We start from the raw sequence: 115343 nt of genomic DNA, 5'->3' as shown, positions 1-115343 counted from the left end.
AACTGGACCGCTTTAAAGACCTCGCCGAACATGGCGCAGGTACCGGCAAAGACGTGTCTGATGCCAAAACGGAGCTCATTTCTGCACAAACAGACATGGCCATCGCGGAAACAGACCTCGCCAATGAAAAGACTTCTATCATCGAGCATGAATCCAAACTGAAACTCGCCGGCTTCGATCCGCAAACACTCGTCACCGCCAAAACCGATAAGACCTGGCTCATCTGCGAAATGCCGGAAAACCAGATCACCAAAGTGAAGGAAGGCAGCAGCTGCAAACTGCAGTTCAACTCCTACCCCGGTGAAACCTTTACCGGCGTGATCGAAAACGTGGGCGAAGTGGTAGACAATATCACCCGCATGGTGAAACTGAGGATCACCGTGGCCGATATCCAGCATAAACTCCGCGCCGGCATGTATGCCACCGTTAAATTCGGTGTCAGCGAAGGCAATACCCTCTCCGTGTCGCGTGCCGCCGTGGTGACAGTACAGGGCAAAAACTACGTCTTCGTGAGAACAGACGAACGCACCTTCGTTCGCCGCGAAGTACTCACCGCCGCCCAGGTAGGCGACCGCATGGTGGTGCTCACCGGCGTGCAGCCAGGCGATAAAGTGGTGACAGACGGTTCCATGCAGTTAAAAGGTATTTCATTCGGCTACTAAAAATACAGCTATGCTACAGGCACAAATCTTTATTGACAAAGATGATATGTACGGTACCCGCCCCCTGTACGAATACATTATGCAGCTCCTGATGAACAACAATGTGAAAGGAGCCACCGTATACCGCGGTGTCATGGGCTTTGGCATCAACCAGCGCATGAAACGCCCGGATGAAATCTTTTCTTTTGACGAACCTCCCATGATGATCACCCTCATAGATGAAGACGACAAAGTGCGGGAAGTGCTGACACTGCTGAGGAGCACCTATAAGGGAGGCTTTATTATTACCCATCACGTAGATCAATTTGAAGCATGATCCGTAACATTCTGATATTCTCTTTACGTAACCGTTGGGCGGTCATCATTGGCGCTGTGGTCTTGTCGGTGATCGGCTACTGGTGTTTTACCCAGCTGAAAATTGAGGCCTACCCCGATATCGCTGACACCAACGTTATCATCGTAGCGCCTTTCGATGGCCGTGCCGCGGAAGAAGTGGAGCAACAGGTAACAATTCCCATCGAACGGGCGCTGAACAACGTGCCCCGCGTACTCGACCGCAGAAGCCGCACCATCTTCGGCCTCTCGGTAGTACAGCTGACTTTCCAGGACGGCACTGACGACTATTTCGCCCGTCAGCAGGTCATAGAAAGACTCTCTTCCATTTCCCTGCCGGAAGGCGTTACACCGGAACTGGCACCACTCACCACCGCCGTAGGCGAAATTTACCGCTACGTGGTGGAAGCACCGCCCAGCTTCACGCCTATGCAGCTGAGAGACCTGCAGGACTGGGTAATACGCCCGGCCATCCTGCAAGTGCCCGGTATTGCCGACGTGACCAACTTCGGCGGGCCGCTCAAACAGTTTCATATCCTCACCTCCCCGGAAAAACTGCGTAAGTACAACCTTACGCTGCAGTCCGTGATCGACGCGGTACAGAAAAACAACCTTAATACCGGCGGTAACGTCATCGAACGCGGCGGACAAGGCTTCGCAGTGAGAGGCCTCGGTGCGGTGAAGTCTGAAAAAGACCTGCGTAACATTGTACTGACCGCTGTCAACGGCGTACCGGTATACGTAAAAGATGTGGCCACCGTGGAAACCGCTCCCCCCCCACCTTCCGGCGTATTGGGCTACGCAGTGCCCGATGAAAACATTGACAAGGTTGGTTCCCCTGAAGGCATCATCCTGCTGCGCCGTGGCGAAAACCCCAGCATAGCACTGAAAGCACTGAAGGAAAAACTGGCCCTGCTGTCGGAAACAGAACTGCCGGAAGGCGTAAAGCTCCGCGTACTGTACGACCGCAGCTTCCTGATCGACCACTCCCTGGAAACCGTGGCGCATACGCTGTTTATGGGCGTCAGCATCGTGGTGATCATACTGGTGTTTTTCCTTGGCAGCATCCGTTCAGCGCTGGTGGTGACCGCCACTATCCCGTTCTCCCTGCTGTTTGCGTTTATCCTCATGCGGCTGACCGGCATTCCAGCCAACCTGCTGTCGCTCGGCGCTATCGACTTCGGTATCATCGTGGACGGCGCCTGCGTAATGGCGGAACACCTGATACGCCGCTACCGCAACGCTACACCACAGGAGAAACAGGGCGGCATTATCGGTATCACGCTTTCTGCCGCGCAGGAAGTAGGCCGTGAAATATTCTTCTCCGTTACCATTATCATCCTCGCCTATACGCCGATTCTGATGATGACCCGCGTGGAAGGCAAACTGTTCTCTCCCATGGCCCTCACACTGGCATTTGCCGTGATAGGCGCCATGATCTGCGCGCTCACGCTCATCCCGGTGCTTATTTCCTATGCCTACAAAAAAGCACTGTCTTCCGATAAGCCCATGAAGGCGCACCGCAACAGGATACTGGATTTCCTGGAACACCTGTACCAGCGTTCGCTCAATTTCTTCCTGCGCTTCCACCGGCAAACGGTGATCATCGCTACGGTGGTCATTGTGCTGATGATAGGCCTCGCAGGCAAACTGGGCACGGAATTCCTCCCAGAGCTGGACGAAGGCTCCATCTTCATGCGTTCGTTTATGCCTGCCGGCGTTACCATCCAGGAAAACGCCAAGATCGCGCCCATCATCCGGAAAGTGATCGCTTCCTATCCGCCGGTGAAGTACGTGATCACACAAACCGGGCGTAACGACGATGGTACCGACCCCTTCCCTGCCAACCGTACCGAGATACTGGTAGGCCTGAAAGACTATAAGCTATGGAGCGATACCATCACCAAAAAAGAACTCGTAAAACGTATACAGGCCGACCTGGAAAAAAATATTCCGGGCACGTCTTTCAACTCCGGTCAGCCTATCATTGACCAGGTAATGGAAATCGTGACCGGTAGCGCCGCTGACCTGGCCATTTCCGTGGTGGGCGACGACCTGGCCCTGATGCGGCCCAAAGCCGACAGCATCGCGGCAATCGTGAAAGCCACACAAGGCTCCGCCTCCGTGAACATCGAACAGGAAGGCACCCAGGCGCAGCTGGCCATTAACATCAACCGTGAAAATGCAGCCCGTTTCGGCATCAATGTCAGCGACATCCAGTCGATGATTGAAGCTGCTATCGGCGGTAAACCGATCGGTACATTATATGACGGCACCAAACGGTACGATATCGTGATCCGTTACCTGCCACAGGACAGGAATACGGTAGAAGCTATCCGCAACCTGCAGATACCTGCCGCCACCGGCGCGCTGATACCGATGGACCAGCTGGCGGACGTTCAGTTTATCGATGGGCAGACCAACATCTACCGCATCGATGGCAAACGCATGGTGACTGTACGTACCAACGTGAGAGGCCGCGACCAGGGCTCTTTTGTGGCAGAACTGCAGGAAAAGATCGGCAAGAGCGTACATGTGTCCAAAGGCTATGACATTATCTACGGCGGCCAGTACGAGAACCTGGAACGTGCCGGCAAACAGCTGTCACTCACCATTCCGCTGACGATCGTGATCGTGTTCGTGTTCCTCTTTATGCTGTTTAAAAGCATGAAACATACGTTCGTGACCATGAGCTGCATACTGGTGGCTTTGGCCGGCGGTATTGTGGCGCTGTTCATCCGTGGCTACCACTTCAACGTGTCTGCCGGCGTAGGTTTCGTGTCTATCTTTGGTATCTCTGTGATGGCCGGCGTATTGCTCGTGTCAGCACTCAACCGGGAGATGTACAAGTCGCCCCTGACGCTGCGCGCTTCCGTGCAGCGGGTAGCAGTCGACCAGTTCAAGGCCATTATGATGATGCTGATGGTAGCCATCATCGGCCTGGTGCCTGCCGCTATCAGCACAGGTATCGGCTCCGATGTGCAAAGGCCGCTGGCGACGGTGATCATCGGCGGACTGACCTTCACCCTGCTGTTTACACCGGTGGTGATCCCGCCGCTGTATTATTGGGCCGAGAAGAAAAAACACCCGCAGCCACCTCCTCCGGAGGAACCTGCTGAATAAGTTGACTTAGCTGATTATATTGAAAAAGAACCGGGCTGGCCTTTAGGGTCGGCCCGGTTCTTTTATGGCGGCGTATCCCAGGGCTGAAGCCCTGGGTCACAATAAGTTGATGCCCTGGATATTCAAAGTTGAAGCCTTGGATATTCAAAGTAAAGCCTTGGATTACGTCAAGGTTGAAGCTACGGCCAATTCAAAGTTAGAGCTTGGGGTCAATTCAATGTTGGAGCTTTGGCTTACACCGTTTCAGCCCGGTCAGAAAAAAGATTTTTCATTTTATACCAAATGGTATAATTTTGTTTCATCTAACAGGAAGAATAAGTAATATGAACAAAGCAGCCAGAACGAAACAGTTTATCGTGGAGAAGACCGCTCCTGTGTTCAATGAGAAAGGGTATGCCGGCACCTCGCTGACGGACATGACGAATGCTACCGGGCTGACGAAAGGCAGCATATACGGTAACTTCGCCAACAAAGACGAGGTGGCGCTGGCGGCATTTGAATACAATATCCGCCAGGTGACCAACATTGTGCGGGAGGAAAAAGCGAAGCAGGACACCTATCGCGGTAAGCTGCTGGCCTATGTGCATGTATATACCAACTTCCTGAAGCACCCGTTCCCCGTGGGTGGTTGTCCTATCCTGAACACCGCCACGGAAGCAGACGATACACATCCTGCCCTGAAACAGTGCGCCGCCGAGGCCGTGAGCAAATGGAAGGACAGTATCGCGCACGATATCACGCTGGGCATCCGCCAGGGAGAATTCAGTCCGCAGACCAATCCGGAACAGGCCGCCCTGACCATCATCGCCATGATAGAAGGATGTATCATGATCGCCAAACTGACCGGCAAAATGCATTACCGCAATGCCATTATGCAGTCGCTCGAAACATTCGTCCATCAACTCTGATGATTTGATTATTTTTTATTTGGATATTTTTTTATTCTAAAATATACCGATTGGTATAATGATTATAACATGAAAACAGAAGGTAACACGGTATTAATTACCGGAGGCAGTGCCGGCATCGGACTGGCACTGGCACAGGCATTATCAGCAGCGGGCAACACGGTCATCATCACCGGAAGGGATGAAGCACGGCTGCAGCAGGCCGCAGCAGGCACGCCAGGTCTCGTTCCCATGGTATGCGACGTCACCAAGGACACGCAGGTAAAAGCGCTGGTAAAAACATTGCAGCAGGAATACCCGCAGCTGAACATGCTCATCAACAATGCGGGTAAAGCATATGCTTATGCATTGAGCAACAGCGCCCGGGCCATCGATAAAGCAGCAGATGAAATGCTGACCAACTATCTGGCTATCCTGCAACTGACGGAATATTTGCTGCCATTGCTGCAGCAACAGCCGGAAGCCGCGATCGTGAATGTGAGCTCCGTCACGGCGCTGGTGCCTTTCACCGCGGTGCCCACCTACGCGGCCAGCAAAGCGGCGCTCCACTCCTACACGCAATCACTGCGGGTATCGGTGGCGCCTATACGTGTATTTGAACTGATGCCGCCCCTGGTGAACACCGACTTCTCCCGCGAAATCGGCGGCGAGAAAGGCATTTCGCCCCGGGAAGTGGCCGCCGGCTTCATGGAGGCTCTCAAAAATGACGAGTACGAAATCCATATCGGTCAAACCCGGCAGGTATGGCAGTTGCTGCAATCCACTTCACCGGCACAGGCCCTGCAAACGGTGAACGCCCGTTCCTGATTTTTTTCGCCATATAATATACCAATCGGTATGAAAAGTAAACTACTGGTGGTCGCGGTCATTGCCGCGGCCATCATGGAACTGATAGACACTTCCATCGTCAACGTGGCCTTGTCGCACATGAGCGGCAACCTCGGCGCCACCCTGGAAGACACTTCCTGGGTGATCACCGCCTACGCCATCGCCAACGTGATCATCATCCCCATCACCAGTTTCCTCGCGGCCCGACTGGGCCAGCGCAACTACTACATCGGTTCTATCCTGGCTTTTACGTTTTTTTCCTTTATGTGCGGACAAGCCACCAGCATCTGGACGCTGGTAATTTTCCGTTTCCTGCAAGGCATCGGTGGCGGCGCCCTGCTGTCGGTATCACAGGTGATCGTATTCCGCCAGTTTCCGAAAGAAAAACAGAACGTGGCCAGCGCCATCTTTGGGATAGGCGTATTCGTTGGCCCCACCATCGGTCCTACCCTCGGTGGCTACATCACAGAGTTTTACAGCTGGCCATGGATATTCTATATCAATGTACCGATTGGTATACTCGTTGCCTTTGTCTGTTACCTGCTCCTGGACGAGCCACCGCAGCAAACACAGTCCACCCGTATCGACTGGACCGGCATTATCCTCCTGGCCGTTGGCGTGAGCGCACTGCAGACGGTACTGGAACGCGGTGAAACAGACGACTGGTTTGAAGCGGCGTACATCGTGTGGCTGAGCGTCATCGCACTATTCGGCATCGCCGTTTTCATCTGGTGGGAATTACGTGTAGCCCACCCCGTAGTAAACCTGCGTGTGTTAAAAAGCAGGAACCTCAGCGTAGGCGCCATCCTCACCTTTATATCGGGCACGGGTATGTTCGCCTCCGTATTTCTGACGCCGGTATTTGCACAGCGGCTGCTTTATTTCACGCCGTTGCAAACAGGGATGTTGTTACTGCCCGGCGCTTTCCTCGCCATCGGCGGACTGGTGATCAGCGCCGGCCTGTTACAGCGCGGCCTGTCGCCGTTGTATCTTATCCTCGCCGGCATGAGCATGTTCATCCTCTTCAGCTGGCAAATGTCACAGTTGAACCAGAACGCCACCTCGGCCGCCATCAGCAGCTCGCTGATATGGCGCGCGCTGGGCATGGCGCTGATGACAGTGCCCCTCACCACACTGGCGGTATCCTCGCTGGCACCTACCGACATACCGCAGGGAGCGGCACTCAACAACATGATGCGGCAACTGGGCGGCTCCTTCGGCATCGCCCTGATCAACACCTACCTGGCCAAACGCAATGCGCAGCACCGTTACGACCTGGTGAGCCACCTCGATCCGTCCAACCCCGCCGTATATAACCGCCTGCACGGCTATACGCAGTTTTTCCAAAGCAAGGGCGCCTCCGCGTCACATGCGCGGCAACAGGCCGTGCAGCTGCTCGATCATAGCATCACGCGGCAGGGAATGCTGCTCAGTTTCAGTGATGCGTTCCTCGTGATGGGACTGGTATTCCTGGTTTCACTACCGCTGCTGCTGGTGGCATCTAACCGGAAGAAGAACAGCCGTCCGGTAGTGGCGATGGACCACTAACGTTATCCTGTGCGGATTTTCGCCGGTCATACAAATTCATTATTTTGACGCCCGTCCGGCATTAACGCCGGTACGAAAATATCAACAATGAATAACAACCGGATGAAAACCCTCTGGCTGCATGTAGCCGCCATAGCGCTTTTTGCGGGCCTTGCCCTGCTCTTTTGCAGTCCCGTGCTGGACGGAAAAGCCCTGTTCCAGTCAGACATGATGCACCACCAGGGCATGCAAAAAGAAGCGCTGGACTTTTACAACAAGACCGGAGAAATACCGATGTGGACCAACAGCATGTTTGGCGGCATGCCCACCTACGTGATCTTCACCGGTCCGCCGGTGACCGCCATCTGGTATCTCAACAAGCTGTTCACGCTCTGGCTGCCCAACCCGGCAGACATGCTGTTTGTCAATATGCTGGGCATGTACCTGTTGCTGTGCGTGCTCGATTTCCGTTATTGGATAAGAATCCTCGGCGCCATTGCCTATGGTTTTGCCACGTTCAGCGTCATCAGCATGGAAACGGGGCATATCACCAAAGTGATGGCCATGGCCTATATGGCGCCTGTTTTAGCAGGCATTATTCTCACCTATCGCGGGAAGTGGATGGCCGGCGCGTGTTTAACAGCCATCGCCACCAGTCTGCTGATTTATAACAACCACCTGCAGATCACGTATTACACATTGATCATGGTGGTGGGACTGGTGATCAGTACGTTTGTTTTTGCCCTTCGGGCGAAACAATTGCCCGCATTTTTTAAGGCTTCGGCGCTGTTGGCAGTGGCAGCCATACTGGCGATACTGCCCAACATGGACAACCTGTTGATATTAAAGGAATACACGCATTATACCATCCGCGGCAGCGAATCTGAACTGAGCGGCAAAGCCAAAGGGCAGTCCGGTTTAGATGTGGAGTACGCCTTCCAGTGGAGTTATGGCCCGGGTGAAACGTTTACCCTGCTCGTACCTGGCGTGGTGGGCAATTCCACCGCGGAAAAGCTGTCCGTCCATTCCAACACCTACAAAGCCCTGACAACGCTGGGCGTACCCGCCGTACAGGCAGAACAGCTGGCCAACAGCCGCCGGTGGCCGTTGTACTGGGCAGGGCAACCCATGACGGCCGGACCGGTATACCTCGGCGTCATCATCTGTTTGCTGACGGTGTTATCGCTGATGATCATCCGTAGTCCGCATAAATGGTGGTGGGTAGCTGTAGCGGTCTTCGCCATCCTGATCAGCTGGGGCCATAACTTCGCAGCTTTCAATAACTTCCTGTTCTATCATCTCCCGTTATATAACAAATTCAGAGCACCTACCATGGCGCTGGTGATTGTGCAGGTAAGCTTTGTAGTGCTGGCCTGCTGGGCATTGCAGGAGCTGACGGACAACAAGCTGCCCAAAGCGCAGCTGATGCAGGCCTTACAAAAATCAGCGGTCATCACCGGTGGACTTGTTATCGGCGTGGCTGTTTTCGGACCGTTCATCTATTCTTTCAGTGGTCCTAATGATGCTACCATTCTGCAACAGTACACGCAGATGCTGGGCAGTAAAGAGGCGGCCAACACGTTGATGGCGGCGCTGAGGAAAGACCGTAGCAGCCTGCTTCTCCGCGATGGCATCCGTGCGCTGGCCCTCATCGCGATAGCGTATGGAGTGATGTGGGCCTATCTCAAAGACAAGCTGAAAGCCGCGCCTGCGCTGATAGTGCTCACTGCCGTTGTGTTGTTTGATTTGTTCCAGGTAGATAAAAATTATCTGAACGAAGAGAATTTTATGAATCCTGACCGGCTGGCGACCTATATTTCACCGACTGCTGCCGATGAAAAAATCCTTCAGGACAAAACCCCTTATTTCCGGGTACTGAACGCCACTACCAATCCGTTCCTCGATGCCAATACCTCATACATGCATAAGTCCATTGGTGGCCAAAGTCCGGCTAAACTGTGGATTTACCAGGATTTGATTGAACATCAGATTGCCAAAAACAACCGGGCGGTGCTCAATATGCTGAACACCCGTTACATCATAGCGTCCGACCCGTCAACCGGTCAGCCGGTAGCGCAGTTCAACCCGCAGGCGCTGGGCAATGCCTGGTTTGTGAACGGTATCCACTGGGCCGCCAATGCAGATGCAGAGATGAGCGCCATGGACCATTTTAATCCGGCCGATACGGTGGTGATTGACCGCCGTTTCCAGGCGCAGGTGGGCGGTCTGGCGCCGGCAAAAGACAGCAGCGCTGGTATTGTACTAACGAAGTACGGCCTGAACGACCTGCATTTCAGCAGTCACAATGCCCATGACGGGCTGGCTGTTTTCTCCGACATCTATTATCCCGCTGGCTGGAAGGCTTATATTGATCGGCAGGAAACGGATATTATCCGGGTCAACTATGCCCTGCGCGGGTTGAAGGTGCCTGCAGGCAAACATGACATTACGTTTGAATTCCGTCCGAAAACGTTTATCACCGGCCGCAGGATTGCCGCTGTTTCTTCGTGGGTGTTGCTGGCCATGGTGGCCGGGGGACTGCTGTGGGAAAGCTGGCGCCGTCTCCGCCGGTAAAAGGTATGGCCGGGGAGGTGGTCCCCGGCCTGTTGTAGTCAGATTACTACGTCAGGACTTGTTGGAAGCATTGTTTTCGGCCAGCTGTTGCCGCGCCTGTTCCAGTTCAGCGGTGGTTTTCTCCAGTGCCGCCGTGCGTTCCGCCAGCAGGGCTTCCAGCCGGGTGGCCCGGATTTGCAGCAATGCCCGCTCCTGCTTTTCCACTTTCAGCTTTTCCGCCGCCAGTTTACGGGCAGCGGCCAGGTAATACACCACCGGATATACAAAGATCCCCACTAATACACCCCGGTAACTCAACCTGAAAAGTGCCCTTCCCAGTGGTTGCTGGCGGATAGGCGCCAGGGGGAAATCTTCAAATGGCGAGAGATAATAAAAAGCCACAGAGACCATGGCAGCGATGCATAGCGTGCCGGCCAGTTTCAGCCAGCGGGGCACGTAGTGGGTTTGTACCGCATAAGCGGCCACCAGCCAGACAAGGAAACACCATCCGAAAATAATGGTTTGGGAACCTGTCAGATTCACGGGGTCATGCCACTGTCCTTCCCGCAGGCGGGCGCCCAATACGGAATTGGCCAGCAGGAATGTAATAAACAGTCCGGGTACCCAAAACCATGCTGTAGCACGGGTTGGCGCGCTGTCGTATTCGGAGGTTTGCATTATCGGCAGGTGTTTGACAAAGGCAAAGATAAACCCTGCCTGTCTAAAAAAGTAGCAGTGGTAGACACCACCGCCGTTTAAATGGATTATGTATTTGTTGAGATGGCGAGGCAGATTGTAGAAACAGTGCCTCACGCTGGTTTTAACCCTTGGAACTACTGTTCGGTGCCCATCCAGGCAAAAGTCCAGAGCAGCACCATAAAGAACACGAATACAATGATGAACCATTTAAAGGAGCCGTCATGATCATCGTAAAAAGGATCTTCCATTGCGGTAATGATTTGAGGGAAATCATATGGCAGTGGACTGATTATTGGTATACCATAAGTGTTGAGAAAAAAATAGTCATTTTTATAAACTATAAATGCTATTTCATATTCACTATAGTCAATTTAAGAATAACAAACAGCAGAATAACCCCATGAGATGTATTTTCCCATCCGAAACATTCAGAAATGGCAAAAGGAAAAGATCCCAGGTTTGAGGCAGTGCGCACGCTGATAGAAGGAGGTCAGATTAAGGACCTCAGAGGTATCTATGATATTATTCCAATGACCACCGTAGGAACGGCGGTAGGTATCCACAAGTCCACCCTGTACAAAAAACTGATGAATCCCGGGTTATTAAAAATTGAAGAATGTATTTTGTTAGCTAAAGCATTTGGGTTGACGCCACAGGTTATTATGACACTGGCGCTTAACCAGATGCATAAAAAATCCTCCTGAGCTTCCTGTTCCCTTCCAGATTTACGGTTACCTCCATCCAGACGTGTGTTTTGGTGAATAAAAGTCAAAAACGTAAACACAATATACGATTTTATAAACAATTAACACAATTACATAAACAGTAAGGGCAATAAAAATCAGAACTCAGTTAATTTGAGAAACTGAGCACCCTGCATGGAAATTCCAGAATCAAAACGACATACACTTTCCGGATTGATCAAAAGGGGAATCGCTGAAGCCGCGCTTCCGGTAAAGGAAAGAAGCCTGGACCCGGGCATTTATAACTTCGAAACGTTGCTGACGTACGTTAAGCATACCGAACTAACCAAAGACGCCGGTTTCAACAAAGCCACCCTTTCTAAAAAACTGGCCCAGCCGCAGCTGATGAAAATCGCCGAATGCGTGAAACTGGCCGCTGTCCTCTATGTGACGCCGCAGGAAGTAATGACACTGGCATTGAATGAAATCAGCCAGCGCCCTCCCAAAAAAGCCAAAGCAAAGAAAGCAGCGGCCAAAAAATAATTTCAGATAATTTCCCGATCAGGTATTACCACAGGCCTGGTTTCACAGGCCAGACAATGTTTTAGACATAATAGTGGTGGGTTTCACCTCTTCCTTAAATCCGTCCAGTTCCAGTCTTGTCTTGCCCGTTTTGACAAACCCGTTCCGCTCATAAAACCGGATTGCCGTTTCGTTGACATTTACTACATACAGTACAATGGCTGATTTTTGTTTTTCCCGGGCAATCGCTTCTATCTTCTCCATCGCCAGTTTACCCACGCCGGTGCCTTTGGCAGCAGCCAGCATATAGATACGCTCCAGTTCCATTGCGTTAGGATAAAGAGAAGCCTGGCCGGCTTCTTTCAGTTGGTCATTGAGTTTGACGAAACCGGCAGGCTCCCCGTCAGCATAGATCAGGTAATAAGCGGTGCCTGGTTCCTGAATGTCCTTCGTCAGGCGGTCTACAGAAAAAGAGCCGCCCAGATAGCGCTCCAGCGCCGCGGCAGTTTCCCATTGATTGGTGAAATGTTGTGTATAAGCCGTTGTGCATACGTGATGCAGCAGTTCTACGTCTTTCAGTTCAGCTACGATAAGATCGACAGTCATTTTGTTATTTTTTTATTTGATTATTTTCTCATTGAGCAGCGGGCCAATCAGGGCGAACGGGCCTATATCATGTGAATCATTGTTACGGCGATCAGCATCATAATCAGTTCATCATTGATAGAAGCCCTGAGGATGCGGAGCGCTTTGCGCATGTGTTGTTCCACGGTATTCACAGAGATGTGCAGCCGTTCGGCCACTTCCTTATTGGAGAGTTGTTCTTCGCGGCTGAGGAGGAAAACGGCGCGGCACTGGTCGGGCAGTTGCTGGATTTTACGGCGTAGCTTTATTTCCAGTTCCTTTAGCTCCAGTTTGTCAGGCCCAATGCCGGACGCAGGCATATAATGCTCCCTGAGAAGCGCTTCCTTCTTCAGTTGCAAAAGCTGTTGCCGGTGATAGTTATAGATACGGTTACGGGTGGCAATAAAGAGGTAGTTTTCCAGGACAGTATTTTCGGGTAACCGTGACTGTTGGCGGTAGAGTGACAGGAACACGTCCTGTACCAGTTCCTGTGATGCTTCCATATTCCCTGTCTTTTTACAGGCCAGGTTCACCAGCCTGATATAATGACGGGCATAGAGCTGGTCAAAGGCTTTTTCATCGCCGTTTTGCCAGGACCGGAGCAGGGCTGTATCGGTATTTTCCGCGTGTGGTTCGATGGCTATACGATTTTTATCAAATCTAATAATTATTCACTTGTGTTTTATCCCTGTTATCTCCCTGCTTATCCTGAAAAAAAATTTCCCGACGGGATAACGGCAACAGATTAAATTGGTGTTATTTATTATAGCCAGTCGCATCATTACCGCTATGGATGAACAAAATTTGTATGTACTGTTACAGAAATATAGTCAGGGCGCCTGTACTGAAGAAGAGCTGACAATACTGGAAGGCTGGTACGCCACGCTCGGGCAGGACCTGCCTGATGAAGTGATAGACCCGCAAAGCGAGGCAGCGAGGCAACTCACCCGGCGACAGCTGCAGGCATTAAGGGCCCGGTTGTCGGCCACGCCCGCTGCACCGCCGCTGAAGGCGGTGAAGCAACGTACCATGAGCAAATGGTGGCGTTATGCCGCTATCTGGGCCAGCATACTGGTACTGGCTGGTGCAGGCCACTGGTGGTACAGCAACAGCGACCGTACCACTGTCAGTGTACGGCGCTACGCCGACGGACAAACGAATTTTGACCGTTACCTGACATTGCCTGACGGCAGCACAGTGGTGCTGCACCGTGGCAGCCGCCTCGTGGTGCCGGAGCACTTCAACGGCCAGTCAAGGGAAGTGACGCTGCTGGGGGAAGCCTATTTCGATATCCGGTCCGACAGCGGGAAGCCGTTTGTCATCAATACCGGTCAACTGAAAACAACCGTATTAGGCACCGCGTTTAATATCAGCGCTTACCCGGAACAGGCGGAAATAACGGTATCGGTTACACGAGGAAAAGTAAAAGTGGAAGACGGCACCAAAGTACTGGCCGTATTAACACCTGACCAACAAATCGTTTACAATATAAAAAATGCCGCAGCGCGCCAGGAAGCCGTGAATGCGGCAGCCCGGGCCAACTGGACCACCAACGAGATGGTTTTTGAAAACGCTACTTTTGAAACTATCGCCAATACACTCAGTAAACGTTATGAAGTGAACATACAATTCAGTGATGACGCTTTAAAACAATGCCCTGTCCGTGTATCATTTGCAGGTACCGAATCACTCGAAGAAGTCCTCGATGTGATCTGCGGTGTCAGAAACGCCACGTATCAAATAGAAAACGGCCGCGACGTGCTCATAAAAGGCAAAGGCTGCTAAGACGACGATAAAACACATCATTCAAAACCAAAATTGATAACTGTAAAAAGTTAAAAGGACAAAGTACGCCCTGTTTGCTAAATCAATTTAGCATCACCAACAGCCACCAGTGCGCCGTTACTGATTCTATGCATCACTAAAATCTACATCGCATGAAACCACATTGATCACCATCAAACAACACGTTCTGAAGTAAAAAAACTTTTATCAGCCTGAAAAAAGCTGACAGTCGAAACAGCACATCCTGCTGTTAACGGCTACCTATTTCCTAACAATTTTAAAAGAATGCCCGTTATGCACAAGTTCTTAGCTGTGACCACACAGCTGACTGCCACACTCTTGCCCTGTATGTTCCGCCAAGTCCGGCACATGGCAAAAACCATCACCCTGGCGCTGCTCAGCATCCTGTTACTGTCATCCGTCCTCTTTGCCTCTCCCGGCAGGGCGCAGGACATCTCTACCAAACAAATCACCCTGACACTCAAAAATGAAACACTCAAAAGCGCGCTCGGCAAAGTGGAAAGCCTGTCAGGCTTCCGCCTCGCCTACCCGCCGGAACAGGTCAACCTGTACAAAAATGTCAGTCTGCCTAAAGGTACCCGCAGCGTTAAAACAACACTGGAACTGCTGTTGACTGACACCTACCTGCACTTCCGGCAGTCAGACAACATCATCATCATTTTTCGCCCGTCAGAACAAAACAGCCACACCGCGGATACCACGGTACGTCCGGCCTCCCAGGGCAGCAACGGTGCGATGCGCACCATTATCGGCTCGGTTATGGAAAACAAAACCAACGTGGTACTCCCAGGCGTTTCTGTACAGGTAAAAGGCACCAGCAGAGGCACACAAACACAAAGCGACGGCACCTACAGCATACAGGTGCCCGCCAATATGAAAACACTGGTGTTCTCCTTCATCGGTTATGAAACCAGGGAAGTGGAAATATCCGCCTCCAATCAAACCGATGTGACCATGATGCCCTCCAGCCTCGGCCTGAAAGACGTAGTGGTAGTGGCTTACGGTCAACAGAAAAAAGCTACCGTTACCGGCGCCATCGCTTCCATCAGCACCAAGGAACTGGTGCAAAGCCCCGTGTCCAACCTCACCAACGCGCTGGCAGGACGCCTTCCCGGCCTTATCACCACCCAGCGAAGCGGCGAGCCCGGCGTAGATGCCAGCAACCTGTACATCCGCGGCGTAGGCACGCTTAACGGCGCCTCCCCCATCATCATGGTAGACGGTATCGAAAGACCCATGGACTACGTAGACCCGAACGATATCGAAACACTCACCATCCTGAAAGATGCCGCCGCCACCGCCGTACTGGGCATGCGCGGCGCCAACGGGGCCATTCTCATCACCACCAAAAGAGGCAAGGCCGGCGCCCCCTCTGTCAATTTCCGTGCATCCACAGGCATCACCGAAGCCACCCGCCTGCCGCAATATCTCGGTTCCTACGACTATGCGTCCCTGCTCAATGAAGCACTGAAAAATGACGGCGCCCAGCCAGCGTTCACACAGGCGCAGCTGGACGGCTATAAAAGCGGGAAACTGCCCAACACCGATTATTATAAGTTCATCATGAAACCGTCCACCGTAGCGCAGGGCAACCTCAACGTCAGCGGCGGCAACAACATCGCGCGTTACTTCATCTCCGCCGGCTACAACGTGCAGGACGGCCTTTATGCCCACACCAAAGAAAACCAGGACGGCTACACCGGCAACAATAACATGAAACGGTACAACCTGCGCGCCAATGTAGACGTAGACATCACTCCCGACCTGGCCGCCCGTGTAGACATTGCCGGTATCATGACCGACCGCCGCGATGGCAACAACTCTGCCAGTACCATCATGAACCTGGCCAACCGCATGGCGCCCATCTATCCGATCGTGAACCCTGACGGCTCCCTCTGGGGAAACGGCACCTTTCAGTCCAACATCCTCGGGGAACTGTCACAGAAAGGATACCGCCGCTGGTATAACAATACCGTACAGGGAACTTTTGCCCTCACCCGCAAACTGGACATCATCACCAAAAACCTGACGGCCAAAGTTTCTTTCTCGTACGACAACACCAATTCACCCTCTGCCTCCTACACCCGCAACTACGCCGTATTTGAACCACTGTACGATGCACAGGGCAACATCACCAGCTATAAACAGTCCGGCCAGGACACCAAAATAGACCCTAACGGTTCCTTCAACGGCGGCGGCGCCAACCGCAGCACCTACCTTGAAGCTACCGCCAACTGGAACCGGCAGTTTGGCCGCCATGAAGCCACCGCCATGGTACTCTGGAACCGCCGCCTCAACGAAAACGGGTCATCCATCCCGAGAGCATACCAGTCACTGCTCTTTCGCGGCACCTACAATTACATGCAGAAATACCTGCTGGAGTTCAGCGCCTCCTACCAGGGCTCTGAAAACTTCCCCAAAGAAAGCCGCTACGGCTTTTTCCCATCCATCTCCGCCGGATGGGTATTGTCTGAAGAACCATTTATCAAAGACAATATTTCAGCTATCAGCTTCCTGAAAATACGTGGCTCCTATGGTGAGGTAGGCAACGACCAGGCAGGCAGCGACCGGTTCCTCTGGTTCACTTCCTGGGGTGGCGGCAGCCAGTATTATTTTGGCACCAATGCCAGTCAGGCCAACGGCTGGCAACAGGGAGCCATCGGCAACCCCGGCGTGACCTGGGAGCGCGGCCGTCAGGCTAATATGGCCATCGAAGCACGTTTCTGGAACAACCTGTTGGGTATCTCCCTCGATCTGTTCACCCAACGCAGAAGCAAAATCCTCATCCGCCGCAACACTCTTTCTGATGTATTTGGTCAGGACATCAAAGCACAGAACATCGGTATTGTGGACAACAAAGGATTTGAGCTGGAGCTGAGCCACGAAAACACTATCGGCCAGGTGCATTACTTCATCAAACCCAATGTCACTTTCGCCCGTAACAACATCGTGTACCAGGATGAAGTGGCACGGGCCTATCCCTGGATGAAACGCACCGGTCACCCAATCGGCACCAAATTCGGCCTTATCTCTGAAGGATTTTTTAAAGACCAGGCCGATATAGACAACAGCCCTTTCCAGAACTTCTCCGCCTATGGCCCGGGTGATTTCAAATACAAGAAACTTACCGGCAAAGAGTACGACTTCATCCAGTCAGACTTCGATGAAACAGCTATCGGTTACGCCCGTACGCCGGAGATCATGTTCGGCGCCACACTGGGAGCGGCTTACAAAGGTTTCGACGTGTCCCTGTTGTTCCAGGGTGCCGCCCATACCGATGTAATGCTCAACAACGAAGCGGTGTATGAATTTTTCCAGGGTGGTAAAGTGAAGCCCTTCCACCTGGGCCGCTGGACACCGGAGACAGCTGCCACCGCCACCTATCCGCGCCTGCACAGCAATACCAACGGCAACAACCACCGGGGCTCTTCCTTCTGGGTAAAAGACGCCAGTTATCTACGCCTCAAAAACGCGGAGATAGGTTACCAGCTGCCTAAAACCTGGGTAAAACAGGTGGGCCTCTCCTATGTTCGTTTATACGCCAACGGTATGAACCTCTTCACCTGGGACAAACTGAAAGATTACCAGGTAGACCCTGAAATCGGTGATGGCAACGGCGCCATGTATCCTATTCAGCGCATCTGGAATTTCGGTATCGATGTAAGATTCTAAAAAATGAACGTTATGCAATATCCATCTCTCTATAAAAAAATCATGTTCTTCTGTGTAGTGGCCACCCTTACTTTCAGCGCCTGCAAAAAAGGGTTTCTTGACAGGGCCGCCACCACCCAGCAACAGGACAAAGACATCTTCACCAATTTCGCGATGACGGACCAGGTGGTCAACAACCTCTATTCCCGGTTGCGCGGCGCCTATACGTACCTCGGCGGTTATTCCATGTCATCCGGCACAGACGAGGCCAAAGACGCCTCCAACTGGATGGCTTCCATGAGCTTTAACAACGGCTCCTGGTCCGGCAACAATAACCCTATCGGCAATACGTGGCGCGATAACTATGTCGCTATCCGTCAGGCTAACGCCATACTGGAAGGCATTGCGCAGTATAAAACCCCTGATGACGCCAACAATCCCGGCTCGCTGGAGAACCGCATCGGTGAAGTATATTTCCTGCGGGCTTATTACCTGGCAGAGCAGGTACGTCAGTTCGGTGGCGTGATCATCGTTACCAAAACGATCGACCAGAACGACCAGAAAGCCCTTAACCAGCCACGCAGCGCCTACGACGCCTGCATCAACCAGATACTGGCCGATTGTGATGAAGCGATGAAACGGTTGCCTGTCAGCTATTCCTCCACGCAGATAGGCCGCGTCACCAAAGGCACCTGCCTGGCGCTCAAAGCGCGCATGCTGCTGTACAGCGCCAGCCCGCTCTGGGCCATCGCCGGCAAAAACGGATTCCTTGCCGATATCAGCTCCAACAACACCGCCTCCGATCCGGAAAAATGGCGCAAAGCCGCCGCAGCAGCCAAAGCAGTGATAGACCTCCAGACACCGCAGGGAGGTGTCGCCTACCGGCTGGAAAACACGCTGGCAGACAGGCAGACCATGTTCACCAGTAACACCCTGCTAAGCCCGGAAGTCATCTGGGTGCGGATGAAAGAAACCAACCAGGACTATGACCGCTACATTTTCCCTTATGGCAGCAACGGCTGGTCCGGTTGCGCTCCCACACAGAACCTTGTGGACGACTACGAAATGGCCAATGGCCTGCCCATCAGCGATCCTGCTTCCGGCTATGATCCCGCCCAGCCCTATGCAGGCCGTGATCCAAGGTTCTATACTGATATCAGCTACAACGGCGCCCCCTGGAAAGGAAGGAAAATAGAAACGTTTGAAAGAGGGAAAGACGAACAAAGCACACAAACAGACCATAGCCGTACCGGTTACTACTGCCGTAAACTGGCCAACGAAAGTATTACCATCAACCAGGGCCCGGGCCGCGATGTGCATGGCATCTTTTTCCGGCTGGCGGAGTTTTATCTCAGTTATGCAGAAGCACTCAACGAATACGATCCCGGTAATGCAGATATCACCAAATACGTCAACCTGATACGTGCCCGTGCCGGTCAGCCACCACTGCCCGCCGGACTGACACAGGCCGATATGCGTAAACGCATCCGTAACGAAAGGAGAATAGAACTGAGCTTTGAGAACCACCGCTTCTGGGACGTGCGCCGCTGGAAGATCGCAGAGAACACCGAAAAAAACATCTGGGGCATGAAGCCCATCGCCGACGCCACCGCACCGGGCGGCTACCGCTATGAGCGCTTTAAAGTGGAAGACCGGCTGTGGCGTAATGCGATGTACGTTATCCCCATCACCACAGACGAAACCCTGCGTAACACTCAGTTAAAACAAAATGAGGGCTGGTAACATGAAAACGATCCGATTACTGATACTCAGCACTGGCCTGTTCATCCATGCATGTGCCCACGACAACAGCACCCCGGCACCGGAAGCCATAACGATAGCCGTCACCACCGATTCCATCACCCGTGGCGACTATACGCTGGTGTTCATCAACCAGTCGCCGGCTTTCGACAAACAGGTAAAAGAAAGGATGATCAATACTTTCTTCACCGTGTATCCTGTGCTGGCCAATGCCTACAACCCTAACACGCTGCAGAAGGTCACTTTCGTGATAGACCCAGGTTATACCGGCGTGGCCGCCACCAGTGGCGGCCGCGTGGTCTATAATCCCGAATGGTTCCGGCAGCACCCCGGCGACATCGACGTGGTGACACATGAAGTCATGCATATCGTACAGGCGTACCCGGGAGGAGCCGGCCCCGGCTGGCTCACTGAAGGCATCGCAGACTATGTGCGTTACCGTTATGGCCTCGACAATGCCGGCGCAGGCTGGGCCATGCCCGACTACAACCCGTCACAACGGTACGACAACAGCTACCGCATTACCGCGCGTTTCCTCGTATGGCTCGAAAAAAATGTCAACGATAAACTGGTTAAAACACTGGACGCAAGCATGCGGGGCAAAACCTATTCCGCCGGCATCTGGCAAGCCCAGACAGGCAAAACATTAGATGACCTGTGGCTGGACTACGCCAGCCGGCCAACTTTATAAATACCTGGAAAAATGTCATCCCGATTCATCGGAATGTAATGATGCACGTTTTACAACGCCCCGGGCTTCACGCCCGGGGCTACTACTATCCGGAACGCATAAACGCCCGCTGCAGCAGACGAAATAATAATCCCCCGATAACAATTTTGTTTGTTATATTGATACAGCAGCTCCGCAAGTGCGGACGGAGAACCCTTTATGAAAAAAACATATTTCATCTTACACTTTTCGGTGTTCATCGCCGCTTTCACCGGAATACTCGGAAAACTTATTTCGCTCAACGAAGGACTGCTGGTCTGGTACAGGATATTTTTTTCGTTTGTCTGGCTGTTTCTGATTGTGAAGTTGTTTAAGGTGAGTACTGCCATTACCACCCGCGAGAAACTGGATATTGCTAAAGTAGGTTTGCTGATCACTATTCACTGGATATTCTTTTATGGCAGCATCAAATACGGTAATATTTCCATTGGGGCGGTCTGTTACTGTCTGACCAGTTTCTTCACTGCGATCTTTTCGCCGCTGATCAACAGGAAGAAATTCGCAGTCACCGAGTTGGTATTAAGCCTCTTTACCTTGCTGGGCATCAGCCTTATTTTTCATTTCGATGTGTCTTACCAGCTGGGCATCGCGCTGGGCACTGTTTCATCAGCGTTTGCCGCGCTGTACACTATTTACAATGAGCGGCTGGTAAAGCAATATGACAGTAAACTGATCAACTATTACCAGATGATGGGCGGCTGTATCGGCTGGGGTGTTTTATTACCGGTCTATCTCCATTACTTCCCGGTGAAAAGCGTTTTTCCCGGTATGGAAGACACCGTATATCTGTTACTGTTATCCCTGATATGCACAGTTGGGCTATACATCATGTTTGCAGAGTCTCTAAAGCGCATCCCTGCATTTACCGTGAACCTGAGTTTCAATATGGAACCGATTTACGCGATCACCGTGGCATTCCTGTTCTTTGGAGAAGGCAAGCAGGTAAATGGTGCGTTTTATGCAGGACTATTGCTGGTAGGTATTTCCGTTGTTTTGCAAACGGTGATTTCTATCAGGCAGAAGCGCAGGCTGGCGCAGAACGCAGGCGTCTCCCAGGCCTAAAGGTCGGGCTATGGTGAAACAAGCCTGTCATTTATTTTTTAAGAGTTCTTCAAACAGAGAAATCAGTTCTTTTTCGGTATTGCCGCCAAAGCCGGAGTATCGTTTGATCTCTTTTCCGGTATGATCTGTTATGACAGTTAACGGGATAGCGGAAAAATTAAACCCTTCCTTTACACGAGTGATGCCTGCGCTGTCTACTTTTACCTGTTCCCAGGACATCGCTTCCAACCTGACAGCCTTCATCCAGTCCGCCGTATTTTTATCAATGGATATGCTGGTCATGTGAACATCTTTATCGTTGAACTTTGCGTGAATGTTTTTCAGCACAGGAATTTCGGACCTGCAGGGACCGCACCAGCTTGCCCAAAAGACGAGCAGGTTATACCGTGAAGAACCGGCTATCCAGTTTTTTTTGTTGCCGGCAGTGTCAGTCGCCACAAGTGCCGATGGCTCCTTGCGGAAATTGGTCCTCGTATCCATAAAGCTTTTCAGCCGGGCTGCCGTTCCGGAATGTTGTACTTCTTTATTAAACAGCGAGAGCAGGTTTTCCAGTTCCCTGTCCGTATATTCTTCCTTAGCGTCATATATATTCTGCAACAGCGTATAGGCCATAGGGTATTCCTTAATATCACGGCTGTACCTTCTGATGATAGCAGCACGTCTGGAAGAATCTGAAGTGCCTAACCGGCCAAAGCCAGTCATCTGGTGCTTATACATGACTTCCGTTTCTTTACCGGCCTTTATTTCCATGCCGTCACAATAGAAGATACCCTGCTCTGTGCGACAGACCAGGGCTCCGTTAATGGAAATAACACCAGGTTCCAGCACAAAAGCGCTGTGCCGGTATCCCTGCTTTTCTGTGGTAAGCACCCGGTTGATATAACTGAAACTTCTGGTCCTGCCTGCAGAGTCAATATAGCTGATGCAGGCATAGTATGGTTCGAAAGATGGCGGTACCGTCATCCGGAAGCAAAAGGAGTCGTTCTTAACAACAGCGGAATCCAGGAAGACATCCCAGCGAAAGGCATTGGCCAGGTATACCTTTCCATTCGGAATGTTTTTGATATGCCCGATGATTTCTATTTTCTTATCAATAACCGGTGCTTTACAGCCGGTTCCTGTCACGAGCAGCAAAAATATAAATAGGTTAGCCAAATGTTTCAGCATACAAACAGCATTAAATCATATCAACTGAATATAGGATTTTAAAATCCAAATAAGGCAGGCTGCCATTTGCCGCGCGGCGTGTGGAGGATATATGGTATTGTCTGCCAGCGTCTTACCGTGGAATTGATTGGTTTTACGCGCTTAGAAAAAAGGTGGAGCCGCTCTTTGAAATTATCAACAATGGGAAAAACAGGGTGTCTCTGATAATTTGAGACACCCATTGTATTACATGGGTTTCACAGACCGTAGCCTGACGGCTCCTATGCCAGCGCATATGCCGCTACAATATTCGTCAGTTGCAGGTTCGCCTCTTCGAGTCCTGTTAATAATTCCACCGGCAATACGCCCGTTGTTGTTAATTGGTGGTAGTAATCTATTCCTTTGGTGAGTTGTTCACTGAATGTGCGGAAATACTTTTGTTGTTGCGCGAGCGTGTTGTGCCTCCGGGCTTTTTCCAGTTGTTCTGTCAGGTAGTCCAGGTACAGTTTCAGTTCTGTGATGAACATATGCGGTCTTGCGTTTCCTTCCAGGATATTCCGGCGGCCATAGATATGATCGGTCATTGTTTGCAGCGACACTTCCTTGTTGAAATACGCGATGCCCGGGCCGGGGCAGATATTAACAGCGTGACGGCCTTTCACGAAAGTTTGTTCATATTCGATAGCGGCCGCATTGCTAAGGCCTACACATAAACATTCCTTTTCCAGCACAGCTTCCAGTTGCTCCGTATAGACATCCTCCGGCAGTTGGAGTGATTGCAGCTGTGCCACTTTGAGGCGCTGGTACTGACGGGAGGCAGTGCAGACAGGCTTTTCCGTGAATTCGGTATTAAATGAGAGATGTTTCTCCGTGCAGGGGCTGCCGGGTTTTCCGGCCTGAATGCGCGCCAGTCGCTCTTGTTCTGCCGTGCTGCCTTTGAGATAATGGAAGCGTGCGCCCAGCGGAGAATGGTGACTAAGGGTGAGGTCTGCTGTGGTGGCCTCGCGCAGGCGTTGACGGGTGTCAGCGTCTACGGTGGTGGCTTCGGGCACCAGCAGGAAAGGTGTTCCCCAACCGGTGCTGTCCAGTCCGTAGTAGGCATGCAGCAGCTGGTCTTCTGCGGCCGTGCCGATGCCGCCCTGTGCCGAGATATGTAATGGAGGTGGTGAGGTAAAGGTGGCGAGCCCTTTGTTTTCCAGGGCTGGATTGTAAAGCGCAAATAAGGTGTCGGTGAGTTCCTGTCTGCGCAGTTTGAATTCTTCCATAATAGGGCCCATTAGTGTGCCGTCTGACGGGAAGGCGTGCCCGCCGCAGTTCAGCCCCGACTCAATTCTGAATTCGCTGACCCAGATGCCTTTTTTAGCGAGGTATTTTCCCTGTATCAGGGCAGAACGAAAATCGCTGACTTTGACGATGATTTTTTTGCTGAAGTTACCTGTTGCATCTGCATTGAACTGTGGACATTTTTCAAGGTAGTTGTAAAGGCGGGGATTCATGCCTGCAGAAAAGACGATGGAAGAACCGGCGAGGTCACTGTTGACATACCCTCTGAGTGCAGCTATGGCGTCGGAGCCGTCTGCGATGGGTTGCCCGTTTTTATCGAAGTTGTCTTTGTCTGTTTTGGTCATAATGTTGACATCGATGCTGCCGGGCCTGACGGCGCTGCGCAGGCAGGCGGCCAGAGTGGCCTTTTCTCCGGCGTCTGTGGTACTGGTCATTTGCCGGTACGTTTGTTTCAGCGGATGCTGTTCAGGCAACATCTCAAAGTAGCGGACTATTTCGGAGCCGGCCTCAAAGGCTTTGTTTTTGAGCTGCGCCACCTGCTCCTTTACGATGCGGTTCACCAGGTTAAGATAATCAGTAATACGCCGCGCCCTGTAGTCCGGCTCCGTTGCCGGAATAGGCCGGTACGTCTCTCCTATTGTGGGATAATAATGGCTCCGCATCATTTCAATGAGCCGGTCTTCGATGATGGAAATGACAGAAGAGATGCCAAACCGCGCTACTTTAACGGGGCTGTCGATCGTATAAGCCAGTCCCATCACAGGTATATGGAATGTGTGCATGTTGATGAAATTGTTTCAGGCAGCAATATTAGTAAAAAAGGACACAAATATCCTTTTTTAAATGTACCTTTGCACAATTCTTACCAACAACAGACCGGAGATATGTTACAGCTGACGAAAATATTCAGTTTTGAAACGGCGCATGCGCTGCATGAATACAATGGAAAATGCAAAAACATTCATGGGCATTCCTATAAATTGCATGTGACGGTACGGGGCCAAAACCATAGTGAAGACTACCTGCCAGCACCGGGGATACTGGTGGATTTTAAAGTGATCAAGGAGCTGGTGCAGCAGACGATCGTACAGCATTTTGATCACCGCCTGGTCCTTTCGGCCGCCTATATGCAGGCCCATCCGGGTTGCAGCACACAGGAGAACCTGTGGGTGTGGGACATGGAGCCGTCCGCGGAAAACATGGTGTTGTATATGCAGCGGGCGTTAAGAGCGGTATTGCCCGGAGAGGTAGTACTGGCAGGCCTGCGGTTGTATGAGACGAGTGATTCCTATGCGGAATGGGTGCCGGCGGTTTGACCGGTACCTTATTTCTTATTATCTTGCGATCGTCATGATTTGATATTATGTTGTCGAAAACTGCTGAATACGCCCTGAGAGCAACGATTTATATCGCACTGAAAGGGTCGGAAGATAATAAGCTGGGAATTGAGGAAATTGCCCGGGGCATTGATTCTCCCAAATCATTTACGGCCAAGATACTACAGCTGCTCACGCAAAACAACCGCGTGATCAGTTCCGTGCGTGGCCCTAACGGCGGCTTTTTCCTGACAGACCGCGCCCGTAAGCTGCCGGTAAAGGCCATCCTCGAGGCCGTAGAAGAAGAAAGCGTGATCACCAAATGTGTACTGGGACTTAAAGAATGTTCCGAAACAAGGCCCTGCCCCATGCATACCCAATACAAGGCCATCAAAAAACAGCTGAAACAGATGTTCGAAAAAACAGCTATCCAGCAGCTGGTAGACGAATTCAATAAAGGCAACTACTTTATTGATAACCTGAAAGGCGTCCGTAAGCCCTGTTAACCCCGTCATTTCCCACGTCATACATTTTCGTTTTCCCGATAGCCGCCGTGGCATATCGTGGCCCACTTTATATGTCCACTATCATGTCTTTTCCTGATTTATATCAGGTCAACTTTTTTGGCTGGTATATCGAAAGGAGATAATTTTGTTTTTAAATAAGGACGTCGTCATCCTTTATATAACACAGCACAGTCAACGCTTTACAGCAGTTGTTGTTCTATCAATATGAATTGCTTAATACCTACCTGCTATGCATGGCATCATCATTTTCCAGTCCAAGTACGGCGCTACGCGACAATACGCTGAGTGGATCAGCAAAGCATTACAAATACCGGCAGTGGAAGCAGATAAAGTTACGCCGGCACAATTGTCCACCGCAGATTTTTTGATACTGGGCACCAGCATATACATTGGAAAAATGCTGCTACGCCCGTGGTTGCTGCAACATGAAGCTCAGCTGTCAGGCAAGCCGCTATTCCTTTTTGTGGTATGCGCCACCAAACCGGAGGAGGTGGAAAAGCTCAACGGCTATGTGGCACAAAATGTGCCGGCGCCTGTCCTTACCCGATGCCTCCGTTATTTCCTGCCCGGTAAAATCAAATTCAGCGACCTTTCTTTTGCCGATAAGCTGAAAGTCCGTGCCGGCAGCTTCATGGCCCGGCTCATGGGCAAACAGTTCGATGTATCAGATTTCGACCGTCTCGACGAAAAGCTCTCCGCCCCTCTTGTGAGAGATGTTCAACAATTCCATCTGTACCATTCCTAAATAACATCACCGAATGTTCGACAATTCTACATGAGCAGCTTCCAGTTTTAAAATAAAGGACAAAAATATCCTTATTTAAATTCTTCTTAAACAAAAAACAGATATCATGAAACAAGCATCCCTCCTGACAGCAGCAGCTGCTATCGCCCTGCTGCTCTACGGCTGCGGATCTACGCCGCAAGCTGACACCGAAAAACCGGCTGCTGACAATAGCATGGCCGCTACCACTCCGGCAACGCCCACGCCCGCAGCAGCTGCCGCCGCCGATGCAAAAGGCAAAGGCAAGTTTACCAGCGTCGCACTCACCGATCCATTAGATCAGAAAATGATCGCCAGCGGTAAATCCACCTATGAAGTAAAATGTGCGGCCTGTCACAAACTCACCGGCGACAAGCTGGTCGGCCCCGGATGGAAAGGCGTTACCGAAAGAAGGAAACCGGAATGGATCATGAACTTCATCACCAACACCGATGAGATGATTGATAAAGACCCGGCAGCACAAGCCATGCTGGAAGAATGTATGGTACGCATGCCCAACCAGCACCTTACCGACGATGAAGCCCGGCACGTATTGGAATACATGCGGTCCAACGACGGTAAAAAATAATTGCTGACACTCACTCCATCTACATATGAAAAGATTAAGCCTGATGCTGGGCCTGGCAGTCGCCACCACCGCTGCCATGCAAAGCTGCAAAATGAAAACTGCCGCCACTGCGGTGCAAGGCGACGCCGCCAGCAAAACCTACGTGGCCCCCGGCAAATACGATGAAATTTACAACTTCGTGTCCGGCGGTTTCAACGGTCAAGTTTCCGTATACGGCCTGCCCTCCGGACGCCTGCTGAAAGTCATCCCCGTATTCGCGGTCAATCCCGAAAACGGCTATGGCTACAGCGAAGAAACAAAAGCCATGCTCAATACCACCAACGGCCTTATTCCGTGGGACGACCAGCACCACCTGGACCTGTCCCAGACCAACGGGGAACAGGACGGCCGCTGGCTCTTTGCCAACGCCAACAACACGCCGCGCGTGGCCCGCATCGATCTCACCACCTTCAAAACCATGGAGATCCTGCAAATACCCAACAGCGCAGGTAACCACTCCTCTCCCTTCATCACCGAAAACACGGAATACGTGGTGGCAGGCACCCGCTTCTCCGTGCCCCTCGGTTCTGAAGATGTGCCCATCAGCTCCTTCAAAGACAACTTCCACAGCACCGCCTCTTTTATCAGCGTAGATAAAAATTCCGGTAAAATGGACCTCGCCTTCCAGATCGTGCTGCCCGGAATGAACCTCGACCTGAGCCACGCCGGTAAAGGGCCATCACACGACTGGTTCTTCTTCTCCAGCTATAATACCGAACAAGCCTATACGCTGCTGGAAGTCAACGCTTCCCAGAAAGACAAAGACTACATCGTCGCCGTAAACTGGAAAAAAGCGGAAGAATATGCCAAAGCAGGCAAAGGCAAAAAAGTTCCGGCCACCTATGCCCACAACACGTACGACGAGCACAAACAAACTGCCACCTCCGAAATCAAAAATGAAGTACTGCTGCTGGACCCGAAAGATTGTCCGGACATGGTCTACATGATCCCCTGTCCTAAATCCCCGCATGGTTGCGACATAGACCCTTCCGGCGAATACATCGTTGGCAGCGGTAAACTCGCCGCCCTCATCCCGGTGTTCTCTTTCAGCAAAATGACAAAAGCCATCGCCGGCAAACAGTTTGAGGGCGACTTCAAAGGCATTCCCATCATCAAATACGAAGCAGCGCTGCACGGCGAAGTGCAGAAACCCGGCCTCGGCCCCCTGCATACCGAATTTGATGGTAAAGGCAACGCCTATACGTCTATGTTCCTCTCCTCCGAAGTGGTGAAATGGAGCCTGAAAGACCTGCAGGTACTGGACCGTGTGCCTACCTACTATTCTGTCGGCCACCTGATGATCCCAGGCGGAGACACCAGAAAACCCGGCGGCAAATACCTCGTAGCCTACAACAAAATCACCAAAGACCGCTTCCTGCCTACCGGCCCGGAACTGGCCCAGTCAGCACAACTGTATGATATCTCCGGTGATAAAATGCAGCTGATACTCGACTTTCCCACCTTTGGCGAACCGCACTATGCACAGGCATGCCAGGCCAGCCTGATCAAAGACAAACAGGTGAAATACTATGATATCAACAAAAACGGTCACGACTATGTGACCATGGGAGAAAAGAAAGCCAATGTGGTCCGCAAAGGCAACCGCGTAGACATCTACATGACCGCCATCCGTTCCCACCTGGTGCCTGACAACATCGAAGGCGTATTTGTTGGCGACGAAGTATATTTCCACGTCACCAACCTGGAGCAGGACTGGGACATTCCGCATGGCTTTGCCATCAAGAACAATCCCAATGCGGAACTGCTGATCATGCCGGGTGAAACCGTGACACTTAAGTTCTCACCAGATAAACAGGGTATTTATCCGTTCTATTGCACCGACTTCTGCTCTGCCCTGCACCAGGAGATGTCCGGCTACCTGCGGGTATCCCCCAAAGGCGCCAACGTACCGCTTAAATTCGGTACCGGAGAAACCGTGACTTCCGTCGCAGCTAAATAAACATCCCGCCGGCGGTGCTGTTCAGCGCTGCCGGCCTCTCAACAACTGAACTATGAAAAAGTTATCACAGGCAGGCCTCATGAGCATACCGGTCGTCATTATCTGTCTCGCCACCCTCTGGTTCTTTCCCATGTGGCGGATAGACATGCGTGCGCCACAGTACCCCGACGGCCTGTCTATGCAGATATGGATCAATGACGTAAAAGGAGATGTACCGATCATCAATGGCCTGAACCACTACATCGGTATGAAGACCATCCACCAGGAAGACTTCCTGGAGTTCGTATTCATGCCCGTTTCCATCGCCTTCTTTATGGCTGCCGGCATATTGATCATGGTACTGAAAAAGAAAATACTGTATTACTGCTGGACCGGTATCTTCCTGGTCATCGCGCTGTTGTCTTTTGGAGACTTCTACCGGTGGGAATACAACTACGGCCACCAGCTGGACCCGAACCCACCAATAAAGGTGCCTGGCATGTCTTACCAGCCGCCGCTGATCGGGTATAAGAAGTTATTGAATTTCGAAGTGCTTTCCCAGCCGGACGTCGCCGGATGGTTCTACATCGCCAGTGGCCTGATACTCGTGGGCATCACCTACTATGAATGGAAAAAGAAATGATATGAAACATAACACCCTGATCTTCCTGATTAGCTTTTTTGCCTTGCAGCTGGCCTGCCGGCCGGCATTTGAGCCGATAGATTTTGGTCATGACGCCTGTGCGCATTGTAAAATGACGATTATAGACAAACGTTATACCGCCGAACTGATCACGCCCAAAGGCAGGGCCTATAAATTTGACGATATCGTTTGCCTGCTGCAATACAATACTGTCAATCCGCCGGCCAGCGGCACCCGTTTTTTAGTAGCGGACTACAGCGATTCCAGTCACCCGTTCACCGATGCGCAAAAAGCCATCTTCCTGCACAGTGAATCTTTCAAGACACCGATGAACGGCCGGTGCGCCGCCTTCATCGACGAAAAAACCGCCATCCCGCATAAGGACAACCTGGAGCAACGATTATTAAAATGGGAAGATCTTACCCGGCTAAATCCATAAACATCATGAAATATGCATCGCTATTATCATGGCTGCTGCTGGCAGCGTGGAGCACGCAGGCAGCCACCCTCGTGGTGAAGCCAGGCCCTGACGCGCTGCGCAAAGCCATCAGCAGCGCGCGGCCCGGCGATACACTGCAGGTACAACCTGGTGTTTACAAGGAACACAGCATACAGGTAAACCAGCGCATCACCATTATAGGCAACGGCATGCCGGTCATTGATGCGGAATACAAATACCCGGGCTTCCTCATCACCGCCGACAGCGTGGTCATGCAGGGGCTACAGGTACAATATACAGGGCGCTCTTCCATATCAGACATCGCCGGCATCCGCGTCAGTAACGCCAGTCATGTCACTCTCCGCAACAACAGGATACTGGACTGCACTTACGGCATCTACCTGCAGAACGCCCAGCACTGTCTGCTGGAAGGTAATACCGTACATTCCGGCATCAAAAATGAAATCAACGGCGGCAATGGCATCCACGCCTGGAAATGTGACGCCCTGCAAATCAACAGTAACAATATATCCGGCCACCGCGACGGCATCTACTTCGAATTTGTGACCAATTCCGGTATAGAAAACAACCTCTCTGCCAACAATCAACGATACGGCCTGCATTTTATGTTTTCCCACCATAACGCCTATATGAAAAATATTTTCCGGGAAAACGGTGCAGGCGTGGCCGTTATGTATACACGCGAAGTGACCATGACCGACAACACGTTTATACAAAACTGGGGAGACGCTTCCTACGGCCTGTTACTGAAAGAAATCACCGACAGTCACATCACACATAACCGCTTCATCAAAAACACCATTGCTATCCACATGGAAGGCACCACCCGTGTGTCTGTACAGCGCAACCTGTTTCAGGACAACGGCTGGGCCATCCGTGTAATGGCCAGCTCCAGCGGCAGCAGGTTTACCGGCAACAACTTCATCGGCAACTCCTTTGATGTGGCCACCAACGGTACGCTCATGCTCAACGAATTTCACCGCAACTACTGGGATAAATACGATGGCTATGATCTTGACCGGGACCAGGTGGGCGATGTGCCCCACTATCCCGTAAGCGTATACGCCGTCATATCGGAAAAGATACCTTCCGCCATGATCCTGTACCGTAGCTTCCTCACCGGCATCATGGAACAGGTGGAAAAAGTAATGCCCAGCATCATACCCGATCAGCTGAAAGACGATCAGCCATTAATGAAAAAACTGCAACTATGATCCGTATCAGTCACCTTACAAAATCATTCAAAAAATTCAGAGCGCTGGATGATATCAACCTGCACCTGGAAAGGGGCCAGGCCATCTCCCTGCTGGGACCTAACGGTTCCGGCAAAACGACCCTGATCAAATCCATCCTCGGACTGGTGATCCCCGAGAAAGGCAGTGTTCATATAAACGGCCAGGAAATCCGCAGCCACTGGAGCTACCGCTCTAAAATCGGTTACATGCCGCAGATCGGCCGCTACCCCGAAAACATGACCATCCGGCAGGTGCTGGCCATGCTGCGGGAGGTAAGGAAAGACTGCAAACATTATGACGAAGAGCTGGTCCATCAGTTCAACCTGCCTTCTTTTGACCATAAACTAATGCGCAACCTCTCCGGCGGCACCCGGCAGAAAGTGAGCGCCTGCCTCGCCTTCCTCTTTTCGCCCGATATCCTGATACTTGACGAACCTACCGCCGGCCTCGATCCTGTGGCCAGCGAAATCCTGAAAGACAAAATAGCACGGGAGCGGGCCAACGGAAAACTGGTACTCATCACCTCACATGTGCTCAGTGACCTCGATGACATCACCAGTCATGTGGTATACCTGCAGGAAGGGAAACTCATCTGTTTTAAAACGGTGGAAGAACTGAAAGAATCAACCGGTCAACGTCAACTGAACAAAGTGATCGCGGCCATGATGCAAACACATCTACATGAAAACAATTATTAAATACGTGCTGATAGACCTGTTAAAAAACAGGACTATCCTGATATATACCCTGGTGCTGGCCGCACTGACCATCAGCGTGACAGGCATGAGCGACAACATGTCCAAAGGCATGTTGAGCCTGCTCAATATCACCTTGCTGTTTGTACCGATCATCAGTATCCTTTTTTCCACCATTTACTTTTTTAATTCCGCGGAGTTCACCGAACTGCTACTGGCACAGCCCATACGCCGTAAATCTATGCTGCTGGCCTCCTATACCGGCATATCCACCGCGTTAGGCCTTGCATACCTGGCCGGTGTAGGCGTCACCGTGGGAGTGCTGTACAATAGCCTTGCGGCCATCGCGCTTGTCATCAGCGGTCTGTTGCTCACACTTATTTTCTCAGCGTTGGCGCTGCTGATCTTCGTAGTGTTCAAGGATAAAACCAGGGGTATCGGCGCAGCCATTATCACGGCCCTGTTTTTCACGCTGTTGTTTGATGGATTATTGCTCGCCTTTATTTACTCTTTCAGTGATTATCCGATAGACCAGCCCTTGCTGGGCCTCATCTCCCTGAACCCGGTGGACCTGGCGCGGATACTGGTATTACTGCAGCTGGATGCTGCCGTAATGATGGGTTATTCCGGGGCGTTGTTTAAAAAGTTTATGGGATCTGCTACGGGGACTGTTTATACAACGATGTGCATGCTGTGCTGGATGATTGTTCCATTGATATTGGCCGTGCGGATTTTCAGGAAGAAAGATATTTAAAAAACAGGGGCCGCTCATCGCTGCGGCCCCCGTACACATTTATAGCAAACTATTCAACTGCTCCTGTAATCCCGGGTCTGATGGCCGTTTGGCCCTGGCGGAAACAATTTTCCCGTCAGGCCCGATCAATATAAATCTGGGAATAGCATTGATATTAAAGTTTTTGATGAAATCCGCATTAAAATCGTTGTCTGTGATGAGCTGTTCCCCTTTCAGTTGTTTTTCCTTCACAAAGTCCTGCCACTTTTCTTTATCTGACTGACGGTCTACAGACAAGCTGATGAAGTGTATGTTTTTCCCTGCGAATTTTTCTTCGATAGCAGTAAGAGCCGGGATCTCTCTTTTGCAGGGGCCGCACCAGGTGGCCCATACATCGATGTAGACGTATTTCCCTTTCAGGCTGCTCAGCCTTACTTTTGCGCCATGGACGTTTTCAAATTCAAAATCAGGGGCAGGCTGGTTATCGCCATATTTTTTAAAGTTATCGTAAGCCTCGCTGATTTTCTTTTTGTAGACATCATTGGTCACCTCCGCCATAAATTTTTTATACACGGAATCTATATTGCTGACATCATCGCTCCTTTTAATAACGGCGGACGCCTGAAGATATTGATAGTACCCGCGGATAAAGGGGGAAGTTATTTTAGTGTCCACCACGTTGGCTTTTAACGCGTCCAGTTCTGCACCGGCCATTAACTCTTTCTGGTAAGTGGCGTACGTAATGTTGGCAATCTTACCGTCGAGTACATCGCGATAAGCGGCTACGTTGCGGAACCAGTCTTCGTTATTCATGTCCCAGCCTTCATACATCAGCGAATCGAGTACATTCTTTTCTTCTTTTGTCAATTTCTTCAGGTGCATTGCATCGTAGGCTGTTCTGAACTTTGCCGCCCGCATGGTATCTTCTGGCTCAGGCGGTGTTTCCAGCAACTGTTGAAACGCAATTTGTTTTACAGAGTCCACACCATAGTTTATCCACCAGTCCTGCGTGATGGTCCTTATCCGGAAGTCCACTGCGGCCTTTTGCAGTCCGATGAAATAAGGGTTGCCTGATTTTTCCACCGTTTTAGCCGCCGCCTGTCGCCAGGCATTCATTTTCTGCCGAAATTCAGGTAGGTCCCACATGTAAAAAGAATAGAGATAATCTTCCCCGGACATGGGTACATATGCTTTCAGCTGGTTGCCTACTTCCCGGATGAGGTTATTCTCCGTACTGCCTTTTCCTTTGAAGCGGTAGCTATCATCTTCCCCGGTTATTTCAAGGGCATAGCCGGGCTCGAGGTACACCGGGCCTATCTTGTCCAGCTGATAGATGCCTTTAGGCAATTTGCCGGTGGCAAACGAAAACTTACCGGTTTTGTCCACCGGCACTTCCAGTGTTTCCATTCCGGGCTGTGAGAGTTTCAGGCTTGTTTCCTGACCGGGCGGCAGTTTACCGCTGACCGTTGACTGGCTGAACGCTGGAAAAGCCGCGGCGGTGGCGGCTATGCTCAGTACAGTGTTTTTTAACCAGGGTTTCATAAAATGGCGTTTTATTGGCTTAGGTTAGTTGATGATCATACCAGGATTAAATTTTCTTACTCTTACCGGTATCTGGAACGTATAGTGCCTGCTGTTAGGTTCGAGAACGGCAATCACCGCGCCTGTTTCCCTGTTCACTCTTTTGACGGCAGGCATTCTGCCTTCGTGGTCCAGTCGTTTCATGTCCATCCAGCGTTGGCCGCCGAAGGCGAGTTCCCTGCGGCGCTCTGCCAGTACGATGTCCAGGGCTTCTTCCTGGGTAGTAGCTGTGGAAGGTGTAAACGCATCCTTTTCAATGCGGGCTTTCCGAAGGAAATTTACAAATTCCATGGCAGCGGGAATATTCCCTTTTCTGGCTGCTACTTCGGCGCGGGTCAGGTATAATTCAGGGAAGGTAATGCCGAAGTTAGGAGCTCCGGGGGTGATTCCCCTCATCAGTCCGTCCGGCGATTCCTTTGCCAGGTAACTGTATCGCAGATCTCCTTCCCGAAACAAACTTTTCAGGGTGTCAGCATACAGCATCCCGCCGGGCACCATATAATCATAACTACCTCGTTGCCACAAAATTTCAGGATTAAAATCAGTCACAGGGAAATCCTCCCAGCTTTGAAAATTATTGTAGTCCAGCAGTTCGTGCCGCGCTTTAAGAGCGCTGTCGGCAAACCGGTCTGCTTCCCCATAGTTGCCAATATACAGATATATCCTTGATAGCATACCGCAGGCTGCATATTTAGTACAGCGAAAGCGGTTGATGTTTTGTTCCGGTAACATGGTAACGGCCAGTTGCAGATCATGGATGACAGAATCGAGTGTTGTTTGCAGCGAGGAGCGCTGCGGCACCTGTGTTGTCACATTCGTGTTGGTTACCAGCGGCAGGCCGGGATCATTTTTAGCGGTGACCGGATTGTAGGCTTTGGCAAAAGCGGTGAGCATGGTAAAATAGGCTTCTGCCCTTGCAGCCATTCCTTCTCCCAATATTTGCCGGCGCTGCTGTTCATTGCTTTCGGTGGCCTTCATCACGTTGTTGATGATGACATTGGCCCGGTAAATAATTTCATAACCGCTCCCCCATATGGCCGGGCTGATCTGGTCGTTGGCATCAATATCTGATCGCCAGTAATAGCAATTTGCCTGCATATTTTTTTCCTGCTCGTTGTATACACCATAATAGTCGTCTGTACTATATAAAAGCGCCTCCGGAAAACTGAATATCATGGTTTGTGAATTCAGCAGTCCTTCAAAGTCTTTCAGTTTTTCCGGGATGATGACCCCTTTGGGTTTTACTTCCAGGAACTTATTGCAGGAGATGCATACTGTTATCAGTGCGAGGGTCCAAATTTTCTTCATCATCAACAGTATTAGAAGTTAGTGTAAAAAGAAAAACTATAAAATGGTTCCACCGGCAGGCTGCGGACGCCCGTCACCCGGTCTATGGCTTCAGGGTCGATATCATTTCCGCTGAAGGTATAACGAAACATATTCTGCGCCTGTAACCGGAGCTGAGTGCGGTTCAATCCATTCCGCTGCAGGAAAGCCGATTTGACGTTATAGGTCAGTATCAGATCGCGAAGCCGGACATAGTCGGCCTTCCGGACGAATTTGTGAGCATAGGTATAACCATAGATGGCTGTGTAGTTAAATTCGCCAGGCTGATTGTATTTCGGGAAGCCGGGTATATCGGTATGCGTTTCATCACCGGGCTTTCTCCAGTAGTTGGCCGCTCCCTGCAATGGATAACGGTAGGTGGTAGTAACGTCATAGGAAGAAGGGGGTTGTATTCTCATCACATGGCCTCCGTAGTACATGAAAAGAAAAGAGAGATCAAAGCTGCCCAGTGAAAATTGGTTGTTCAGCCCCACCGCGTACTTGGGTGTGGCGGTACCATTAAAAACCAGATCTTCAAAGCTTACATCTACGATGTTATCGTCTAACCTGTTCATGACTTTTTTCTCATTGAAGCGGTTATACACAAATGGCTGGCCCAGTTCATTAAGCCCCCCATAATGGTAGCTGAACAGGGGATTAACAGGATACCCTTCCCTTAGCTGCGTTCCTGCTATCAGATCGACAGAAGCCTCACTTTCAGCGGCCATTACCTTTAATACTTTGTTATGATTAAAAGAGGCGGTGAGTTGTGTTTGCCAGTTGAAATGCCGGCCTTTTATGTTAATACTGTTCACCATCAGTTCCAGACCGCTGTTGCGGATTGACGCTGTATTGGCACGATATGAATTAAAGCCGGTGGTAGGATCGGCAGACATTTCGCCAAAAACATCCTTCGTACTTTTATTGTAGATGTCCACCGAGCCGGAGATACGGTTATCAAACAATGCATAGTCAATCCCCAGGTTGAAATTGCGGGTTGTTTCCCAACGGATGGACTGATTTTCCGGCGACAATACAAGATACTGCGGCACTGCCACAGCCGGCACTGCGTTGATCCCGGCACCCAGCAACAAAAAAGGGCCACTGATACTGGAAGGCACGTTACCATTAAACCCGGTGGCCATACGTAGCTGAAGATGATTAAGCCAGGAAACCGGCTGCATGAAATTCTCCTCATGTATGCGCCAGCTGACGCCGGCCGACCATAACGGTTTGTTTTTATAGGCAGGATCAGCACCGAAGAGATTGGATTGATCTATACGGAAACTGCCCGTGGCGATGTATTTATGATGGTAGATATAGGTTGCCTGTGCGTAGTACGACATAAACCTTCTGTCGAGGCTGGTTTCCCCGAAAAAATCTTCCGGGAAAAAAGTAGATGCCATCGTGCCGGTTTCACTGAATTCCGGGGCCTTATTTCCTGTTAGCGATTGTATGTTGACAGGTTTACTGAGCAGCGACTGTCCATCATATCCAAAGTAGGAGCTTTTTACGCCGGACTCTGTCCGTTTCCGTTGCTCTATACCGGCGATGGCCGAGATATTATGTTTACCGCCATCAAAGTCCCTGTTCACATTTAACTGGCCACGGACCGTATAGGAGACACCTCTTATGTGGTCCAGTGTATAGATATCCCCATCCGGAATATCAATATACAGCGGCTTTCCGGTGACAGGCTCTTTCCTTGCCCTGGTGTTGATCAGTTTACGGACAACATAAGCATTATCTGTCTTTAATACGCTGGAAGTTGTCAGCTGATTTTCATAAGCCCCACCCAGGTCCAGCGAAAGCCATTTGGTTAACACTGTATTGAGCCGGCCCTGCAGGCGTATGGCCGACAGGTTGATTTTGTTGGTAGTGGCAAACAATTCTCCATAAGGATAATACAGCTGATCGTAGAGGCCGTAAGCTTTTATTTTCTCGTTTTGCGCTACGCTCCGGGAAAAAAAAGCTTCTCGCTGGGGCCCATAAACTGAAGCGACAGGATTTCCCTGTTCATCGGTAAAACGCTGATGCGGTAATACGTCCGTATAGGGTACTGTGTTACCGCTTTTGTTGGCGCTATTGTTATACACCGCGCGAAAATCGAATGAGAATCGGTCGGTAAACTTGTACGTATTGGCGAAATTCAGGACAAAACGCTGGTTGTCAGCACGTCTTTCCACAGGCGTTTCCCCCACATAGTTAATGCCCAGGAGATAGGTACTTTTTTCGTTACCGCCACTCACGTCAAAGTCAACCTGCCGGGCATACCTTGTCTGGTAAAAGAGGCGTTTATAGTCTGCCATGTTATTGTAGCCGGTGATACCGGCAATCCGGCGGTCAGCCTCTTCGGCTGTCAGCGTGCCTTCCTTTACCTGAAAAAGCAATTCATACACCGGATCAATCGGTGCGCCTGCTCGGACCTGCCGGCGGGAATAACCATCGAGGTTTACCCGGTCTTTCATCAGCTGAGCATACTCCTGTGAGCCTGCATAGTGCAGGTAACCAAAATCCGGTTTAGCCTGCATGGCATAGGTTGCACGCAGGCTAAAAACCGGTTTGCCGCTTTTGCCCCTCCTGGTTTCAATAACAATGACGCCGTTGGATGCCTGTACACCGTAGATAGCCGCGGCGGCGGCATCACGCAGCACCGACACCGATATGATGTCGTTCGGGTTGATGGTAGTGATATCTATTTCGGTCGGAAATCCGTCGACCACTATCAACGGGCGTTTTACCGCATCAAAGGTAGATACGCCACGGATAGACAGTTCGCGGGATATGCTGTTGTACACCAGTCCCGGCACTTTCCCTTCCAGACTTTCCAGGAAGTTACCGGTAACGGCTGTACGTTGGTCATAATCCTTTGCAGACATGGCGGTGGCTGCTCCGGACAGTTGTGATTTTTCAATTTTCTGATAGCCGGTAGACACAATGGCGATTTCTTTCAGCAGGCTGGTAGAGGCCTGCATGGTGATAGAGTACCAGGCGCCATTTTTCGGGGAGATGTCAACATGCACGGGTTGCCAGCCGATGGCAGTGGCATCCAGGGCTGTTTCCGTACTGCCTACACGGAGCGTAAAGTCGCCTTCATTGTTAGTGGCCGCCGCATAACGGCCGGCCCTGAGTGTAACACCGGCCAGTGGTTCGTTGTAGTTGCTCAGTACCTTGCCCCGTATCTGCCGCATGGAGTCACCGGGCAGAGAGACATCGTCTTCAGGCTGCAACTGCGCTATATTACCGGAGTGTTTATTTTTCCGCGCCACAATGGTATAGTGGTTTTTATCTACATACAAAAACAACAGGTCATGGGGATAGAGGATGGCTTTCAACACCTCTTCCACCGGTTTGTTTTTCAGGTCAGAAAGATCAACGGTCGTAGTTTTGTTGGCCAGCAGGGACGCTTCATATACGAAACGGGTGCCAAGAGCAGCCGAAACCTTGTCCAGCGCCTCGATCAGCGACATCTTTTTTTGCGCCGCGGCAGACCACGTGACCAGAGACAGCAACAGCAGGAAACTACAAACAAGTAGCATTTTTCTCATCGAAAGGGAATGGTTAACGTTTTTTCTACAATACTATTTTCCGGGCCTGAACAGCAGCGTACTGTCTTCTTTATGGATGTCTATCTCTACATCCAGCATATTGGACAATATATACAATAATGTTTCAGTATTCTTTAACGGCAGGACACCATTGATTTTCCGGTTGGCGACAGCCGTGTCCGTCAGCACCACCTTATACCCGTAGGCATCTTCCAGTGCCTGGACGATCTCTTTGACGGCCGTATTATGCAAAACCATTTTATTGTCCATCCAGGCCGCCGCTGCGTCCGCGTCACCGGGATGTTTAATGAGCAGGCGCTCCTGCTGGTGGTATTCCGTTTCCTCCCCTGGTTGCATCACCAGGCCTTCCGCCTTGTTGGCCCCCACTTTGACCGTTCCGTTTTTCAGGAACACGGTCGTAATACCGCGGCGGTCCTTTACATTAAAAGTGGTCCCCAGCACTTCAACGTCCACCTGTCCGATGTGTACCAGGAAACGTTCGCCGGCTTTCAGCGGAAGATTGTCTTTCTTCAGATGCTGTACCTCAAAGTAGGCCTCTCCATCGAGCCATACCTCACGCGGGCTGTTTTTACGCCAGTGCAGGGCATACCGCAGGCTGGAATTGCCATTGAGCGTCACCACGGAGGCGTCTTCCAGGATGATCTGTTTTTTTGTTCCGTAGGCGGCGTACACCGTTTGCGTGGCGTTATAACGGTAGAAGTAGTAGCCTATGCCAGCACCCGCCAGCAGCAGGCATACAGCGGCAGCAGCCACCCATCTGCGCAGCCCGATACGGCGCGCCGGCGTGGTCGCTGCGGTGTCTATCACCTGTGAAATACGCTCCCATACCTCCTGCTCCGTTCCCGGCCGGGCATTCACCCTTTCGGCAGACAACAGGTGGCGCAACAGGAACACCGCTTTCCTGAACTCCCCGATATTGGGTGGCCGCTGCTGTGTCCAATCGTCCCAAAAGCGCACGGCGACCGGGTCATCGCCCTTCACATAAGCGAGCAGGGAAGCATCTTCCAGGAAGTCGTTTTTATCAAATTGATGATAGTCCAATACCTTTCTCTTTTAATTTTTTGACATACCAGGCATATAGGACAGCCACAACGGTTGAAAACACCCCACGCTTTTGAAAGTTTTTTTATTTTTTTTAGGTGGTAGAGAAATGATCAGGCTTTATGCTGCGCCAGCAACACCAGCAGGGCAGACACGGATATGTTCAATATGCCCCGCAGCGCTTCAATGGCACGGGCATACAGTTTATAGGCCGCTTTGACAGTGATTCCCATGACAGCGGAAATGTCTTCGTATTCCATTTCTTCATAGAAGCGCAGGTAAATGATCTCCTTCTGACGGGCGCTCAGTTTCTCCAGTGCCTCCAGCAGCTGCTTCGATTGCAACCCTGCCGCCTCTTTTTTCACATAAGCCGATTCGGCGGAGAATGTCAGCCGGAAATCGTGGTGCGCTTCGTAAGGAATCACTTTGCGGACACCTGCCGGCTTCAGCTTATTGTAAATACCGCCCCGCAGGGCTATCAACAGATACAGACGCGGGTCGCGCGCTTCCTGCAAAGTGCTGCGGTTTGTCCAGAGTTTCACGAACAGGTCCTGGATACAGTCTTTTACCAGCTCCTCCTGGTCGTGCAACCGTACCCCATACTCATACAGCACCGGGAAATAATGCCGGTAGAGGGCGGACAAAGCGTCTTTATCCCCTTCCAGGAAAGATTTCCACCATGTAATAGGTTGAGCTGCCAGTTCGTTCATGATAAGCGGGTCGTTGTTAAAAGCGTCTCATCGCAGCCGGCTTCCGCATTCGGCAGGAAATGGTTAAATGGACATGGCGAATTTACGTTATGGGAGGGAAAAAACACACTACCAATTCGCCAGCGAATCCAGCGCATTCCGGAGCTCTGTCTTTTCCTTCGAGTAAACCATTTTTTGCGCCGTTATTTTCTTTGAACTGTCCAATTTCAGCATCAGGTTATAATCGAACTGCTCCCTCAGGAGTGAAACGTAGTTTATATTAATAAATAACCGGGATGAAAATACTTTACGCTCTTTTAAAGAAATACCGCGTCGCCGCCAGCGCCACCATGCCCGTTCCCGCCAGCAACCCGGCAGCCGACAGCCACAGCCCCCACAGATACACCTCCTGTGGCAATTTAAATATGCCGGGCATCCCCTGCATGAATAACAGCACCTCATTAAAAACCAGGGCGATAATAAACAAGATCATCCCCAGTCCGGCCAGTACCTTCATAGTCGTAAAATAACCCGCGTACAGCAGTTGGGCAAAAATATACAGCGTCACGAAGCCGAGCATCACCAGGTGCAGGTACATGATGATCACCGGGCGGTTGGTACAGACGGCATCGCCGATGGCCGGGAAAATGGTCAGCAGTTGCGCAAAGGTTTTCAGCGCAAAGGCAATCAGGGCCAGCGCCCCGATACGGCGTGCCAGGGGATTGACGCTATACAGCTCTCCTTTTACGGAGCGCGCCAGCTCCGCAAAACGCGCCAGTACGATCAACAGCAGGGCGCTGCCAACACCGGCCGCGATCCGGATGCCCACCGGTGGCTGATGCCAGAGATAAGAGAGAAACATCGCAGGCAGAACGGCGGCACATAATACCACCGCAAAACGATAACGGATTTTTTCCGCTGTCGCCGGTCCGAGGTGATGACAAAAGAGGGCAAAAACCGCCAGTGTGAAAAATCCATTGTATTGCAGGTGCAGGTACGTATATACGGCATCGTGGTACAGGACAGTGTCCCGCTGATGGTGGGCCATCATATAAGCCAGGTAAAAAGGGCCTGCGGCAGATAAGGCCAGCGATACCAGTGAACCGACGGCCAACAGGGTGACGGACCGTTCTGTGCCGGCTTTCAGCAGGTCACGGATAAAAATCACTTCAAAAACCCAGCAACAGATGATAAACAACGTGGAAAAAATAATGGAGAAAAGGGCATACCCCTGGAAAGGAAAACTTATCAACATGCCCACGGACGTGATCAGCACACCGGCCAGCAAGCGGGGATATATCCGTTTACCGCTGTAAGCGGGAGGCAACAGGCGGTAGGTCAACAGGGTAAATAAACAAAGCGTTAGCCATCCGCCGAAGGCGAAATGGGTATGGGCAAACAGCCAATTGCCGAAATGCATCCCCGGCAGAGGGAACAGGGCATTTGTCCGCAACAGTACCCCCAATAATGCCACGATCATCAGATTGACCAGGGCGACAGCGATCCACCTCCGTTCCACCTCCCCCGTATTTGCACGCTTCATATGCCAGCAGTTTTTTAACGGAGCAAATGTACAATAAAGACAAAAGCATCTTTTATAAAATAAAAATTCAGGCGGCCGTAGTGCTACCGCCGCCTGAAACAATACTACTGTCCTTTGCCCAACAAGCGCTCCAGCTGGGCATCGAGGGCTTCCCGGCTGGCTTCACTATTGCCTACCAGCTTCACTACAATTTTCCCTTCCTGGTCTATCAGTATTTTGGTGGGGAAGGCTTTGACGTCATAAGCTTCCAGCACACCTTTGTCTTTGTCGGTACTGGCATCGTTGTTCAGCACATTGAGCCAGGTCATCTGGTCGGCGTCCATAGCTTTGGTCCAGTTATCTTTCCATTTAGCAGTATCTCCTCTTTCGTTGGACACGCCAAGGATTTCAAACCCGGCATCTTTATAACGGGCATACGCCTCACGCAGGTGCGGATGACTCATACGGCAGGGATAACACCAGCTGCCCCAGAAATCAAGCAATACCACTTTGCCTTTAAGTGAAGCCAGGGTGACCAGGTTATCATGCCGGTCTTTGAGCGCGACCGGCGGGGCCGGCATACCAGGCGCGGTTTCACGGGCTTTGGCTAACCGCCGGCCATAAACTGTCCCTTCGGGAGATGCTTTTAACGCGGGCAACATCCCTTCGTACAGCGGGCCAATTACTGCAGGATCTATTTTAGTACGGGTATATTCGTTCAGCAGTTTCAGCATGATACCGGTATGCGGATGCTCCTGCATAAACCGCAACTTAGCGGCCTCCCGCTCAGCATCGTTCTGGTAGGAGGCTCTCGTTACTTCCGCAATGGCTGCACTGTCCTTACGGTTATGGGCCGCTTCCCGCTTCGCCCCGTATTCTTTTTCTCCCCGCTGGTAAATGGCCGTCAGGAGGGCTTCTATGGCCTGCCTGTCTGCTTCGGCCGCACCGCCGGTAATATGCGTTTCCCGCAGCTCGCCATCAGACTTTGCAATCAGGCTGGCAGCATCGAGATAGAAGCTGTGCTCATAGGGCTTCAGCAGGCGTGTCTGCTGGTAGTATCGGGCATCTTTGTCGCTTACCTTCAGAAACAAAGTAGCTTCTTTCGGATAATCCACTTTCCCCTGAAAACGATAAGCGTTTTGTTGTAACCGGCAGCTGTCCAGTATGGTCTTTCCCCGCTGTTCATAACGCAGGTAGATATACGAATTAACGGCCAGTGTGTTTTTAGCGAGCGTTCCATGGAGGGTGAACGACTGCGCCTGCACGGAAATGGTGCCTATCAACGCCGCACCGAAGATGAGTGTTTTTGCCATAATTTATTTTTTAGTCATCATTCCGCGGCATATCCGGGTTGAACTGTAAAACGGCCAAAGGTATCTGTAAAGTATAACGGGCGCCATGTGGCGGCAACGTGGCGATAGCTTCATTATTGGCATCGTACCGGTATACTGCCGGCATCCTGTTCTCTGCGTCGAGGCGGCGCATATCCATCCAGCGAAGGCCTTTATAGGCAAGCTCCAACCGCCGTTCACGCATCACGAAACCCATTACTTCCATCGCATCGGTGGACGATAACGGCTGATAGGCTTCTTTTTTAATACGGCATTTACGGATATCGTTTACCTGTGCCAGCGCTTCCGGCAATCTGCCGGCACGGGCGGCCGCTTCAGCGATGATCAGTTTCATCTCCTCCACACAGGTACCGAAATTGGCGACAGCGCCGCTTGGGTTAAAAGCCACCACACCACGTTTAGGATAGGTGTAATCACCTGTGTTCTCGTAAAACAATTTCAGCCGCAGATCGCTTACATCAAACATCTTCAGAAAAGCAACAGTAGGATATTCCTTCAGGGAAGCGTTAGTCGAGTAACGCGCGTACAAATCAAACGGTCGTATCGCCATATTGGGAATAGCGGATTTATTAGCAATGGTATTGTAATCCAATATTGCAGGCGGATTGTCTCCCATCGCCAGCCGTGCGTATTTTGCCGCCGCTTCATAGCGGCCGGTATACAGATACGCGCGCGCCAACACGCTGTTGGCAGCCGTTACCGCACCCCTGAAGTGGTTGGCGGTATTATTGGCGGGCAAATCAGGAATAGCCGCATTGATATCACCAATAATATGATCATATATTTCTGCTACAGTGCTGCGCGGCGGCGTGGCATCTGAAATATCCACAGAGGTGACGAAAGGTACGGCCAGGTCCTTGGCTGCGGTGGCCGCATTGTAGGGCTTTGCATAGAGGTTCACCAGGTAAAGATATTCGAAAGCCCTTCCCAGCAAAGCTTCTGCTTTGATACGCCGCCGGTCGCGTTCAGTACCGTTACCGGCATTGTCGATGCCGACCAGCACGGCATTAAAACGATAAATATTGCCATAGTGCCTCCCCCAGAAAGCCGGCGGCACTTTGGTGTCTGTGGAATATTGGGCATTCCACAGATAAATCAGGTCTTCCACTCTGTCCGGTGTTTTGGGTATCGTGGTCACATCTACGTCGTCTCCCAGCAAGTTCAGTTCCCGCGCGCCACTGGCGGTAAGGTCCTGGCTGTTCAGAAACAAATCATAGTCACTCACATTGGTCAGAATGGTCTTGCCGACAGGTGCTATATCAAGGTATTTTTTGCAGGAGGTGGCGGTAGTAAACAGTACAGCCAGTCCGCAGATGATCCATTTGTTGCGCATACGTTACTGTTAAAACATTAGAAATTGGTGAACAGGCCGATGGTATACGTCGGCACCAGAAATCTTCTGGCATAGCTACCGGTGGCCACACTGTAATTGTATTTATTGAGCCCTATCGTAGTGATGTTGGAAGCTTGTAACTTTAGTTCGAAGTTGGTAAAGCCCATCCGTTGGATGGCGGGCAACCTGCGGAAATTATAAGAGACGGTGACATCTCTCAACACAAGATATGCACCGTTGACAACCCTGGTGTTAGCATAGTTATACACATAAGAATGATAAGCATTATACAACCAGTAAGGGTAAAGCCCCATTACGTCTGTATGCTGTTCATCCCCTTTCTCACGGAAATAATTCTCTGCCCCTTCCAATGGCCTGGTAGTGCTGACATAAGGCGCAGGTATCCTGGTTTTAAATCCACCATAATAATCGATCATACAATACACATAAAAATTACCGATGTCGAATCGGTTGCTGATACCGGCGGTAATGACAGGAATACCGGGACCGTTATATTCCAGGTCACTGAAGCCCTCATCGAGCGCCGCATAGCCGGGTGTTTTTATTTTTCCGGCGCCGTTGTACATCAGTGGCAGGCCGTTGGTGTCCAGGCCGGCATAACGATAGCTAAATACCGCGCCTGCAGGATACCCCACTACATAATTGTTGGTCAGGTAATTATAGGAATACAGTTTGTTATTCACATACAGGTCTTGCACTTTATTGGTATTGCGGGCCAGCGCGATGCCGGTATTCCAGTTGAACCGTTTCCGGGTGATCCAGTCTGCATGCAGGTTCAGCTCTATGCCTTGATTACTGATAGATGCGGCATTCAGTTTGGCGCTGCTGGCGCCTTTGGTAGGGTCCAGCTGCGCATCGGCCAGCAGGTCCACGCTGTTACGCTGATAATAATCCAAACTGCCATAAATCTTCCCTAAAAAACGGAAGTCCAGGCCGGTATTGAAGTTTTTCGTCTGTTCCCAACGCAGGGCGGCATTCTCCATAGAAGCGAGGTTCAGCGCGGTGGAAGTAGGTGAGGTACGTAAATTGGTGGCATACTTCGCTACGATCTGCGGAATGCTTGCTTTGGACGTGTTGCCATTAAAACCATAAGCCACGCGGAGTTTCAGCGCATCCACCCATATTGCGCCTTTCATGAATGACTCCTGGTCGAGGTTCCACGCAGCACCTACTGACCAAAGCGGTTTGTAGCGGAAACGAGGGTCTGTACCAAACAGGTTGGACTGGTCTACCCGCACACTACCGGTCAGTGAATATTTACCTCTGAAGGCATATACACCGTTGAAATATCCGGAAACATAACGGTCTTCCTGGTAGGCTTTTCCAAAAAGCTTCTCATAGATTAACGTTGGGTTTCGCCCGGCAAAATTGGAGACCCAGTAGCCTGTCAATATCTTGTTATAATCCACCGGTTGTTGTAACAGCGTTTGGTCGTTGTACCCAAAAGTGGCGCTGGTAGAAGATTCCGCCACTACCTTCCGGTTTTCTGCTCCCAGAATGACGTTAAACGAATGCTCGTCGTGAACGATTTTATTGTAGTCCAGCTGCGCCCTCAGCGTATAGCTGACGGCGCTGACATTCTGCTGGTTGATGTAGCCTCCCTTTGGCACATTGAAGAGAATGCCGGTGGGCGTTTGTTCCGCATAAGCGTTGACGTACTGACGCGCTTCTGAGGATTTTTCACTGGCATAGTGTTTCAGATCGGAACGGGAATTTTCATAGATACCGCCGAATTTGAAACTGAATCCATGACCAATGCGGTAATTAAAATTAGCGATCACCTTATTATTCACCGTCCTGTTCCTGTCATTGATTTCGTTCATATTGACCAGGGGATAGTTCATGTTATCATACAGTCCCTTTTTAATAATGGTATCATTAAAAACCGGATTCATATTAGACCCTACGAAGATGGCCGCAGGGCTTCCATCAGCATTCCGGAATCGTTCATAGCCGTACACGTCCATAAAATCCGGCACCGGCGCCAGCAGACTTTTTGTTTCCAGGTAGTCAGTAGTGAGTTCCAGTGAAAGTTTTTTATTAAAATTATAATTGGCCCGACCGGACAGCAGGAACCGGCTGTCGCTGTTATTCATTTTGGTGAACCGGTTGGCCGTATAGTTGGCGGACACATAGTAGGTGGCCTGCTCTGTGCCACCGGAGAGGTTCAGGTCATATTGCTGGTTGACCGCCGAACGGAGAAACAGCCGGCTGTAATCAGCGGCATTGTTATAGGCGCCTAATGCGGCGAAACGTTCTTCCAGCTGGGCTTGTGTAATATAACCTGCTTTTTTATCGAGAAGAATATCGAACCCTGGCTGGTATACATTGTAGGAGGTGCGGTACGCTGACCAGTCGGCAGGAATGTCAGCGCCATCTTTATAGGAATCGCGCAGGTAATTCAGGACAGCCGTGCTGGGCGCCAGGCGGTAAGTATTATATTTTTCTTTTCCGGTAACGCCCAGGGTAGTACGAAAAGCAAATTTTGTACGGCCCAGCTCCGCCTGTTTCCTTTCAATGATAATTACTCCGTTGGAAGCGCGAACGCCGTAGATAGTTGCGGAAGCCGCATCTTTCAGCACGGTCACGGATTTGATTTCATTGGGGTTGATGGCGTCCAGCGTTAATTCCGTAGGGTAACCATCCACTACGATCAGGGGTTGTTTGTTCGCCGAAATAGTGGACAGGCCCCTGATCTGGAACAGCGAGTTTCCTTCAAACTGAATATCCTTATTGATCAGGACACCTGGCAGTTTGTTCTGGATACCGGACAAAAAATCAGTGCTGATACGGGACTCATATTCTTTGGTGCCGATGGCCGCAATGGCGCCGGTGCTCTGTTCCGGGCGGATACGCTGGTAGGCGGTGCTCACTTCCACCACGCCCAGGCTGTGGCGGCCCAACTTCAACACCACTTCAGACAGGGAGGCCAGGTCTTCCGCTACAAAAGTGCGGGGCTCATAGCCTACGCAGGATACCCGCACGCTGGCCCTGGCAGCCACATTGGGGAGGTAGTAGGCACCGTTGAGGGTGGTCATGACACCGCTGGTGCCTGCAGCAATGGTCACATAAGGCAAAGTGGTGCCCTGTTCATTTTTCACGATACCTTTCAGCATCACAGTGCGGTCCTGCTGGCGCGCTGCCGGTGATATTTGTTTTCTGAACACCACCACGGCGTTCGGCAGGGCTTTGTACCCGAGGTCCGTGTCGAGCAAGAGCTGTTCCAGCGCATCACCCAGCGGCTTAGCGGTACAATGAATAGACATGTCTTCCCAGCCTGCCACGTCATCGGCCGGGAAAGAAATTTTGCATCCGGCCTGCTTTCCGGCCGCTGTCAATATAGATGACAGGGACTGGTGATCAAATGACAGGCTGATGGTTTTCTGTAAGATCTGGGCATGGCCCAGGTGTACATGCAAGGCAAATAATAGCAACAGGCATACTCTCCTCATGGTAATAAGGCTTGGTTGATTTTTGAATTCCGTAGTACGGATGATTATAGCGTTGTGATAGTTACAGTATTGCCTGTAACGGAATAGGTATATCCAAGGGTAGTACAGACGATATCCAGTATATCGTTCAGTGATTCTGTCCCATAAAATGCATCAGTAATAGTGACGCGTTTTTCTTTGTTCACTTGTCTCTCAAAAGTAAAGTTGACCTGGTAACGGGCAGACAGCCGCTGACAGATTGTTTCCAGGCTGGTTTCATTAAACAGCAGGTCTTTGGCCATCCACTCCACTTTGGGTGCGATGTTCTCTAAAGTGGCCGGTATGGCTGGCTGGTGGTCGCGGCATATCAGCTCCTGGTTTTTTGTCAGCACGGCCATGATCTTGTTTTCCCGCTCCACCCGTACTTTTCCGCTTGTCACGGTGATGGTCACCTGCCGGTCTTTTCCAGCTGTATTAATATTAAAGGCGGTACCTAACACATAGGTATATACGTTGGCACACCTGACAATAAAAGGCTGGCGGGCATTATGACGGACATCGAAATAAGCTTCACCTTTTAGGATGACGAGGCGCGTGGCCTGGTTAAAGGAATCTGACAGTTCCAGCGTACTTCCGGCGCGTAACAACACCACGGAACTGTCTGGCAGTACCAGGTGCCGGTCGTAGCTGACTGCCTCGTCCGGCGCCGGCGGCAATAACGTCTGGTGCGACGTGGCAGTTGCCACCGGTTGACGGGTATTGGTTACAGACAATGGATAAAAGTACCGGGCAAGCAGACAGGAAACGGCGACAACGGCAGCAGCAGCGGCCACCCATTTCCAGCTGCGACGGCCGCCAGCGACAGGCTTAAGCCCTGCGCGTTGCTGAAATATGGCATACTGATCACCGAGATAGGCATCCTCCGTTACCTTCCAGTGAGGCGCCTCAGGCGCACCTCCCAGGCTTTCATACCATTGCTGCAAAGCTTCCAGTTCAGCTTCGCTGCACTGGCCGGCATGATATTTTTCAAGTAACTGATGAAGCTTCTCTTGTTCCATATATGGATATGACGTAGCTGGACAACGCTACCGTTACCCTTTGTTCAAATATTTTTTATTTTAATAAAAACGATGGTATGTATAGATGACGAATGCCAACAACGTTGCCGTTACTCTCCGTATATATTTTTTTTCGCCGGTAGATTTTTAACAAAAGATTTTATCTTTATCCCGCCACCGTTGATGCTTTGATTTGAATGATTTGAATTATTACGAAACACATAAGGACGACCAATCATTATTGTCGCTTTGGGAAAGCGGAGACGAGGCCGCGTTTGCCTCTCTGTACCGCAGGTATTTCCCTCAGCTGGTAACGACTGCCTATCAGAAAACCAAAGACCGCTACACAGCAGAGGAACTGGCACAGGAAAGCCTGCTGGCTTTCTACTACAAAAAAGAATACCGCCTCGACAATGTGGCTGCCTATCTTCAGGTGATACTGCGGCACAAGACGTACGATTATTTCCGCAAAGTGCTGGTACGGGAGCAACATACTTCCCTGGCCGCCCAACAACAGCCTGCCACGGTGGAAGACACCACCCAACAGCTATATAAAAGCGACCTGCTGAAAGCGTTGCAAAACAAGGTACAGGCCCTCCCTGATCAATGCCGTACCGTTTTCCTGTTGAGCCGCAACAAACATATGTCCAACCACGAAATCGCCGATACATTGGGCATCTCCGTCAATACCGTAGAGCAACATATGCGGAAAGCACTCAAAAGATTAAGAGAAGGAATTGTTATTTTATTGCTGATTTCGCTGCATCCATAAAAAATGTCGTAATATACTCCCCTGATTGTCACGAATGCCCCGCTACGAATCAATGCACGGAATGTAATTTTATATACTATTCGTTTTACCTTAAAAATGTAATCCCATGGCATCTGCACTGAATCCTTACCTGAATTTTTCAGGCAACTGCGAAGAAGCGTTTAATTTCTACAAATCTGTTTTTGGCGGCGAGTTCCTTGTCGTTATGCGTTTCAGCGACAGCCCTCCGGAGTATGCACCAGCGGAACACGAAAAAAACAAAGTCATGCATGTGGCCCTGCCAATCGGTAAAGGGTCTATACTAATGGGCAGCGACGTACCCGAACATATGGGCGGCACCGTTACCAACGGGACCAACTTTGCCATCGCCATCACGGCAGACAGTGAGGCGGACGCGGACAAACTGTACAGCAGCCTGTCTGCCGGCGGCAATGCCTCCATGCCAATGGCCAAACAATTCTGGGGCTCTTACTTTGGTATGCTGACAGACAAATTCGGCGTCAGCTGGATGGTCAGCTACGACCCGCAGCGCGGCTAATTCCGGCAAACAAACGCTATCATATATAAAGTACAAAGGGCCTCTCCGGCGGAGAAGGCCCTTCTTTTTTGGGGATATACCGGCTGGTTTTCCCACCCGAAAAAAAGTTTAAAAAAGTTGAAATACTGCTGACATAGGGTTGTCATACCAGGGAAATAGTTTTGTATCATCATCAACAAAACACACACACCCATGAACAAACAAACTATCCGTGGAGTAGCCACCATCAGTTTTTACGCAGCAGACCATGAAGCCGCCAAACAATGGTATACCGAATTACTGGGCATGGCGCCTTATTTTGACGTGCCGGGCTATTCAGAGTTCCGCATCGGTGATTACCAGCATGAACTGGGCATCATTGACAGCCGTTACGCTCCTCCCGGTGCCACCAACGGTCCTGCCGGCGCGGTGCTATATTGGCATACCGATGATCTGAAAGGCACGCTGGACAGGCTGATTGCCCTCGGCGCCACCGAATACCAGCCTATCACCGAGAGAGGCCATGGTTTTGTCACCGCCTCTGTTACAGACCCTTTCGGCAACATTCTGGGCATTATGTACAACCCTCACTATCTGAATATCCTGGAGAGCAAGACAGCAGCTGCTGCCGGCTCCTGAGACTCCTTCAACATACCGGCAGAACGGTCATGTCCATTCTGCCGGTATGTAGTATTACAGTTTAAAAGCCCCATTTTTTCATGGCGGCCAGGTCCTGCTTTACGGATTCCGGCGGGGTAAGCGACTGGTAAGATTCCTGTTCTACAATAAAATAGCGGGTACCACCGGATTTGCGGCCCAGGTCTATCACCTCCTTCACCGGGATAACGCCCTTGCCTAATACAGTGCTTTCAAATGCGCTGCCCATCTCCCCTTTACCGGAAGATTTGATTTCATCCTTCACATGCATCAGCTCAAAACGGCCGGGGTACTTACGCATAATGTCCAGCGCCACGCCGCCGGCATGGTACATGTTGCCAATATCCAGCTGCTGGGCCACCAGCGCCGGGTCTGTATTTTCCAGGATCAGGTCGAACAGTTTGTGCCCGTTCAGTTCCTGGCTGAACTCAAAATCGTGGTTGTGGTAACCGAACTTCATGCCTGACTTACGGCACAGTTCCCCGCTTTTATTGAAAACGTCCATATAGGCCTTGAAGTCATCATAATTCTTTCGCAGGCTTTCATCCAGCCAGGGGCTGACAACAAATTTCTGTCCTACCGTGGCCGCATCTTCCACCGTGTATTTCCAGGCATCGGTGAAGTCTTTGGTGGCCGGGTCCCAGTGGGTGCGCCCAAGCACGGTATGCCCGCTGGGCATGGAAAGACCGAGATCTGACAATACTTTCTTAAACTCCGTAGGGGCATAACCGTAAAATTTACGGTTCACGTAATTGGCATGTTCCACATTCCGGTAACCCATGGCCGACAGTTGTTTAAGAGTACCCAGCGGGTCTTTTTTCATATCCTCGCGGATAGAATACAACTGGATGCCCATTACTTCTTTTTTAGCGCCCGCAGCCAGCAGCGGCCGGGACAAGAGCGTGGCCCCCGCCAGTGCCAGGGTGCCTTGCCGCAGGAAATTCCTTCTGGAAATGTTCATGTTAGTATTGTTTAACAGGATAATGACGTGGAAACAAAAGGTTGTCCTGCCTAAAATACTCAATTCAATCAATTTTTCATAAAAAACAGCCGGCGCATGGGATATCCCATACGCCGGCTGCCATTGCTTATGAATAGGTTGCCTACAGTACTAACATACCCAATAAGTCGGAGGGCAGGTTTTGTGTTGCGTAATTGGCAGGGTGCGGTTTTGATCTCCGATCACCATGGTTTGGCTGAGGGCCGCAATTTTGAGTTTAGCCAGTTTCAGTTTGGCTGCTGGTTTCTTTTTCATAATTTACCGGTTTGAGTGATTAGAAATACTAACAATATATACTAACCCAGACAGACATAAAATCCCGTTTTTACGGGATTTTCCCTGCAAACTTACCGCGTGAACGAAAGCGGGCGCAGGATTGTTAATCCATTAACTGTCTGTTACATCTTTTAAATTATGACAAAAAAATTCCGGGAATCCCGTATCTGGAGAACAGTACGCATCACAGTACAACGCCGGTTCAACCTGAACTCCGACAAAGCCGATGAAGGGGAAGTGATCACCAGTATCACCAAAAGTTCAGAGTTCAAAGGTGCTAATCTATGGACATTGATATTTGCCATCTTTATTGCTTCCATTGGGCTCAATGTCAATTCCACAGCGGTGATCATCGGCGCTATGCTTATCTCCCCGCTCATGGGCCCTATTATGGGCATTGGGTTAGGCATGGGCATCAGTGACTTCGACCTGTTGAAAAAAGGCAGCCGCAACCTGCTTATCGCCACTATGATCAGCATAGCCACTTCCACCCTTTACTTCCTGATTACGCCCCTGCACGACGCACAGTCCGAACTGCTGGCACGTACCACGCCTTCTGTATGGGATGTGTTCATTGCTTTCCTGGGTGGCCTGGCTGGTATAGTGGCGGCCACCCGACAGGAAAAAAGCAATGTGATACCCGGAGTGGCCATCGCGACCGCACTCATGCCTCCGCTGTGTACAGCAGGTTACGGACTGGCCAATGGCAACCTGTTGTATTTCGCCGGCGCGCTTTACCTCTATTTTATCAACAGCATCTTCATCTGCCTGAGCACTTTCCTGATCGTGCGTTTTCTTCGCTTCAGAAAACGTCATTTTGAAGATAAAAAGTATGAACGGAAAGTATCCCGTTATATCCTACTGATTACTGTCATTACTGTTACTCCCAGCGTCTATCTGGCTTATCGTATTGTAGACAAAAGCATCTTTGAAAACAATGCCCGGAATTTTGTCCGGGACGCCTTCAACTTTAACAACACCCAGGTGGTCAGCCGCAATTTCCTCTACCAGCCCAAACAGCGTGAAATCAACCTGCTACTGATTGGTGCGGAACTGGCGGATACGGCCATTGCACGGATACGCGCCATCATGCCACAATACCATCTGTACAATACACAACTGGTAGTCAGGCAGGGGCTCAATGCAAAACAGGAGATCGATTTCTCCCAGATCAAGGCCAGTATACTGGAAGACGTGTTCCGGCAGGACAGCAGCCGCCAGGTCAATGTGCCCGTTACCACGCCGCCGCCCCCGCCTGATCTAACCGGCGAGCTTAAAGTCCTGTTTCCCAATTGTCAATATTATGCCGCCTCTCCCATGGTATTCCGCCGGTCCGACAGCAGTAACACGGACACTTGTATGGTAGTAATGGCAGGCTTCTCCCGGAAAATAAAACCGGCTGAAAAAATTAAAGTGCAGAACTGGCTGAAAACACGGCTGTCGGTTGACTCCGTTAAATTGGTCATACAATAAAAACATATATTGCCGGCGGGTTCGCACCGCCAATCTGTTAAAAAAAATATTTTTTCAGGCAGATGTCCAATTTGATATTTTTCATTTGTTAAGGGGTGTTCCAAAACAATATTCCTGACAATTAAAACAGACACATCATGGACGAATTTATGTTGATTTTCCGCCACGAGGATGGCAAAAAAATCGCTTCTCCCGAACAAATGCAGATATGGATGAAAGCCACCATGGACTGGATTGGCGGCATCGCTGCACAGAACAAATTTGTGCTCGGCAACGGGCTGCTGTTCGATGACGCCCGTGTGGTGCATCACAACAAAATGGTCACCAACGGGCCCTTTGGAGAAATCAAGGAAACGCTGGGTGGCTATATTATTGTAAAGGCCGAATCCGCCGATGAAGCGGCATCGTTTGCCAAAGACTGCCCTATATTAGGCGGTGAAGGCAATACGGTAGAAGTAAGAAAAATTATCAGGGGAGAAGATATGCATTAACTTTATGTAACAGCTCCTGCCCCTGTGGCAGGAGCTTTCCTTTCCGTTATGCAGCAACAGGAATTGATACCACATTTGTTCAGGACAGAGTTCTCCAAGATATCTGCTGTCCTCTGTAAATATTTTGGTATTGAACATATTGAACTGGCCGAAGACATCGCCAGTGAAACTTTTCTGCTGGCCATGGAAACCTGGTCCTACAAAGGTATTCCGGAAAACCCTACCGCCTGGCTGTACGTAGTGGCCAAAAACAAAGCGAGGAATTATTTTGCGCGGGCTCATATGTTCCGCGAGAAAATCCTGCCCGAACTGAAACAAACAGCTGCCGTGCCTGCTCCCGAACCGGACCTCTCCGATCAGAACATCAGCGACAGCCTGCTACAGATGCTGTTTGCCATCTGCCATCCGGTGATACCTGCCGAAGCACAGATAGGCCTTGCCCTGCGCATCCTCTGTGGCTTTGGCATCGATGAAATTGCCAACGCTTTTTTGTCGAATAAGGAAACGATCAACAAACGACTGTTCCGTGCGCGTGAAAAACTGCGGACCGAAAAAATCGCCATCGAAATGCCGGCTACCGCCGAAATACCCCAACGGCTAAACGCCGTGCTCACCACCTTGTACCTGCTGTACAACGAAGGCTACTATTCCGAAAGCCAGGACGCCGTGGTCCGGGAAGAGCTGTGCATCGAAGCCATACGCCTCACCAAACTGCTGCTGAACAATCCGCTCACCAATACACCGGCGGTGAACGCGCTGATGGCGCTGATGTGCTTCCATGCTTCCAGGCTGCCGGCCCGCAAAGATGAAAACGGCGCGCTCATCCTCTACCAGGACCAGGACGAAGCGTTATGGAACCGGGAACTGATCTCTGAAGGCGCCTACTATCTGCACGAAGCCTCACAAGGCAGCTCCTTGTCAAGGTACCACCTCGAAGCCACCATCGCCTGGTGGCATACCATCAAGGAAGACACGCCGGAAAAATGGGACAATATCCTGCACCTGTACAACCGGTTGCTACAGCTGGAATACTCGCCCGTGGCGGCGCTCAATCGCACCTTCGCCCTCTCTAAAGTAAAAGGTAATGCCGCCGCCCTTCCGGAAGCGGAGAAACTGGGCCTTTCCGGCAATCCGTATTATCATACGTTGCTGGGAGAGCTATACCACGGCATCGACAACCAGCAGGCGCTGCAACACCTGCAACAGGCATTGCATCTCTCTAAAACACAACCCGAAAAACAGACTATTCAACAAAAAATAGATCATCTCCCGATAACATGATGTTCCACAAAAAACGAGAACAGGTGCTCGCGGTAGGCATTGCCGATCATGAGCTCTTCATCGTTAATCCGTACATCCTGATGGTTCAGGCTTGTCACATGCCGGAAATTAACCACCACTGACTTGCTGATCCGTACAAAGATGTCCTGTGGCAGCTGTTCCAGCAAGGCTTTCAGATTGACGCCCACCATCAGTTTGCGATCGGAAAGATGCAACACGCAGTAGTCTTTGATGCCTTCTATATACCGGCAATCGCTGAATACGACACGGTGCAGCCGCCTGTCGGCCCGTACAAACACGTGGTCCTGCTGCAGGGCGGCCACCTCCTGCTGTTGCAGCTTGCGCTGCCTTTTCATGTCCGCATAGTCCTGCGCTTTCTGCACCGCCTGCGCAAAACGCGCCGCATGTACAGGTTTCACGAGATAATCGATGGCATTCACATCGTAGCTGTTCAGGGCATATTCAGCATAAGCGGAAGTAAAAATCACCAGTGTGTCCTGCGGCAGCTGCCGCGCAAAGTCCAGCCCTGAGCCACCCGGCATTTCCACATCCAGAAACACCAGCTCCACCGGGTTCAGCTCCATAAAATCCGCGGCTTTGTCCGTTCCGGAGAAGCAGCCCAGCAATTGCAGGGACACGTCCTGTGCCGCCAGTAACCGGATTTTCTCACGTGCCAGCGGTTCATCGTCTATGACAATACAGTTCATATATTAAAGGTTAAGGCTACCGTATATACACCGTCGTTATTTTCCGTGCGCAACGTATGCTCACCGGGATATAACAGCGACAGCCGGCGGCATACATTTTTCAGGCCTGCGCCGCCATCCGCCGCCGTATAACGCGAGACAGGATTAACGCAGATAAAATGCAGCTTACCGGCATCAACGGCAACATGCAAATGAATATAGGCGTCACCGTTATAATCGTTATGTTTAACGGCGTTCTCTACAAAAGGCATCAGCAGAAAAGGGTGCAGCAATATGTCCTGTGCGCCGTCATCCACTGTGATACGCACTTCCAGCACATCATGCCGCAGCTGTTCCAGGTACAGGAAATCCTTCATGAAGTCCAGCTCTTGCCGGAGACAAACCTTATCGCTGCCCGACAGGTACAACTGGTAGCGCAGCAACCGTGACAGCGAATGCACTACCGCCGAAGCCCGGTGCTGGTCCGCATAAATCAGCGTATCAAGGTTATTGAGCGTGTTAAAGAGAAAATGTGGCGACAGCTGTTTCTTCAGGCTTTCCAGCTCCGTCTCCAACGTCGCCGTGCGCTGGTAGCTGGCCTGTACCCATTGCCAGAACAGCGGTATGGCTGTAGAAGCCGCCACCAGCGATAACATCATCACAAAAAACGCCAATATGTCCTGTACATCACAGGGCGTAAAAAATTTACCAGCCTTCAGCATTGGCGCCAGCAAAGGTTCTGTCCAGACAGTGACGCCAAACAATAAGGCGATCAACGCCAATACCAGCACCGCATACGCGTAATACCGGAAGCGCAGCAGCAACCGGGGCACCAGCACATACTGGTTCACATATGGCGCCGCAAGGATAAAAACAGTCGCCAGTGCTTTCATCAGCGGCTGCCATTGCGGCTGATAGTCATTCATGCCAACAATCATATATACTACCGCCGCAGGTATCAAATGTTGCAACACCGAAGTAATTTTTTTCTGCTGCCCCGCTTGTATTCCCATCATTATATTACCGCCGCCGGTGAACAAAATACCTCATCCGCCACACCAACCGGCTCATTTAGTCTACCAATAATACGCGGCCCACCCACTCCTACCCCTACGCCGGTATTGTTGCACACAGATGTCTGTTGAACGTAACTATGACCGGCTTTCTATAATACCGGTCAATCGCCAACATGATCTTTCTTTCATTTGCAAAAAAACATATGAGAAACTATTGCTTAGGGCTAGGGCTCCTGCTGGCCGTGTGTGCCTGCAAAAAAAAGGACAAAGACGACGCCACTCCTTCCGTGCCATTCAAAACTGAAAAAGTAGAAAAACAGATCGCTGTTATTACTGAACAAAAGAAGATCCCGGGCATCGCCGTCGCATTGGTGGGCCCGGACGGCATCGTCTGGTCTAAAATAGCCGGCATGGCCAACATCGAAAAAAAAGAAGCCATCACAGCGAAGACCGTCTTCAAAGTGGGCTCACTGGCTAAACCATTCATTGGCCTGAGCATTATGCGCCTGGTGGAAAACGGCAAATTAAACCTCGATGCTGATGTCAACGATTATTTGCCTTTTAAACTGCAGAACCCTTTCAACCCAACCAAAAAAATTACGCTGCGGTTGTTGATGTCGCACACCTCCGGTATTATAGACGCTGTATACCGCGACATGCTATTGTCTGATTTCCTGGTGCCTGGGAAAGACCATCCGATGGCGCTGTCGGAATATGTGCAAAGCATGCTCGATCCTTCCGGAAAATTCTATAATACCAGGAGCTTCATCGACGACCGCGCCAAACCCGTCTTCGGGTATTCCAATCTGGGTGCCGCATTAGCTGCCTACATTGTAGAATTGACTGTAAAGGAAAGTTTCGACACCTGGTCGTACCGCCAGTTCATTGCTCCGCTGGGCACTACCGCACTGGTATGGCACCTGCGTGATTACGCTACACAGCCATTCGCCCTGCCTTATGACGCCGACCAGCAAACACACGGGGATTACAGCATGGTAGATTACTGTACCGGCGGTCTGCACGCCAGCCTGAACGACCTTAGCACTTTTGCCAGGATGCTGGTGAACTATGGCGCCAAAGATGGCAAACAGATTATTGCCGCCGGCACTCTGGAAGCGATGGGCAAAGTACAATTCCCGGAAGCAGAATCAGTGTACGGCCTTTTCTGGCAGCACCGGAAAGTGGGCAACCAGGATATTTATGGCCACGGCGGCGACGTATACGGCAGTCATGCCCAGTTATATGTCAACTACGCTACCAAACGGGCTGTGGTGATGATGATAAATGGAGACTTTAAAGATGATGACGACGGGGACTGGAACAAACTACGGGATATGATGTTTGAGCTCTAAGCAGAAAGCGGCCGTCTCATCATAAATAAGGCGGCCGCTTGTTTACCGCCACGTTATTTTTTATGCTTGTTCAGGTATTCCTGGAAATCGCTCCACGCCCCGCCATTATATACCTTCCTGAACCCTCTTTCTTTCAACAGCTTCTCCGCCTTTACGCTGCGGAGGCCATGCGAGCAAACCGTGATATAGGTTTTAGCTGTATCCAGTTCAATATACCGCTGGCGGATTTCGCCAAGCGATATATTAACGGCCCCTTCTATATGCCCCATTTTAAACTCCTGCGCTGTTCTCACATCCAGTATGATTGCTCCTGCTGTCACCAACCTATCGAGCCCCTTGTCCAGGGTATAGAACCTGTAAACCCTGTACCCAATATATACCAGGAGCAATGCGACGGCAATGATCATCCATCTTTTCATATTTTACTCAAAATTTTTTTATCTATATAAAAAGTACCAAAAGGAATAAAACATGCCAGGATCACTTTCCAGGTAGTGTCTTTAAACTTCCATTTATACTCCACGCCCACACTGATGGTATTGAATATGAAAAGAAGGAATAACAGGCCATGAACAGGCCCCATTAACTTTGTCAGACCCGGCAAACCGGATGCATATTTTAAAGGCACCGCAATAAATAAAAGTATAAGCAAAGAAATACCTTCCAGGTAACTGATGATGCGTAGCCGTCCGATCGGCGTGCTGAATAACGATTTCATGTTTATCTGAAATATGGTCTGTTAGCAATAGGTGAAAACGGCCATGGTATGGCAATGAAAATAATAAGCAAGGCTACGGAATACCAAACCAGCATGGTTCTAAACCGATCTTTGTCTGTTGGCCTGCGCTTCGCCATAGCAGAACCGATAGTGACAATAATAATGGCAGTAAACATCAACAGGCCGTGTATCAAACCGAAGAACAGCAGGTCAAACGTTTCCTTTGCTGTACTGAAGTGTTTCCAGAAATATTGAATGACCGGGCTTTGAGAGTAGAGCGCCATGCCTGCCAGCAATTGTATATGAGCGATGGTGGCAGTCCAGTGCCTTACGGCATTATCACCTTTTGTAAAGACCGCGTTGGTAAAATATCCTTTGGCTGCTTTGCAGATGGCGATAATCAAACTTACTAACACCAGCCAGCGGATGATGGAATGAAGAAAAGTGAGCGACTGATACATACCTGTATTTTTTGTCGCGGTAAAGGTATAGAAAAAACATACTAACTAGTATGTTTTTTGTCAAAAAAATTTATCGCAGGGTTTCCAGGTAGTTTTTTAATTGTTTGAGATAGACCTGGTAGACAGATTTGCTGTTTTTCAGTTTTCCCAGGTTCCTGATGCCCCAGTAGCCAGACATCATAAAAACCGCCACTTGTTCACCATCCGTTGCTGAACTGATCATCCCGTTTTTCTTACCGGTATCCACAGCATTGATAATGGCATGTTTCCACTGTTCTGAGAGATTGTTCAGCGCTTTGGTAAAAGCCTTGTTCCAGGGTGCCATTTCCTGCGTGAAGTTGGATGCCGGGCATCCGTATTCTACTTTCAGGAAATCATTTTTCATCAGGAGTTCATACATCATATCGTATAAAGCCTTCAGCGCATCGGTATTTTTCTCAAGCGGCTGTATAAAAGCAGCAGCAAACGAAGGCTTCAGCAGCTCGTTAATGATAGCCAGCCCCATTTCATCCTTATTTTTGAAATGGTAATAAAAAGCACCTTTTGTTACCTGGGTAGTGGCCAGTATTTCATCTATACTGGTAGTCTGATATCCCTGTACATAGATCAGTTCAAATGCCTTTTGTAAAATATTCAGTCTTGTTGCCTCGGCTTTTTTCATAAAAGATGCTGCTTGATAACGCAAAGAAACGAAAAAAGGCAGATTCTTTTAAAATTCCGCCAGCTGCGCTATTATGGCAAGAAATCCTACTTTTGCGTCATGCTACAGCAGGTCAACCAATTGCTCCGGAGAAAATATCCCTTTGAATTCGTCAGGCTCAACAGTATTCTTATAATCAGTATCCTGGTCAGCCTGATAATCTTTATTTATCAGCCTTTTGGCTTCAGCCAGTATCGGGGCAACAAACTGCTGGGCGCTCTTCCTTTTGGTATTGCCACTTTTGGCAGCTTGTTTTGCTGTAACTATATCCTCAAGGGAAAAATACTGAAACACCGTATTGGCAGGTGGACCATCTTTCACGAGGCAGTCTACATCCTCACCGTCTTCCTGGTGCTGGCTTTTTTCAATACGCTGATATTTCTTTTCTTTTTTGAAGACATCTATGCTTTCAGAAACGGCGAACTGCTGGTGCGGCTGGAGATCCTGTTCCGGGTATTACTGATCACCGTCGCTGTAGGCATATTCCCGGTGACAGCGGTCATTGCCATCCGCTACCACCGGGCCATGCGCCATCATATGGACAGTATCATCCGCAGCGATCAGCAGCTACAGGAAACCAACCCCTCACAGGAGCTGGTGTTCCCTTCTACCAACATCACGGAAGCGCCGCTACAGATAAGCCTGCACGATTTCCTTTTCCTCGAAGTCGTGAAAAATCATGTGCATGTATATCATTATACAGACGGGCAGGTAACGTCAACGGTTATCCGTAACACCCTTACCACCATTCTTGAAACCGTACAGGCACCAACGTTGTTCCGCTGTCATCGTTCGTTTATCGTGAACCTCACCCACATCAAAACCGCCACCGGCAACTCCAACGGCTATAAGATCATGCTAAAAGATTATGAGCATTATCCCATTCCGGTATCACGGAGTTTTGTGCCCGCATTCCAGGAAATTATCCACTAGTGGCAATTGTTTTGCCGTACATGCAGCAGCTCAGGCAGTCCCCAGGCCGGGGCCACGGCGCTGGCTGGTTTAAAGTCCCGGAAAGTCTGTTCCAGCTGTTGCAGTTTATCACAAAAACCGTTGTTTGTTTGTTTCATAAAGGCTGCCATCAGGTTTTGGAAGATGGCCAGCTGCAGCTGTGGCCGCGGATTGGAGGGGTCCAGCCGGATCGCTTTTTCATAACCGGCCACCACCTCCCGGTAGTATTTCTGTCCGTTCACCGCCGGGTCCTGCGCTATCATGGCGTAATAATAGTATCCTTCCAGTGTGTATACCTCAGACGCATTGGCTTTGGCATTGCCTTTCAGCTGGGCCAGCTTGTCGGCCGCTTCCAGTAACAGGTCCGCCGGTTTGTCGGTGTTCCTGCTCAGCACCAGTTTCAGGTCTAGATAAGCGATGTAATAGTCCGGCAGCCATTCTCCGGGGCACAGGCCCGATAATCGCTTTAAAGTATTCACATGATTATACACCCCGCTCATATCCTTTTCTTCTTTCACTTTGTTTAACACCAGCTGCAGCTGTTCTTCGCAGTTGATCGTGTTTTGGGCATAGCCGGATATTGTCATGGTTAATAAAATCCAAAGTGCGAACATGTTTTTCATTTTTGTTCTTTTTTTAGGTTGATTAAAAACTGGAAACGTCGTAGGCGGAGCTGCTCTTCAGCGAGATGAACACTCCGATATAGAAAAAATTGTTACGGGACGCCATCACCGGTGCGCCCTGATAAACACCTGTAGCATCGGGCGACGGCGCATAACGGTAGCCATAGGTATTTTGCCTTCCGGTAATATTGCCGCAGGAGGTATAGAGGATCACCTGCTTGCTGATCAGGAAAGTGAGATTGGCGTCCAGGCTGAAATAGTCTTTGTCAACTGCATTGATATAGCCGTCGCGGTTAGGGTCGCGGTAAGGCCGCCCGCTGGCGTAGGTAGCCGTAACCCCGGCATAGGTTTTCAGTGCCGGGAAATAATACTTCCCTGACATGCGCGCATTGTGCCGTGAGGCAAACAGCGGCGTGGACATCACGGGAAAGTCCCGGTACAACCGCGCAGCGTCATTATACGAATAAGACACGTTGTATTTCAGGTGCGGCACTGAAGACTCATCTGAGAAATACACGTCAAAACCGGTGCTTTTACCATAGCCGTTAGCGTGATACACCTGTTGCTGTAATAATTCCAGCTGGTCGTATTGTTTGTAATAGGTTTCTGCTTTGATGAGCCGGCCCTTGTATTCATAGGAGGCGCCAAGGATATAATGGGAAGCCACCGACTGTTGCATATTTTCATGCGGCGCCACCAGCACGCTGTTGTCCGGCATCTGATAGTACCTGCCCCAGATGGCCGACACCTGGAAACGGTTAGCGAGATAGTTGAGCGAAACCCGGGGCGAAAAATTCCAGGCGCTGCTGAACTGCGCATACTCCATTCTCCCGGACGCATTGGCATACAGTCCCGGCAGCAGGCGTACCTGGTTATCCACAAACGCGGCATACAGCTGATAATTCACCTGCTGGTCCTGCAGCCGTTGCTGCAGCGTATCGTGATAAACGGCGCGGTAGCCGCGCAGATACGCTTCCATACCGGTGCTAAGGCGGTAACCGGGCATGATGTTTTTCTCCAGCCTGGCTTTCAGGTGCAGCTCCTGTTCATTTTGATGGTAGCTGTCGCGCTGAAACCGTGCATTGTCATAACGGTTGTCCACATACGACCCGGCGGCACCAAAGAACAGGTGGGTATTATGACGGGTCTTCGTTTTCAGGGTTGCGTTCAGGTAGTAGTTATCCTGCTGCAGCCGGAAATCGCGCTGCGGAACATGATCGAGGGTATCTGCAAACGTACGGATGAAGGCGGTACGGTCATAGGCGGTGTAAAGTTTAAATACCCCTCTTGCGCCTACAGCGGTTTTATATTGCGCTTCCGCAGACAGTGACTGATAGGGTTTCTTCCAGGAGTAGCGGTCGGGCAGCACCTTATTGTACAGTGTGAGGTCGGTGAAATTCACGTTGGCTGAAAGGGAACTTTTACGGAAAGCCACCGAACCACCGCCGCCGGCGCTCAATGGGGAGAAGTTGATGCCCGCCTTAGTGCTTCCGGCCACATCTTTGGTGTCCATGGGCAGCACGGCGGACAGCGCCTGCCCAAATTCTGATTCGTACCCGCCAAGGGAGAAATTGATCCCCTGGAAAAGAAAAGGGGAGAAACGGCCGCGGGCCGGCATGTCCTGGGCAGTAATGGAATAAGGGCTTAATACGTGCATCCCGTCAATGAACGTCTGGGTTTCGCGGTTGTCACCGCCACGGATATACAGTTTGCCGTCCTCTCCCACTTTCTGGGTGCCTGGCAGCGACATCAGCGCGCCGTAGATATCGCCGTTGGAACTGCCTGTCATCACTACGTCCAGCGCATCCAGCTTTTCCAGGGTGCGGCTTTTTCCAAGACTGAAAGTGCTGGCCCGCACCACTACTTCTTCGAGGGCTTTCTCACTGGGCTGCAACACGATCTTCAACTGGCCCATCTGGTCTACCGGCGCGGTCAGCCTGAAATCTTTATATCCTATATAACTGGCCCCTAAGATGACGGTGCCTTTTTGTGTTGTCGCAAAACTGAATTTCCCGGCTTTATCGGAAGAGGCCCCATCGAGGGTGCCGGTAATATATATGTTGGCGCCTTCTACCGGTTGACCTTTCACATCGATGACCATGCCGGTGATTTGCTGCTGCCCCTGAGCGGTCAGCCGCATGCATAAAAAGAAAAAAAACAAACAAAAACTGCGGTACATATGTCTTGTATTTTGTCAGTGCCCCGTGATGAACACGACACAATACTAAATCATTAACAACTGATTTTCATTTAGTTATGACGAACAACAAACCTTTGGGACGGATGACTAAGCCATGGGACGGGGTGTTACGCAACGGGATGGACGGAGCGGGTTTTCGTTTGTTAATCATCCTTGCAAAAGTGTTAATGAGTGTTAATCCGGCGTTGCGGGCATGGTGGCTTCAGCTATCTTTGCAGGATGGATTTCATTGTTAAACGGATATGGTGGATCACCATCCCTACCGCGCTGGCGGTGCTGGCCTTTCAGTTATACTGGCTTCGGACAGCCTGGCTGGGGCAGCAGACTGCTTTTGTGCAGGTGGTGTCTGACGGGTTGCAAAAAGCCTATGACCGTGCCGTGATCGGTTCCGTGAAACAACTTGAAGGCCAGCTACAGCGAAAAGACACCCTGCGGGTTTCGCGTCATAAGCATACGTTCCAGTTCAGCGCCGGCAACGTCACCGATACTGTTCCCCTTTCAGACAGCACCGGCCAGGTGAAAGTGATCGCCCTTGACAGTAATCAAAAAGGAAACAGTACTGTATTTCAACAAAATTTCCGGCTACAGGACGTTGGCACGGACATGAACCAGTTCCTCGCCAGTATTTTTGCCTTTAGCAACATCGTTAAAATAGATACTGCCCTGCTGAATAAATACTACCGGGAAGAACTGGACAACCGGCATATCGCCCTGCCTTTTACCATTCGTATTATAGATAAGGACACCACTATTACGGCCGATGAGCACGTGGCCGTTATCCGTTCCACCTCCCTGCAATCGCGGCAGACCATCGTGGCGCAGTTCCAGGGCGCCGGCACCTTCCTACTGGTGAAAATACTATGGCCGCTGGTATTGTCATTCTTTATGATATTGCTCATCACCGGCTGCATATGGGTACTGTGGCGGATTATCATCCGGCAGAAAAAGCTGGAGACCATGAAAAACGATTTCATCAGCAATATCACCCATGAACTAAAAACACCTGTGGCCATTCTCACCGCTACCAATGAGGCACTGCTGACCTTCGGGGGCAGTAAAGACCCGGAAAAGACAGAGCGTTACCTGCGGCTGGAACAGGATGAGCTACATAAACTACAGGGGCTGGTAGACAACATCATGGCCCTCACCCGGCTGGAACATGACGACGAGCCACAGGAAGCCGCCAGCCAGGTATCTATCCCGGAGCTGTTGAAAACGGTCGGGGCGCGCTTCTCCGGGTTGCCCGGCGTACAGATACAAACCACCATACAGGTGGCCCATAACGAGTTGCTTATCCAGCCGGCCGCCATACGGACCGTTTTATCCAACCTGTTGGATAACGCGATCAAATACACGCCTTCGGCTGTTAAAAAGATAGTGCTGACCGTCACCGAGTTACCGCAACACTACCGGTTTACCATCGAAGACCACGGCATCGGCATCGACAAAGCCCATCAGCCGTACATCTTCGATAAATTTTACCGCGTGTCACAAGGCAACCTGCATACGGTCAAAGGGTACGGGCTGGGTCTCAGCCATGTAAAAAGCCTGCTGGAGAGGATAAACGGCACCATCAAAGTAGACAGCGTTCCAGGGCAAGGCAGCACATTTACCATTGAACTGGCAAAATGATGAAACAACAGATACGCCTATTGTTGGCAGCAAATAATAACCAGCGTTCCCGGACAAGGCAGCATATTCACCATTGAACTGGCAAAATGATGAAACAACAGATACGTTTATTATTGGTAGAAGATGAAACCGTGCTCGCCGGCGTTGTAAAAGAAACGCTGGAGATGAAAGGTTTTGAGGTGATCTATGCCGCCGACGGACAGGAAGGCTGGCAGCTATACCGCCAGCACCGGCCCGATGTATGTGTCATCGACATCATGATGCCCCGCAAAGACGGGCTCACACTGGTACAGGAAATCCGTGCCACCGATACCCATACCCCGCTGATATTCCTCACCGCCAAAAGCGAAGTGCAGGACGTGCTGAAAGGTTTTCGCGCCGGCGCCGACGACTATATAAAAAAACCGTTCAGCATGGAAGAGATGATACTCCGCATTCATGCCCTGCTGAAACGCACCCTCTTCTCTCCCGTACCAGCAACCCTCCCGGGCCCAAACCCGGATCATGGCCAGGGTCAAAGCCAGGATCAGAGTCAAGGTCAAAGTCAAGGTCAAAGTCAGGATCAAGGCCAGAATCAAGGCCAAGCCCAGGATCAAGGTCAAAGTCAGGACCAGGGCCAAGGCCAGGACCAGGGTCAAGGTTTGAATCAGCATCGAGGTCCAGGCCAGGGTCAGCATCCAGGTCAGCACCAAATCAAGCCGGGCCAGGTCCGGCTGGGCAGCTACCTGTTCGACCATCCCCGGCAGGAACTCCACTATGGCGGCGAAATACGACGCCTCTCCCAACGGGAAGCCGATCTGCTGAAAATGCTGGCCGACAATGTCAATAATATCACCTCCCGCAAAGACATGCTGCTCAGCATCTGGGGAGACGACAGCTTTTTCAACGCCCGCAATATGGACGTATACATTACCCGGATGCGCAAGTACCTCCAGCAGGACGGCAACATCCAGATCGTGAACGTACGTGGCCGCGGATTTAAGTTACTCGTCTAAATCTTTACATCCCCGGTTATATTATTCGCAGGAGAAACAAAAAAATCACACGCCATAGAAAAAAACATGGGCTCATGTTCTATAGCCTGCTTCGTCATTTATCAACCTGAATCCATCAGGACCTGTTCACAAGATTTTTTAACACTCATTAAGAGTATATACATACTCGTTAACCTATTCCCCGCCTGCTGCCCGGTAATTTTACCGCATGAAAAAAATGATGCGTACCATATACCTGCCGGCCATCCTGTTATTGTCTTTCCAGATAACAATCGCCCAGCAGCGCCGGCAACAAACACAAACCGGCGACGCTGCCACCGGAAAAACACTGGCCGGCGTATCTGTTAAAATTACTTCCCTCCATGATACGGCTGTTATTCGTACAGCCATGACCGATACACAGGGGAAAGTAACCTTCTCCCTGCCTGACGGGCATTATCAGCTGCATCTGCACAGTCTCGGTTATGCTGACAGCACACTTTTCTTCAGTGTCCCTGCCGGACGGTTTCCCGCGCTGCCCGCCACTATCGCGCTACAAGCCGCCAGTATGCAGCTGCAGGCCGTCACCATCAAAGACAATACGCCACCGGTACAGATGAAAGGCGACACGATTGAATACAACGCCAATAAATTCAAGACAAAAGACAATGCGGTGGTGGAAGAGCTGCTCCGCAAACTGCCCGGTGTACAGGTAGAACGCGACGGCAGCATCAAAGCACAGGGCGAAACCGTACAACGCATCCTCGTAGACGGCAAGGAATTCTTCGGCAGCGACCCCGCCGTGGCCACCCGTAACCTACCTGCAGACATGATCGACAAAGTGCAGATACTGGACAAACAAAGCGATATGGCCGAATTCACCGGCGTAGCCGACGGCAAACAAACAAAAACCATCAACCTCGTCACGAAAAAGAACCGGAAACGTGGCTACTTCGGCAATGCCAGCGCCGGTGCCGGCACCATGGACCGCTACGAAGGTGGCGTGAACGCCAACAGCTTCCTTAACGACATGCAGCTGTCCCTCCTGCTGAAAGGCAACAATGTGAATAAATCCGGTTTCAGCGCTTCTGAACTGATCAAAATGGCAGGCTCCAATCCCGATATGTTCAACAACCTGCCACCCGCGGCGTTGTCAGAACTCATGAACATGAAAGGCGTGAAAATCACCGGCACGCCCGAAGCCCTCGCGGAAATAGACCGCCCCATCGGTCTCACCGATACCCGGTTCGGAGGCGTTAACTTCAACAACGACTGGAACAACGGGTTCAAACTGCGTAGCAGCTATTTCTTCAATGAAACAAATACCCGCAACAACTACGACTACGCCCGGCAATACCGCCTGACCGATACGGCCTATAACTACCTGCAGAACGGCAACACCACCAACTACAACATGAACCAGCGTATAGACTTCACCGTGGAAACACCGCTAAACACCCGTACTGCCCTGAAACTGATGCCGCATGCGGACCTGAACCATTTTAATAACAGCCAGGACCGCACCTTCCGCTCCTATACCGCAGACGGCACTACCCTGCTCAATGACGGTAACCAAAACACGCACAGTAGCGGCGACAACCGCCTCGGCTCCATAGAAGTGCAACTGCGCCACCGCCTGGCAAAACCCGGTCGAACGCTGATGCTCACCGCCAAACCGGAATACCTGGAGAACAACACCCTCTTACAGAACCGGTCCAACAGTACCTTCTTTCATCTTCCTACAGGAGAAAAAGACAGCCACATTGATCAGCAGATGGCCAGCAAATCCAAAGTATCGGCCATCAGCGGAAATATCGTATATACGGAGCCGTTATCACGGCCATTAAGCCTTCAGCTGGGGCAACAACTGTACTACTCCGACGGCACGTACGACCGGCAAACCAGCAACCGCAGCAGCAGCGGCACATACGACGACATCGATCCGTTGTACAGCGATAACTACAACACCCGCAAATGGCAACAGACCACCAAAGCTGTGCTGGCCGGCAACTATAAGCGTTTCCGTTATACCGTCGGCGCCGGATGGCAGTATAGCACAATCTACGGGCACTCAGGCCTGAAAGGCTATACCATCGACCGGCAGTTCCGGGCCTGGCTGCCGGAAGCCTATGCGGAATATAAAACCAGCAACAAAGAAAGACTGATATTCCGCTACAATACTATCGCTACTACGCCCGCTGTCAGCAATCTCCAGCCATTGACAGACAATACCGACCCGCTGTATGTACGCCGCGGCAATCCGCTGCTGGACCAGGAAAAGAGCCACCGGTGGTCATTGTCATTCAACCAGGTGGCACCGTCCTCCGGTAATTCCATGTATGCCACCGCCGGGTTCAACTGGTACAGCAGCCAGGTCACCGACAGCACCAGCATCGATAAAAATACCGGGCAACAACTGATCATTCCGGTAAATGTACGGGGCAACTACCAGGCGAACCTCACCGCCGGTAAAAGCATCACCATTGCACCGCGCAACTCTTCGGTATCACTGGGTTTTACCGGCACCTATTCGCGCAATACACTATATAATAACGGGGAAGCCAATAGTAACACCATCCTCACGCTGGCGCCTGATGTACATGTCAATTACTATCCGGCAGACCGCATCAGCATTAATGTTTCCGGCAGCGCCACCTGGAACAACCGCCGCTTTGCTATCCGCAACGGGCTGCCCGAAAAGAACTGGCTGCTCAATTACAGCATCGAAAGCATCGTGGTACTGCCATGGAACATGACGCTCGAAACCAGCCTGGAAGGCTTTTCCGCCCTTGGCCTGGCTGCCGGGTATAACAACACCATCTTATTATTGAACGCAGGTATCAACAAAGAAATCGGTAAACACTTTTCCCTGCAACTATCAGCAAAAGACCTGCTGAACAACAACGCAGGCATTAACCGCATTACCGGCAACGGCTATATCGAAGACCGCAAAAACAACGCGCTGGGCCAGTACTTCCTGCTCAGCGGCATCTATAAATTCAGACATTTTCCGAAATCCAAAAACAAGTAACAATGCAACGCACTCACATCATGCTGTTCATCGCTTTCCTCTTCACCGGATTCACTGCCGCAGCACAAGACAAAACACAAGGTGTAATACACTATGACCTTACTATGTTCCTGCACGCTTCCCTTAAACCCGATCAGCTTCAGTATAAAGACATGATACCGGAAACGGCCAGCAGCCAGGAAGTGCTGTATTTTAAGGGTAACAAATCGAAGATCAGCCGTCAGCAACCGGAAGAGCTGCATACAGAAGAAGGCGCCAATGTAAAAATCCAGATGGGCGACAACGAGATCGCATTTTATGAAGATGGCGCCACCGGCAAAGCCTGGGCGCTGGCAGAAACCGGCGGTAAAAAAACGCTCATACAAAAAGATCATCCCGAGCCGGCTAAAACCCGTACGGGCAACAATACACGCACCATCCTCGGTTTTGTATGCAAGGAAGTAAACGTGCAAAGCAAAACAGGCCCGCTTACTTTATGGGTAACACCGGACCTGCCTTTCAGAGGCGGCCCCTTGCACACCTGGACACCGGAAGGCGCCGTACTGGGCGTGGAGTCCAAAAAATTCAAGGCCATTGCCACAGCGATCAACTATGAACCTGTGAAAGAAGATGTTGTTAATATCCCATCGTTGTAAGTTTTAGATAGATGTAAAAAAAACAAGAGGCAGCAAATCATTGCTGCCTCTTTGTTTTTGGTTGCAAATGTACTTATCGCATTAATTCGACCCATCCTTTGTATTTTCTTATACCTTGTTCGGTGCGCAGTTCCAGTATGTAATAGTAGGTGCCTTCACTCAGTCCGTAGCCGTTCCACTTGTTGTCGTAGTTCTTGCTCTGGTACACCTGGTTGCCCCAGCGGTTGTAGATGTAGAGCGCCGAGCCCGGGAATTTGCTCAGTCCCGGTATGAAGAAGTTATCATTCTTGCCATCACCATTCGGCGTTACCACGTTCGGAATGAAGATATCTTCCCCGGTCACTTTTATCGGGCCGATGACCGATGTATTGTCGCTGATATCGGGGTCTTTTTCATTACCGCTGATGGTGGCCGTATTGGCGATGTCATCTGCGCTCATCAGTTTCACCGTGAAGGTAAGCGTGGCGCTGGCGCCGGCAGCCAGTTCCGGTATCTGCCAGTTGATGGTGGCGGCAGCGATATCGTACGTTGCCGTGCCTGCGCTGGCATTGAGCGTAAGCGGTCTGCCGAGCATGCTTTGCAGACGGTCCTGCACTACCACGCCGGTAGCCTTGTCTGGTCCGTTGTTAGTGGCAGTGATAGTGAACGTCAATACATCGTTCACACTAAACGGTGGTGTGCTGGTCAGCTTTTTCACCACTTTGAGGTTAGCGGATTTTTCCGTGTTGATGGTAACGATGGACGTATCCGGGATGCTCACGTCCGGCGGGCCGGTCACTACAGCGATATTGCGCACATTGTTACCGGGACCGGTGATCGTCACATCATAGCTCCAGGAGCGGGTTTCCCCGGCTTGCAGCAGTCCGGCGTTCCATTGCAGCACGCGGGTGGTGCTGTTGTAAACGATATTGCCGGAAGGCGGATTGCTGTACACCGGATCGCTGACAACGCTTGCCGGCGGCAGCGTATCCAGCACTACGACCGGGTTTACGCCGGCGGTGCCGGTATTACTGATCTGCAGCGTGTAGCTGATTACCTGTCCGATGTTGTAGGGACCGCTGGCCGGGCTTACGGATTTCACCACGTCCAGTTTTGATTTGGCGCGGACAAGCGTGGTGGCCGTGCTGCTGTTGTTAGTAGAATCTTCATCTGCAACGCCCGCAGGGGTGTTTACCACCGCAGTGTTTTGTACGCTGCCAGGCGTTGTCGCGGTAGCGGTCACCTGCAATACCACTTTAGCGCCAACCGGGAAAGTGCCCAGCGTAGCATTCATGGTATTGCCATTTAACGCCGTTTGTACATTGGCCGCGCCGCCGGACACAGACAGTACTGTCACCGCCGGTTGTGTTAAAGCCGCAGGCAGTATATCCGTTACCGTTGCATTATCAGCGTTAGACGGTCCGTCGTTGCTGATGGTCAGTTGGTAGATAGCCTGGCTGCCGGTAAACACTTCCATCGGGCCTGTTTTCACCATGATCAGGTCAGTAGCGCTGCCGATGTTGCTTACCACTGTATTGGAAGGAACATCTTTGCCTCCCATATTATTAAGTATGGCGTGGGCGGTGTTGCTGACACTGCCGGAAGGCGCATTCTGTGCCACCGTGCCCTTCACCTGGATGGTCAGGCCGCTGGTATCTGCTGCCGGCATATTCACATTTACTTTCACATTGCTGCCGCTACCGGTAGCGCCGCTGTTGATGACCGTGCTGCGGAACGGCGCTGCGCTCCAGGTGACGTTGGTGAGCACAGACGGTATCAGGTCGGTAATATCCACATTGATAGCATCACTCGGGCCGCTGTTGATGACGCTGATGACGTAGGTCACCTGGTCGCCGCGTATCATAGTGGCCGGACCGGTTTTGCTGATCCTCACTGCCGACTGTGTCACCAGCCGGGTGGTAACGGTGGAAGATTCAGGCGTGGAGCCGGTTTCAGCCGGCGTCACGGTGGCGGTATTGACAATACTGCCACTCGCGTTGGCTGCCACATTGCCGGTAACGGTAACGACTATACTGTTTCCGCTGCCGGCCGGTATATCACCGGTCAGTGTAATGTTATTGCCGGTACCGGATGCCGGGCTTTTGATCACGGCGGTGCCATTGCGCACTGCTTTCCAGCTTACCTGCGTAAGCGTGGCCGGCACCACATCTGTTACGGTGAAGTTCACCGCATTGCTCAGACCACTGTTGTTCACCAGTATTGTATAAGTGATCGGTTGACCGGCAGTAGCCGTAGCCGGGCCATCTTTCTGGATATGCAGTTTAGGCATGGCCGTTATGACGGTCTGCACCAGTGCTGACGTATCAGGCAGGGCGCCGTTTTCAGCAGGTGTAATGATCGCGGTGTTATTCAGCGTATCACGGAAGGACGGGCTTACCGTACCATTCACGGTAACGGTTACACTGTTGGAAGCGCCCGGCGGAATATTCACGGTGAGGCTCACCAGGTTGCCGGTACCGGTGGCGGCGCCAACGATCTGCGCATTACCTGCTGTCACGGCGCTCCAGCTCACGTTATTGACCGCCGCAGGCACCGCATCGAGAATATTCGCGTTGGTGGCCATGCTGGGGCCATCGTTCTTCGCAATCAGTGTATAGGTGATCGTTTGACCGGATTGTAAAGCTGCCGGCCCGGATTTGGTGATCTGCACAGATGGTTTCAGTACTACTTCGGTTTCCACCTCAGATGAGTCAGGCTCATTGCCTGGTTCTGCCGGTGTTACAATACCGGTGTTGACAATTTCTCCGGAGAAAGTAGAATCCACCTTGCCCTGTATCAACAGCCGGAGCGTGCCGCCGGCGGGGATATTGGCCACTGCCTGTACATTATTTCCGGTTCCGGTAGCGCCGCTGGTGACTGTCGTTCCTGGGGTGGTGGACTGTACAGACCAGCTCACCTGTTTCACCATGGCAGGTACCTGATCGCTGATAACCGCCTGGGTGGCGTTGCTCAGGCCTTTATTAGTGATTTCCAGCCAGTAGCTGATCATTTCGCCGGCATTCAGTGCCTGCGGACCGCTCTTGCTGATGGTCAGTTCAGGGCGTTGTTCTACTACCGTGATTACCGGTGGTGTTACGACGGTAGGTGTCTGCGGGTCCGGAGAAGTGACGGTGGCCGTGTTGCTGATGGTATTGGTCGCATCGGCATTCAGGGTGCCGGTGACAATGATGGTGACACTGGCGCTGTCATTAGCCGGGATATCAGCAGTCACGCTGATCTGGTTGCTGCTGCCGGTGCCGCCGGCAGTAACGGTGGCGTTGCCGGTGGTGCTGGTGGTCCAGGTCACGCCGGTGATGCGGGAGTCGATCGTATCGGTGATATGCAGGCCACGTGCGAACGCAGGGCCGTTATTTGTTGCCGTGATCAGATAACTGATCTTGTCACCGGCAGTGATGGTAGCCGGGCCGCTCTTGCGGAGCTGCACGTCTGACTGTTTCGTCACAACCGTGTTGACCTGGTCATTCACGGTTGGTGATTCACTGCTGCCGGCAGAAGCCACGTTCAGCACATTGCCGGAGAAATCATCATTCAGTGTGCCCGTGATGGTGATAGCCACGCTGTTGCCGGCGCCACCAGGGATATCGGCCGTAGTGGCTACATTATTGCCGGTACCGCTGTATGGCCCGGTAACAGCCGCAGCACCGGTTACGACCGCCTGCCAGCTTACGTTTTCCACGGTGGCCGGCACCAGGTCGCTGATGTTCACGCCTGTTGCATCAGAAGGGCCGCTGTTGGTGACCACCACCTGGTAGGTAATGGTATTGCCTGCCTGCGCCTGCACAGGGCCGCTCTTACGTATCTGCAAACCGGTATGACGGCCAACGGTGGTGGTGACCGTGCTGGTATTATTGGCCGGGTTGTAATCGGTCACCCCGTTCACCGCCACATTGGCGGTGTTGACAATACCGCCGCTGGCGGCACTGCCGCCCACCGTACCACTGATATATACGGTGATGTAATTACCACTGCCGGCAGATAATTTGCCGGGGATGATAATATTACTTCCGGCGCTGTCTATTTCCTGTGCGCCAATGACTTCCCCGGTGCCTGTTACCACAGCTTTCCAGGTGACATTGGTGATGGCAGCCGGCACCTGGTCGGTGATGACCAGTGACGGTGCGTTCATCGGACCAGCATTAAATATCTGCAGCGTATAATTTACCGTTTCACCGGCTGTCACCTGTTGCGGGCCGCTCTTCACGATGCTCACATCGGTGGACTGGTTAACGGTGGTGGTGATGGAACTTGTTTTGTTAGTGCCCGCTGCCACCACCGCAGTATTGGTGAAGGTTATATTGGATGTTGGGTTGACGATGCCATCCACCAGGATGACGATCATGTTACCGCTTCCCACAGGGATATCGGCAGTAGTGCTGATAGTATTATTGTTACCGGAAGTGGCTCCTGTTACGGTGGCAGTACCGGTCGCTGCTGCGCCCCATGAGGTAACCGTCACATCTGCCGGCACCTGGTCGGTGATCAGGGCGCCGGTAATATTGCCGGAACCGCCGTTGGTCACCACGATGCGGTAGTGGATGGAATCGCCCACATTCACCACGGCCGGACCGGTTTTCGCGATACGCACCACCGGATCATTGTCAGCCACGGTTGTCACTGTACTGGTATTATCTGACAGGTTCGGGTCTGTGATCGGACTGCCGGCTGGCAGTGACACAGTGCCGGTGTTGCTGATAGTGGTCCCATTTACAACAGCCGGACTGAGTACACCCGTTATCGTTACCTGCAGGATGCCATTGCCCGCCGGCAGATCGGCGGTAACATCCACATTACCGGTGCCACTGGCAGGTGTAATATTAGCTACGCCGCCGGTGCCGGTCACCACCCAGGTGCCGTTAAGCAATGTTGCCGGCAGTGCGTCCTGGATACGGGCGCCCTGTACATTGGACGGCCCATCATTCTGCACCAGCAGGGTGTATTGCATCGGTTCACCGGCGCCCTGGTTGGCAGGCCCGCTCTTCACGATACGCAGGTTAGCCACCCGGTTGATGGTCGTTACCACGGAAGAAGTATCTCCCACCGGAGTAGCAAATGATGGATCATTGAGCGCGATGGCCACGTTCGTGATGTTGGGCAATGCATAGTCAGGATCTACTTTGCCATTTATCTGCACCGTAATTTTAGCGCCTGTGGCAACAGGGATGTTACCCGTTACCTGTACATCCTGTGTACCGGAAGCCGCGGAGGTCAGACTGGCGCCGCCGGAAGCAGTGGCTGTCCAGGTGGCGTTCAGTATGCCTGCAGGGATGGCGTCCTTAATAGTGATGTTGTTGGCATCACTCGGGCCATTATTGACTACTTCCAGCGTATAGGCAATACCGTTACCTGCCGTGGTGGCAGCAGGACCTGTTTTATGAATTTTCAGGGCCGCCTTGCGGCTGATATTGGTAGATACATTAGAGCTTACCGGCGGCACATTAGGCTCTGCCGGCGTAGCTGTGGCGGTATTGGTGATCACCCCTGCAAAGTCGGTCTGTACCTTGCCCGCGATGAAGATGGTCACACTGTTGCCGCTGCCTGCAGGGATATCAGCCACCACATTCAACTGATTACCGCTACCGGTAGCGCCGCTGGAAATAACAGCCGTACCACTGGCGATGGCAGTCCATGTAGGATTGATGATCGTAGCCGGGATGGCGTCTGTGATCACGGCGGCCCGTGCATCGCTGGGACCGGCATTTTCCACTTTTACGCCGTAGATGATGTATTCACCGGCGCTCCAGTTGGCCGGCGCATTTTTCTGGATAATGAGTCTCGGCCGTTGGCTGATCACGGTAGTAATAGTATCGGAAACCGCTGGCGGTAACGCAGAAACCTGAGGATCGGCGGTAGCCACATTTTTTATAGTACCGGCAAGTGTTGCTGCCGGGATGGTACCGGTTACGGTTATACTCACGATGCCTGTTGTCACCGGAACATTGGCTATCACCTCCAGGCTGTTGCCCGTGCCGGCAGCGCCGGAGAGGATTGCCGCCCCGCCGGTGGCGGTAGCGGTCCAGCTGACGTTGGTGAGCAATGCCGGTAACTGATCGGTGATGACGGCGCTGAGCGCATTGGAAGGACCGGTGTTGGTCACGGTCAACAGATAACGCACATTTTCACCGGCATTGGCCGTGGCCGGACCAGTTTTCACCACATGCAGCGATGGCTGTTGCACCACTGTCGTCACCACCGGTGCCGATACAGCCGGCTGGGCGCCTGCTTCGGAAGGTTGTGCCGTAGCGGTATTGGTGAAGGTGCCGGAGAAAGACGGATCAACAATACCGGTGATAGTCACCAGTACGCTGCTGCTGCCGCCGCCGGGGATGTTGGCATTCAGCTGCACCGTATTGCCGGTACCGGTGCCGCCGCTGTTGATCACAGCGCCGCCACTGGCAGTGGCAGTCCAGGTAGCTTGTGTCACCGCTGCCGGCACAAGGTCTTCAATAGCCAGGTTGTCCGCATTGGACACGCTGGTATTGGTGACTGTCACGGAATAGGTGATGCGTTCGCCTGCCTTGCGGGAAGCCGGACCAGCCTTGGTGATACGGATAGCGGGCAGTTTTTTCACCACTACTGTCTGTGTGGCCGTTACCGGAGGTACCGGCTCTGAAGGCGTGGCGGTGGCGTGATTGATGATATTGCCGGAGAAGCCCGGATCAGTTTTACCGGTGACGGTGATCAGTAATTTGTTGCCGCTGCCCGCAGGGATATTGCCGGTCACCTGTACATTATTACCTGTACCGCTGCCGCCGGCGGTGACAGTGGCCAGTCCTTGCGCGCGGGCAGTCCATTGCACGCCGCTTAAGGCGGAAGGCACCACGTCGGTCACCACCAGGTTCAACGCATCGGAAGCGCCCACATTGGCCACTTCTATGGTATATGTGACGCTGTCGCCCGCCAGTACGCCGTCCACGGCGGATTTGGTAATGGTCACCTGCGGCAGCCGTTTAACGACCGTTTGTTTGGTAGCGGTATCACCGGTGCTGCCACTTTCGGAAGGCACTACGATGGCCGTATTGGTCAGTGTCCCCGCGAAAGCAGGGTCCAGTTTGCCACTAACGGTGACCACTATATTATTTCCGCTGCCGGCGGCGATATCTCCACCGAGCGAGATGTTATTGCCACTGCCATTGACACCGCTGGCAATAGTGGCATTACCGTTGGCCACCGCCGTCCAGGTCACCTGCTGCAGAGTGGCTGGTACCACGTCTGTGATCTGCATGCTACGTGCATTGCTTGGGCCATTGTTGCCCACGGTAATAATATAGGACACCGAACTACCAGCGGTAGCAGTATCAGGGCCGCTTTTGCTGATAGTCAGCGCAGCCTGCGGCGTCACGGTGGTGACCACCTCATTGGAGGTCACTGGCGGGAAACCGGGTTCTGACGGGGTTACCACGGCAGTGTTACGGATAGGATAGTTTGTAGGCGGTAAAATGGTGCCTTGTACCACGATACGGATAGTAGCTGTCGCCGCCATGTTGGCGGTCACGCTCAACTGGTTACCGGTGCCGGTAGCACCGTTGGTGATATTGGCGGTGCCACTGATCACGCTGGCGGTCCAGCTGACATTGTACAGTGCAGCGGGGATCACATCGGTGATCGTGGTGGCAGTGGAATTGGAAGGTCCTTCGTTTTCCACATCTATCGTGTAAGAGATTTGTCCGCCCGGAATAGCTGTTGCCGGACCGTTTTTCACAATCGTGAGTTTCACGGCTTTCTGTACAGTGGCCACGTCGGTATCTGATACTGACGGCACGCCCGGTTCAGCAGGCGTAGCGGTGGCGGTGTTGGAGAGCGTACCGGAATAGTCGGCGCTGATAACGCCGGAAACACGGATGGTGATAATATTGGAGGACCCTGCAGGGATGTTGCCGGTCACCCTTATCTGGTTGCCGGTGCCGGAGCCGCCGGCAGTCACCGCGGCGCTGCCCTGTGCAGTGGCGGTCCATTGCACCTGTTGCACCGCTGCTGGTACTGCGTCGGTAATGACGGTGCCTACGGCATCGCTCGGGCCGTTGTTGATCAGCGTGATGACGTACTGCACAGGTGTACCCGCGATGGCGATCACCGGTGTGGTGCGGCTCTTGTCTATCACCAGGCCCGGGGTGCTGCTGATAATAGTATTGGTGGTATTAGAGTTGACACTGCCTACGGACGTTTCGGTGGGCGTAACAGTGGCCACGTTGTCGATGCTGCCGGTGGCGCTGGCATTTACGGTACCGGTTACACTGATATATACCTTACCGGTATCGGCGGGCGTGTCGCCACCGGGATAATCGGCCACGATACGCAGGTTGTTGCCGGTGCCGGTGGCACCAGAAATGATGGTTGCCTTACCGGTGGCGGTAGCGGTCCAGCTGACATTGGACAGCTTCGAAGAAATGACGTCTGTCAGCACGGCGGCGCGGGCATCACCCAGTCCGGTGTTACGGGCAATGATGCCGAAAGTGATGGCTTCTCCGGCAACAGCCGTGGCAGGAGCGCTCTTAGCCACTTCAAAATAAGGTCGGCGTATGACCGGCACCGTTACAGTGGCGGTAGCCCCGTCAGGGTCAGGGACCACCGGTGATACTGCCGTTACGGTATTGGTCAGGTCCCCATCAAAAGAGGAATTGATTTTCCCGGATACGGTAATGGTGATGGTAGCGTTACCGGTGGGGATATCTGCCGTAACATCAATATTGGTATTGGTGCTGTTGTTCTGGGTTATCTGTGCCGCACCGGTATTCGTCACGGTAACGCTGCCGGCTGTAAATCCGGCAGGCAGCGGGTCAGTAATCTTCACACCGGTGGCGTTGCTCGGACCGGCGTTAGTGATCACGATACGATATACGAGGGGCTGGCCGGCGACATAGGGGCCTTGCTCTAGTATTTCTTTCGTGGCCTGTATGTTAGCGCGACTAACATAGGTAATGGTCACCTGGTCGGGCAGCGGCGGACATACATTATTAGTAATAGTCCACGCCAGCGTAGCGCTGGTATTGGGTGGTATGGTGATCGTCGTATGCGGGTCGGTCACATCTGCGATCACCGGGTTGCCGCTGATCACCACCCATTTGCCGGTGCCTACAGACGGTGTATTGGCCTGCATGTGGAAGATACCGGAATTGTACTGGGTAGAGTCGGGGCCAGCATCGGGCAGGGTGGTATTGCCATATTCGGTCACCTGTAAATCGGCGTATGACGGCGGACAGGCGCCGCTGGTGATCGTCCAGCGGAACACATAAGTGCCGGCTACCAGTCCGGACACGTTGGCGTTGGGTAGCTGACGGTTGTCGAACGTCGCGATGCCCGGGCCACTCACCTGTGTCCAGGTGCCGGTACCGTTGACAGGCGTGTTACCAGTAAGGGTGGTATTGGCGGTGCCGCATAGTTGTTGATTGGGACCTACGGTAGCTGTGGTAGGTGTAGGGCTGATATTCAGCGTAACCGGATAGGACGCCGAACAACCAGTGGCCTGATGTGTGAAAGTAAGGGTAAAGTGATAGGTACCCGGCGCCACATTGGAAGGGATCACCACATTGATCGGGGAACCGCCCAAAGTGGCGTTGGTTACGGGACTGAAGCCGGGCATGTCTGCTGACGTAATACTGAAGGCATTGGGATTACCGGATGTTACGGTATAGGGGATGCCGAATAAAGCAGTACCCTGGCATACAGGGTTCACCGTGCCTACGTTGACAACTATATTGGGATTGACGATGACCCGGAACGGATTAGAGGCGCCGGCGCCGGAGCATCCGCTAACGGTAGCGGTTACCCGGTAATAGCGGCTGGCGGTGAGCGCGCCGGTGTTCAGGGTAGCGCCGGTCTGCCCGGGCACGGCGGTCCAGCCGCTAACGCCGTCAGCGCTGGTTTCCCAGGCATAGGTGAAGCCGGAAGTTGGGGTACCCGTACCTGCTTTGGGCGTAATGGTGGCCGTCAGCGTAGCACTGGTATTGTAACATATCGTAGAAGGCCCGCCAATGCTGGCGGTATAATCGATCACTTTCAGTTCTGCGGGGTTAGACACCACGCGGCAGCTAACGTTGTTCATTTCCGCCATGCCTCCTGCTGCCACCACACGGTATTCAAAACCTGCCTGGGCGTTGGGAACGCTGAACGTATACTGGTTGTTGCCAAGGTTGTTGATCACCCCACCATCATTGGCCCACGTGGTGGTGCCCAACGCCCTTTTCTGTAGCTGGAAATAATAGTTGGAATAACTTCCGGCGGGGAGGCTTACGGAGAAACCACCGGTGCCGCCGGCACAAACCACGCCGGTAGTCTGACCGAAAGATATTGGAGGGCCGCAAGCCGCAAAGGCAATATCATCAAGCGCCAGATCATTACCGTTACTGTTGGGGGTATTACTGAAAATACGGAGGATCACCGCGCTGGTAGTAGACGGCATTTGAAAAATGCCCGCCTGCCGTACCCAGGTGCCAGGGTTCTGAAAGGGAACCAACCCTGTAGACACCGATGCGATAGGCGTACCATTGGGATTGTTGGCATCTACGATGTCAAAACGCAGGCTGGGCTGCGCTACACCCGGACTAGGGTTGATGTTCATGATCCAGGCGGAGAACTCAAAGGTGGTGCCGGCGCAAAGGCCGGTGATGGTGCGTTCATAAAACTTGTCGGGGGTGGCATTGGCATCCACCACCATACAAAAGCCGCGGCCATCGGTACTGGTATGGTCCGGCCGGTCCACGAAGTAAATATTGTTGTACCCCCGGGTAGTGTTGCTGATGGTGTACTGGCCGGGATAAGGGCCCGTAGGCCTGGACCCAACGCCGGGCGCGTAATAGGTGTAGGTGGTGATGCCTGCCGGCAGCGGAGGGCCCAATGTTGGTTTGACAGCCGAAGCTGCCTCGCCAAAGGTCTCCTTAAAAACCGGATCGCCTAAAGAGCCGGTACATTGCTGGGCTTTCATCTCATGCGTGGCCAACAGCAACAGCAGCACGCAACACAATTGTTTTACACGGGAAACAGCACTCTGAACATTTACACAAATGGACAGCTTCTTTACCATAATAGCTGGGTTTGTACAATAACTTGGTTTCATTGCCGGGGGGATTCCAACATACTTACAGCAGACGGGAAATAATGGCTTTTGCCAGGTAATAACAGGACAAAAGAAATCCTGCGAATGCCCAATTGCATCCGAAATAGTTTTGCTGCGCTATATGCATGTCGGTCCTGAGAATTCGGGGATGATACCTGCCACTACATACATCGGCTCCGCTGCAGTATCATTGCAAATACTACAACAGTAAAAAAGGGATTATGTTCAAAGGAGAGAATAAGTTTCCGGGGCTTAACGATTAACCATCAACGTGGTAATGACAGGTTTTCTGTTATGGATAGTTTCCATTCCTGACAACTGTTCCGCAAAAGCGGTGTCTGCTGCTGAAAGGCCTGCGTGGCGGGGATATCGGGATTATAAATAAACAGGTCAGGGGTAATAATGTACCCCTGACCTGTTATTGATTACAGGCTGAAGCCACCGTCGCAACGGAGGATAGTGCCGGTAGTGTTGCTGTTGCGCATCAGGAAGAGCACTGCTTCGGCGATGTCGGTGGCAGCAGCCACTTTACCGGTAGGCAGCTGGTCGGCGTAGGCCTTGAAGGTGTCTGCCTTGGCATCTGCCGGCAGGAAGTCCCACCAGGGCGTGTCCACTACGCCGGGTGAAACAGCGTTGATCCGTAAGGGTTGCAGTTCTTTCGCCAATCCGGGCACCATCAGTTCAATGGCGCCGTTGATGGCTGCCAGTCCGGCCGTACCGGGATTTTTCGCGATGGCGCTGATGGCGGTGATCATGGTAATGCTGCCACCGGGCCGCATATAGGGCAGCGCAGCCTGTAAGGTTTGCAGCTGGGGCCAGAACTTGCCTTCAAAACCGGCCCGCAGATCGTCCAGCGACAGGTCTTTGAACATACCGGCGCCTTTGGCGCCGCTCAGGGCGATCACCAGGTGGTCGATACTGTGTTGCGCAGCAAAGAACTGATCGAGGGCGGGCCGGTCGTTGCCGTCCACGGCTGCCGTTGCAGCCACGGGAACGGCTTTAGCCGCCTCCTGCAAACGTTCGGCAGCACGGCCGGTGATGGTCACATGGGCTTTTTCAGCGGTCAGTAATGCGGCAGTGGCCAGTCCGATGCCGGAAGAACCACCGGCGATGATTATACGGGAATTTTCAAATGAAGCAGACATATTGTGTTTCTTTTATGCTGTAAAATTGGCGCATAAAAGACAGAGCATCGTTAACCGGATGCTGCATAAAATTAACCGGATACGGCATTTTTTCTGAAAGTCAGCGGCGTAAGCCCCGTCTTCTCTTTAAAAAAGCGGTTAAAACCCGCAGGGTCGCTGAATTGCAGCTGATCGGAGATACCGGCGATCGTGGTATCTGTATACCGCAACGCCGCTTTGGCCTCCCGTACCAGCATGTCTGTAATGGCTTCGGAGGCAGTATGACCGGTATGTTCCCGGATAGCCCTGTTCAGATGGTTGGGCGTAACGCCCAGCATGGCAGCATAATCCGCCACTTTTCGTTTGGTGAGGAAATGTTCACTGACCAGTTTCCTGTAACGTGGCACGAGGTAAGCGGGCTTGTTATCCCGTTCGGTGACGTCGAAGCCCTGGCGCAGATAGCTGCGTTTCAGCTCCAGCAGCATCAGGTACAGGTACATGCGCACGGCTTTATCATGGCCGGACTGGTGCCGCTGCAGCTCTGCGTTCATCCGTTCGGCAAAATCCACGGTGATCTCCAGTTCTTCCGGCAACAGCTGCATAAACGGTACGCCGGCAAAGGCAAAGAAGGGAAATTCCACCGGGATACGGTCGGGCGCAATAATATCTTCCAGAAAACCCGGTTCAAACAACAGGTAATAACCAAAGGCATCATCGCTCAGGCCCCGCTTACTGAATATCTGCCCGGGGAAAGTGAAGCTGATGGTGCCATTTCCATGGGTAAAGTCTTCCAGTCCCAATTGTATTTCCGTGGTGCCGCGCACGGAGATGCTGATACGGTAATAGTCCGATTTCAGTGGGCCCATTTGTGCCCGCACGCCTTCGCTGGAATACAGCTCAAAGCCCTTTATACGCGCGGACGGGGCGAGATTATTGTACCCAAATGCGGACGGGTTGCCGGGCACGCGGTGCAGTTGCCGGGATTCTTCCAGGCCGTATTGCGGAATTTCTTTGACAGAGGAACGGGCAGGCATTTTTCAGATTATTTATACAGTGACCGGATAATATCGTCAATAGGCTCTTCTTTGCGGCGTTCAGCGAGCATTTTTTCCCGCTGCTTCACCAGTTGAGCAAAAGCGTCTCCTACTTCCGTCAGTGCAGCCTTGCCGTAACGTTCCACCAGGATATCATCCAGTTTCCGGTGCCGGCCTTCGGCCAACAGTGGCCGGCTGCGGGCATGTACCTGCCCGATGATGCGGATAAGCGCCTGTTTGTCTTCTTCTTCCACATCATGGTACAGGATATAGGACACTTTGAATAAACTGCTGCCTATTTTATGCAACAGCGTATTTCCTTTTTCTGTGATGTTGATCAGCTTCGCACGCTTGTCGGCCGGATCGCTTTTCTCTGTAATAAGGGCTTTCTTTTTCATCCTGTTAAGGATGTCGATGCCGGTGGACTGTTCCATCATACAGAGACTGATAATATCTGTTTTCCTTGCTTCTTTTTTGTATTTGATGATATTGAGCAGGTAAAACCATTCCAGTTCGATATCAGGCCACTCCTTCATCATGATTTTAGCATAGATGGTGTGCATGCCGCTCATCCTGCCAATCAGTTCAGAGATAAGGCCATCCATGTCGGGCGCCGGGCTTTCTTTGGATTTGTCCTTCTTTTTCTTTGCCTGTTTCCGCAGGTATTGCGCGCAAAAGTCAGTCACGGCAGGCTTGTCAGCCTGACCGGCATATGCTTCCCATGCTGTGATCAGTTCCACTAAAGGAGTCATCTTTAGAAAGATTTTATTGAAAAATCAGTTATTTTAAAATAAAACGATTTCGGTATAATTAAAAACGAATTCGTTGTTTTTACCAGAAAAATGTTCTTTCTTTGTAAAGGTAAAGAACGGAACCGTAATAAATCAGTTTATGCAAATACTACTCGAACAATTAATGTCCGACTGTCAGGCGGCACCGGTACAGGCCATGCCTGCACTCACCGATCTGGCGGCATTACTGGAAAGACATGCCTTGAATAAGTATGAAGATCCTGCCGGGTCAGCGAAACTGGCGCACCGGCCTGATCTGTCCGCACTGCGGTTGACCGCTGCTGACGTGACCAGCCTTAAACATTTTCTGTTTTTTATGTTGATGAATTACCCCGACAGGGCTGCCGCAACAGCGCGTTGCCTGAAGAAATGCTACGACCCTGCATTAACCACCGGTCTGTGTCAGGCGATAGCGCTCTACTGGCAGCAGGACGATGCCGCCACCACACAGCTCACGGATGCCATCAGCCAATCGCAGGGGTTTGGCCAGTTCAGCGAAACAGTGCTCACCTGGTTCAAAAAACTGGCTATGGAAGGCCTTCCGGAAACCCGGAAAGATATGGCCCAAAAATTTGCCTATTACCGTAAATTCTACCATGCACAACTTTAGTATCGTCGCCGTCATCATCAGTATCGCGGAACTACCGGCCCTGCTCATCGCCGACCTGCTGACAGAAACAGTCCAGCTGTTGCAGGAGCTTGGCTCCGCGCTCGCACCGCTGCCGCAAAAATAAAAACGGAAAATACAACGGGCCCGTTGTATCTCTTCCCTCGCCTTGAAAGCCCTGTCAACACAGGCCCCATACATCTCACTATCGTTAAACGGAAACCGCTTATGGCCGCGTCGCCAGCAGGCACAGCACACACAATACGATACACAATGGCGTAAACAGCAGCGTGTCCTTACGGGCGAACGGCGTTGTTTTTACCTTGCGGAAAAGGCCCACATATTTAAAATCGCCGATGGCCCGCAAGGCAAAGATGGCAGCGATGCCCCTGGTGGCCCATATCACCACAGTACGGCTTACCAGCTGGCCAAAAACACCGGTATTGGCGGTCAGCACCAGCGCAAAAAACAGTAGCCCGAGCGCCACGATAAAAGTGCCTACAGCGCCGGGGTTTAACATTGGCTCACCGGCCGTATTGACCGGCACCACCTTTCCTATGCCCCAACGGCCGCCGAAAGCCCAGTAAAAATGTATAGCGGAAATAATCACAAAGATGGTGGCCGCCACCACAGCAGGTAGTAACATACGACAGGATTATACCGCAAATGTAGGTGTTACCGGTACACGCCCAACTGATAAATATCAGGATATTTTATTTGGCCAAGAGGTAATGAAGTCCGCCGAAACACAGGCTCATGCCAATCAGGTAAACTACGTTTAGCCGGTACCGTATCAACAGGAAAAGCGATAACAACATCCAGCACAAAGCGGAATAATCCAGGTTGCCGAATGTCACCCCACCAGGGAACAGCACATCTTTCCCCAGGAAGAGCGTCAGGTTCAGGATCACCCCTGTGACCGCAGCGGACACGAAGCCCAGTACGCCGGCAATCGATTTGTTCTCCTGCGTTTTCCCGATCAGCGGCGCGCCGGCGAAAATGAACAGGAAACAAGGCAGGAAAGTATAGAAGGTGGTGGTCAGCAATCCGAGAGTGCCCATCCACAACGATCCGCCAAAATGATTATAGCCCGCCATAAAACCCACATAGGACAATACGATGATGAGCGGCCCCGGCGTGGTTTCCGCAAGGGCGAAACCATCAATCATCTGCATATTGCTTAACCAGTTAAGCTTTCCTACACTGAACTGCGCCACATAAGGCAGCACCGTATAAGAGCCTCCCACCGTCACAAAAGCCGTTTGTGTGAAGAAGAGCACCATGCCTTTCCAGAACCGGAAATCTTCCGCCAGCCAGAAAAAAAGCGCAAAAGGCAATGTCCACAACAACAGCGCCACGCCTGTCTGTTTGACGAGACGCAGCATCACATTGCCGGTGGCCGGCGACTTCGTATATCTGTTGAGGTAATACCCCTGCTCTTCAGCCACCATCGCTTCTTCCTCATGACTGTCCTGCTCCACCAGCGAAGGCCATATATAACGCACCAGCATCGCTATGCCGATAGTACCGGCAATGATCGCCAACAGGGACAAATTGAACCAGAAGATACTTATGAAGGCTGCTGCCGCCAGCACATAATGCAGCGGCGTGTGCAATGCCTTCTGCCCCACCCTTATCATGGCCAATATAATAATGGCTACCACCGCAGGCTTCAGGCCATTAAACATGGCGTAGATCCAGGGCACGTTACCATATATCACATACATCATGCTTAATGCCAGCAGGATAAACATGGAAGGCAATACAAACAATATTCCCGCGGCCAGTCCGCCTTTTTTACCATGCAACTGCCAGCCCACATAGGTGGCCAGCTGCTGCGCTTCCGGCCCGGGCAATATCATACAATGGTTGAGCGCATGAAGAAAGCGGCTGTTACTGATCCATTTCTTGCGGTCCACCAGGTATTCATGCATAATGGCAATATGCCCTGCCGTACCGCCAAAACTGATCCATCCCAGTTTAAACCAGAACCCTAGCGCTTCCCCGAAAGAAGGCCGCTGTTGTTGATTGTTCACATTCATATCTCTTACATCGTTTTTTCACAATGGTACTCCCAAAAAATCCCCTGCACCTGCTGTTAACAGATGTGGTGGAAACTATTCATATGTTGTTACAGAAAACTGAGATTCATGCTGTATCCGCTGCCGTGCATGGCTTTTTTGAGCAGTTGTAAAGATACGAAAACACCTCCCCTTATGCAACCTTTATTTCGCTGTTTTTTGCTAATTTGCCGCCGATTCAACATTGTCATTTAAATTAACCCGCATGGACCGTTTCGAAACGATTGTCAACGATATTACGACCGCCACCAGTCAGCTGCTGCAAAAAATAAACGCTTCAAAAGACGCTGTCAGTATTATCAAACGCACCACCTTACAGGCAGGCGTACACGATTATGCCCGCTTTTTTTACTACAAAGGCCAGGTACACTGTTTTATGGACAACGACGGCAGTGACCGCCCCGATGTGAAATACGAAGGCACCGATTTCCCCGATGCCCCGCTCACCAAAGAAGAGATCGATCAACTGCTGCCATTGTTACAGAAGAAACTTACCGCGCTGTATCTCTCCTACGACGACAACCCGATACTCGACTTTCAGTTTGAGATAGACGGTAAATTCAGGATAGACGATAAATTCTATCAACTGCCGGTATTGAGGGCCACCAGCGAGGTAAAAAAAACAAAGCTCCGGCAGGCCATCGATCAATATCTCACCCAAAAAATCCATGAGGGACAATATCCTACCAAAGAACTGGAAACTTTTTTCCTGGCCAAACACCTGATCAACCCGGTATTATACCCGGAGACGGATGTACCGGGCGTTATCGCCATTTTTGAGAAAATCAGAACGCTCAATAAACACAAGAAGGAATCCCAGCAACAACATCAGCACCATATTACCTACGCCCTGCGGAGATGGGCAGAAGATATATTTTTGCCGGTTTTTTATAATGTTCATAAACCCGCCTGGGGCCTACCGGAATTTGCGTTAAAGGAAAACCATGAAAGGTCCGCGCCGCCGGACAACCTGCTGGACCTGCTGGTATATGCCGGCGTGAGCATCATCCGCTTTGAGCCTAACTACAGCCGCAGCACCGGCGTTGGCTTTATCGAAAAAGCGAAAGAGCTGGGCAGCACCAAAGCCGCCCAGGTCCTGAAAAAAGGCAGCGGCACCTTCAGCGATGCTGACATCCAATACAAGGACGCGGACGTGACCTGCACGGCCAACGACGTATTCGCCACTTTCGAAATCAACTTTAAAAACGAGACTGAAACGGCCTACGGCAAAGCGCTGGACTTTATCTGTCACCTGCTGGAGAAAGGCTTTCCGCCGAGCTACCAAATCAAGTGCAAGTCCAAAGCAAAAAACCTGCTTCCCATTAAAGGCCTGGGCAAATCCGCCACACAGCGTTTCTTCGCCAATGCGCTGCAATACCCTGCACTTTTCCCGCAACTGGAAAAATATGTACAACTGGCCATCCGCCATGAGTTTGAATGGTACGAAGACGTGGAAGCGGAACAATGCGCGCGGCCCGGCACCTATGCCGTATTCGGACTGGCACTGGCTGACGCCCGTTATTTCCCGTTGCTGCAACAGTACCTCGATACGGTAGATGATGAACATCAGTCCGTACAAAATCATTTCCTCGTGCAGTTCATACAACAACACGGTATAAACGCCGGCACTATTCCCACCATCGTGGAGGTACTGCGGTGCGCGCAGGATATCAAGCCCATTAAGGAATTAAAAGCGTTGGAAGCGCCGGAAAATATGGAACAGCTGAAAAGCTATGTCAGGTCCCTTGAACTGGAGTCTTATGAAATAGACCACCTGTCGTGGTTTATCTGGAAAGGGAAGAAAAAACTGGAACTGTGATAAAAACCGGCACAGGGATTATAGCGGAATAACCTGTCTGATATCATTCAAAAAACATTCACTGGTAACGCTGTTCATCTTTGCTATAATCCCTGTGCCGGCCTTTAGTATACTATTTACCGCCGAGGGCGCGGTATAAGGCGATCACCGCCTGCCATTGCTGCAACTGATCATTGATACTTCCTATCTGTGCGCTCAATAAATTCTGTTCTGAAGTCAGCACGTCTGTATAGTTGGTGCTGGAGCTGTAGCGCAGTAATTCTTTGGTGAAGTCCACCGCTTTTTCAAGAGATGCCAGTTGTTTTTCCCGGCTTTCTTTTTTCTCAGAAGCGGACGTCAGCGAGTAGAGGGCGTCTGACACTTCTTTTCCGGCTGTCAGCATGGTTTTACTGAAGTTGTACAGGGCCTCCTGTTGCCTGGCCTGTGCGGTGGTTAGCCTGGCTTTGTTCAGGCCACGGTTAAAGATGGGCTGCGTTAATCCACCCACCACGTTGCCAAACAGGCCGGCATCGGTGAACCACTGGCTGAAGTCGAAGCTGGTAAAGCCGCCTGCCGCGGTGATATTCAGCGATGGATAAAAGGCCGTACGGGCAACGTTGGTATTTTCAAAGGCGTTGCGGAAAGCGTATTCCGCTGCTTTTACATCGGGGCGGTATTGCAGCAGCTGCGCCGGAACACCGGCGGACAGTTCCTGCGGCAGCTGTTGCGTGGTGATACTGCCACGGGCGACAGGCCCCGGCGGCAGTGCCAGTAATATCGAAAGGGCGTTTTCCGTTTCCCGGATCTGTCTTTTTACATCGGGGATAGCCACCGCGGCGGCGTATTGGTTAGCTTCGCTCTGTACCACCGCAGCACCGTTCACTACGCCGGCAGCTTTCAGTTCTTTCATGCTGCTCACATCTTCTCCCCTGTAAGCCAGTGTTTGTTGCAGTACCAGCAGCTGCTGGTCCAGTGCCAGCAATAAATAGTAAGACGCCGCGATATCTGCTACCAGGCTGCTCTGTACGGCCTGTTGCGCGGCCACGGTGCCCAGCAAGGCCGCCTGCGCCGCTCTTTTGCCGCTGCGCAGTTTACCCCATATGTCTGCTTCCCAGCTGGCGGCCACGTTCACATCATACTGCGTGGCGCTGTTGATAAGGCCATATCCCTGCGGGAAGGCCAGCCGGCTTTGTTTAACAGAGGCGTTGGCATTCACGTCAGGAAAGAAGGCCAGCTTACTTTGCTTCAGTGCTGCCTGCGCGGCCACTATGCGCTGCATGGCTATACGTAAATCGAGGTTTTCGCGGATACCGCGGGCAATCAGCTGCTGCAACAGCGTATCGGTGAAAAAGGTCTGCCAGGGCCTTGCGGCAATAGTATTGGTATCGCTGCCTTGTGTACCGCGGAATAGGTCTTTGGTGTCCACCTCCGGTGACCGGTAAGGTTTGGTGATCCCGCAGGCGGCTACCAGCGTCACGAGTGCCAGCAGCCAGATATATCTCTTGTGTATCATTGTTACTTTTTTATTGCTCAAAAATTAAACGGCCATTTCTTCCAGTTCCTCTTCCTGCTCTTCCAGTTTCAGATAAGGGGCGCCACCGATGCGCTCCTGTAATGCCTGGAACATGACGAAGAGCGCCGGTATTACAAACACGCCGAACACAGTGCCGATCAGCATACCGCCGACAGCTGCCGTACCGACGGAGCGGTTGCTCAGCGCACCTACGCCGGAAGCCAGCATCAGGGGCAACAGTCCGAAAATGAAAGCGAATGACGTCATAAGGATAGGCCGTAAACGGGCCGACGCACCGGATATGGCAGCGCGTACCAGGCTTAACCCGCTCCTGCGGCGCTGTATGGAGAACTCCACTATCAGGATCGCATTTTTGGCCAGCAGCCCTATCAACATAATAAGACTGATTTGCAGGAAGATGTTGTTGTCCAATCCGGCCAAACGGGCAAAGGCAAACGCACCGGCCAGTCCGATAGGCAATGACAGCAACACGGCGAAAGGCAGGATATAACTTCTGTATTGGGCGCTCAGCAGGAAATACACAAACAACAGGCACAGTACGAAGATGAGCAACGTCTGGCTGCCGCTGGAAATTTCCTCCCTGGTAAGCGCGCTGAAGTCAAAGTCCGTGCCTCTCGGCAACGTGCTGGCGGCCACCTCACGGAATGCCTTAATAGCATCACCGGAGCTGTAGCCTTTATTGGGAGCGCCTGTCACGGCGGCGGAGGTATACAGGTTAAAACGGTTGATGAACTCAGGACCGCTGGTTTTCCGCAACGTCAGGAAAGCAGATACCGGCGCCATTTCACCCTTGTTGTTGCGGACGAATATTTTGTTGAGGTCCGCTTCTTCTGCACGGTAGCGGGGATTGGTTTGCAGCATGACTTTATACTGTTTACCGAAACGGTTGAAGTCAGATGCATAGATGCCGCCCAGGTATCCCTGGAGGGTACGCAGCAGTCCGCCCACGTCCACACCGGCTTCCTTGCAATGCGCCACGTCCACCTGTACTTCGTACTGCGGCAGATTGGTATTGAACGGCGTAGCGGCGTACATGATCTCCGGACGTTTGTTCAGCGCTTCCATGAATTTATCCACGGTATTGCCGAAGTCTTTATAGCTGCCACCTGTCCTGTCCAGCAGCTGCATTTCAAAACCGCTGCTGTTACCAAAGCCCTGCAGCGTGGGCGCTGCAAAGAAAATGATCTGTGCGCCCTTGATACCGGCTGTTTGCGCAAACAGTTTTCCGACAAGGCTGTTGATATCCTGTCCCGGTTTAGTCCTTTCTTTCCAGGGCTTCAGGGCTATGAACATGGCGCCGTACGAACCACCGAAACCGCTGATGAGGTTCATGCCTGCCAGGCGGGAGGTCACCGCTACTTCCGGCATGGCCCGCGCGATGCTGTCTACCTGGTCAGCTATCCGGGTGGTTTGTTCCAGCGTGGATGCCGGTGGCAGGATGATATCGCCGTAGATGGCGCCGGAATCTTCATTGGGCACAAAGCCGGTGGGCGTGGTCCTCAGGAGGAACACCAGGATGCCGGCGAATACGGCGATAGCTCCCAGCGCCAGCCACTTGCGTGCGATAAGTAATTTCACAATGCGTATATACCTTGCCGTTACAACGTTAAAACCAGCGTTAAAAGCGTCGTAAAAACGCTGTAACAGGCTTTTCTTCACGTGGCCGTGTTTGTCGTGTGGCTTCAGCAGGATGGCGCACAGCGCGGGACTGAGCGTCAGCGCGTTGACAGCGGAAATAAGAATGGCCACTGCCAGCGTAAGGCCAAACTGCTTGTAAAATACGCCCGCAGAACCAGTGATGAACGTCACCGGTACAAACACCGCTGACATGATAAGCGTGATAGACACGATGGCGGTGCTGATTTCACTCATGGCATGCATGGTGGCTTTGCGTGCCGAACGCGCGCCCTGGTCCAGCTTGGCGTGTACCGCTTCCACCACTACAATGGCATCGTCCACCACGATACCGATAGCCAGCACCAATGCAAACAGCGTGAGGAGGTTAAGCGTAAAACCGAATATCTTAAGAAAGAAGAAAGTCCCGATAATAGCCACCGGCACTGCGATGGCCGGTATCAACGTGGAACGGAAATCCTGCAGAAAGATAAACACCACGATGAACACGAGGATAAACGCTTCGAAGATGGTCTGTATCAGCTTGGCGATGGAGGCGTCCAGGAAATCGTTGGCGTTGATGAAAACAGCCAGTTTCATGCCCGGAGGGAAATTGGCTTTTGCTTTTTCCAGTACTTTCTCCACCTGTTGGATCACCTCGTGGGCATTGGAGCCGGCCGTCTGGCTCACGGCGCCGCCGGAAGAAGGGTAGCCTTGCGAGGTGAGGTCAGTAGCGTAGTTGAAAGCGCCCAGCTCCACATCGGCCACGTCTTTGAGGCGAAGCAGCTGCCCGTTGGCCGTAGCGCGGATGACGATGTTTTCAAACTGTTCCGGTTTTTCAAGGCGACCGGTATATTTCAGTACGTACTGGAACGTTTTTTTACTGTTCTCTCCCAGCTTGCCGGGAGCCGCTTCGATGTTCTGTTCCGCGAGCGCGGCCACCACGTCATCGGGCACCAGGCCATAGGAGGCCATTACATCGGGGCGGAGCCAGATGCGCATGGAATAAGCCTGGTCGCTCCATACCTGTACGTCGCCCACGCCGGAGATTCTTTTCAGTTCGGGGAGGATGTTGATACGGAAATAGTTGTCCAGGAAGTTTTCATCATACGATTTGTTTTCGCTGTAAAGCAGGAAGCCGTACACTTCACTGTTCAGTTTTTTCGTGGTGGTGATACCGGTTTTGATGACTTCCGCCGGCATCAGGCCGGTGGCCTTGGCCACTCTGTTCTGCACGTTTACTGCCGCCAGGTCTGGGTCTGTGCCCTGTTTGAAGTTGACCGTGATCACCGCCGAGCCGTCGTTGCTCGCCTTGGAGGTCATATAGGTCATATGTTCCACGCCGTTGATCTGTTCTTCCAGCGGGATGATCACACTTTTCATCACCACGTCTGCGTTGGCGCCCTGGTAACTGGCCGTCACTTCCACCGTAGGCGGTGCTATTTCAGGATATTGTGAGATGGGCAGGGAGACGAGGCCCAGCACGCCCAATATCACGATGATAATGGAGATAACGGTAGACAGTACCGGGTTATCGATAAATTTTTTAAGCATACGATCTTTTTTAAAAGGACAAAGCAGTAGCTACCGGTACCAGCGTGTAGCCGGTACCGTTTGTAATAAATCTGCGGGGCGATGATTAGCGCGTAGCCGTAGCCCCGGACTTCAGTCCGGGGGTGGTCGAGGCGACAGTGTTAGCAGCGGCCACCGGTTTTATTTTCGTCCCGTCTTTCAGGGAGCCGATGCCATCGGTGATGATCCTGTCGCCGGCCTGCAGACCGTTGCTGACGATATAGGCGTCGCCGGAGGAGCGGTCACTCACCGTGATTTCGCGGGAGCGGGCAGCGCCGGCAGCGTCTACGGTGAAGACAAATTTTTTGCCCTGCATTTCATATGTTGCTTTAGCCGGGACCATGAGCGCGTTGCTGACTGGCTGAACAATGCGGATAGTAGCGCTGCTGCCGCTCCGGATGAGGCCTGCCTTGTTGGAGAAGACCGCACGCATGCTGATAGCGCCGGTAGCATTATTGATAAGGCCACCGGTAGTTTCCACCTTTCCTTTTTCCGTATATTCGTTACCGTTAGCCAGCACCAGTTGTACCGGTGGCAGTTGTTTCAGCTTAGCGTCCAGTGTTGTGCTGGCATCCGTACCGGCGAGGTCCAGCAGTTGTTTTTCCGTGAAAGAAAAATACACGTGCACATTGGCGATGTCAGAAAGAATGGTGAGCGGTTGATCGCTGTTAGGCGCCACGAGGCTACCGATTTTATAAGGCAGGGTGCCGATCACGCCGTCGGCCGGACTGTAGATGGTGGTATAGCTGAGATTGACGCGTGCGTTTTGCAGGCTGGCCTTAGTCTGGGCGAGTTCCGCTTCGCGGGCTTGCAGCGCCAGTTCAGCAGCTTCCAGTTCGTAGTTGCTGACGATTTCTTTTTTCACTAGCGGCGTTACTTTACGTACCTGCATGCGGGCGGTGTTGACAGCCGCTTCGGCGCTTTTGATGGCCGCCTGGGCGGTGAGCACTTCCTGTTCATATTGAGGCGCATTTATTTTAAAGAGGAGTTGCCCTTTTTTAACGGTGGCGCCTTCGTCTACCAGTATTTGGGCCACATAACCGTCTACTTTCGGCCTTATTTCTATGTTCTGCTGACCGCGTACAGTAGCGGGATAGTCCGTATGAATGGTCGTTTCTGATGCATTGAGCGTCAGTACGGGGTAAGGCTGCGGTTCATTGCCATAACCGGCTTCAGTATGGCCGCTGCTGCAGGCTGTCAAAACAGAAAGCACCACCAGGGCAGCAGCGGGGAAAGTTAATGTTCGTTGCATGGTATCATGTTTTTATGATGCTCCGGCGCATAAAAGCATAGCGATGCCATTCCGCAGCAGGAGAGCTGCAGCAGTATTGCCTGCCAGTCTTGTATGGGCATGGGAGTGAAGGCTGGTTGCCCGCGCCTTGTCAGTACAGGAGCGGATTTCCGGCCATTGAATTGTTTATCTGATGCAAAAATAGTAAATTTGTGAATAAACCAAATAAACACTTTGTTTATTATGAATAATATTTTGCAGGAGAACGAAAGAGCGTTGTGGATATTGAAGACCAGAGGGCCTCAGCCTCTGACAGTAGTAGCCGAAGCCCTGAACATAACAGTGGAGGGCGCACGTTTTCAACTCCTGAAGCTGAGCAGCGAAGGACTGGTGGAAGCATCCAACGTATCTAAAGGAAGGGGCAGGCCACAGCAGATATGGTCACTGACCCAGAAGGGGAACAGCCGTTTCCCTGACTCACACGCGGAACTAACGGTACGCCTGATCAATACCATCAGGGACACGCTGGGGCCGGAAGCGCTGCAGGCGGTCATCAACAACAGTAAAAAAGCGGGGCTGGACAAGTATCTGCAAGTCACCGGAAGCGAGAGCACGCTGGAAGGCAAAATCAACAAACTGGCCGAGACGCGGGACGCTGAGGGATATATGGCCACCTGGGAAAAAGACGAAGAAGGGTATATGCTGATAGAGCACCACTGTCCTATCTGCGTGGCTGCGGAGGTTTGCCAGGGTTTCTGCTCTGCCGAGCTGGAAACTTTCCGGGAGGTAATGGGTGAAGGAGCGGAAGTAAAGCGGGTGGACCACCTTTTGTCGGGCGCCAGAAGATGCGCGTACCGTATATCTCCCAAAGGGGAACAATGAGTTTATTGAAGGCCGGTATTGATTTTTAACTTATCTTGGCCGCATAGCAGCTTATGCCACGATGCTCCCGGCCAATAACATACAGGAATTGCAGCGCCGTATCAGCTTACACGACGACGAATCAGCCTATAAAGAGCTGTTCCTGCATTTCTATGAGCCGCTGGTACAATTTGCCGGTTCTTTTGTCCGCTCGGCACAAATCGCAGAAGAAGTAGTATCCGACGTATTTATTAATATATGGCAGGGCCGCCGGCGGCTGACGGAAGTCAACAATCTGCGGGTGTACCTGTACGTGAGCACTAAAAACGTGGCCCTTAAATACCTCCTGCAGCAGCAAAAGAAAAACGCGCTTTCCCTGGATGAGCTGGAGCTGGACATGGAAAGCCCGCATTACAACCCTGAAGAGCAGCTGATCAGCGCCGAGCTGCTGGCGAAGTTTGAGCAGGCAGTAAGCGATCTCCCGCCCCGCTGCAAAATCATCTTCAAACTAATTAAAGAAGACGGTCTCCGCTACAAAGAGATCGCAGAAATCCTGGACATCTCCGTTAAAACCATCGACAATCAACTGGCCATCGCCCTTGCCAGGATTGCCCGCGCGATCAATACCTCGCTGAAAAAACCGCAGCGGTTACAGCCTTAAATTTTTTTTTATTCCCCTTTGGTAGATTTCGTGAAAAAAGAGATCCTGTAGGAAGAGCATCTTATTTCACGTTATGAACACGAGACGTATTTGGGAACTGATGGCGCGCAAACTGGCGAACGAAGCTACTGCGGATGAACTGCAGGAGCTGTCGGCACTGCTGCGTGACAATCCTGACACAGAGCTGCCGGCGGGCCTGGTAGATGAGCTGTGGCAGAAAACGGCAGCAGCCACCAGTGAAGACTCGGCCATGGCTGCGCACGACCGGCATATCAGCCGGATGCAGGCCATGGGCATCCCGATTGGCCACGTCCCCGCCGAAACACCCATACCACTTACCGCCATACGGTCCCGCCGCCCCTATCTGTGGGCTGCCGCCATCTCTACCGGCGTACTGCTTTGCATGGCCGCCTGGTGGTGGACATCTGCTAAAAAAAACAGCAACGCCATAACCAGCGAGGTGACCACCCGCAACGGTTCGCGTACCAGCATTCAACTGGCGGACGGAACACGGGTATGGCTAAACGCAGGAAGCAAACTCTCCTATAGCAAAGATTTTGGTAAAGGTGACCGGAGCGTAACACTCTCCGGAGAAGCTTTTTTTGATGTGGCCAAACAAGCAGACCATCCATTAGTTATTCATACGGAAACGATGGACATCCGTGTACTGGGCACCCGTTTCAACGTACGGTCGTACCCGGAAGACAAAACCACGGAAGCCTCTCTGATTACTGGTAGCATAGAAGCCATTATAAAGCACAACGCCACCCGGATCATTCTTAAGCCCAGCGAAAAAATCGTGGTGCTGAACCAGTTGCCCGCTGTTGCCCGCTCCGCCAAAGCGCAGACAGCCAAAGCAGAAACAACGGTCACGCTCAGCCATGTTTCTTATTACGCAGCACAAACCACTGCCATTACAGAAACATCCTGGATGGACAACAAGCTGGTATTTAAAGATGAATCGTTTACAGAACTGGCCCAACAGATGGAACGGTTTTTCGGGGTAAAAGTACGGTTCGACAATCCACAGTTGCAGCAACTTCGCTTTACCGGCATATTTGAGCAGGAAACCGTGCAGCAGGCGCTGAGCGCGTTACAGCTGACAGCCGCTTTCCGTTATGAGATACAGAACGACACCATCATTATCCACTGAATAATTTGACAACGTTATGAACACACATTTAATTAACAGCTCGTGATCCAACCAAAACCAAAACGGGAAATGCGCTAACATTTCCCGCCGAAGATTCAGCCTTATCAGGAAACTTGCCGACACGCCAAGCCGCAAGCTTCCATCACTTTCACCTCTGGATTTAAAAGTATGAAAATATCGCTAGAATTTAGGGACAGGTATTCCTATGCCCTGAAAAAAGCACTTGTTATTATGAAACTCACCACGTTATTATTACTGGCGTGTTTTCTCCAGGTATCCGCCGCCGTTAAGGGGCAGGCTACCATCACCCTCAAGCTCAAAAAAGCGGAGATCTCACAGGTGTTGAGTAGTATTGAACAGCAGGGTAACTACCGTTTTCTGTACAATAATGCCTTGACCGAAATCAGAAAAAAAGTTAATGTAGACGTCACCAATTCCGGGCTGGACGCGGTAATGAGCACGCTCTTTGCCGGCACTTCCCTGCGGTACAAACTGGTGGAAAACAATCTCGTGGTGATCATGTCACAGGAGATAAAAATCACCGGTAAAGTCACCAGCAAGAAAGATGGTTCGCCCATCCCCGGCGCTACCATCACCATAAAAGGGACCGCCAAAGGCACCGTGAGCGGCCCCGATGGCTCCTATACCATCACCGCGCCGGACAATGCCACCCTGGTGGCAAGCTTTATCGGCTTCACTTCACAGGAAGTGCCTGTAAGCAACCGCCAGCAGCTGGACATAGTACTGGAAGAATCCGTGAGCCAGATGCAGCAGGTAGTGGTTGTTGGTTACGGTGTACAACGTAAAGTAGATATCACCGGTTCCATCTCCCAGGTAAAAGGAGACGAAATCAACAAACAGCCTGTCACCAACGCCATGAGCGGCCTGCAAGGCAAAGTAGCCGGTGTGCAGATTGTCAACGACGGCAAACCCGGCGGCGTGCCCACCATCAAAATTCGTGGTACGGGCACGGTATATGGCTCTCCCAGTCCGCTGTATGTGGTAGATGGTGTATGGTATGATGACATCAGCTTCCTCAATCCCGGCGACATCGAAAACATGAGCATCCTGAAAGACGCCTCCAGCGAAGCCATCTATGGTATGCGGGCAGCCAATGGCGTGGTGCTGATCACTACCAAAAAGGGACGTGCCGGCAAAACCAGCGTCAACTATACCGGTTACGTAGGCATGCAACGTGCCACTAACAAAGTGAAAATGGCCAATGGCAACGAATATGCAACCATCATCAACGAACTGAGCACCATTAACGGTAACTCGCTCCGCCTTGATCCTAACGCTTATGGCGCCGGCACTGACTGGTTTAAACAGGAGATGCGCAATGCCTTCACCACGAACCATCAGTTATCTATCAATGGTGGTACGGAGAAATCCAGCTATAATTTTTCCCTGAGTTATATGAAACAGGATGGTTTGATCAAAACCAATGATTTCTCCCGCATCACAGCGCGCCTGCAAAATGATTTTCAGGTGTTTGAACCATTGAAAATAGGTTACTCCGTTACTGCGGCAGCTTACAACAGCAACGATATTCCGGATGCTTACTTCCTGCAGCTGTATACTTCCGCCCCAATTGTACCAGTGTTTAATCCGGATGGCTCCTATGGAGATCCCGATAAACTGAATCTCGGTACCGGCGCAGGCAAAAACCCTCAGGCATCCCTGGACTTCTACGACCAAACCACCAAACGGCGCATGATCACCGGTAACGTATATGCAGACCTGCGTTTTGCCAAACATTTTGTTTTTCACAGCAGTGTAGGCGGCGAATATGGTGATAGTATCATCCGGAACTATACACCACAATATTGGGCCACTACCAACCAGTTCAACAAAGTGAGCAAACTGACCCGCACCACCGCCAGTCGCCAGAACTGGATTGTGGAAAACACCCTTACCTATGACAACAAATTCGGTGATCACAACCTGAAAGTATTGCTGGGCCAGGCAGCACAACAGCGGCGGTTTTACAAACTGATTGCCAGCGCAGATAATGTGCCCAATAACAACGAAGGCACTAAATACCTGCGCCTGGGCAATACCGACGGCCGTTCCGTGACCGACGAAGGTGAACTGATCAACATTGCTTCCTACTTTGGCCGCGTCAACTATGCGTATAAAGATAAATACCTGCTGACAGCCTCTATCCGTGCTGACGGCGCCTCACAGTTTTCTCCGGGCGACCAGTGGGGCTACTTCCCTTCTGTAGGCTTAGGCTGGGTACTTAGTGAAGAGCCATTCATTAAAAACACCGGTATTTTCGACAACCTGAAACTGCGTGGCAGCTGGGGCCAGGTGGGCAACGCTTCCGTTCCGCCTTCCCTCTCCATACAGCGGATCAATCAATTACCTTATCTGACAGCCATCTTCGGTGGCGGTGTTTATACCGGCGCAAGCGTCACGTCACTGGTCCCTCCTGCCCTCTTCTGGGAAAAATCTGAAGGCATTGATGCAGCCATTGAAGCCAGCGTGTTAAAAAACAGATTGTATGTAGAAGCCGGCTTCTATAACAAAAAAACACTGTCGGCCATTTTCGATGTACCGATACTCATGTCGCTGGGTACGCAGGATTCCAAGATGACCGCCAACCAGGCTACGTTCCGTAACCAGGGCTGGGAGTTTGCAGCAAACTGGAAAGATCAGACAGAAAGCGGTTTCGGTTATTCCATTGGCGGTAACTTCAGCATCAACAACAACAAAGTACTGGAAGTCAGCAATACAGACTACCCCATCTATGGCGGTGGTGACGCATCTACCAGCGGTGGCCTGCTTACCCGTACCATCGTGGGCCAGCCCATTGGCCAGTACTTTGGTTACCAGGTAGACGGTGTTTTCCAGAATGCAGCAGAAGTAGCTGCTTCCGCGCAAAAATCAGCCAAACCAGGTGATTTCAGGTATCGCGATATCAACAACGATGGTATAATAGATGGCAAAGACCGTGTACCTATCGGTAATCCGAATCCTAAATACACCTACGGCATCAATACCAGCTTCAATTATAAAAACTTCGACCTGGCCGTGGAATTCCAGGGTGTCGCGGGTATTGACGTATACAATGCCAACATCGCCTTACGTTATGGCAACGAAAACTTTACCAAAGAGTTTTTTGATAACCGCTGGCATGGCGAAGGTACTTCCAACACCTACCCTTCTGCCAACGTAGGCGGCGGACAGAACTACCTGCCCAACACCTTCTTTGTGGAAAGTGGTTCTTACTTCCGTATCCGAAATATACAACTGGGCTACACAATGGCTAAAGCCATCGCCAACCGCTGGGGCATGCAGAACCTGCGTTTCTTTGCAAGCGCCCAAAACGCGTTCAACTTCTTCCGCTACCGTGGCTTCTCGCCTGAAATTGGTGGTATCCCCACCAGTCAAGGTATCGACAAGAGTGTTTATCCCCTGTATGCCACCTACAATTTCGGTGTAAACGTGACCTTCTAATTTAAAGACGATGACCATGAAAAGAAATCACACACTATATATAAAACGTATTGCCAGCTTTGCATTACCAGTGCTGCTGGTCATTACCGCCGGCTGCGGAAAAAGTTTTCTGGATGTGCCACCCCAGGGACAACAACCGGCAGAGGTATTCTGGAAAACGGAAGCTGATGCCACCAAAGCTGTTAATGCCATGTACGCCAACCTTCATGAGTGGCGCCAGGTAGCCTTTGCAGCGTTGTCCGTGGAAGACCTGGGCTCCGAAGAAACAGAGAAAGGCAGCGATCCCAACGACGCCAGCTTTCTGAGCAACTTCGATAACTTTACAGTAACTGCCTCTGATGGCCAGGTGGCTGACTTCTGGAAAGGACAATACCAGGAAGTCAACCTCTGCAACCAGGTACTGGACAGCGTGCCCAAGATCGACATGGACGATGCCCTGAAAAACCGTTACCTGGCAGAAGCCAAATTTGTACGTGCCTATGCCTACTTCCGGCTGGTGCGCGCCTATGGCGATGTTCCACTTAGGCTACATACCCCGAAAGGTCCGGAAGAATATAACCTGCCACGCACTCCCAAAGCGGACGTGTGGGCAGCCATCGAAAAAGACCTGACAGAAGCTGCAGCCGTATTACCGCCCAGCTACGGCGCCACCGATCTTGGTCGTGCCACCAAAGGCGCTGCCCTGGCCTTAAACGCTAAAGTGGCCATGTACCAGAAAAAATGGCAGGACGTGTTTACCTACACCAATCAGGTAATGGGCCTGGGTTACAGCCTTTTCCCCAACTACGGGAAACTGTTCCGCATTCCGAACGAGAACTCGGTGGAATCCATTTTTGAAATTCAATGTCAGACTATCATCGGTAACAAAGACGCCTCCAACTCTCAGTATTCTCAGATACAGGGCGTTAAGAGTCAACCTGGTGGCGGATGGGGCTTTAACACTCCTACGCAGGCGCTGGTAGACGCCTATGAGCCCGGAGATCCGCGTAAAAACGCTACCATCCTGTTCAGAGGCACCATTACCGCAGAAGGTGACAGTATTAAAAACGTAGGCATCAATCGCCGTTTTAATTACAAATCATATGTGCCTTTCACTCAGTGGGTATCGGGCTATAACGAAGGCGCCGACCAGAACATACGCGTGATCCGTTATGCAGAAGTACTGCTGATGAACGCCGAAGCTGCCAACGAATTAGGCAACAGTGGTCAGGCGCTTAGCTCCCTCAACGCTGTAAGAGCCCGTGCACGCGCCGGCAACAACGCCATCCTGCCCGATGTGACCACCACCGACCAGGCACAGCTCCGCCTCGCTATCTGGCACGAAAGACAGATAGAACTGGCCATGGAGCGCGACCGCTTCTTTGATGTGATCCGCCAGGGAAGAGCGCCACAGGTATTCGGACCGCTGGGCTTCAAAGCAGGCAAGAATGAACTGATGCCTATTCCACAGGTGGAGATCGACCTCAGCGTCAACAAACTGACGCAGAACCCGGGTTACTAATCGTTAGCGAAACCATGCCATGAAACAAATCACATCAACAGTCATATGCCTGATATGCCTGCTCGCCTTTGGCGGGCAGGCACAGGTAAAACAACCGTCCATCAAAGCCGATCTGCAAATCCGGCAAAACCTGAGCGACAGCGCGCTGCTGGACCTCGTTCAAAAACAAACCTTCCGTTATTTCTGGGACTTCGCCCATCCGGTTTCCGGTATGTCGCGCGAACGCAGCAACAAATCATTCGACTATGGTGATGAGGTAGTGACCACCGGCGGCACCGGCTTCGGTGTCATGGCCATCGTAGTGGCCACCGAAAGAGGCTGGATCACCCGCGAAGCAGCCGTAGACAGAATGCTCAAAATAATTAACTTCCTCCGTAAAGCTGATCATTACCACGGCATCTTCCCGCACTGGCTCAACGGCGCTACCGGCAAAACAATTCCGTTCAGCCGCAAAGACGATGGCGGCGACATAGTAGAAACATCCTTCCTCTTTGAAGGATTGCTCACCGCCCGCCAATACTTCAACCGTGACACGCCCAAAGAAGAAGAGCTGCGCAACAAAATCAACTGGACCTGGAGAGAAGCGGAATGGAACTGGTACACCCAGGACGGACGCAACGTGCTCTACTGGCACTGGAGCCCCAACAACGGCTGGAGCATGAACCATGAAATCAGGGGCTACAACGAATGTCTGATCACCTACATCCTCTCTGCCTCCTCTCCTACCTATGCCATACCAGCGTCCGTGTACCATCACGGATGGGCCAACAACTACTATTTCCGCAACGACCGTACCTACTTCGGGATCAAACTGCCGCTGGGAATGGATTACGGCGGACCGCTGTTCTTTACGCACTACTCCTTCCTGGGCCTCGACCCGCATGGATTAAAAGACCGTTATGCCGACTACTGGGAACAGAATAAAAACCATACGCTCATCAACCGCGAGTATTGTGTGCAAAACCCGAAAGGCTTCAAAGGCTATGGCGCCAACGCGTGGGGCCTTACCGCCAGCGATACCTATAACGGCTACGACGCCCATTCTCCCGAAAATGATCACGGCACCATCACGCCTACCGCCGCTTTGTCTGCCTTCCCTTACACACCGGAATATTCCATGCAGGCGCTTAAACATTTCTACTATCAGCTGGGCAATAAGATCTGGAGCGAATACGGCTTTACCGATGCCTACAATGAAACGCAGCAATGGTACGCCACCTCTTATCTCGCCATCGATCAGGGCCCTATCGTAGGCATGATCGAAAACTATCGCAGCGGATTACTATGGAAGCTGTTTATGAGTTGCCCGGAAGTACAAGCGGGATTAAAGAAACTGGAGTTCACCAGTCCACATCTGAAATAATAAGTCATGCTGAATTTACCACGTATACTGACAGCGCTGCTGTCATGCCTGCTGTTACGATCAGCCTACGCGCAACAAACCACCTACTGCAATCCTGTTAATGTGGACTATGGCTACTGTCCCATTCCTAACTTCACCGAATGGGGCAAACACAGGGCCACCGCAGATCCGGTGATTGTCAACTACAAAGGCGACTATTACCTCTTCTCCACCAATCAGTGGGGTTACTGGTGGAGCCCGGACCTGAGCCAGTGGCATTTCGTATCACGTAAATTTCTGAAGCCATGGCACAAAGTATATGATGAGCTCTGCGCACCCGCCGTATGGGTCATGGGCGACACCATGATGGTATTCGGCTCCACCTATAGCAGCAATTTTCCCATCTGGATGAGCACCGACCCTAAAGGCAACCAGTGGAAAGAAGCCGTAGATTCTTTTCAGGCTGGTGGATGGGACCCTGCTTTTTTCCTGGATGATGATGGAAAACTGTACCAGTACAACGGCAGCAGCAATCGCTATCCGGTGTACGGCGGAGAAGTGGACCGTAAGACTTTACAATTGAAAGGCGCCCGTAAAGAGCTGTATCTCCTGGAAGACCAGCGCTATGGCTGGCAGCGGTTTGGAGAATACATGGACAATACCTTCCTTGATCCTTTCATCGAAGGCGCCTGGATGACCAAACACAATGGAAAATATTACCTGCAATACGGCGCCCCCGGCACGGAGTTCAGCGGTTATGCCGACGGGGTGGTAGTAGCCGATAACCCGTTAGGCCCTTTTACACCTCAGGCCCACAACCCATTTTCCTTCAAGCCCGGTGGCTTTGCCCGTGGCGCAGGCCATGGCAGCACTTTCCAGGACAATAAAGGCAACTGGTGGCACGTCTCCACAATGGTTATCTCTGTAAAAAACAGTTTTGAAAGAAGGCTCGGTTTCTGGCCGGCCGGCTTTGATAAAGATGATGTGATGTATTGCAACACCGCCTTCGGTGATTACCCGCATTATCTCAACAGAGGCAGCAACACCCGTTCCTTTGACACCGACAGCCACACCTTTACCGGATGGATGTTGCTCAACTACAACAAACCGGTAACCGTTTCGTCCACCCTGGGCGGCTATCTCGCCAACAACGCCGTAGATGAAAACATCAAAACCTACTGGAGCGCCGCCACCGGCAACAAAGGCGAATGGCTGCAAAGTGATCTCGGAGAAGTCAGTACCGTTCACGCCGTGCAAATCAACTACGCCGATCAGGACGCCCCCTTTCTGGGCAAACAGACAGACATCTACCATCAGTATGTGATCTATTATTCACAGGATGGAAAAAAATGGCAGACGCTTGTCGACAAAAGCAACAACCGCACCGATGTGCCCCACGATTATGTAGAGCTTTCCCACCCGGTAAAAGCCCGGTACATCAAGCTGGTCAACATTCACATGCCTGGTGGCAAATTCGCTGTCAGCGGACTGCGCGTGTTCGGTAAAGGCAACGGTCCCATTCCCGATTCCGTAAAATCATTCGTGGTGCTTCGAACGGAAAAGGATAAACGCAGCGCCTGGATCAAGTGGCAACCGGTAGATAATGCCTACGCCTATAATATCTACTTTGGCATTGCACCTGACAAATTATACAACTGCATCATGGTGCATAACGCCAATGACTATACCTTCAAAGGGATGGACAAAGAGCTGCCCTACTATTACAGCATTGAGGCTATCAATGAAAATGGGGTATCTCCCCGGACAGCACCGGTGGAGGTAAAATAGTCTTCATAAAAAAGCGAGGGGAGATCACATAATGTGCTCTCCCCTCGCTTTTTAAATACAGATACTTATTTGATTTCAGCATCCATCTCCTGGTTGCCTCTTTCCCAGATTTTATACTTTACAGAGAAACCTTTAGGCACGTACACTACAATTGGCAGTTTGCTGTTGTAGCGTACCAGTTTGGTGTCGGCAATAAATTTGTCCTGCAATGTTTTATCAGGACAGGCCATCATCGTTGATCTAACCTTACCGGCAGAGGTGTACTGATAGTACGTGTAGCCCCAGCCTTTTACATCTTTGGCAGCCCAGCTGCCGATCAGTCCATGGTGGTTACAATCCACCTTCATGGTTTTACCGGCCATAATTTCCACCTGGTAATTGTCTTCTGTATCTTTGGCTGGCAATTGGATCACATAGCGCTCTACGCCTTTCCAGGCTTTGGGAAATGGTTTCAGCTCTTTGTCCTGTGAATGGACAGCAGTCATGCCGGCACCCCACAGCAGCAACAGGAGAATAATGTGTTTCATACAGTAACGTTTTATGATAGGTTAACAGCCGGGAAGTGGAATTGTTTGGAAATTACTTCCTCTTCTTCACAGCAAGTGGCTTGTGCCTGAACCCCTGCGCAATGGTTAATATATCTTCATCAAGGGCCACTTCTATTTTAGCGATCGTTTCGCTGGTAAAGTTATGAACGCCCGACATCCATTTACTGATTTCAGATTCTGACTTACTGAGCATTCTGGCTAATTCCGCCTGCGAAATGCCACGATATTCCAATATGTCCAGAATCCGTTCGCTGATAGCAAACGAGTGGGTTATTTTCCTTTTAAGCTCAGGGGGCGTACTTTTACTGACCCTGTCAAATATGGGACTTCTTTTTTCCATAACTGATTTGTTTTATAGGTCTTCAAATGATATTACCAGATCTCCTCCATTCTTCGGTATGAGTTTATTGTTCCTGTCATAACCTAACTCTCCCCACCTTATCTTCTCCCGAAATGCGTGTTCAAATTTTTTCAATAGTTTCCAATGCGGCAGGCAATCAGGGCTGTCAGAAATTTTTTGAGAAGACTTTATCCCTCCGTTTCCCAATATGATACAATTCTTATTTAATCGTATGCAATAGAGCCTGATGTCCGATTCCCTGGTTGGAATTGCGTGAATGGGGCCCTCCGGGCGAAAGCGGCCTTCCTTTGCACCATAAATGGTAAATTTTTCAAGAGCAGTCGTTATGACTTGCAGACTGTCATCAAATTCGCTTCCTTCAAACCTGGAATAAAACTTCTCCGTTTCACTCATTGTGTCATCATTGACAAAAAAAGTAAACGCAACCATTTGAGGCCCGGTCAGCCATTCGACCAACCGGCAATTAAAATACTTCACTTTTAAGTTAAGTTCAAAGTTAATAAATTATCTGCTTAAAAAGTGAAATGCCAATAAAAACCTGATTTATAACCAATGGTACCTAACACATAGGTAATGCACCACTGAACAGAAGGATAAGCGCAGCAAAAATAATCTTTCGGATTTATCCAAACGTTAACCAGGTGTAAACGGTGTAAAAAATAAAAAAGCCCTGCTGCCATCAGGCAACAGGGCGCTTATGCTTAACAATCCCCCTTTATTTCACGAATATTTTTCTGACAGCATTGTTGTACTGGTCCAGCACATAAATGTTGCCGCTTCTGTCCACATGGATACCGTTCATGTTTTTGAATAAGGCTTCTGTAAGTGTACCGTCTTTGTATCCTGCTTTGAAGGAGTCAAAAGTACCACCGGCGCCGGTTACTGTTTTTACCGTACCGGACGGGGTAACATACCGGATACACATGTTCATGTTATCCACAAAAAAGATATTGCCGGTGGAAGGGTCAAGGACTGTACATAGCGGGCTGCCGAGGCGGGCCACGGGCCCATTGCCATCGACAAACCCGGTTTCAAAAACACTGCCGCACAAATACCTGCTCGTTCCTGATGCAGGCGCCACCACGATGAATGGGTTGTTATAGTCACCGCCTGCGTAGTACAGGTTGCCCAATGCGTCCAGCGCCATCTTGTCTGGAACAGTATGGGGGAAAGAACTGAACTTGGTCAGTGAGCCATTGCTTTCGCTTTTATACACCCCCTGGTACATCTTACCCACGTAGATAGCCCCATTGTTGTCCACCGCCAATGCGCCGGACAGGTTGTCGAGTATTGTCAGCACAGTAGTTACATTACCGGCTGGCGTGATTTTACGGACATAATTCCGCTGACCGATACCTTCCAACACATAAATATTGTCATAGATATCCGTAGTGATAGTTCGCGGATTCTGAAAGAGCGCTGTGGCCAGCGGGCCGTCCTGATGGGCGCTGACCGTGCCTCCTGTATAGGTGCTCACGATACCGTCAGGCGAAAGTTTCTGCACCTGCTGCCCCTGCAGGAAATACAGGTTGCCGTTCCGGTCGCCCGTTAATCCGGTAGTGCCTACAAACATACCTGTACCGGGTCCGCCGGCTAACGTCATCACGCCGGCATGTCTGAATACGGGCCCGATAGCATCCAGGCTGTTCACCTTCACGTTGACGGTACCAGTGGAAACCGTGGCCGGTGCTGTCACTTCGAGCGTAGTGGCAGTAGCGCTCAGCACGGTGGCAGGCACGCCATTAAACGTCACAATGTTGTCCGCAGGGTTAGTGCTGAAGCCTATACCGGCAACGGTAACGGTTGTACCGGCCAGCCCGTTGTCGGGCGAAAGGCTTGCTACGCCAAGGTTCTGTTCCTTGAACTGAGGACCGCCTGTTTCCTGCCCGTTGACCCATACTTTCATATTGCCCGTTCCGGCGCCCACAGGGATAGTTACCAGCAATTCCTTGTCAGTGGCCTGCTTTACAACGCCGGCAATTCCATTGAACATCACATTGTTTTCATCAATTTCACTGCTGAAGTTAGCTCCGGTGATGGTCACATCTTTTCCGGCCGGACCGCTCAAAGGCGCTACTGTTGCCAGTACCGGAGGAGGGATCACCGTAAACACGGGGCCGACAGTTTTTTGCCCGTTGATGGTAACCGTCAGCGGGCCGGTGGCCACATCATCCGGTGTGGCCACCACCAATTGCGTAGTGGTGGCGCTGATCACGGTACCGGCTTTTCCATTGAACGCGATGGCGTTGTTGGCCGCCACCGCGTTAAAGCCTTCACCGGTGATCGTCACTTGCGTGCCCTTACCACCTTTCAGTGGCTTGATTTTGCTGATATTCTGGAACAGGAACGCGGGACCGTTCACCTCTTTTCCATCCACCATCACCTTGATAGTGCCGCTGCCGGCAGATACAGGGACGGAAGCTATCAGCGTGGTGTCGTTCACGGACGTGATGGTGGCCTCCTTTCCGTTGACCAGCACCTTGGCCGGTGCATTGATGCTGCTGAAACCTTCTCCCAAAATCACTACGTTGGTTCCGGCAGGACCATTAAGCGGACTGGCGCCACGCACACTCAGGTCCTGATAAGTATAGCTACCCGCTTCCAGCTCTTTGCCATTGGTTTTAACAGACAGTTTACCACTGCTGCCACTGGCCGGTGCCAGTACGGTCATTACCGTGTCGTTTACATCCAGCACGGTCGCTGTCGCCCCATTAAACGTCACTTCGTTGTCTTTCCGGTTAAAACCGGTGCCGTTAATGGTAACGATAGTACCGGCCTTTCCGCTGTTAGGCCAGAAAGAAGTGATGGAAGGCGGTATGTCCATCCCTTCATCCCGGTTTCTTTTACAGGCCGTCAACAACAGCAGCCCGCATAAAAAATATAGCAATGATTTCATGGTCATCATTTTTAGAATGAATATCTCATCCCGAGCTGCACCTGCGCACGGGAGTTAAAAAAGTCTATCGCGTAGGGCTTGCCCGGATTTTCGTACTGGTATACAGGATAGTTGCCCGGGTTCTGTTTCGCCGGGAAAGCCGGTGTCAGGCCCACGCTGGCGGTAGAGTTGAACGTGTTGGGAGAAAAATAGGCCCTGCCCCAGTTTTTGTTCAACAGGTTGGTGAAGTTCATCACGTCAACGGAGAAGGTGATAAACCGGCCGTTAGGATCTTTCGAGAAATGGAACTCCTGCGCAAAGTGCAGATCTGCCTGAACGTTCCAGGGCGTACGACCGGCATTGCGCTCTGTGTATTGACCACGACGGCTACGCAGGTATTTATCTTCCTCAATATAATCGTTGAAAGCGGCGGCCTGAGAGGCGGCAGTAACCGTCTCCCCTGCTTTATTGGTATAGTCCTGAAAAAACTTCACCGCGTCGGCAGCTTCGGGAATATACACGAGGCTCACCTGCTGTGGCAGTCCCTGAATACTGTTGTTCACAATGCCATAGGTGAACGGGCTGCCCGACTGCGCAGTGGCAAACAAACTCAAAGTACTTATCCAGCTGGTGTTCCAGCGGCGTACATATTGCAGGTTCAGCACCAGGCGGTGACGGATATCAAAGTTCGAATAAGCCAGTCCAGGATTATTGGGATTGAGCGCCTGGTTCAATTGCCAGTTGCTCTCCATAGAGTTGCGGATACCGTTGGACACGTCTTTGGACTGCCCATAGGTATATGCCAGCGATGCGTACAATCCAAAAGGAAAGTTGCGGTTAACGCTGCCGGTAAGGCTGTACCGGTATCCTTTACGGGTATTGCTCAACTGATAGGCGTTGGAAAAATGCGGGTCTACAGCACCACCGAAAACAGGCTGCTGTTTCGTACTGTCGTAACCGTAATAACGCGGATTATCTTTGATGTTGATCTGTTGGAACATCACATCTTTCAACGTTTTAGTGAGAATACCTTCTACCGTGAATTTGTAGCCGTTCCCGGTGGTATAGTCTACAGCCAGGCTGGTACGCCATACCTGCGGCATTACGAAGTTGTTATCAATTACGTCCACCTGTGTTTTACCTGCCATGCGATTGTTGATGACCGTACCATTGCCGGCGATGAAGTCGGATATGCCGTTCTGGCCAGGCTTCACCGCATCGGTACCGGGCACAAAAACTTTCGCATCTGCTTTCTGGTCAAAAGAACCGTAGTTGATACCGTTGTTATAATAAGCGTAAGCCAGCCATGCGAAAGGAATACGGCCGGTAAACAAACCGGTACCGCCACGCAGTATCAACTGCTGGTTGCCCAGCCAGTCATACCGGAACCCCAGCCGCGGAGACACCTGCACTTTGTTCAGATAGTGATTGGTGATACGGTTCAACGGCGTATAGGCGTAGGTGGTGCCAAAATAATCATCCGTATAGGCATTACGTGTTTGTTCACTCAGGGCAGGCGCATTGGGCAACATGGTATAATCAGCACGTACACCGGGTATCAGCTTCAGTTTTTCCGTTACCTGGATTTCGTCCTGTACATAGGCGCTGAGCATGTTTACATTGAAACGCGCCTCCGGGTTGGCCAGGATATAATCGCGGCTGTTGTTGGTGAAGTTGTAGCTGCCGCGTACACGGTAAGGAACGTTGTTCAGGTAGTCATCGATGCTGAGATAGTCTACGCGACCATTCCAGCTGTTCACAAAGCCATAATCGATATGATAAAATTCATTGTGGGTACCGAAGAGCAGGGTATGCCTGCCTCTCCGCAGGGTAAGGTTGTCCGTCACCTCGATGGTGCGTTGTTTCATATTGAAAATCGACGCTTCCCTGTCGGTGCCCCAGTAGATGGTAGTACCGGGTGCGCGGCCCATGATCTGCACTTGCGGCAAGGCAGGATTGGACGATGGGTCACGTTTATCGTGTACCGTAGTATAGCCTATGATCAGGCTGTTGGAGAGACGGTTATTGAAACGTGATTTCAGTTCCGCCACGGTAGATGTCTGGTTATTGGTCTGTTCGTAGGCCATACTGCTGAAACGGAAATCCTGCTGGTCGCGGTCCATATTCATCGCGGAAGAACGGATAGTATTATTGCGGACAGACAGCTGGTTCTGATCATTGATGTTCCAGTCGAGACGATTGAAGAACTTCACGGATTTTGACCAGGCGTTGTAAGCGCCGGCAGTACCGGGATCTACGTCTTTGCCATAACGTGCGATAGTGGCGTTACGGATATCTTCCGCATCTTTCGTGCTCAGGATGTGGGCTGTTTCCTGGCTGCCGGCCAGCAGCTGCGCCGGGTCCCGGCGATGGGTGATTTCTTCATTGGTAAAGAAGAACAGTTTGTTTTTGATGATTGGAAAACCAACGCGCACACCTGCCTGGTAATCATAAAAATCTTTGTCCATTTTACCGAGATGCCCTGCCTTGTCTTTCCCGGTGATAGCGGCATTGCGGCCGAAACCGTAAATGCTGCCTGTCACTTTATTGGTACCGCTGCGGGTAACGGCGTTGATACTGCCGCCGGTGAAGTTGCCGATCTTTACGTCGAAGGGTGCGAGGTACACCTGCATGTCTTCGATAGCGTCCATAGACACTGCGTTGGTGCGGGTGCTGGAGCCGGGCATGCCGGAGCTGCCGGTAATGCCGCCCATGGAGGGACTGAAGCCTATCGCGTCATTGTTGATGGCGCCGTCGATGGTAACATTGTTATAACGGAAATTGGTACCGGCGAAAGAGTTGTCTTTAGAGCCTTGCGGTACAAGTTTAGTAATGTCCGTGATACTGCGGGAGATAGTGGGCATATTGGCCACCTGCAACCGGCTGATATGTTGTCCTGCTCCGAAGGTATTGGCTTTGGCGCCTGCACGGGTGGCTTTCACCTCCACTTCGGAGAGTTGTTTGCCTTTGTCTGCGAGCACAAAATTGAGCTGCAGCGGTTCACCGAGACGGACCGTAAAACCATCGCGGGACTGTGTTTCCATGCCCATCATGCTGACGGTGATACTATATGGGCCGCCTATACGAAGACCGGGCAGATAATACCGGCCATCTGCGCCGGTGACGGTGCCGTATTTAGTACCGGAAGGCAGATGCACCGCCAGTACGGTAACACCGGGCAGTTGCTCCTGCTTACCGTTGGTGATACGTCCGCTCCAGGCACCGTTGGTTTCCTGTGCGTATCCTCCCGGCGCCATCATCAGCAGCAAAGGGAGTAAGAGTATAATGTAGAATACCTGCTTCATGTTAAGCTTTGTTGGATTTATTGATTTTCACTCAGCACGTTGCTGATAATATGCAGCACGCCATTTCCTGCCAGCACATTGCTTTTAAGGATGTTGACCGGGGAAGTGTTGCCAGATCCCTGGATGGTGATGCCGGTATATTTCACACCTGTCTTCAGCAGTTGTACGGTGATGTTGCTGCCATTATACATGGCCTGTTCACTTTTATCGGTATCATCGGTGGTGAGCACATAGTCATAGACAAAACGGCGGCCCGGAAAAAAGGAATACCCCAGCATCCGTTGCAGCACAGCGGGATCTGTTTGTCCCACGCTGTCGGCCGTAGGGAAGCCCTTGCTGCGGAAGGCGCTGTTGGAGGGCGCAAAGAAAGTATAGACTTTTTTGGAAGCGACCAGGTCTTTCAAGCCGGCCTGCTGCAGTGCTACGTTCAGAAAGGTAAGCGTGGTATCTGCGGCAATGGCATCGGACAATGTCTGGTTCACCAGCGGTTGCAATACTTCGCTCATCACCTGTATCAGCCCATTGCTGGCCGGCAGGTTATAGGAGATAACAGGTGTGCCGTTGATGGTCAGCACCGTGTCTTTACCTTTTACCCAGCGGGTGGCGTACATTTTAGCACCGGAGGCGGTGGTCAGCTCCTGGTTAAAAGCGAAAGGCAGTTTATTCAGCTCCCAGGTGCCGCTGAGCACATGATAGGCCATCATATGGTTCAGCGTGGATGACCGCTCCTGCAATACAGCGCTGACATTGGCATAGCCGGCTTTAATAAATGCGTTGTTGTCCGGCACCAGTACCGTAAGCGGCCCTTCACCAGCTAATTTGGGACCATAGCCGGTACGCTCGATCACTGCATTGAAACTGGAGAAGTTAAATATATTGTCTGCGATCACGTAGGTGATACGATTGCTCAACTGCTGGTCCGGCGCTGTCTTCTCATCCTTGCTGCATGCTGTCATTAACAACAGTAGCAAACCGGTATAGAAAATTCTTTTCATAATTGTTTGTTTTAGGGAGATGAATGACTATGGCATGAACAGTCCGTCGTTAACAACATGGACCACGCCATTCAACAGGCAGATATTTGTTTCCGCGAGTGGCAATCTGGCAGCAGCAGTGCCGAGCCGCCTTACGCCCAAACCTGTATTGCCGGCAGCAAAATCAAGCCGGTATATCATAGGCGCATAGTTATACACGGCCCCTGTCCTCAGCATCATACCAGAGACACTGCGGTTGACCATCAGCTCATTGACGAAATACACCGGGTAGATTTTCTTCGTACCGTTATAAGCGGCAACAGTGCCGGCATAATCCATACGATTGGGCAGCAGGATCGAATCCATGGCGGTAGTGGGATAAACGTAGTAGAATTTATCATCGTAACCAGGATCGCCAATAGGCAATGACTTGTAACTATACTGGCGTATATCCTCTGCCGTATTAAAACCGCTTTTGTGGAATGCCTCGTTAGTGGGGACAACCAGCGTAAACTGCCCTCCTGAGGAACCCGTGGCGGAAAGTACCGGCATGTTCAATAATGTGGTGTTCCAGGGGTCTTTATCCAGGTAGAGGCTATCGTTGATACGGCAGGCTTCCAGGTAAAGACTGAATCGTTCATCAGACTGCAGGAAAGACAGCATATCCTGCACCGGCTTTTGCAATACCTTATCTGTCGGGTAAATAGTGGCCGTGGTGCTTTCGAGGGCCTGCCCCCATTTGCTCACCGGCTGTCCGTTGACATAAAGGCTGTCATGGTATACACCGGCAAACAGCATATACTGATAAGGAGGATAACCTTCAAATCCGGGCAGTTCGGCTTTCAGCAGTGTTACCATCGGAACAT

General features: G+C 51.5%; 87 protein-coding genes (2 of these 87 cut by a window edge). 46 read left to right on the top strand and 41 right to left on the bottom strand.

Features of this window, described 5'->3' with window-relative positions:
- The 7 genes from HGH92_RS19560 to HGH92_RS19530 all read left to right on the top strand — a co-directional run.
- Positions 1–662, top strand: the 3' portion of a protein-coding gene (locus HGH92_RS19560; RefSeq protein WP_168872439.1) for an efflux RND transporter periplasmic adaptor subunit. 394 nt of this gene lie to the left of the window's left edge; the window shows 662 of its 1056 coding nt (coding positions 395–1056); the start codon falls outside the window, past its left edge; the stop codon is at positions 660–662.
- A 10-nt stretch (positions 663–672) separates the two neighbouring features.
- Positions 673–978, top strand: a complete 306-nt coding sequence (locus tag HGH92_RS19555) for a DUF190 domain-containing protein (protein WP_168872438.1) — start codon at positions 673–675, stop codon at positions 976–978.
- Positions 975–4118, top strand: coding sequence for an efflux RND transporter permease subunit (locus HGH92_RS19550; RefSeq protein ID WP_168872437.1), 3144 nt, complete (start codon positions 975–977; stop codon positions 4116–4118). The genes HGH92_RS19555 and HGH92_RS19550 overlap by 4 nt, the downstream gene beginning before the upstream one ends.
- A gap of 323 nt (positions 4119–4441) precedes the next feature.
- Positions 4442–5026 (top strand): TetR/AcrR family transcriptional regulator, encoded by a 585-nt coding sequence (locus tag HGH92_RS19545; protein ID WP_168872436.1) that lies wholly within the window; start codon positions 4442–4444, stop codon positions 5024–5026.
- A 69-nt stretch (positions 5027–5095) separates the two neighbouring features.
- Positions 5096–5833: an SDR family oxidoreductase gene (locus tag HGH92_RS19540; protein WP_168872435.1), complete on the top strand. Its 738-nt coding sequence runs from the start codon at positions 5096–5098 to the stop codon at positions 5831–5833.
- A 30-nt stretch (positions 5834–5863) separates the two neighbouring features.
- A complete protein-coding gene (locus tag HGH92_RS19535) occupies positions 5864–7402 on the top strand; it encodes a DHA2 family efflux MFS transporter permease subunit (RefSeq protein ID WP_168872434.1) in 1539 nt (512 codons plus the stop codon).
- Positions 7403–7489: 87 nt separating this feature from the next.
- A complete protein-coding gene (locus HGH92_RS19530; protein ID WP_168872433.1) occupies positions 7490–9955 on the top strand; it encodes a YfhO family protein in 2466 nt (821 codons plus the stop codon).
- A 51-nt stretch (positions 9956–10006) separates the two neighbouring features.
- On the opposite strand, the gene HGH92_RS19525 is transcribed toward HGH92_RS19530, so the two are convergent.
- The gene (locus HGH92_RS19525) at positions 10007–10612 is read right to left on the bottom strand and encodes a hypothetical protein (protein WP_168872432.1); all 606 of its coding nucleotides are present in this window, start codon (positions 10610–10612) and stop codon (positions 10007–10009) included.
- A 455-nt stretch (positions 10613–11067) separates the two neighbouring features.
- Here HGH92_RS19525 and HGH92_RS19520 point away from each other — a divergent pair, with 455 nt between their 5' ends.
- Together HGH92_RS19520 and HGH92_RS19515 are read left to right on the top strand one after the other, a co-directional pair.
- Positions 11068–11337, top strand: coding sequence for a hypothetical protein (locus HGH92_RS19520; RefSeq protein WP_168872431.1), 270 nt, complete (start codon positions 11068–11070; stop codon positions 11335–11337).
- Between the two features lie 174 nt (positions 11338–11511).
- Positions 11512–11859 carry a hypothetical protein gene (locus HGH92_RS19515; protein ID WP_168872430.1) on the top strand — a complete coding sequence of 116 codons (348 nt, stop codon included), beginning with the start codon at positions 11512–11514 and terminating at the stop codon, positions 11857–11859.
- A gap of 42 nt (positions 11860–11901) precedes the next feature.
- Here the strand turns inward: HGH92_RS19515 and HGH92_RS19510 are convergent, their stop codons facing one another.
- Both HGH92_RS19510 and HGH92_RS19505 read right to left on the bottom strand, forming a co-directional pair.
- Positions 11902–12444 (bottom strand): GNAT family N-acetyltransferase, encoded by a 543-nt coding sequence (locus HGH92_RS19510; RefSeq protein WP_168872429.1) that lies wholly within the window; start codon positions 12442–12444, stop codon positions 11902–11904.
- 62 nt (positions 12445–12506) lie between these two features.
- The gene (locus tag HGH92_RS19505) at positions 12507–13067 is read right to left on the bottom strand and encodes an RNA polymerase sigma-70 factor (RefSeq protein WP_211092717.1); all 561 of its coding nucleotides are present in this window, start codon (positions 13065–13067) and stop codon (positions 12507–12509) included.
- 184 nt (positions 13068–13251) lie between these two features.
- Here HGH92_RS19505 and HGH92_RS19500 point away from each other — a divergent pair, with 184 nt between their 5' ends.
- The 5 genes from HGH92_RS19500 (at position 13252) to HGH92_RS19480 (ending at position 21472) form a co-directional block, all read left to right on the top strand.
- Positions 13252–14247, top strand: a complete 996-nt coding sequence (locus HGH92_RS19500) for a FecR family protein (RefSeq protein ID WP_168872428.1) — start codon at positions 13252–13254, stop codon at positions 14245–14247.
- Positions 14248–14541: 294 nt separating this feature from the next.
- Positions 14542–17940, top strand: a complete 3399-nt coding sequence (locus tag HGH92_RS19495) for a SusC/RagA family TonB-linked outer membrane protein (RefSeq protein WP_168872427.1) — start codon at positions 14542–14544, stop codon at positions 17938–17940.
- A gap of 12 nt (positions 17941–17952) precedes the next feature.
- On the top strand, positions 17953–19662 hold the full coding sequence (locus HGH92_RS19490) for a RagB/SusD family nutrient uptake outer membrane protein (RefSeq protein ID WP_168872426.1): 1710 nt from the start codon (positions 17953–17955) through the stop codon (positions 19660–19662).
- Position 19663: 1 nt separating this feature from the next.
- Complete coding sequence (locus tag HGH92_RS19485) at positions 19664–20371, top strand: basic secretory protein-like protein (RefSeq protein ID WP_168872425.1); 708 nt, start codon at positions 19664–19666, stop codon at positions 20369–20371.
- 198 nt (positions 20372–20569) lie between these two features.
- Entirely contained in the window at positions 20570–21472 is a 903-nt protein-coding gene (locus tag HGH92_RS19480) for a DMT family transporter (RefSeq protein ID WP_168872424.1), read from the top strand.
- A gap of 27 nt (positions 21473–21499) precedes the next feature.
- Here the strand turns inward: HGH92_RS19480 and HGH92_RS19475 are convergent, their stop codons facing one another.
- Complete coding sequence (locus HGH92_RS19475; RefSeq protein WP_168872423.1) at positions 21500–22639, bottom strand: TlpA disulfide reductase family protein; 1140 nt, start codon at positions 22637–22639, stop codon at positions 21500–21502.
- 260 nt (positions 22640–22899) lie between these two features.
- On the bottom strand, positions 22900–24684 hold the full coding sequence (locus tag HGH92_RS19470) for a hypothetical protein (protein ID WP_168872422.1): 1785 nt from the start codon (positions 24682–24684) through the stop codon (positions 22900–22902).
- Positions 24685–24753: 69 nt separating this feature from the next.
- Here HGH92_RS19470 and HGH92_RS19465 point away from each other — a divergent pair, with 69 nt between their 5' ends.
- The 10 genes from HGH92_RS19465 (at position 24754) to HGH92_RS19420 (ending at position 32862) form a co-directional block, all read left to right on the top strand.
- Positions 24754–25218, top strand: a complete 465-nt coding sequence (locus tag HGH92_RS19465) for a 6-pyruvoyl trahydropterin synthase family protein (protein ID WP_168872421.1) — start codon at positions 24754–24756, stop codon at positions 25216–25218.
- A 47-nt stretch (positions 25219–25265) separates the two neighbouring features.
- Positions 25266–25724 (top strand): RrF2 family transcriptional regulator, encoded by a 459-nt coding sequence (locus tag HGH92_RS19460; RefSeq protein ID WP_168872420.1) that lies wholly within the window; start codon positions 25266–25268, stop codon positions 25722–25724.
- Between the two features lie 250 nt (positions 25725–25974).
- The gene (locus tag HGH92_RS19455) at positions 25975–26490 is read left to right on the top strand and encodes a flavodoxin domain-containing protein (protein WP_168872419.1); all 516 of its coding nucleotides are present in this window, start codon (positions 25975–25977) and stop codon (positions 26488–26490) included.
- Positions 26491–26596: 106 nt separating this feature from the next.
- The gene (locus tag HGH92_RS19450) at positions 26597–27097 is read left to right on the top strand and encodes a c-type cytochrome (RefSeq protein ID WP_168872418.1); all 501 of its coding nucleotides are present in this window, start codon (positions 26597–26599) and stop codon (positions 27095–27097) included.
- A gap of 25 nt (positions 27098–27122) precedes the next feature.
- Positions 27123–29096: a Sec-dependent nitrous-oxide reductase gene (nosZ, locus tag HGH92_RS19445; protein WP_168872417.1), complete on the top strand. Its 1974-nt coding sequence runs from the start codon at positions 27123–27125 to the stop codon at positions 29094–29096.
- Between the two features lie 52 nt (positions 29097–29148).
- Positions 29149–29718 (top strand): hypothetical protein, encoded by a 570-nt coding sequence (locus tag HGH92_RS19440; protein ID WP_211092674.1) that lies wholly within the window; start codon positions 29149–29151, stop codon positions 29716–29718.
- A gap of 1 nt (position 29719) precedes the next feature.
- Entirely contained in the window at positions 29720–30157 is a 438-nt protein-coding gene (locus tag HGH92_RS19435; RefSeq protein ID WP_168872416.1) for a nitrous oxide reductase accessory protein NosL, read from the top strand.
- A 5-nt stretch (positions 30158–30162) separates the two neighbouring features.
- On the top strand, positions 30163–31392 hold the full coding sequence (locus HGH92_RS19430; RefSeq protein WP_168872415.1) for a nitrous oxide reductase family maturation protein NosD: 1230 nt from the start codon (positions 30163–30165) through the stop codon (positions 31390–31392).
- Positions 31389–32111 carry an ABC transporter ATP-binding protein gene (locus HGH92_RS19425; RefSeq protein ID WP_168872414.1) on the top strand — a complete coding sequence of 241 codons (723 nt, stop codon included), beginning with the start codon at positions 31389–31391 and terminating at the stop codon, positions 32109–32111. The genes HGH92_RS19430 and HGH92_RS19425 overlap by 4 nt, the downstream gene beginning before the upstream one ends.
- A complete protein-coding gene (locus tag HGH92_RS19420) occupies positions 32095–32862 on the top strand; it encodes an ABC transporter permease subunit (protein WP_168872413.1) in 768 nt (255 codons plus the stop codon). Before HGH92_RS19425 ends, HGH92_RS19420 begins: the two co-directional genes overlap by 17 nt.
- Positions 32863–32901: 39 nt before the next feature.
- Here the strand turns inward: HGH92_RS19420 and HGH92_RS19415 are convergent, their stop codons facing one another.
- From HGH92_RS19415 to HGH92_RS19370, 10 genes are all read right to left on the bottom strand, one after another.
- Positions 32902–34383, bottom strand: coding sequence for a TlpA family protein disulfide reductase (locus HGH92_RS19415; RefSeq protein WP_168872412.1), 1482 nt, complete (start codon positions 34381–34383; stop codon positions 32902–32904).
- Between the two features lie 24 nt (positions 34384–34407).
- Positions 34408–35733: a RagB/SusD family nutrient uptake outer membrane protein gene (locus HGH92_RS19410; protein WP_168872411.1), complete on the bottom strand. Its 1326-nt coding sequence runs from the start codon at positions 35731–35733 to the stop codon at positions 34408–34410.
- An 8-nt stretch (positions 35734–35741) separates the two neighbouring features.
- Complete coding sequence (locus HGH92_RS19405; RefSeq protein ID WP_168872410.1) at positions 35742–39296, bottom strand: SusC/RagA family TonB-linked outer membrane protein; 3555 nt, start codon at positions 39294–39296, stop codon at positions 35742–35744.
- 33 nt (positions 39297–39329) lie between these two features.
- Positions 39330–40358, bottom strand: coding sequence for a FecR family protein (locus HGH92_RS19400; RefSeq protein WP_168872409.1), 1029 nt, complete (start codon positions 40356–40358; stop codon positions 39330–39332).
- A 113-nt stretch (positions 40359–40471) separates the two neighbouring features.
- Positions 40472–41068: an RNA polymerase sigma factor gene (locus HGH92_RS19395; RefSeq protein WP_168872408.1), complete on the bottom strand. Its 597-nt coding sequence runs from the start codon at positions 41066–41068 to the stop codon at positions 40472–40474.
- A 286-nt stretch (positions 41069–41354) separates the two neighbouring features.
- Positions 41355–42590 carry a hypothetical protein gene (locus HGH92_RS19390; protein WP_168872407.1) on the bottom strand — a complete coding sequence of 412 codons (1236 nt, stop codon included), beginning with the start codon at positions 42588–42590 and terminating at the stop codon, positions 41355–41357.
- A 104-nt stretch (positions 42591–42694) separates the two neighbouring features.
- Positions 42695–43882 (bottom strand): TlpA disulfide reductase family protein, encoded by a 1188-nt coding sequence (locus HGH92_RS19385; RefSeq protein WP_168872406.1) that lies wholly within the window; start codon positions 43880–43882, stop codon positions 42695–42697.
- Positions 43883–43892: 10 nt separating this feature from the next.
- Complete coding sequence (locus HGH92_RS19380; protein ID WP_168872405.1) at positions 43893–45254, bottom strand: RagB/SusD family nutrient uptake outer membrane protein; 1362 nt, start codon at positions 45252–45254, stop codon at positions 43893–43895.
- Between the two features lie 17 nt (positions 45255–45271).
- A complete protein-coding gene (locus HGH92_RS19375; protein ID WP_168872404.1) occupies positions 45272–48727 on the bottom strand; it encodes a SusC/RagA family TonB-linked outer membrane protein in 3456 nt (1151 codons plus the stop codon).
- A 44-nt stretch (positions 48728–48771) separates the two neighbouring features.
- On the bottom strand, positions 48772–49764 hold the full coding sequence (locus HGH92_RS19370) for a FecR family protein (RefSeq protein ID WP_168872403.1): 993 nt from the start codon (positions 49762–49764) through the stop codon (positions 48772–48774).
- A gap of 202 nt (positions 49765–49966) precedes the next feature.
- Here HGH92_RS19370 and HGH92_RS19365 point away from each other — a divergent pair, with 202 nt between their 5' ends.
- From HGH92_RS19365 to HGH92_RS19355, 3 genes are all read left to right on the top strand, one after another.
- Entirely contained in the window at positions 49967–50536 is a 570-nt protein-coding gene (locus HGH92_RS19365; protein WP_168872402.1) for an RNA polymerase sigma factor, read from the top strand.
- 106 nt (positions 50537–50642) lie between these two features.
- On the top strand, positions 50643–51074 hold the full coding sequence (locus tag HGH92_RS19360) for a VOC family protein (protein ID WP_168872401.1): 432 nt from the start codon (positions 50643–50645) through the stop codon (positions 51072–51074).
- Positions 51075–51266: 192 nt separating this feature from the next.
- On the top strand, positions 51267–51692 hold the full coding sequence (locus HGH92_RS19355; RefSeq protein WP_168872400.1) for a VOC family protein: 426 nt from the start codon (positions 51267–51269) through the stop codon (positions 51690–51692).
- 61 nt (positions 51693–51753) lie between these two features.
- On the opposite strand, the gene HGH92_RS19350 is transcribed toward HGH92_RS19355, so the two are convergent.
- Together HGH92_RS19350 and HGH92_RS19345 are read right to left on the bottom strand one after the other, a co-directional pair.
- Positions 51754–52671, bottom strand: a complete 918-nt coding sequence (locus tag HGH92_RS19350) for a sugar phosphate isomerase/epimerase family protein (protein WP_168872399.1) — start codon at positions 52669–52671, stop codon at positions 51754–51756.
- A 150-nt stretch (positions 52672–52821) separates the two neighbouring features.
- Positions 52822–52965: a hypothetical protein gene (locus tag HGH92_RS19345; protein ID WP_168872398.1), complete on the bottom strand. Its 144-nt coding sequence runs from the start codon at positions 52963–52965 to the stop codon at positions 52822–52824.
- A 159-nt stretch (positions 52966–53124) separates the two neighbouring features.
- On the opposite strand from HGH92_RS19345, the gene HGH92_RS19340 reads away from it, so the two are divergent.
- The 3 genes from HGH92_RS19340 (at position 53125) to HGH92_RS19330 (ending at position 56231) form a co-directional block, all read left to right on the top strand.
- Complete coding sequence (locus HGH92_RS19340) at positions 53125–54459, top strand: TIGR00341 family protein (RefSeq protein WP_168872397.1); 1335 nt, start codon at positions 53125–53127, stop codon at positions 54457–54459.
- 137 nt (positions 54460–54596) lie between these two features.
- Entirely contained in the window at positions 54597–54950 is a 354-nt protein-coding gene (locus HGH92_RS19335) for a YciI family protein (protein WP_078667623.1), read from the top strand.
- A 24-nt stretch (positions 54951–54974) separates the two neighbouring features.
- Positions 54975–56231: an RNA polymerase sigma factor gene (locus HGH92_RS19330; RefSeq protein WP_317166430.1), complete on the top strand. Its 1257-nt coding sequence runs from the start codon at positions 54975–54977 to the stop codon at positions 56229–56231.
- Here HGH92_RS19330 and HGH92_RS19325 read toward each other — a convergent pair.
- Positions 56213–56938: a LytR/AlgR family response regulator transcription factor gene (locus tag HGH92_RS19325; RefSeq protein WP_168872396.1), complete on the bottom strand. Its 726-nt coding sequence runs from the start codon at positions 56936–56938 to the stop codon at positions 56213–56215. The two genes, HGH92_RS19330 and HGH92_RS19325, sit on opposite strands and share 19 nt — an antisense overlap.
- Positions 56935–57891, bottom strand: a complete 957-nt coding sequence (locus HGH92_RS19320) for a sensor histidine kinase (RefSeq protein ID WP_168872395.1) — start codon at positions 57889–57891, stop codon at positions 56935–56937. The genes HGH92_RS19325 and HGH92_RS19320 overlap by 4 nt, the downstream gene beginning before the upstream one ends.
- 245 nt (positions 57892–58136) lie before the next feature.
- Here HGH92_RS19320 and HGH92_RS19315 point away from each other — a divergent pair, with 245 nt between their 5' ends.
- Positions 58137–59285, top strand: coding sequence for a serine hydrolase domain-containing protein (locus HGH92_RS19315; RefSeq protein WP_168872394.1), 1149 nt, complete (start codon positions 58137–58139; stop codon positions 59283–59285).
- A 53-nt stretch (positions 59286–59338) separates the two neighbouring features.
- On the opposite strand, the gene HGH92_RS19310 is transcribed toward HGH92_RS19315, so the two are convergent.
- The 4 genes from HGH92_RS19310 to HGH92_RS19295 all read right to left on the bottom strand — a co-directional run bounded on the left by HGH92_RS19310 (position 59339) and on the right by HGH92_RS19295 (position 61125).
- A complete protein-coding gene (locus HGH92_RS19310; protein ID WP_168872393.1) occupies positions 59339–59704 on the bottom strand; it encodes a rhodanese-like domain-containing protein in 366 nt (121 codons plus the stop codon).
- Entirely contained in the window at positions 59701–60003 is a 303-nt protein-coding gene (locus HGH92_RS19305) for a DUF3817 domain-containing protein (protein WP_168872392.1), read from the bottom strand. The genes HGH92_RS19310 and HGH92_RS19305 overlap by 4 nt, the downstream gene beginning before the upstream one ends.
- Positions 60004–60005: 2 nt before the next feature.
- On the bottom strand, positions 60006–60464 hold the full coding sequence (locus tag HGH92_RS19300; RefSeq protein ID WP_168872391.1) for a hypothetical protein: 459 nt from the start codon (positions 60462–60464) through the stop codon (positions 60006–60008).
- Positions 60465–60534: 70 nt separating this feature from the next.
- On the bottom strand, positions 60535–61125 hold the full coding sequence (locus tag HGH92_RS19295) for a TetR/AcrR family transcriptional regulator (RefSeq protein WP_168872390.1): 591 nt from the start codon (positions 61123–61125) through the stop codon (positions 60535–60537).
- A 99-nt stretch (positions 61126–61224) separates the two neighbouring features.
- Between HGH92_RS19295 and HGH92_RS19290 the strand changes: the two genes are divergently transcribed.
- The gene (locus HGH92_RS19290) at positions 61225–62097 is read left to right on the top strand and encodes a LytR/AlgR family response regulator transcription factor (protein WP_168872389.1); all 873 of its coding nucleotides are present in this window, start codon (positions 61225–61227) and stop codon (positions 62095–62097) included.
- Here HGH92_RS19290 and HGH92_RS19285 read toward each other — a convergent pair.
- Positions 62094–62738: a hypothetical protein gene (locus HGH92_RS19285; RefSeq protein ID WP_168872388.1), complete on the bottom strand. Its 645-nt coding sequence runs from the start codon at positions 62736–62738 to the stop codon at positions 62094–62096. The genes HGH92_RS19290 and HGH92_RS19285 overlap by 4 nt on opposite strands.
- Before the next feature lie 22 nt (positions 62739–62760).
- A complete protein-coding gene (locus HGH92_RS19280; protein WP_168872387.1) occupies positions 62761–64878 on the bottom strand; it encodes a TonB-dependent receptor in 2118 nt (705 codons plus the stop codon).
- A gap of 279 nt (positions 64879–65157) precedes the next feature.
- Between HGH92_RS19280 and HGH92_RS19275 the strand changes: the two genes are divergently transcribed.
- The 4 genes from HGH92_RS19275 (at position 65158) to HGH92_RS19260 (ending at position 71210) form a co-directional block, all read left to right on the top strand.
- Positions 65158–66570, top strand: coding sequence for a sensor histidine kinase (locus HGH92_RS19275; RefSeq protein ID WP_168872386.1), 1413 nt, complete (start codon positions 65158–65160; stop codon positions 66568–66570).
- 86 nt (positions 66571–66656) lie between these two features.
- A complete protein-coding gene (locus tag HGH92_RS33870) occupies positions 66657–67565 on the top strand; it encodes a response regulator transcription factor (protein WP_247654982.1) in 909 nt (302 codons plus the stop codon).
- Positions 67566–67773: 208 nt separating this feature from the next.
- Positions 67774–70575 carry an outer membrane beta-barrel protein gene (locus HGH92_RS19265; RefSeq protein ID WP_168872385.1) on the top strand — a complete coding sequence of 934 codons (2802 nt, stop codon included), beginning with the start codon at positions 67774–67776 and terminating at the stop codon, positions 70573–70575.
- A 2-nt stretch (positions 70576–70577) separates the two neighbouring features.
- The gene (locus HGH92_RS19260) at positions 70578–71210 is read left to right on the top strand and encodes a GLPGLI family protein (RefSeq protein WP_168872384.1); all 633 of its coding nucleotides are present in this window, start codon (positions 70578–70580) and stop codon (positions 71208–71210) included.
- 73 nt (positions 71211–71283) lie between these two features.
- Here HGH92_RS19260 and HGH92_RS19255 read toward each other — a convergent pair whose 3' ends face one another.
- From HGH92_RS19255 to HGH92_RS19240, 4 genes are all read right to left on the bottom strand, one after another.
- Entirely contained in the window at positions 71284–82227 is a 10944-nt protein-coding gene (locus tag HGH92_RS19255; protein WP_168872383.1) for a gliding motility-associated C-terminal domain-containing protein, read from the bottom strand.
- A 458-nt stretch (positions 82228–82685) separates the two neighbouring features.
- Entirely contained in the window at positions 82686–83405 is a 720-nt protein-coding gene (locus HGH92_RS19250; RefSeq protein WP_168872382.1) for an SDR family oxidoreductase, read from the bottom strand.
- Positions 83406–83476: 71 nt separating this feature from the next.
- A complete protein-coding gene (locus HGH92_RS19245; RefSeq protein ID WP_168872381.1) occupies positions 83477–84418 on the bottom strand; it encodes a helix-turn-helix domain-containing protein in 942 nt (313 codons plus the stop codon).
- 8 nt (positions 84419–84426) lie between these two features.
- Positions 84427–85170: a MarR family winged helix-turn-helix transcriptional regulator gene (locus tag HGH92_RS19240; protein ID WP_168872380.1), complete on the bottom strand. Its 744-nt coding sequence runs from the start codon at positions 85168–85170 to the stop codon at positions 84427–84429.
- Positions 85171–85309: 139 nt separating this feature from the next.
- Between HGH92_RS19240 and HGH92_RS19235 the strand changes: the two genes are divergently transcribed.
- Together HGH92_RS19235 and HGH92_RS19230 are read left to right on the top strand one after the other, a co-directional pair.
- Positions 85310–85819 (top strand): hypothetical protein, encoded by a 510-nt coding sequence (locus HGH92_RS19235; RefSeq protein ID WP_168872379.1) that lies wholly within the window; start codon positions 85310–85312, stop codon positions 85817–85819.
- Positions 85806–85943, top strand: coding sequence for a hypothetical protein (locus HGH92_RS19230; protein WP_168872378.1), 138 nt, complete (start codon positions 85806–85808; stop codon positions 85941–85943). The genes HGH92_RS19235 and HGH92_RS19230 overlap by 14 nt, the downstream gene beginning before the upstream one ends.
- Positions 85944–86042: 99 nt before the next feature.
- On the opposite strand, the gene HGH92_RS19225 is transcribed toward HGH92_RS19230, so the two are convergent.
- Positions 86043–86462: a DUF3995 domain-containing protein gene (locus HGH92_RS19225; RefSeq protein ID WP_168872377.1), complete on the bottom strand. Its 420-nt coding sequence runs from the start codon at positions 86460–86462 to the stop codon at positions 86043–86045.
- 67 nt (positions 86463–86529) lie between these two features.
- Positions 86530–87858, bottom strand: a complete 1329-nt coding sequence (gene chrA, locus HGH92_RS19220; RefSeq protein WP_168872376.1) for a chromate efflux transporter — start codon at positions 87856–87858, stop codon at positions 86530–86532.
- A 244-nt stretch (positions 87859–88102) separates the two neighbouring features.
- Between chrA and HGH92_RS19215 the strand changes: the two genes are divergently transcribed.
- Positions 88103–89716 carry a DUF6138 family protein gene (locus tag HGH92_RS19215; protein ID WP_168872375.1) on the top strand — a complete coding sequence of 538 codons (1614 nt, stop codon included), beginning with the start codon at positions 88103–88105 and terminating at the stop codon, positions 89714–89716.
- Between the two features lie 112 nt (positions 89717–89828).
- Here HGH92_RS19215 and HGH92_RS19210 read toward each other — a convergent pair whose 3' ends face one another.
- From HGH92_RS19210 to HGH92_RS19200, 3 genes are all read right to left on the bottom strand, one after another.
- On the bottom strand, positions 89829–91208 hold the full coding sequence (locus HGH92_RS19210) for an efflux transporter outer membrane subunit (protein WP_168872374.1): 1380 nt from the start codon (positions 91206–91208) through the stop codon (positions 89829–89831).
- A 24-nt stretch (positions 91209–91232) separates the two neighbouring features.
- Positions 91233–94397 (bottom strand): efflux RND transporter permease subunit, encoded by a 3165-nt coding sequence (locus HGH92_RS19205; RefSeq protein WP_168872373.1) that lies wholly within the window; start codon positions 94395–94397, stop codon positions 91233–91235.
- 85 nt (positions 94398–94482) lie between these two features.
- Entirely contained in the window at positions 94483–95667 is a 1185-nt protein-coding gene (locus HGH92_RS19200; protein ID WP_168872372.1) for an efflux RND transporter periplasmic adaptor subunit, read from the bottom strand.
- 222 nt (positions 95668–95889) lie between these two features.
- On the opposite strand from HGH92_RS19200, the gene HGH92_RS19195 reads away from it, so the two are divergent.
- The 7 genes from HGH92_RS19195 (at position 95890) to HGH92_RS19165 (ending at position 106414) form a co-directional block, all read left to right on the top strand.
- Positions 95890–96528, top strand: a complete 639-nt coding sequence (locus HGH92_RS19195) for a helix-turn-helix transcriptional regulator (protein WP_168872371.1) — start codon at positions 95890–95892, stop codon at positions 96526–96528.
- Between the two features lie 88 nt (positions 96529–96616).
- Positions 96617–97168, top strand: coding sequence for an RNA polymerase sigma factor (locus HGH92_RS19190; protein WP_247654981.1), 552 nt, complete (start codon positions 96617–96619; stop codon positions 97166–97168).
- A 73-nt stretch (positions 97169–97241) separates the two neighbouring features.
- The gene (locus HGH92_RS19185) at positions 97242–98321 is read left to right on the top strand and encodes a FecR family protein (RefSeq protein ID WP_168872369.1); all 1080 of its coding nucleotides are present in this window, start codon (positions 97242–97244) and stop codon (positions 98319–98321) included.
- 168 nt (positions 98322–98489) lie between these two features.
- Positions 98490–101783, top strand: a complete 3294-nt coding sequence (locus HGH92_RS19180; protein ID WP_168872368.1) for a TonB-dependent receptor — start codon at positions 98490–98492, stop codon at positions 101781–101783.
- Positions 101784–101799: 16 nt separating this feature from the next.
- Entirely contained in the window at positions 101800–103284 is a 1485-nt protein-coding gene (locus tag HGH92_RS19175) for a RagB/SusD family nutrient uptake outer membrane protein (protein ID WP_168872367.1), read from the top strand.
- A gap of 19 nt (positions 103285–103303) precedes the next feature.
- The gene (locus HGH92_RS19170; RefSeq protein ID WP_168872366.1) at positions 103304–104647 is read left to right on the top strand and encodes a glucoamylase family protein; all 1344 of its coding nucleotides are present in this window, start codon (positions 103304–103306) and stop codon (positions 104645–104647) included.
- 6 nt (positions 104648–104653) lie between these two features.
- Complete coding sequence (locus HGH92_RS19165; protein ID WP_168872365.1) at positions 104654–106414, top strand: family 43 glycosylhydrolase; 1761 nt, start codon at positions 104654–104656, stop codon at positions 106412–106414.
- A 65-nt stretch (positions 106415–106479) separates the two neighbouring features.
- On the opposite strand, the gene eco is transcribed toward HGH92_RS19165, so the two are convergent.
- The 7 genes from eco to HGH92_RS19130 form a co-directional block, all read right to left on the bottom strand.
- Positions 106480–106941, bottom strand: coding sequence for a serine protease inhibitor ecotin (gene eco / locus HGH92_RS19160; protein WP_168872364.1), 462 nt, complete (start codon positions 106939–106941; stop codon positions 106480–106482).
- Between the two features lie 52 nt (positions 106942–106993).
- The gene (locus HGH92_RS19155) at positions 106994–107302 is read right to left on the bottom strand and encodes a multiprotein-bridging factor 1 family protein (RefSeq protein WP_168872363.1); all 309 of its coding nucleotides are present in this window, start codon (positions 107300–107302) and stop codon (positions 106994–106996) included.
- A 12-nt stretch (positions 107303–107314) separates the two neighbouring features.
- Positions 107315–107716 (bottom strand): hypothetical protein, encoded by a 402-nt coding sequence (locus HGH92_RS19150; protein ID WP_168872362.1) that lies wholly within the window; start codon positions 107714–107716, stop codon positions 107315–107317.
- Positions 107717–108038: 322 nt separating this feature from the next.
- Positions 108039–110219 carry an IPT/TIG domain-containing protein gene (locus tag HGH92_RS19145; protein WP_168872361.1) on the bottom strand — a complete coding sequence of 727 codons (2181 nt, stop codon included), beginning with the start codon at positions 110217–110219 and terminating at the stop codon, positions 108039–108041.
- An 11-nt stretch (positions 110220–110230) separates the two neighbouring features.
- Positions 110231–113503 (bottom strand): TonB-dependent receptor, encoded by a 3273-nt coding sequence (locus HGH92_RS19140; protein ID WP_168872360.1) that lies wholly within the window; start codon positions 113501–113503, stop codon positions 110231–110233.
- Positions 113504–113520: 17 nt separating this feature from the next.
- Positions 113521–114498 (bottom strand): fasciclin domain-containing protein, encoded by a 978-nt coding sequence (locus HGH92_RS19135; RefSeq protein WP_168872359.1) that lies wholly within the window; start codon positions 114496–114498, stop codon positions 113521–113523.
- Positions 114499–114525: 27 nt separating this feature from the next.
- Positions 114526–115343, bottom strand: partial view of a fasciclin domain-containing protein gene (locus HGH92_RS19130; protein ID WP_168872358.1) — the 3' portion only. The gene runs 406 nt beyond the window's last position; only the last 818 of its 1224 coding nucleotides appear in the window; the start codon falls outside the window, past its right edge; the stop codon is at positions 114526–114528.

It is taken from the genome of Chitinophaga varians, from assembly GCF_012641275.1.
Classification (GTDB): domain Bacteria; phylum Bacteroidota; class Bacteroidia; order Chitinophagales; family Chitinophagaceae; genus Chitinophaga; species Chitinophaga varians_A.
The sequence above is the reverse complement of the archived record's forward strand: the minus strand, read 5'-3'. Positions and strand labels throughout refer to the sequence as shown.

What these genes read in the sequence shown, in the direction of transcription:
- HGH92_RS19555 (WP_168872438.1), top strand. Translation starts at nt 673, where the DNA reads ATGCTACAGGCACAAATCTTTATTGACAAAGATGATATGTACGGTACC.
- HGH92_RS19550 (WP_168872437.1), top strand. Translation starts at nt 975, where the DNA reads ATGATCCGTAACATTCTGATATTCTCTTTACGTAACCGTTGGGCGGTC.
- HGH92_RS19545 (WP_168872436.1), top strand. Translation starts at nt 4,442, where the DNA reads ATGAACAAAGCAGCCAGAACGAAACAGTTTATCGTGGAGAAGACCGCT.
- HGH92_RS19540 (WP_168872435.1), top strand. Translation starts at nt 5,096, where the DNA reads ATGAAAACAGAAGGTAACACGGTATTAATTACCGGAGGCAGTGCCGGC.
- HGH92_RS19535 (WP_168872434.1), top strand. Translation starts at nt 5,864, where the DNA reads ATGAAAAGTAAACTACTGGTGGTCGCGGTCATTGCCGCGGCCATCATG.
- HGH92_RS19530 (WP_168872433.1), top strand. Translation starts at nt 7,490, where the DNA reads ATGAATAACAACCGGATGAAAACCCTCTGGCTGCATGTAGCCGCCATA.
- HGH92_RS19525 (WP_168872432.1), bottom strand. Translation starts at nt 10,612, where the DNA reads ATGCAAACCTCCGAATACGACAGCGCGCCAACCCGTGCTACAGCATGG.
- HGH92_RS19520 (WP_168872431.1), top strand. Translation starts at nt 11,068, where the DNA reads ATGGCAAAAGGAAAAGATCCCAGGTTTGAGGCAGTGCGCACGCTGATA.
- HGH92_RS19515 (WP_168872430.1), top strand. Translation starts at nt 11,512, where the DNA reads ATGGAAATTCCAGAATCAAAACGACATACACTTTCCGGATTGATCAAA.
- HGH92_RS19510 (WP_168872429.1), bottom strand. Translation starts at nt 12,444, where the DNA reads ATGACTGTCGATCTTATCGTAGCTGAACTGAAAGACGTAGAACTGCTG.
- HGH92_RS19500 (WP_168872428.1), top strand. Translation starts at nt 13,252, where the DNA reads ATGGATGAACAAAATTTGTATGTACTGTTACAGAAATATAGTCAGGGC.
- HGH92_RS19495 (WP_168872427.1), top strand. Translation starts at nt 14,542, where the DNA reads ATGCACAAGTTCTTAGCTGTGACCACACAGCTGACTGCCACACTCTTG.
- HGH92_RS19490 (WP_168872426.1), top strand. Translation starts at nt 17,953, where the DNA reads ATGCAATATCCATCTCTCTATAAAAAAATCATGTTCTTCTGTGTAGTG.
- HGH92_RS19485 (WP_168872425.1), top strand. Translation starts at nt 19,664, where the DNA reads ATGAAAACGATCCGATTACTGATACTCAGCACTGGCCTGTTCATCCAT.
- HGH92_RS19480 (WP_168872424.1), top strand. Translation starts at nt 20,570, where the DNA reads ATGAAAAAAACATATTTCATCTTACACTTTTCGGTGTTCATCGCCGCT.
- HGH92_RS19475 (WP_168872423.1), bottom strand. Translation starts at nt 22,639, where the DNA reads ATGCTGAAACATTTGGCTAACCTATTTATATTTTTGCTGCTCGTGACA.
- HGH92_RS19470 (WP_168872422.1), bottom strand. Translation starts at nt 24,684, where the DNA reads ATGCACACATTCCATATACCTGTGATGGGACTGGCTTATACGATCGAC.
- HGH92_RS19460 (WP_168872420.1), top strand. Translation starts at nt 25,266, where the DNA reads ATGTTGTCGAAAACTGCTGAATACGCCCTGAGAGCAACGATTTATATC.
- HGH92_RS19455 (WP_168872419.1), top strand. Translation starts at nt 25,975, where the DNA reads ATGCATGGCATCATCATTTTCCAGTCCAAGTACGGCGCTACGCGACAA.
- HGH92_RS19450 (WP_168872418.1), top strand. Translation starts at nt 26,597, where the DNA reads ATGAAACAAGCATCCCTCCTGACAGCAGCAGCTGCTATCGCCCTGCTG.
- nosZ (WP_168872417.1), top strand. Translation starts at nt 27,123, where the DNA reads ATGAAAAGATTAAGCCTGATGCTGGGCCTGGCAGTCGCCACCACCGCT.
- HGH92_RS19440 (WP_211092674.1), top strand. Translation starts at nt 29,149, where the DNA reads ATGAAAAAGTTATCACAGGCAGGCCTCATGAGCATACCGGTCGTCATT.
- HGH92_RS19435 (WP_168872416.1), top strand. Translation starts at nt 29,720, where the DNA reads ATGAAACATAACACCCTGATCTTCCTGATTAGCTTTTTTGCCTTGCAG.
- HGH92_RS19430 (WP_168872415.1), top strand. Translation starts at nt 30,163, where the DNA reads ATGAAATATGCATCGCTATTATCATGGCTGCTGCTGGCAGCGTGGAGC.
- HGH92_RS19425 (WP_168872414.1), top strand. Translation starts at nt 31,389, where the DNA reads ATGATCCGTATCAGTCACCTTACAAAATCATTCAAAAAATTCAGAGCG.
- HGH92_RS19420 (WP_168872413.1), top strand. Translation starts at nt 32,095, where the DNA reads ATGAAAACAATTATTAAATACGTGCTGATAGACCTGTTAAAAAACAGG.
- HGH92_RS19415 (WP_168872412.1), bottom strand. Translation starts at nt 34,383, where the DNA reads ATGAAACCCTGGTTAAAAAACACTGTACTGAGCATAGCCGCCACCGCC.
- HGH92_RS19410 (WP_168872411.1), bottom strand. Translation starts at nt 35,733, where the DNA reads ATGATGAAGAAAATTTGGACCCTCGCACTGATAACAGTATGCATCTCC.
- HGH92_RS19405 (WP_168872410.1), bottom strand. Translation starts at nt 39,296, where the DNA reads ATGAGAAAAATGCTACTTGTTTGTAGTTTCCTGCTGTTGCTGTCTCTG.
- HGH92_RS19395 (WP_168872408.1), bottom strand. Translation starts at nt 41,068, where the DNA reads ATGAACGAACTGGCAGCTCAACCTATTACATGGTGGAAATCTTTCCTG.
- HGH92_RS19390 (WP_168872407.1), bottom strand. Translation starts at nt 42,590, where the DNA reads ATGAAGCGTGCAAATACGGGGGAGGTGGAACGGAGGTGGATCGCTGTC.
- HGH92_RS19385 (WP_168872406.1), bottom strand. Translation starts at nt 43,882, where the DNA reads ATGGCAAAAACACTCATCTTCGGTGCGGCGTTGATAGGCACCATTTCC.
- HGH92_RS19380 (WP_168872405.1), bottom strand. Translation starts at nt 45,254, where the DNA reads ATGCGCAACAAATGGATCATCTGCGGACTGGCTGTACTGTTTACTACC.
- HGH92_RS19375 (WP_168872404.1), bottom strand. Translation starts at nt 48,727, where the DNA reads ATGAGGAGAGTATGCCTGTTGCTATTATTTGCCTTGCATGTACACCTG.
- HGH92_RS19370 (WP_168872403.1), bottom strand. Translation starts at nt 49,764, where the DNA reads ATGGAACAAGAGAAGCTTCATCAGTTACTTGAAAAATATCATGCCGGC.
- HGH92_RS19360 (WP_168872401.1), top strand. Translation starts at nt 50,643, where the DNA reads ATGGCATCTGCACTGAATCCTTACCTGAATTTTTCAGGCAACTGCGAA.
- HGH92_RS19355 (WP_168872400.1), top strand. Translation starts at nt 51,267, where the DNA reads ATGAACAAACAAACTATCCGTGGAGTAGCCACCATCAGTTTTTACGCA.
- HGH92_RS19350 (WP_168872399.1), bottom strand. Translation starts at nt 52,671, where the DNA reads ATGAACATTTCCAGAAGGAATTTCCTGCGGCAAGGCACCCTGGCACTG.
- HGH92_RS19345 (WP_168872398.1), bottom strand. Translation starts at nt 52,965, where the DNA reads ATGAAAAAGAAACCAGCAGCCAAACTGAAACTGGCTAAACTCAAAATT.
- HGH92_RS19340 (WP_168872397.1), top strand. Translation starts at nt 53,125, where the DNA reads ATGACAAAAAAATTCCGGGAATCCCGTATCTGGAGAACAGTACGCATC.
- HGH92_RS19335 (WP_078667623.1), top strand. Translation starts at nt 54,597, where the DNA reads ATGGACGAATTTATGTTGATTTTCCGCCACGAGGATGGCAAAAAAATC.
- HGH92_RS19325 (WP_168872396.1), bottom strand. Translation starts at nt 56,938, where the DNA reads ATGAACTGTATTGTCATAGACGATGAACCGCTGGCACGTGAGAAAATC.
- HGH92_RS19315 (WP_168872394.1), top strand. Translation starts at nt 58,137, where the DNA reads ATGAGAAACTATTGCTTAGGGCTAGGGCTCCTGCTGGCCGTGTGTGCC.
- HGH92_RS19310 (WP_168872393.1), bottom strand. Translation starts at nt 59,704, where the DNA reads ATGAAAAGATGGATGATCATTGCCGTCGCATTGCTCCTGGTATATATT.
- HGH92_RS19305 (WP_168872392.1), bottom strand. Translation starts at nt 60,003, where the DNA reads ATGAAATCGTTATTCAGCACGCCGATCGGACGGCTACGCATCATCAGT.
- HGH92_RS19300 (WP_168872391.1), bottom strand. Translation starts at nt 60,464, where the DNA reads ATGTATCAGTCGCTCACTTTTCTTCATTCCATCATCCGCTGGCTGGTG.
- HGH92_RS19295 (WP_168872390.1), bottom strand. Translation starts at nt 61,125, where the DNA reads ATGAAAAAAGCCGAGGCAACAAGACTGAATATTTTACAAAAGGCATTT.
- HGH92_RS19290 (WP_168872389.1), top strand. Translation starts at nt 61,225, where the DNA reads ATGCTACAGCAGGTCAACCAATTGCTCCGGAGAAAATATCCCTTTGAA.
- HGH92_RS19285 (WP_168872388.1), bottom strand. Translation starts at nt 62,738, where the DNA reads ATGAAAAACATGTTCGCACTTTGGATTTTATTAACCATGACAATATCC.
- HGH92_RS19280 (WP_168872387.1), bottom strand. Translation starts at nt 64,878, where the DNA reads ATGCGGCTGACCGCTCAGGGGCAGCAGCAAATCACCGGCATGGTCATC.
- HGH92_RS19275 (WP_168872386.1), top strand. Translation starts at nt 65,158, where the DNA reads ATGGATTTCATTGTTAAACGGATATGGTGGATCACCATCCCTACCGCG.
- HGH92_RS33870 (WP_247654982.1), top strand. Translation starts at nt 66,657, where the DNA reads ATGATGAAACAACAGATACGTTTATTATTGGTAGAAGATGAAACCGTG.
- HGH92_RS19265 (WP_168872385.1), top strand. Translation starts at nt 67,774, where the DNA reads ATGAAAAAAATGATGCGTACCATATACCTGCCGGCCATCCTGTTATTG.
- HGH92_RS19260 (WP_168872384.1), top strand. Translation starts at nt 70,578, where the DNA reads ATGCAACGCACTCACATCATGCTGTTCATCGCTTTCCTCTTCACCGGA.
- HGH92_RS19255 (WP_168872383.1), bottom strand. Translation starts at nt 82,227, where the DNA reads ATGGTAAAGAAGCTGTCCATTTGTGTAAATGTTCAGAGTGCTGTTTCC.
- HGH92_RS19250 (WP_168872382.1), bottom strand. Translation starts at nt 83,405, where the DNA reads ATGTCTGCTTCATTTGAAAATTCCCGTATAATCATCGCCGGTGGTTCT.
- HGH92_RS19245 (WP_168872381.1), bottom strand. Translation starts at nt 84,418, where the DNA reads ATGCCTGCCCGTTCCTCTGTCAAAGAAATTCCGCAATACGGCCTGGAA.
- HGH92_RS19240 (WP_168872380.1), bottom strand. Translation starts at nt 85,170, where the DNA reads ATGACTCCTTTAGTGGAACTGATCACAGCATGGGAAGCATATGCCGGT.
- HGH92_RS19235 (WP_168872379.1), top strand. Translation starts at nt 85,310, where the DNA reads ATGCAAATACTACTCGAACAATTAATGTCCGACTGTCAGGCGGCACCG.
- HGH92_RS19230 (WP_168872378.1), top strand. Translation starts at nt 85,806, where the DNA reads ATGCACAACTTTAGTATCGTCGCCGTCATCATCAGTATCGCGGAACTA.
- HGH92_RS19225 (WP_168872377.1), bottom strand. Translation starts at nt 86,462, where the DNA reads ATGTTACTACCTGCTGTGGTGGCGGCCACCATCTTTGTGATTATTTCC.
- chrA (WP_168872376.1), bottom strand. Translation starts at nt 87,858, where the DNA reads ATGAATGTGAACAATCAACAACAGCGGCCTTCTTTCGGGGAAGCGCTA.
- HGH92_RS19215 (WP_168872375.1), top strand. Translation starts at nt 88,103, where the DNA reads ATGGACCGTTTCGAAACGATTGTCAACGATATTACGACCGCCACCAGT.
- HGH92_RS19210 (WP_168872374.1), bottom strand. Translation starts at nt 91,208, where the DNA reads ATGATACACAAGAGATATATCTGGCTGCTGGCACTCGTGACGCTGGTA.
- HGH92_RS19205 (WP_168872373.1), bottom strand. Translation starts at nt 94,397, where the DNA reads ATGCTTAAAAAATTTATCGATAACCCGGTACTGTCTACCGTTATCTCC.
- HGH92_RS19200 (WP_168872372.1), bottom strand. Translation starts at nt 95,667, where the DNA reads ATGCAACGAACATTAACTTTCCCCGCTGCTGCCCTGGTGGTGCTTTCT.
- HGH92_RS19195 (WP_168872371.1), top strand. Translation starts at nt 95,890, where the DNA reads ATGAATAATATTTTGCAGGAGAACGAAAGAGCGTTGTGGATATTGAAG.
- HGH92_RS19185 (WP_168872369.1), top strand. Translation starts at nt 97,242, where the DNA reads ATGAACACGAGACGTATTTGGGAACTGATGGCGCGCAAACTGGCGAAC.
- HGH92_RS19180 (WP_168872368.1), top strand. Translation starts at nt 98,490, where the DNA reads ATGAAAATATCGCTAGAATTTAGGGACAGGTATTCCTATGCCCTGAAA.
- HGH92_RS19175 (WP_168872367.1), top strand. Translation starts at nt 101,800, where the DNA reads ATGAAAAGAAATCACACACTATATATAAAACGTATTGCCAGCTTTGCA.
- HGH92_RS19170 (WP_168872366.1), top strand. Translation starts at nt 103,304, where the DNA reads ATGAAACAAATCACATCAACAGTCATATGCCTGATATGCCTGCTCGCC.
- HGH92_RS19165 (WP_168872365.1), top strand. Translation starts at nt 104,654, where the DNA reads ATGCTGAATTTACCACGTATACTGACAGCGCTGCTGTCATGCCTGCTG.
- eco (WP_168872364.1), bottom strand. Translation starts at nt 106,941, where the DNA reads ATGAAACACATTATTCTCCTGTTGCTGCTGTGGGGTGCCGGCATGACT.
- HGH92_RS19155 (WP_168872363.1), bottom strand. Translation starts at nt 107,302, where the DNA reads ATGGAAAAAAGAAGTCCCATATTTGACAGGGTCAGTAAAAGTACGCCC.
- HGH92_RS19150 (WP_168872362.1), bottom strand. Translation starts at nt 107,716, where the DNA reads ATGAGTGAAACGGAGAAGTTTTATTCCAGGTTTGAAGGAAGCGAATTT.
- HGH92_RS19145 (WP_168872361.1), bottom strand. Translation starts at nt 110,219, where the DNA reads ATGAAATCATTGCTATATTTTTTATGCGGGCTGCTGTTGTTGACGGCC.
- HGH92_RS19140 (WP_168872360.1), bottom strand. Translation starts at nt 113,503, where the DNA reads ATGAAGCAGGTATTCTACATTATACTCTTACTCCCTTTGCTGCTGATG.
- HGH92_RS19135 (WP_168872359.1), bottom strand. Translation starts at nt 114,498, where the DNA reads ATGAAAAGAATTTTCTATACCGGTTTGCTACTGTTGTTAATGACAGCA.